The following is a 114,172-nucleotide window of genomic DNA, read 5'->3' on the forward strand; positions in this document are numbered from 1 at the left end:
GTCGGGCTCGTCGGGGGCGTTCTGACCAACCTGCTGCAGGGCTGGCTGCCGGGGGCGTGGAACAACTTGGCGAACTCCGGCGCGGTGTGGACGATGTTCGCGTTCGCCGCGGGCGTCGCCCTCGCGAACCGTACCGACGGCCATCGCGTTCCGGCGGCAGCCGGAGCCCTGGCGGAGATCGGGCTCGTCGTCGGCTACTACGGGTATGCCGAGTTCGGGCGGGACGGAATGGGCTCTCTCACCTTTCCGCTGCTCTGGCTCGCCATGGCATGTGTCGCGGGGCCGCTGTTCGGCATCGCGGGCGCGTGGTCGAGGCGCGGTACGCAACCCTGGCGGCGTTACGTCGCGCTCGGCGCACTCGGGGGCCTCTTCGGCAGTGAAGGCCTCCACTACTGGCTCGGCCTCGGGTATGCGCCTCAGGCGGTGGCCTGCGGGGCTCTCGCCTGCGGCCTGCCGTTGCTGCTGGGGCGGACCTGGAAGGAACGCGGTCTGAGCCTCGCCGTGGCGATCCCCGCGTCCTTCCTCACGTATCAAATCCTTTACGGCCTCCTGAACGCGGTGTCCGGCTGAGTGAGCCCGCAGGTGAGGAGCGCGTCTGTCAGTGGTGGCGTCTAGCGTTCGCGCCATGACCGTCACCTATGTCATCCCCGGCCAAGTCGGCCAGTCCGCCCACGAGTTGCTGGACGCCGTGCGCGCAGGCCGTACGGACACCGTCGGCAAGCTGCTGGACACGCTCACGCCCGCCGAACGGCGGGACTGCGTACCGGTCCTGAAAGCGTGGCGCAAGAGCCTGCGGGCGAGCGGCGACGACCTGCCCGTCGACCTGGGCAGGTCGCTGCTGCTGGCCGGGGCGTGCTGCTGCACAGGTGCGGCGGACGCGGCCCAGTGGCTGGCCGACCGGGAGCTGCGGTGGGCCGCCGGGCCGGACCGCTCGTTCGTCGTCGAGGCGCTGCGGGACCGCGACCCGAAGTGGCTGGGCCAGGTGGTGCGGCGGCTGGCCGCGCGGCAGGCCGTGGCCGAGTCCGAGTACGAACTGATCGCGGCGCTGGTGCGGGCCGCGGGCTGCGAGCCGCCCACCACGGACGGCTTCGTCCTCGGCTGGGAGAGCAGCATCCGCGTCGGCGGCGAGGACACCGGGGACAGGCTGCGCGCGGACCCGTTCGTGACGGTGATGGTCCCCCGGCTCTTCGAAGTGCCGGGGACGGGAACCGATTTCCAGTACAGCCTGCCGGACGACCCCGGGTGGCCCCGGGCGCTCGCCGGGCTGGCCGAGGAAGGCGTGCTCGACCGCGGGATGCTGATCGACGGCTGTCTTTCCAAGCTGCTCGGCCCCGAGCGGATGGGCGTCGTGCGGGGGTTCCTGGAGTTGCTGGCCGCGCTGGACCCGACCGAGGACGAGCGGGCGGCGCGCACGGCCACCTGGGTGGGCATGGTGCCCGACGCCCATGCCCTGGCGGCGGCGCGTGCCCAGGAGACGCTGGCGGGGCTGGACGAGGCGGGCAGACTGGAGACTGGGCATCTGATCGAGGCGTCCCGGGCCGCGCTGTTCCGCCCGGAGAAGAAGATCGTGCGCTTCCAACTCGCCCTGCTCGACCGAGCGATGAAGCGCGACCCGGCCCGCACGGACGAACTGCTCCCGGTGGCCGCCGATGGGTTCGGGCATCAGGAACACAGCCTTCAGGAACGGGCGCTGGCTCTGGTGGTCCGGCATCACCGGCGCGCGAGCGGAGCCGTGCGGGCCGAACTCGCCGAGAAGGCCCGCCTGCTTTCGCCGGGCCTGCGCCGACGCGCGGCGGAGACCTTCGGTGCCGCGGCGGCCGGTCAGGAGGAGGGCGTCCGCGTGCCGGAGGCCGATGCGCTGCCGCCCGTGCCGAGCGCCGAACGGCTCGCGCCGGTGCCGGCGTCCGCCGCCGTACTCGCCGCGGAGGTCGGCGCGGTGCTGCGCGGAGACGACACCCCGGCTCGGCGCGAAGAGGCGCTGAACGGTCTGGTGACGTGGTTCCACACCGATCCGGCAGCTCTGCGCACCGCTCTGGAATCCGTCGTGGCACAGCAGGACGATCCTCCGCTGTGGGGTGGCGCGCGGGTCGTGTCGGATCTGGAGTTCGTCCTCCTGTCCGTCATGGGCACGGCCTCGGAGCAGGACGCCGAGCACGTCCGCCACCGAGCCCTGGAACACCAGTGTCCGCACTCCGCGCCGCGTTCGGTAGGTCTCGCCCGGGCCGCCGAGATCGGGGCCCGGATGGCACGGGGTGACGCGCTGCCGTTCCTGCTGGCCACGCCCACCTGGGCGACCGGGACCATCGACCCGACCGAGCTGGTGAGGCGGCTCGCCGCGTACGAGGGGGCGGGCGTGGTGCCCGGGGAGGCCGACTTCCTCCAGGCGCTGCTCCGGCTCGACCGTGAGGTGTCTCCCGAGGCGGTGACCGCCTCGGCGCGGCTCACCTCACCGGCGGGCCGCCGCCTCGCCGACCGGCTGGCTTCGGGAGTACTGCCCGACCCCGCCGTCTTCCGTGAGACGGAGCGGCTGCGGCTGCGCACACCGCGGCCCGGTGTCCTCGTCCGCGTCGAGGCCGCTGAGGGGCACGCGGATCTGCCCGAGCCGTTCCGTTCGCTGCTCGCCGCACACGATCCTGTCGGCAGCCCCTGCGCGTGCGGGGGCGGTGTGGAGAGTTCGCCGCACATCCTGGCTGTGCTGCCGCAACACCGTGAGATTCTCGCGGCGCGGATGCTGACGGGAATCGCGGTCGCGGCCGAGTTCGACAACCGCGGCGTGGGCACGACCGCGCTCCCCGCGCTGGCCGAGTCGGGCGGGCCCGTCGGACCGGCGACCCACCTCGTGCTGGCCTACGGTCTCGGGGCCCGGGGCGACGACGAGCGGGTGTCCGCCGTGGACGCGCTGCTGATGCTGGCCGCCGCCGGGGCGCTCGACGCGGAGCGCCTCGGCCGGGACCTCGCCGAGCTGACCCGGCTGCGCCGGCTGAAGCCGCAGCGGTTCGTGGCCGCGTTGCGGACGGCGGTGGCCTCGGGTGCCGTGGCCACGGTGTGGGGCGTGCTCTCGGCCGCTCTTCCGCCGCTGCTGGCGGGCGACCCGCCGCAGGGTCTTCTCGCCGTGCTGACCCTCGCGGCCGAGTGCGCCGAGCACTCGCCGGCCGGCGGGGCGATACCCGGTGTCGACGGACTCGCGGGCCGGCCCGGCTCGTCCCAACTGGTCAAGCAGGCGCGGCGGATCCAGGCCGCGACCGGCGACGCCGCGCGGGCGGGCACCGTGTGACCGACCGTCGGACGGGCCGACGGATCAGCCGGCCCGTCCGACGGTCGGCCACGCCGTTCACCCGGTCACGCCGTTCACCCGGTACAGCATCACCCGATAGTTGCGGTTGTCGTACCACTGGCTGACGGTCAGGTGGAGATCGGCGACGGTGGAGCCCGGAACGATGAATCCGCCGTACGGGCTCGCCACGGCGTTGCCGGTCTCCCGGCCGGGGACGGTCGGGACGATCGTCGTCTGTTCCGGCGTGGTGAACAGGTTCGAGGTGGGCCCGGCGAAGACCTGGGCCCTGATGTCCAACGGGCTCATGTTCAGCCAGCTGAGCACGTACCGGCCGTCCATCGCCCGGAAGCAGATCTCGCCCCAGCGCCTGGCCCCGGTCACCGACGTCGGCGGATTGCCCCAGTCCCACCGGCCGTCCGCGTACCCCCAGGGCTGGTAGGCCGCAGGGGTGCCCAGCGCGTCCTGCGGCACCCGGTGGAGCAGCAGGCCCGACACCGCGTCCCGGTCGAACGCGGTGGACAGGACGTAGCAGTAGCCGTCGTCGGCGACCGCGTAGGTCTTCTGCTGGAACTGGCCGCCGTACTGGTCGCCCGCCCACTGGCAGAGGTAGTGCCAGGTCGCGCCGTTGTCGTCGGAGCGCCAGAAGTCCGTGTGGTGGGTGCGGTAGATCACCCCGCGCATCAGGTGCATGTACATCGTGGAGCCGACGGTGAACACATCGGACGGGATGGCGGTGGTGCCCCCGTTGTGGCTCTCCGGGACCAGGCCGACGGCGCGGGTTCCCCCTACCGCGCCGTCGACCAGCAGCGCCCCCGGCGCTGCGTTCGAGGACCGCAGCGCCACGGGCGAGCGCCAGTCCGGTCCGCCGACGCCCTCGCCGTCGAAGGTGTCGCCGCAGACGAGGAGCACCGACCCGTCGGGGCACCGGACCGGGATGCCGAGGTCCGTCCACGGTGCGGCGAACCGCCCCGTCAGGGCGGGCCCGGTGAGGTCGCGCACCTTCGCCCCGGTGACGCGCGGGGCGGCGACCGCCCCGCGCCCGCCGGCGCCCACGCCCGCCACGGCGAGTCCGCCGATCGCCGCGGAGCGCAGCAGAGCCCGCCGGCTCGGGCCGTCGGCCTCGTACGGGACCGGGCTGGGCGGACGCGTCCTCTGCATGGCGGGCTCCCTGCTGGGTCGGACGGAGGGGGGAGGAGGTGAGGGGAGGGGAGGATCAGGCTTTACGGAGGCGGGCGACGATCCCGTCCAGGTCGCGGCGGAAGAGGTCGGGGCGTACGAAGTGACCGCCGGGCACCTCGTGCCACTCGTGCGGAATTCCGGCCGAGCCGAGGCGGCCGCGGAACTCCCGCTGCCCGGCGAGGACCTGGGTCTCGTTGATGGTGTCGAACCAGTTGACCGGGTCCGGGCTGGTTCCGGCCACCAGGAAGACCCGCTTGTTGCGGTAACTCTCCACCCGCTGCACCGGGTTGTCGGCGTTGACCCGCGCCTCGTCCCACAGCGGCGCGCCGTAGACCGTGCCCCCGCCCAGCTCCACGGCGGCCGAGGAGAGGTTGGCCCAGTGGGTGACGAGGCCCGCGTCGCGGCGCAGGCTGGCCGGGCCGGAGTGGGAGCTGACCGAGGCGAAGTGGCCGTAGTACTTGGCCGCGTACTTCAGGGCGCCGAAGCCGCCCATGGAGAAGCCGGAGACGGCCCGGCCGTCGTACTCGGCGTACGTACGGAAGTTGGCGTCGACCCAGGGCAGCAGCTGGGCGATGTGGAAGGTCTCCCAGTTGCGGGGGCCGACGTTGGAGCTGACTGGGTTGGAGTACCAGCCGGCGTGTCCGCCGTCCGGCATCACGACGATGAGCGGCTTCCCGGCGGTCCACGCGCGGATGCCCATCCGGTCGAAGGTGATGAAGTCCTGGTCGGTGCCGCCCCCGTGGAACAGGTAGAGGACCGGGTATCTGCGGCCGGAGGTGTGGTAGCCGTCCGGGAGCAGGACGTTGACGCCGGGGTTCCAGCCGATGGCGGAGGTGGCGAAGCGGTAGTAGCGCATCCGGGCGTCGGACTCGTTGCGGTCCACGATGCGCAGGCCGAATCCGTCGCCGGTGGCGTGGGCGGCGGAGGCGGATGCCAGGACTCCTCCCGCGCCGAGCGCGGTCAGGGCGGTGAGCGAGGCGGCGGACTTCAGCACACCTCGGCGGCTGGGGTGGGCGGTGTTCAACACGGACTCCAGGGTCGGGAAGCGGTGAACAGGTCGATGCCCGGGGGGAGCCGTCGCACGGGTCGGCGGAGCGGCTCCCGGGCCGGGCCGGGACGGTGGGTGAGCCGGTGGAGCTGATCTCCGTGGGCGGAGACGGCCGGCCCGGCGGTGGAAACAGGGTCGCGGCCTCGCGAGAACCCGCGCAAGTCCTGTAAGCCCAGGCTTACATGGGCTCCCGGTGGCCGCGGCCCCCGGCCGCCGGGAGCGTGCGGCTCCCGCCCGCCGTGGGGGGAGAGGCGTCCGAGGCCGTACGGACCGCCGCCGCAGCCCGCCGCGCCGTCACCCGCCGGTCGAGGTCGCGCCGCCACCCACCGGCCGTGGGCGCGGGTGTCACTCGCCGCCGACCCGGGCCTCCGCCCCCGCCCACGTCTCCGGCGCCCACACCCCCGACCGCTTCAGCGACGCCGGGCAGTGGCGGAAGATCTCGTCGATCTCGACGACCAGGGCGAGCTTCGGGCGCTGGCCCTTCAGCGTCATCGTGTCGAAGAACGGGGCGTCCGTGAGGATGTGGGCGCGGCCGTTGATGCGCAGGACGTCCATCGCGCCGGGTATCAGGTAGAGCAGGCCCACGTGCGGGTTGGCCAGGATGTTGTGGAAGCTGTCCGCGCGGCGGTTTCCCGGGCGGTCGGGCAGGGCGATGGTGCCCGGGTCCAGGACGTGGGTGAAGCCGGGGGTGTCGCCGCGCGGGGTGGAGTCGCAGTTGCCGGCCGCGTCGGACGTGGCCAGGGTGCAGAACGGGGAGCGGGCCAGTAGGGCCAGGTCCTCGTCGGTGAGCCGGTCGTGGACCTTGTCGATGACGATCGGGTGCGGGGTGCCCAGCAGCTCGCGCAGTTCGTCCGCCGAGCCCAGGGGCACGGCCCCGGCCAGCGGACCGGTGGCGGGGGCTGTGGTGTCGGCGGGGTCGGCGTACGACAAGGAAGGGGCTCCGAAGCTCGTGGGGTGCGGCAGCGCGCTGTCGAACTGACGCTGTTAGGGTGACCTTACTTTGGGCCCCCTTGTGTTCCCCGTCCGGGGTGGACCGGTCGACGAGGGCGTCTCCCGTACCCCAGGGGTGCCCCCGGCGCCGACGAACAAGCGTGAGGAACGACAAGTGCAGTACCGCATTCCGGCCGCCCCGGTGGCCGGGTCGTGAGCGGCTCGGCCCTCCTGGAGAAGGAGAAGCCGCCGGGCGGCGGCAAGGAGACGCGGCGCAGGCGCAGTCGGCCCGTGCTCGCCCTCGGACTCCTGGCCGCCCTCGCCGTGCTCTTCCTCACCGTGGTCGCCAGCCTCGCCGTCGGATCCGGCGATGTGCCCTTCCGCGATGTCGTCGACGGGGTCCTCGACCCGGACGTCTCCGTCAAGGGGCAGCTCATCGTCCAGGAGGTCCGCATCCCGCGCACCGTCGCCGGGCTGCTCGCCGGCGTGGCGCTCGGCCTCGCGGGCACGGTGATGCAGGGCGTCGCCCGTAACCCGCTCGCCGACCCCCAGCTCCTCGGCATCAACGCCGGCGCGTCCGTCGCCGTCGTGTGCTCGATCACGCTGCTCGGGTTCACGGTCGCCACCCAGTTCATCTGGTTCGGCTTCCTCGGCGCGCTGCTCGCCGCCCTCCTCGTGTACGGGGTCGGCTCGCTCGGGCGGGAAGGCGCGACGCCCGTGAAGCTCGCGCTGGCGGGGGCCGCGACCGCCGCGGTCCTCACCTCGGTGACCAGCGCGATCCTGCTCCAGGACCGGGGCAGCTACGACCAGTTCCGGTTCTGGCAGCTCGGCGCGCTGACCGCGCGGAGCTCCGAGGTGCTGTGGCAGGTCTCGCCGTTCATCGCGGTCGGCACCGTCCTCGCGCTGGCCCTCGGACCGCAGCTCAACGCCCTCTCCCTCGGCGACGACCTGGCCCGCGGCCTCGGCCAGCGCGTCGGGGCCATCCGGATGGTGTCCGCCCTCGCCGTGGTGATCCTGTGCGGCGCGGCCACCGTCGTCGCCGGGCCCATCGGCTTCGTCGGGCTCGCCGTACCGCACGCCGCCCGTCTCATCACCGGACCCGACTACCGCTGGGTGCTCCCGTACAGCATGGTGCTCGCCCCGATCATGCTGCTCGTCGCCGACATCGTCGGCCGGGTCATCGCCCGCCCCGGCGAGGTGCAGGTCGGCGTGATCACCGCCGCCATCGGCTGCATCCCGTTCATCTGGCTGGTCCGGCGCAGGAAGCTGGTGGAGCTGTGACCGCGCCCCGCCCCGACAGCCCGATGAACGACAGCCCGATGAACGGCAGCCCGATGAACGGCAGCCCGGTGACCGGAACCACCGTGAGCGGGTCCCGCCTGAAGGAGACCGCGTCCGCGACCGACGCCCGGCTCGCCGACGCCGTACGCCGGGTCTCCGCCGTACGCGGCCGGAGCCTGCGACGCTCCGTCCTCGTCGGCACCGGCCTGCTCGCCGCCGTGCTCGTCGTGTTCGGCGTCTCGCTCAGCTACGGCGAACTGGTGACGCCGATCGACAAGGTGGTGGCCACCCTGTTCGGCGGCGGCGACGGCGGATCGCAGTTCGTCGTGCTGGAACTGCGGCTGCCCCGGGCCCTCCTCGCGATTCTCGTCGGCACCGCCTTCGGGCTCTCCGGAGCCGTCTTCCAGACCGTCCTGCGCAACCCGCTCGCCAGCCCTGACCTCATCGGCATCAGCGCCGGGGCCAGCGCGGTCGCCGTCACCGCCGCCCTGCTCTTCCAGGTCAGCGGACTCGCGCTCTCCGCCAGCGCCCTCACCGGTTCGCTGGTCGCCGGAGCCGCCATCTATCTGCTCGCCTGGCGGCAGGGCATCGCCGGGCAGCGCCTGGTCCTCGTCGGCATCGGCGTCGGCATGGGGCTCTCCAGCATCGTCTGGTACGTGATGGCCCGCTCCGAGGTCACCGACGCGCAGGAGGCGTTCCGCTGGCTCGCGGGCAGCCTCAACGGCCGCTCCTGGAACCAGGTGTGGCCGCTGCTCATCGCCCTCGGCCTGCTCGTACCGCTGACCGTCCTCGCCGCCCACGCGCTGCGCCCCCTCCAGCTCGGGGACGACGCGGCCGCCGGGCTCGGCGCGAAGGTCGAGGGCGGCCGGCTCGCGCTGCTGGGCTGCGCGACCGCGCTCGCCGGGGTCGCGACCGCCGCCGCCGGACCCGTCGGGTTCGTGGCGTTCGTCGCCGCGCCGATCGCCCGCCGCCTGGTCCCGGGCCGGGGCGCCGCCCTGCCGCAGGCGGCCCTGACCGGGGCGCTGATCGTCCTGGTCGCCGACTTCGGGGCGCAGCACCTGTTCCCGGTGCAGCTGCCGGTGGGCGTGGTCACCAGCATCATCGGCGCCCCGTATCTGCTCCTGCTCCTGGCCCGCGCCAACCGCGTCGGCAGCGGGGGCTGACATGGAGAAGCGGATGGTTCAAAAAGACGACGACGAAAGGCGTGGCCCTGCCGTGGCCGAACACACTCTGGAAGCCCGGGACGTCCGGCTCGGCTACGGCGAACGCGAGATCGTCCCCGGTCTGAGCGTGACCGTGCCGCCCGGGAAGATCACCGTCATCGTCGGCCCCAACGCCTGCGGGAAGTCGACCCTGCTGCGGGCGATGGCCCGGCTGCTGGCTCCCTCCGCCGGGGCGGTGCTCCTGGACGGCCGGTCCATCCAGGAGATGCCGACCAAGGAGGTCGCCTCCGTGCTCGGGATCCTGCCGCAGAGCCCCACGGCCCCGGAGGGCATCACCGTCTCCGACCTGGTCGGGCGCGGCCGCTACCCGCACCAGGGCTGGTTCCGCCGGTGGAGCTCCGAGGACGACGAGGCGGTCGCGCAGGCGCTGCTCTCCACCGACGTCCTCGAACTCGCCGACCGTTCCGTGGACGAGCTCTCCGGCGGCCAGCGCCAGCGGGTGTGGATCGCGATGGCACTGGCCCAGCGCACGGACATCCTGCTGCTCGACGAGCCGACGACCTTCCTGGACGCCAGCCACCAGCTGGACGTCCTGGACCTGCTCACCGACCTCAACCGCGAGCGGGGCGTCACCATGGTGGCCGTGCTGCACGATCTGAACCTGGCCTGCCGGTACGCCGACCACATGATCGCGATGCGGGCGGGGCGGATCGTCGCGGAGGGCCGGCCGGTCGACATCGTCACGGAGGAGCTGGTCGGCGAGGTCTTCGGGATGCGCTGCTCGGTGATCGAGGACCCGGCGTCGGCCACCCCGATGGTCGTGCCGCTGGGCCGCCACCACGTCAAGGACCCGGCCGCCTGAGCCGCGTACGTACGGGGAGCAGCCCTTCGGGTCAACCCGATGGCACCGTTGTCATTAGGTGAGGCTAACCTAAAGGGTATGAACGCTTCCGCTCCCCGTACCCGGCGCCCTCGCCGCACCCCCATCCTCATGGCCGGTGCCGTCGCCGCCCTCCTCGTCGGCCTCTCGGCCTGTGGCTCGTCGGACGACTCCGACAGCTCCGCGTCCTCCTCCGCCTCCGGCGGCGCCTCCGAAGGCGCCTTCCCGGCCAAGGTCGAGACGAAGTTCGGCGAGGTCTCCGTCGACAAGCAGCCCAAGCGCATCGTCGCGCTCGGCTGGGGCGACGCCGAGACCGTGCTCGCGCTCGGCGGCCAGCCGGTCGGGGCCAGCGACTGGCTGCCGTTCGGCGGCGAGGGCGTCGGCCCGTGGGCCAAGGGCATGTACGACAAGAAGCCCGAGCTCATCGGCACGATGGAGCCGGAGTTCGAGAAGATCGCCTCCCTCCAGCCCGACCTGATCCTGGACACCAAGTCCAGCGGCGACCAGACCCGTTACGACACCCTGAAGAAGATCGCCCCGACCGTGGGCGTGCCGAAGGGCGGCGACCAGTACAAGATCTCGTGGGAGCAGCAGACCACGATGATCGCCGCCGCCATGGGCGTGCCGGAGAAGGGCAAGGAGCTGATCGCGGAGACCGGGAAGAAGTTCGAGGCCGCCGCGAAGGCCCACCCCGAGTTCAAGGACAAGACGATCACGGTCGGCTCGCGCACGTCCGAGGGCTTCGGCGTCTACGTCGGCGGCACCGGACGCATCGACTTCGTCGAGCGGCTCGGCTTCAAGAACAACCCGAAGGCCGAGGCCCAGGCCGGCGAGGGCTTCTCCGTCTCCGTCTCCAAGGAGAACCTGGACCTGCTCGACGCCGATCTGACGGTCATGACCCCGATCGGCATCCCGGCCGCGGACATCAGCAACGACCCGCTGTACAAGGCCGTCCCGTCGGTGAAGGCGGGCAACGACATCGTCTTCGACGACCAGGACATCTCGCAGGCGTTCGCCACGGACTCGATCCTGTCCGTCTCGTACGCGCTGGAGAAGGTCGTCCCGCTCTTCGCGGAGAAGGTCGCGAAGTAGCCGCCCGGCGCACACACGCGCAGCGCCCCGTCCCCGGGAGATCCGGGTGCGGGGCGCTGCGCGTGTGTACGGAGGAGGTCAGGCCGCCGGGGCCGCCTTGATCGCGGAGATGTCGAAGGTCAGCTTCACCTTGTCGCTGACCATCACACCGCCGGTCTCCAGAGCCGCGTTCCAGGTCAGGCCCCAGTCCGAGCGCAGGATGTCGGTGCTGCCCTCGAAGCCGACGCGCTCGTTGCCGTAGACGTCGGTGGCGGAGCCGTTGAACTCCAGGTCGATGGAGAGCGGGCGCGTGACGTCCTTGATGGTCAGGTCGCCGGTGACCCGGTACGTGTCGCCGCCGCGCTGCTCGGCCTTGGTCGAGCGGAACGTCATGAGCGGGAACTTCTCGGCGTCGAAGAAGTCGCCGCTGATCAGGTGGCCGTCGCGGTCGGCGATGCCGGTGTCGACACTGGCGATCTTCACGTCGATGGAGGCGGAGGAGTTCGCCGGGTCCGTGCCGTCCAGCACCAGGGTGCCCTCGTGCTCGGCGAAGGAGCCGCGCACATTGGTGACCATGGCGTGGCGCACCGTGAAGCCGATGCTGCTGTGGGCCGGGTCCAGGGTGTACGTGCCGGTCAGGGCGGCAAGCGCCGGGTCCACCGCGGGGGCCTCGGTGACGGTGGTGGCAGTCGACTTGCGGGTGAACAGAGCCATGGCTCCTCCTCGGGGGACGCGTTCGTGGAGGTTGTTTAACCTTCAACGAGATCGACCATAACTCCATCTTGTTCAAATTTCAACATCTGTCTCCGGTGTGGTCGCCACCGCCTCGGCGAAGGTCCGCGGCGGGCGGCCGAGAGCGCGCTCGACGCCGTCCGACACCTGCGCGTCCGTGCCCAGACGGAGGGACTCGGCCGCGTTGGCGAGGGCCTGCGCGACCTCGGCCGGCACGCCCTGCCGCCCGAGCTCGACGACGTACTCCCGTCTCGACAGCGGTACGTAGCGGACGGTGCGGCCGGTGGCCTCGGAGAGGGTGGTGGCCACCTCGGTGAGCGTCACCGCTCCGGGGCCGGACAGCTCATAGGTCCGGCCCGTGTGGCCGTCCTCGGTGAGAGCGGCGGCCACCACCGCGGCGACGTCGTCTGCGTCCAGGAACGCGGCGGCGCCCTCGCCGGCTCCCTCACCGGCCGGCAGTCGCAGCTCACCGGCGCGGACGGCGTCGGCGTAGATGCCCTCGGTGAAGGTCTGCGCGAACCAGCCCGGGCGGCTGATCGTCCACTCCAGCCCGCTGTCGCGCACGGCGGCCTCGCTGTCGAGCGCCGCGTCCCGGACGACGTCGCTGCCCGGGAGGTAGCCGGGATCGTCGATGCCGCGGCCCGAGGCCAGGACGACGCGCCGCACTCCGTGGCGCACCGCGCTGTCGAGGAACGGGCGGACGAGGCGGCTGCCGTTGAGCTGTACGAGGTAGAGCGCGCGTACGCCGTCGAGTGCGGCGTCCCAGGTGTCGGGGTCGGTCCAGTCGAAGGGGTGCTCGCCGGTGCGGGACGCCGCGCGCACCGGTACCCCGCGGGCGCGCAGTCGGGTCACGACGCGGCGGCCGGACTTGCCGGTGGCCCCGGTGACGAGGACCGGTCGTGCGTCGTGGGCGGGGCGGGTGGCGGAGGCGGGTGAGGTGTTCGTGGCCGGGTGTGTGTTCATGATCCGAGCCAATCAGCGCGGGTTGCGGGCCTCCATGCTCCGGACGATCCGGCCGATGTCCTGACGTCTACACTCGGGGCGGTGGATGCCGTATCCGAGCTGCTGGCGGACGTATGGGGCCGCGGCGCGGTGTTCCGGCCGACGGTCCTGCGGCCGCCCTGGTCGCTGCGGATGTCCACCGGTGCTCCGCTGATGGTGGCCATGATGGTGCGGGGCCACGCCTGGGTGGTGGCCGACGGGCGGGAGCCGTTGCGTATCGCCGAGGGCGACATCGCCGTCATCCGCGGCGACGTGCCGCACGTCGTGGCCGACGCCCCGTCGCCGGGCCCCGCCCGGACGGTCACCGCGAGCGACTACTGCCCCGGGGGAACCGGGCCCACGCGCTCCTGCGGCAGGCCGGAGGACGGTCGCGACGGCGGTTTCGACGACGGCCCCGTGCTGCTCAGCGGCGCGTTCACGGGCCGGGGCGGCGTCGGCGAACGTCTGCTGAACGTCCTGCCCGCCGTCCTGGTCACGCCGTCCGCCGGCAGCGCCGTCCCGGCGCCGCGGGCGATGGCCGAGGAGGTGACCCGCGCCCGGCCGGGGCAGATGCTGGTCGTCGAACGGCTGCTGGACCTGGTCCTGGTCGCGGCGGTGCGCGGGTGGTTCGACGATGCCCCGGGCCGGTGCCGCGCCCTGGACGACCCGTGGACGGCCGCCGCCCTGCGGCTGATGCACGACGGCCCGGCGCACCCGTGGACGGTGGCCGAGCTGGCGGCGGCGGCCGGGGCGTCACGGGCGGCGTTCGCCCGCCGCTTCACCGCGCTGGTCGGTCAGCCTCCGATGGCCTACCTGACCGGGTGGCGGATCGGCCTCGCCGCCGAACTGCTGCGCGACACCGATCTGACTGTCGAGGCGGTCGCGCGGCGCGTTGGGTACTCGGGGGCGTTCGCGTTGAGTGCGGCGTTCAAGCGGGTGCGCGGATCAAGACCCAGCGAACACCGCCGCCCGCCACCCGCGCCGGCCGACCCGTAGCCCGTTCCCGGGTGCCCATTCCAGCCCGTCCGGCGCCCCCTCCAGCCGGTCCGGGTGCGCCCCTGGCCCGTCCAGCGCCCCCTCCAGCTCGTCCGGCGTTTGAGGACGGAACCTGCGAGCGCGTTGCCGGGCGCGCACAACCAGCCCGTCCAGCGCCCCCCTCCAGCCCGTCCGGCGTTTGAGGACGGAACCGTTGAGCACGTTCTCGGGTGCCGATCAGGAGCTCCCGCGCCCGGGGTCCGTGAAGAGCCGCCCACCCGGCCGAAGGGTTCCGTCCTCAATCGCCGGACGGGCTTGAAAGGGGCAGGGCTCCGTCCTTAAGTGCCGGGCGGGCTCGAAGGGGTCGAGCGTTCCGTCAAGGGCGTGCTCGCCCGAGAAGGGGGACGCCCTCGGGCGCCGAATGGGCTTGGGCGGGCTCGGAAGGGGGGGCAAGGGGGACGCCCTCGGGCGAGGGGGCGGGTGGTCGCCCCGGTCGTCGGCCCCGCCCTCTGGCGGACGCGCGTAGAACTCGGGCACTATCTCCCTGCCCGGCGTACACGGCCCCGCGCCCGTACGCCCACTGTTTTGTCATGAGCAGGAGGAATCCCCCCATGGTGACCCGTCCACGACTCCGCTCCGCCCTCACCGCCCTGGCCCTCGTCCTCGGCGCGCTCTTCGTGCCCGGGATCGGCGCCCTCGGCAGCGGCGCCACCGAGGCGCACGCCGTGACCAAGCTGACCCATGCGCAGGCGACCTCCCGGTTCACCTCGTCCGGGATCACCTGGTCGTCCTCCGGTGGCTGCTCCAACCGGAACAACTCCACCTGCACGTCCTTCGACCAGCTCAACCTGCCCAGCGCCCAGGGCGCACAGACCCTCAAGAGCGCCACCGGCTGCGCGCTCAGGATCACCGGAGGCACCGAGACCGGGCACGCCGGCGGCACGTACTCCCACTGGAACGGCTACAAGCTCGACTTCGCCAAGAGCACCTGCCTGAACAACTACGTCACCGGCACCTTCACCTACATCGGCACCCGGGGCGACGGCGCCCGTCAGTACCAGTCCGGCTCCGGCAACATCTACGCGGACGAGGGCAACCACTGGGACGTCACGTACTACAACTGCGGCGGCTGCTGACCACGACGCAGGCCCAGGGGCCGCCCCCGGTGCGGGGCGGCCCCCACCCCGTCACGGGATCGGATCGGCGTCCGGGCCCTCCTGCGCCAGCAGATCCCGGGCGAAGTCCTCCCACTGCGCGTACCGGTCCGGGTACGCGGACCGCTGCACCGCCTGGCACACGTCGCCCGGGTCCATCGACTCCCAGCCGTCGATCTGGAGCAGCCCGGGGTTGGCGCTGGGCGAGGGCAGCCCGTAGAAGGACTTGGCCGCGGTCGGTACGTGCGTGATCTGCGCCGGTGTACCCCAGCCCATGCTGGGGCGCTGCTGGAAGACGCCGAGCGAGTCGTGGTCGACCGCCGTCGTGTAGTTGACGAACTTCGACTCCTGCATCGCCGTCATCAGGGCGATGATCTGCGCCTCCTCGGAGAGGTCCGCCCCCTTCCCGACGCCGATGACCGTCCGGGCGTGGGCCAGCTGCTCCGGGCCGAGGTCGGACGGAGCGGCGAAGAACGTCCGCAGCTCGCCGTCCGGGGCGGTCTTGAGGAGGTGGGCGGTGACCGTGTCCAGCCGGCCGGTCGGAGGCAGCCCGTAGCTCTTCTGGAAGGCGGGCAGGCCGTGTGCGCCGGGGGCCTGCGGTGCGGGGGAGGGCGGCGGCGCGGGGTCCGCGTGCGCCGGAGCCGCCGCGGTGAGCAGAAATCCGGCGGCGACCGCCGCGAGCATGCGGCGGGGGAGTCGGTTCATTCGCATACGGAACCGTCCCGGGGCGCCGGGCCGAAGTCAAGAACGCCACACACCGTGTCAATTGATGAGGTATCGGATGCCGGGCGGGCCGGAGTCCGGACATGCGGAGCCCGGACATGTGTGTGCCCCCGCCGCACGGACGGGGGCACACGGTCCTACCGGGCGGGCGTCAGGCGCCCACGCTCACCGTGAAGCGGCGCGGGTTCCCGTCGTGCGCCGCGCCGGAGACGTCCGGCTCACCGTCCGGGCGGACGTCGTCGTACGGGAACGCGTAACCGATCGGGCTGTTCGCGTGGACCACCCGGGACCAGTGGTTGGTGACCGGGGTCTTGTAGTAGTCCGCCGTCGACGTGCCGTTCGGCTGGCTCGGGTGGCTCAGCATGATCGAGCGGTTGAAGCCCGCCGCCAGCCGGGCCAGGATCGCCTTCTTGTCGTCGGAGTCGCCCGGGTTGTTGGTGAACGGGCCGTGGTTGCAGGTGAAGATGTCCTTCGTCTCCGGCTTGGTGAAGGTGTGGCCGCCCTCGAAGGTGAGGACGTCGCCGCTCACCCGGCCGGCCAGCGTGCCCCGGCCGCCCTGGAGGTCGATGCGCAGGTCCTCGGAGCGGTACTTCTCCCAGACCTCGTCGATCTGGGCGGTGAACAGGTCCCGGAACGGCATCTCGGCGGGCCGGTCGAAGTACGGGGCCATGATGTTCTGCGGCGAGACGACCCGCAGCACCTTGCCGTCGTCGCCCCGGGTGATCAGCTTGTCCCACGGCTGCCCGTCGGCGGCGGCCTGGGCGGTGAGGTCCTCCGCGATCCGCTCCACCGCGCCCTCGGGGTGCGGGGCCACGACGTGGGTGCCGTCGCCCTCCAGCGTGATGCCGATCGGGAGCGCGGTGATCAGGTCCACGTAGCTGATGTTGGAGTACAGCTGCTCGGTGTTGAAGGTGAACTCGGCGAAGGCCCAGGTCCGCCCGTAGTTCGGGTCCGTCGGCGTCGCGAAGGCGGGCTCCACCAGGGACGGGCCCGGGTTGAGGAAGAAGTCCAGCTTGTCGTCGCGGACGAAGTAGACCCGCGCGCCGTACATCTGCGGCAGGGTCAGCACCACCGGGGCCGCGCCCGCGCCGTTGAGCGGGATCGCGCAGTCGACGGGCAGCGGGGTCTGCGGGGCGCCGGGGGAGTCGGGGCGGTAGACCTCGCCGTTCGGCCGGAGCAGCACCCAGCGGTCGGTGCCCAGCTCGTGGCCGGTGACGTACGCGTGCACCGTGCCCGGCAACGACTTGTTCTCCAGGGCGATTTCGCAGGTGGCGGGCGCGGCCGAGGCGCGCGGGCTGAGGGCGGTGCCCCAGGCGGGGTACGTGAGCGCCGCGGCCGAGGCGGCGGCGCCGGTCAGGAACATTCGGCGTGAAATCACGAGGGGACTCCCGAGATGGTGGGGGGCCGCAGGCGGGGGTGGGGGGTGGCGCGGGGAGGGTCAGGAACCGTGGGGGTGCCTGCGGTGCGCACCACTCTCGCCAGGCCCGGCACGAGCGTCAAGACTTGTGACTGAGAGCGCTCTCAAAAATTCCGAGTCTTCACAACTCGACGACCCGAAGCGGTACTTGCCGGAACCGAGCGGGTGCGAACCGTGACCGTGGGAGGACGCCGCCCGCCAAGAGATGAAGCCGGCCGCCGAGCGGTGGACACGCGCCCGGGACGCCCCCGCACTCCCCTGACTTGGACTAACGCACCGGGGTTGTTGGACGGAGTCGGCCCCCGCGGCCGAAGTTCGTTGACGGTGTCCGGACACGGCGACTACTCAGGGGCCATGTCGCCAAGATTCCCTCGCCCCGGCCTGGTCGCCGCGGCCTCCGCAGCCGTCCTGGCGCTCGTGGGGGCCGCCCTCCCCACCGCAGCCGCCGCCCCGCCGTCCCCCGCCCCGTCCGGAGCGGCGGAGGCCACCGGGTCCGCCGTGATCCGGTCCGACCGGCTCGCCGTCGCCGTCGCCGACGACTTCCCGCGCGTCCTGTCGTACACCGACCGGGCGAGCGGGAAGCAGCTGCTCGGCTCCACCCGGCCGGTCACCGCCGTCACCCTCAACGGGACCGCCCGCCCGGTGAAACTCAAGGGCGCGCCGAGGATCAGCGGCAACGCCGCCCGCTACACCCTCGCCTTCGACGCGCTGCCGGGCGTCGAGATCGACGCCTCGCTCACCGTCTCCGGGCAGGCCACCACCTTCAAGGTCACCGCCGTCCGCGACACGTCCGCCTTCCGGGTCGGGACCATCGACATCCCCGGGCACGACCTGATCTCCGTCGGGTCCACCGAGGCCGGCGCCGCCACCGCGTTCACCACGCTCGACCCGGACTCCACCCGTACCGCCGACGTCTTCGGCAAGGTCACCGCGGAGACGAAGCCCGACGCCGCGCCCGTCGGGGCCAGTTACGCGATCCTCAACAACGGCTCCCTCGCCGCGGCGATCGAGTCCAACTCCTCGTACGACAAGCCCTCCGGGCCCACCGGCGGCGACGACGCCCGCTTCTGGCGCCAGGCGCGCACCGAGGAGGGCGGCGGCGTCCGGGTCGGCGTCTGGTCCGGCCAGTGGACCTACCGGGGCGAGGGCGCGCCGAAGCCCGAGAGCGGCGAGAACCTGCCGTGGGCCAAGGTCGTCGTCACCCCGGACGCCAACGGCGACAAGGCCGTCGACTGGCAGGACGGGGCGATCGCGTTCCGCTCCATCGGCGTCACCGCGCCCGGCAGCGAGGACACCGCCAAGCGGGTCGTCACCCATATCCCGTTCAACTTCGCCAGCCAGGCCACCCACCCCTTCCTGCGCACCCTGGACGACGTCAAGCGGATCTCGAAGGCCACCGACGGCCTCGGCCAGCTCGCCGTCCTCAAGGGCTACGGCTCCGAGGGCCACGACTCCGCCCACCCGGACTACGGCGGCAACTACAACAAGCGGGCCGGCGGCCTGAAGGACCTCAACACCCTGCTCAAGGCCGGCAAGAAGTGGGGCGCCGACTTCGGCGTCCACGTCAACGCCACCGAGTCCTACCCGGAGGCCAACGCCTTCTCCGAGCAGCTCGTCGACAAGACCAAGCCCGGCTGGAACTGGCTCAACCAGAGCTACTACATCGACCAGCGCCGCGACATCAACAGCGGCGACCTGGAAAAGCGCTTCCGGCAACTGCGCGACGAGACCGACCAGAACCTCGACTTCCTCTACATCGACGTCTACTACAGCCACGGCTGGATCGCCGACAAGACGATCCAGGCCGTCCAGAAGCAGGGCTGGACCGTCGGCACCGAGTGGGCCGACAAGTTCGAACGCGCCTCGCTCTGGTCGCACTGGGCCAACGACCTCAACTACGGCGGAGCCACCAACAAGGGCCTGAACTCGCAGATCATCCGGTTCATCCGCAACGGCGAGAAGGACGTCTGGAACAACCACCCGGTCCTCGGCCAGAGCGCCCTGGAGGACTTCGAGGGCTGGACCGGCGAGACCGACTGGAACGCCTTCACCGCCAACATCTGGCAGAAGAACCTCCCCGCCAAGTACCTCCAGCAGCAGAAGATCACCCGCTGGGACGGCAACGACATCACCTTCACCGGCGGGGTGCGCGGCACGGTCGAGGACGGTCGGCGGACCTTCTACGACCAGGGTCGCAAGGTGCTCAGCGGCACCGACTACCTGCTGCCGTGGGACGGCGGCAAGAAGCTCTACCACTACAGCGAGACCGGCGGCACCAGCAGCTGGGAGGTGCCCGGCAAGGGCTCCTACACCGTCTACGAGCTGACCGACAACGGCCGGAAGAAGGTGGCCACCGTCCGCCCCTCCGGCGGGAAGATCACGCTCACCGCCACCGCCGGACAGGCCTACGTCCTCTACCCCGACCGGGCCCCGAAGGAGACCGCGGCCGACTGGGGACAGGGGACCGGGCTCAAGGACCCCGGCTTCAACGACCGTGACCTCACGGGCTGGACGAAGACCGGCACCGCCGTACGCGACACCGATGAGCAGGGCCGCAACAGCGCCGAGCTGTCCGGCTCCGGCACAGCCGCCCTCGCCCAGACCGTCACCGGCCTCACACCCGGCAAGCGCTACACCGCCTCCGCCCTGATCGAGGTCGAGCCCGGCGAGAGCCGCCGTACGGTGCTGAGCGCGGGCGGCGCGTCGGTGGCCGTCGAACGCTCCACGGCCGAGGACTTCGTCGCCGCGTCCGACTGGCACGGCACCTCCTTCCAGCGCGCCAAGGTCACCTTCACCGCCCCCGCCGGCGGCCGCACCACCCTGCGGATCGAGGCGGCGGCGGGCTCCACGGCCACGGTCCGCGCCGATGACGTACGGATCGTCGAGAACGCCCCGGCGACCCGCGCCGGCACGGTGGCGTACGAGGACTTCGAGGCCGTCGACCAGGGCTGGGGCCCCTTCCTCAAGGGCAACGCGGGCGGCTCCACCGACCCCCGCACCAGCGTTTCGCAGCTGAACGCCCCGTACACCCAGTCCGGCTGGAACGGAAAGCTGATCGACGACGTGCTCGGGAAGAAGGAGTCGCTGAAGTCGCACGAGGAGAACACCGGCCTCGTCTACCGCACCGCCCCCTGGACCGTCCCGATGAAGGACGGCCACCGGTACAAGGTGGAGTTCGCCTACCAGTCCAGCCACGCCGGCGCCTACAGCTGGGTCGAGGGCTACGACCGGGTCGCCGACGGCAAGGCCTCCTCGACCGAGACCCGGGCCACCCCGATCGGGCAGCAGCGCACCACCGGGCAGTTCAGCCGGACCCTCACCGCGGGCTGCGGCGACACCTGGACCGGGCTGCGCAAGCTCGCTGGAGCACCCGAGGGCGCGGACTTCGTCCTCGACGACTTCACCGTGACCGACCTCGGACCGGCCCCCGCCGGACAGGAGGCCGTCTGCGGCACGCTCGCCGTGGCCGCCGACGCCGAGACCCTGGAGCCCGGGGCCCCGAACACGGTGCAGGCGACCTTCGGCAACGACGAGGCGAGCGCCGCCACCGGTGTGCGGCTCGCGCTGACCGTGCCCGAGGGCTGGCAGGCCGAGCCCGTGGGCGCGGTCGCCTTCGACTCGGTGGCCCCGGGCGCGAAGGTCACCGGCAGCTGGCGGGTCACCCCGCCGGTGGACGCCCCCTACGACACGTACGCGCTGGACGCCCGGGCCACGTACACCGTCGCGGGAGCCGGTCGTACGCTCGGCGCGGGAACCTCGGTCCGTACGCTCCCGCCGCCGCCCACCGAGGACGGCTGGGCCAGTGATCTCGACTGGACGGCTTCGGAGAACGGCTGGGGCCCGGTCGAGCGCGACCGGTCCAACGGGGAGGCCGGGGCCGGCGACGGCGGGCCGCTGAAGATCGGCGGCGTCGCCTACGACAAGGGCCTGGGCACGCACGCCCCGGCGAAGATCCGCTACTACCTGGGCGGGAAGTGCACCTCCTTCACCGCCGAGGTGGGCGTGGACGACGTCCAGGCCACCCGGGGCAGCGTACGGTTCTCGGTCACGGCAGACGGTACGGAGAAGGTGGTGTCGCCCGTACTGGGGGCGGCCGACCCCGCCTGGAAGCTCTCCGCAGACGTCACCGGCGCGAAGTACGTCGAGCTGGTCGTCCAGGACGGCGGCGACGGCAACGGCAACGACCACGCCGACTGGGGCAACGCCCGTTTCCACTGCGGAAGTTGAACCTCCGCCGAACGGCGGTCGAGCAGGGGTGGAGCCGGGCTGAACAATGCTGGGCCATACTGAGGGGGCCTTCGGGCCCCCTCAGGGGCATGTGGTCCACGGCACATCCGCTATTTGTGGGGTCTCCACAAGGCGGGGCGGCGTTTCGCTGGTGGATCGCGTGCACGATGCCGTGGTTCTGTTGACTCCCACCACGAAACCGGGCAGGAGACTGTTCGGAGTCGACGGCACGATTTCTGGGTCGGGGTTCGTAGGGTCGGTACATGACCGTTGTGGACGAAACCCAGGGTGAGCCGACCGACGCCCGAGGCCGGGTGGCCGAACTGCTGGCCCTGCGCGAGCAGGCGCGGCGCGGACCGAGTGAGCGGGCGACCGAGGCGCAGCACGCCAAGGGCAAGCTGACCGCCCGCGAGCGTATCGGGCTGCTGCTGGATCCGGGTTCGTTCAAGGAGGTCGAGCAGCTGCGCCGGCACCGGGCGACGGGGTTCGGTCTGGAGGCGAAGAAGCCGTACACCGACGGTGTGATCACCGGGTGGGGCACGGTCGAGGGCCGGACGGTCTTCGTCTACGCGCATGATTTCCGGATCTTCGGCGGGGCGCTGGGTGAGGCGCACGCCACGAAGATCCACAAGATCATGGATATGGCGATCTCGGCGGGTGCGCCGCTGGTGTCGTTGAACGACGGTGCGGGCGCCCGTATCCAGGAGGGTGTCAGCGCGCTCGCGGGTTACGGCGGCATCTTCCAGCGCAATACGCGCGCTTCGGGTGTGATCCCGCAGATCAGCGTGATGCTCGGCCCGTGCGCGGGCGGCGCGGCCTACTCCCCGGCGCTCACCGACTTCGTGTTCATGGTCCGGGAGACCTCGCAGATGTTCATCACCGGACCGGACGTCGTGAAGGCGGTCACCGGCGAGGAGATCACCCAGAACGGCCTCGGCGGCGCGGACGTCCACGCCGAGACCTCGGGCGTCGCGCACTTCGCGTACGACGACGAGGAGACGTGCATCGCGGAGGTCCGGTACCTCATCGGGATGCTGCCCTCCAACAACCGTGAGAACCCGCCGACCGCCCCGAGCGACGACCCGGCCGACCGCCGCGGCGACGTCCTGCTCGACCTGGTCCCGGCGGACGGGAACCGTCCGTACGACATGCACAAGGTGATCGAGGAGCTCGTCGACGACGGCGACTACCTGGAGATCCACGAGCGCTGGGCCCGCAACATCATCTGCGCGATGGCCCGCCTCGACGGCCAGGTCGTCGGCATCGTCGCCAACCAGCCGCAGGCCCTGGCCGGAGTCCTGGACATCGAGGCCTCCGAGAAGGCCGCCCGCTTCGTCCAGATGTGCGACGCCTTCAACATCCCGATCGTCACCCTTCTGGACGTCCCCGGCTTCCTGCCGGGCGTGGACCAGGAGCACGGTGGGATCATCCGCCACGGTGCGAAGCTCCTGTACGCCTACTGCAACGCCACGGTGCCGCGGATCTCGCTGATCCTGCGGAAGGCCTACGGAGGCGCGTACATCGTCATGGACAGCCAGTCCATCGGAGCGGACCTCACCTACGCCTGGCCCACCAACGAGATCGCGGTCATGGGCGCCGAGGGCGCGGCCAACGTGATCTTCCGCCGCCAGATCGCGGACGCCGAGGACCCCGAGGCCATGCGCACCCGCATGGTCAAGGAGTACAAGGCCGAGCTGATGCACCCCTACTACGCGGCCGAGCGCGGCCTCGTCGACGACGTCATCGACCCCGCCGAAACCCGCGAAGTCCTCATCGCCTCGCTCGCCATGCTCCGCACCAAGCACGCCGACCTGCCGTCCCGCAAGCACGGCAACCCCCCGCAGTAGTCCTCCTCCGCAGCGGCGCGATCCGCCGCACGGTCCACGACATCCTGCCGAGAAGACGGAGACACCCCACCATGAGCCTCACTTCCGCCGAGTCCGTCCTGCGCGTCGAAAAGGGTCACGCCGACCCCGAGGAGCTGGCGGCCATCACCGCCGTCCTGATGGCCCGCGCCGCCGCCCAGCCCGCCGCCCCCGCCCACCGGGGCCGTGACACCGCCGGCTGGCGCCGTCTGGAGCGCACGCCGGGCTTCCGCGCCCCGCACAGCTGGCAGGGCTGACCACCCGCCCGCTCCACGTCATACGGAAGGGCCCCGCACTCCTCAGGAGTGCGGGGCCCTTCCCGTAATGCCGTGACCCGGAGGCCTCAGCGCAGCCGTGCCATCAGGGCGTGCTCGACCAGCGTGATGAGCGCGCTCTTGGCGTCCGCGCGGTGGCGGGCGTCCGTCGTCAGGATCGGGGTGTCCGGACCGATCTGGAGCGCCTCACGCACCTCGTCGGGCGTGTAGGGCTGGTGTCCGTCGAAGCCGTTGAGGGCGATGACGAACGGGAGGCCGCTGTTCTCGAAGTAGTCGACGGCCGGGAAGCAGTCGGCGAGACGGCGGGTGTCGACGAGGACGACGGCGCCGATGGCGCCCCGGACCAGGTCGTCCCACATGAACCAGAAGCGGTCCTGGCCCGGCGTACCGAAGAGGTACAGGATCAGGTCCTGGTCCAGGGTGATACGTCCGAAGTCCATGGCCACCGTCGTGGTGGTCTTGTCCCCGGTGTGGGTCAAATCGTCGATGCCCGCCGAGGCGGACGTCATCACGGCTTCGGTGCGCAGCGGGTTGATCTCCGAAACGGCACCGACAAACGTGGTCTTACCCACGCCGAAGCCCCCTGCCACCACGATCTTCGCCGAGGTAGTGGAGCGGGCCGCTCCGCCGCTAGAGCTTGCGAAGTCCACTGAGCACCCTTTCGAGCAGTGTCACATCTGGCTGGCCGCCGGCGGCCTCGTCGCCGCCGGGCTGATGGATAGCGACGAGTCCGGCCTCGGCCAGGTCGGCGACGAGGATCCGGGCAACGCCGAGGGGGATCGAGAGAAGGGCCGAGATCTCGGCGACCGACTTGATCTCGATGCAGAGCCGGCAGATCCGCTGGTGCTCGGGCAACTGCCCTTGCAGCCGGGACGGATCGGCCGTGGTGCTGACCAGCGCCTCGATGGCGAGCTGGTAACGCGGTCGGGTCCGGCCGCCGGTCATGGCGTACGGACGGACCAACGGGTTGTGGGCGGCGGGCTTGTCGGGCTCGGGAGCCCGCCGCTGCTGCTGCACCGGCTGAATACGCGACCGCTGGGGCGCGTCGTACCGCTGGGGCTGCTGCGGTTGCTGCGGCCACCCCGACCCCGGCTGCTGCGGAGGCCACTCGGACCCCTGCGCCCCGTGAGCACCCTGCTGCGGCTGTTGCTGCTGCGGCTGCTGGTATGGCTGATACTGGCCGGGGCCCTGCCCGCCAGGAGCGGCGGGGAAGCCGAAACGGTCGTCACCGTGCTCACCCGGAACGCTCTGGTCACCGTTGTATGAGTGCCCGCCTGTGGGTGCTGCCACGTTTCCTCCTCCGACTGCCGGTCGCCGATCCAAGTGGGGCCGCGCCACCGCACTGTATGGCGCGGTGGCGAGAAACGCACTGTCTGTCTACTAGTTAAGAAGACTTCCCTGAAGTTCGGCGCGGAGGTCCGGAGTCAGGACACCGCCCGCACGGTCGACCAGAAGGGCCATTTCGTACCCAACCAGACCGATATCGGCGTCCGGGTGGGCCAGAACGGCGAGCGAGGATCCGTCGGAGATGGACATGATGAACAGGAATCCCCGCTCCATCTCCACAACGGTCTGATTCACGGCGCCGCCCTCGAAGATCCGCGAGGCGCCCGCGGTCAGCGACGTCAGACCGGAGGCGACGGCCGCCAGCTGGTCGGCGCGGTCGCGCGGGAAACCTTCGGACATCGCCAGCAGGAGTCCGTCGGCGGAGACCACCACCGTGTGCGACACCCCGGGGGTGTTGTCCACGAAATTGGTGATCAACCAGTTGAGATTCTGCGCCGCCTGGCTCATCGGGCTCACACTAACGCTCCTGGTTGTAGGTGGTACTGGTGTCCGACCCCGCGCTGCGTCCCCGCTGGATCCCCCGCCGCAGGTTGCTCAACCTGCCGCGGACGTCCTCGGGGGCGCGGGAGACCTGTGGGCCGCCCTGCTGGGTCTGCTCCGCCGTGCCCTCGACCAGGTTGGCCTTGGGCACGCGCCGGGGGAGACCGGAGGGGGTGATTCCGCCCGCCTTCGGCTCACGGAGCTTCTCGGCCCGCTCCCAGCGCTCGTCGTTCGTCGAGCGCCAGTCGTCGGTGCCGTCCCCGTCCGTCTGCGGGTCCTGCCGCTGTTCCTGCTGCGGCCGGCGCTGCGGAGTCGGAGCGGGCTGGTCGTCGGCGCGGCCGCCGGGGCCGGGCTGCCAGTGCTGCTGACCGCCGCGGCGCGGCAGACCGGCTTCGGTCAGCTCGTGGCCGACGTTCGGGGTGGGTCCCGGACGGTCGAAGCCTACGCGCTCCGAAGGCTCGGCGGGCGTGCTCGGAACAGATTCCGATTCGGCGGGAGCAATCGGCTCATAAGTGTTCTGGAAACCGCTCTGAACAGGCCAATCATCCTGGTGGGACTGGTCGGCGGCCGGAGCCGCGTACGGATCGGCGTACGGGCCCTGCCGGTCGTCCGGACCGGCATATGCCGATTCCTGGAAGCCGTCTCCGGGGTGCTGCTGACCCTGCTGCGGTTGCTGCTCCTGCTGCGGATAGCCGTCCTCGGCGCCGTACTGCTGCTGCTGTTCGTAGGAGCCCTGGTACTGGTCCTGCTGCGGCTGCTGCCCGTACTGGTCCTGGCCGTAGTGCTCGTCGGCGTACCCCTGCTGCGGCTGCTGCTGCCCGCCGTACGGGTCGCCCGCGTACGGCTCCGGTGCGTAGCCCTGCTGCTCCTGGGAAGCGTCGCCGAACGGGCCGCCGGTGCCCGCCTGGGCCTCCAGGGCCGCCCTGCGCTCCTCGCGCATCAGCGAGCGGTTGACCGGGTCCAGCTGGCCCGGGTCCACCGGGACCTCGTAGCGCGAGTCGTCGAAGCCGAGCTCCGCCGCCGTACGCATCGGAGCCTGCTGCGGCGCCGGCTCGAAGGCCTGCTGCTGCTCGGGGATGATCGAGGAGACGGTGAAGTCGTCCTGGCCGCCGCCCGGTTCGCCACCGCCACCGTGGGTGATGGCGTCCGGCAGCATGACCAGCGAGGTGGTCCCGGCCTGCTCGCCCGAGGGGCGCAGCTGGACCCGGATCCCGTGCCGGTCGGCCAGCCGGCCGACCACGAACAGGCCCATGCGCTGGGACACCGCGGCGTCCACGGTCGGCGGGTTGGCCAGCTTGTGGTTGATGTCGGCGAAGTCCTCGGCGGTGAGGCCGATGCCCTTGTCGTGGATCTCGACCATGACCCGGCCGTCGGGCAGCCGGGTCGCGGTGACCCTGACCTTGGTCTGCGGCGAGGAGAACGTGGTGGCGTTCTCCAGCAGCTCGGCCAGCAGGTGCACGAGGTCGGTGACGGCCCGGCCGTGGATCTCGGCCTCGGGGACGCCGGACAGCTCGATGCGCTCGTAGGACTCCACCTCGGAGGAGGCGGCGCGCAGGACGTCGACCAGGGGCACGGGCTGGTCCCAGCGGCGGCCGGGCTCCTCGCCCGCGAGGACGAGGAGGTTCTCGCCGTTGCGGCGCATTCGGGTCGCCAGGTGGTCCAGCTTGAAGAGGCTCTCCAGCTGGTCCGGGTCGGCCTCGTTGTTCTCCAGGTCGGTGATGAGGGTCAGCTGGCCCTCGATGAGCGACTGGTTGCGGCGCGAGAGGTTGGTGAAGATCGCGTTGACGTTGCCCCGCAGCATGGCCTGCTCGGCGGCGAGCCGGACGGCCTCGCGGTGCACCTGGTCGAAGGCGCGGGCGACCTCGCCGATCTCGTCCTGCGTGGTGATCGGGATCGGCTGCACGCGGGTGTCGACCCGGCCCGGGTCGGTACGCGAGAGCTGGTCGACCAGGGAGGGCAGCCGCTGCTCGGCGATGGAGAAGGCGGCGGTACGCAGCTGGCGCATCGAGCGGCTCATCTGGCGGGCCATGAGCCCGGCCAGGATGAACGCGGCCAGCAGCGCGATGACGACGATGAGGCCGTTGACGATGGCGTCGGTCTTGGCGTCGGAGGAGATGTTCGCGGCCTCGTCCACCGCCTTGGTGACGAGCTCGTCCTCGACGGTGGCGTACCCCTCGAACTTCGCGGTGGCCGCCGCCATCCAGGTCTCGGGCGTGATGCCCTTGGCTGCCAGGTCCTTGGGGTCCTGGCCCTTGCCGATCTCCTGGGCCATGCCGTCGAAGACCGAACCGTCGATGCTCGGCGGCGCCACGAAGGGCTTGCCCGCGGCCTCGGCCTGCTCCTTGGCGGCCTTGAGCTGCTTGGCGCCCTCGGCGGCCTTGCCCGTCATGACCTGCTTGAGCCGGTCGACGTCCGCCTGGGTGCCACCGGAGTTGAACTCGCCCAGCGCGATCTGCTCCAGGTAGTTGTACGAGCCGAAGGCCTTGACCTGGTCGTTGTACGTGCCCGGCTTCTGGCTCGGGCGCACCAGAAGGTGCATGCCGATCGAGCGCTGAAGCGATTCTGCAGCCTTGGACAGCTCGATCGCGTAGACGGTACGGCCGTAGCTGGTGATGTTGCCGGTGCCGAGGCCCAGCTCGTTGGAGAACTCCATCAGCGAGTGCTGGACCTGGACGTAGCCCTCTTCGGTCTTCACCGGGTCCAGGGCCTGCGAGTAGGCGGCCTTGCGCAGCTCGGGAAGCTTGGGCTCCTCGCCCTTGAACAGCTTCAGCCGGCGCTCCAGGCCCGGTTTCGACGGCATGTCCTTGACCGCGGCGTCGAACTTCCGCGCCGCCTCGTCCGTGGTGGCCCGGGTCTGCTCGACCACATCGGCGTCACGGTCGCCCGAGAGCAGCGGCTCCGCGGTGAGGTCGCGCTCGTTCAGCAGCGCCTGCCCGTAGTCGGACGCGGCACGCACGACGACCGCGATCCTCTCGGCCTCCTGCGCCTCGCCCCAGGTGTCGATGGAGCCCTTCACCTGGAAGCCGCCCATGACCAGACCGACCAGCACCGGGATCAGGAGGATCGCGTTCAGCCGGGTGGCCACGCGCCAGTTGCGCGGGGACAGCCGACTGGAGCTGCCGCCCTCGACGGGCTCCGTACCGGGCACATCCGCAGGGGACGCCACAGCGCGCGACGGCGGGGTGAAGTTGCCCCGCTCGGGCTGCGCCGCGGAGCCCTCGTTGCTTCGCCTCACTCGACCAACAACCTCTCGGCGTCGGCACCTACGCTGTGCCGGATTATTTCGTTCAGGGCCGTACTACTGGGGAGTTCGTCGAATTGCAGCACGGGTACCGGCCCCGTTCCAAACACTCGGAATCGTCGATTCCGAGTGGCCCAGGCCTCAGATAAAACGGGCATAAAGAGCGAGCCCCGTCAAAAGGCGGGGCTCATGTGAGCGCAGCGGCACCGAATGGATGCATCGGGTGGCGGAGCGGAGTCAATTCTCTGTCGAAACGTTATGAACACGGGGGCGGACCGTGTCAAACGACACAGGACGCCCCCGCGTGACTACTGCAACTTCCGTATACCGATATCGACTTACGCCTGGTGGAAGGTCTACTTCAGGCGTGCCATCAGAGCGTGCTCGACCAGCGTGATCAGACCGCTCTTGGCGTCCGCGCGGTGGCGGGCGTCCGTGGTGATGATGGGCGCGTCCGGACCGATCTGGAGCGCCTCACGCACCTCGTCGGGCGTGTAGGGCTGATGCCCGTCGAAGCCGTTGAGGGCGATGACGAACGGCAGCCCGCTGTTCTCGAAGTAGTCGACGGCCGGGAAGCAGTCGGCGAGACGGCGGGTGTCGACGAGGACGACGGCGCCGATCGCACCGCGGACCAGGTCGTCCCACATGAACCAGAAGCGGTCCTGACCGGGTGTACCGAAGAGGTACAGGATCAGGTCCTGGTCGAGTGTGATGCGGCCGAAGTCCATGGCGACGGTGGTCGTCGTCTTGTCCCCGGTGTGGGTCAGATCGTCGATGCCCGCGGACGCGGACGTCATGACGGCCTCGGTGCGCAGCGGGTTGATCTCCGACACGGCCCCGACGAACGTGGTCTTGCCCACGCCGAAGCCGCCCGCCACCACGATCTTCGCCGAGGTGGTGGCGCGGCCCGTACCGCCGCTAGAGCTTGCGAAGTCCACTGAGCACCCTTTCGAGCAGTGTTACATCCGGCGCGCCGCCGGCCTCTCCGTTGCCCGGCTGGTGGATGGCCACCATGCCGGCTTCCGCCAGGTCCGCCACCAGGATCCGGGCGACGCCGAGCGGCATCGACAGCAGTGCCGACACCTCCGCCACCGACTTGACCTCGCGGCAGAGGTGGCAGATCCGCTGGTGCTCGGGGAGCAGGGTCCCCAGATGCGCCGGGTCTGCCGTCGTGCTGACCAGAGCCTCTATCGCGAGCTGGTAGCGCGGCCGGGTCCGGCCGCCGGTCATGGCATAAGGACGAACCAGCGGCTGGTCGCCTTCCCCGTCGTACGACGCGTGGTGCAGTGCGCCGTACGGATCGGGTGAGGCGGGTGGCGGGGTCATGAATCCTCCGGGCGTGACAGCAGGTTCTCGGCTTGCCGTCTGCAAGGGGCCGGTGAGGGGACTAAAGCGGCCTGTCGGGTGAGGGTTGTGGGCATTACCTGGGGGGATCGTGTCGTGAATCCGCTGGATGGCCGTCTAGTGGAGCAGACTGCCTTGGAGCTCGGCGCGGAGGTCGGGCGTGAGGACGGTGCCCGCACGGTCGACCAGGAGGGCCATTTCGTACCCGACCAGACCGATGTCGGCGTCCGGGTGGGCAAGAACGGCGAGGGACGAGCCGTCGGAGATGGACATGAGGAAGAGGAATCCCCGCTCCATCTCCACAACCGTCTGACTGACGGCGCCGCCCTCGAAGATCCGGGACGCACCCGCGGTCAGCGAGGTCAGCCCGGACGCGACAGCGGCGAGCTGGTCGGCGCGGTCGCGCGGGAATCCTTCGGACATCGCCAGCAGCAGGCCATCCGCGGAGACCACCACCGTGTGGGACACCCCTGGGGTGTTGTCCACGAAGTTGGTGATCAGCCAGTTCAGATTCTGCGCGGCCTGACTCATGGGGCTCAACTAACGCTCCTGCTGGTGAGTGGGGCCGAGATGGATACTGCCGGTCTGCGAGCCGTTGTTGGCCTGCCGACCCTGCTGGATGCCCCGGCGGAGATTGGTCAGACGACCGCGCACGTCATCGGGCGCGCGCGAAACCTGAGGTCCGGACTGGTGATTCTGCTGCTGTGCGGTCCCCGGAACCAAATTGGCGCGGGGAACACGGCGGGGCAGCCCGGAAGTGGTGACACCGCCGGCCGCGGGCTTCTTGACCCGTTCGGCCTGGCGTACGAGTTCGTCGTTGGGCGAGGCCCGCCAGGAACTGGTGACCGAGGGGTCGGCCGCACCACGCTGAGGCATGGGCGGAACGGGCACCCCGGTGGGCTCCGGAGCGGCCGGCGCCTGCGGTTCGGCGGGCGGCTGCTGACCGCCCTGGCCCGGACCGTGGAACCAGTTCGTCTCCAGCGTGTCGTACAGCGGCGTACGCCCGTCCCCGGGACCGGCCGGCGGCAGGGCCTCCGGCTGCTGGGGCTGGGACGGCAGCGCCGGACGCGGGGCGCCGAAGTCGTTGCCCTCCGGGCCGGGCCGGCGCGACGCGGGCAGCTGCTGCTGACCCTGGTCGTATCCGCCCTGACCCTGGTCGTAACCGCCCTGGCCCTGCTGGTTGCCGCCCAGGCCCTGCTGGTTCTGGTGCGGCTGCTGCGGGACACCGAAGTCGGGCCGCGCGAACTGCGCGGTGCTCGCCGGGTCCTGGCCCTGCGGAGCCTGCTGCGGGTACGAGCGGTCCTGGGGAGCCGAGAAGTCGGGCCGGGCGAACTCGGAGGTCGCGCCGGGGCCCTGCCGGTCGTCCGCCGGCCGCTGGTTCAGCGGGGCGTTGAACGACGGGTCCTGGCCGGGGCCCGCCGGCCGGGCGAACTGCCCGGTCGTGTCGTGCTCCTCGTGGCCGCGCGGGGTGTCGGCGCCCCAACTGGTGGCCGCCGGACGCTGCGGCTGCGGGTTGCCCCCGGGCAGCTCGGCACGCGGTCCACCGGGCGGCGGCAGCTGACGGCCGGGGCCGCCGGACTGCTGGAAACCGCCCTGGGCGGGGCCGTTCTGTCCCGGGCGTCCCTGGGGCTGCTGCGCCCCGGGGCCCTGCTGATTCTGCCAGCCGGACGGGGCCTGCTGGCCCTGCTGGTTCTGCGGTGCGAACGAGCCCGGGCGGCCGTTCTGCCCGGGGGAGGGCGGAGCGCCGTGCCCGAACAGGTTGGGCTGCGAGGGGGCCTCGCTCTGGGGGCCGCCCTGGGCGCCGCGGGCGCCGAGCCGGGCGCTGTTGCCGAAGGCGCCGGAGAGACCGCCGCCCTGGCGCTGGGGCGCCTGGCCCTGGGCCGGGAAGTCCTGACCCGGGCCGCCGTTGTTCGGCTGTCCGCCGCCCTGCGGGCCCTGCTGACGGCCCGCCGAGCCGTCCCGGGACGGCAGCGCCGCCCGGGGACCCGCGCCGGCGCCGACCTGGCCGCGCTGGGCGCCGGGTCCACCGCCGAGGCTCTTGGCGCCCGGACCGCCCGGACCGCTGCCGAGACCCGCGCGCTGGCCGTTGCCCGCGCCGTTCCCGTTGCCCGCGAGCAGACCGCCCGGGGCGCCGGACTGCTGCCCGGAACCCTGCTTGGACGGCGGCTGCTTGCCACCGTGCGCGACATCGACGGGCAGCATGACCAGCGCGGTCGTACCGCCGGAGTCGGAGGGGCGCAGCTGGATCCGGATGCCGTGACGCAGCGACAGCCGGCCGACCACGAACAGACCCATGCGGCGGGAGACGGAGACGTCCACCGTCGGCGGCTGCGCGAGCCGCTCGTTGATCGCGGCGAGGTCCTCGGGCGAGAGGCCGATACCGGTGTCGTGGATCTCGACGAGCACGCGGCCGTCGGGCAGCGCGTGACCGGTGACCCGGACCTTCGTCTGCGGCGAGGAGAACGACGTGGCGTTCTCCAGCAGCTCGGCGAGCAGGTGCACGAGGTCGTTGACGACCCGTCCCGCGACCTCGGTGGCGGGCACCGCGGAGAGTTCGATGCGCTCGTACTGCTCCACCTCGGAGGCGGCGGCACGGAGCACGTCGACCAGCGGGACGGGGCGGGTCCACCGGCGGCCCGGCTCCTCGCCCGCGAGGACGAGGAGGTTCTCGCCGTTACGGCGCATACGGGTCGCGAGGTGGTCGAGCTTGAAGAGCGAGGAGAGCTGGTCCGGGTCGGCCTCGCGGGACTCCAGTTCGGAGATGAGCGAGAGCTGACGCTGGATGAGGCCCTGGGAGCGGCGCGAGAGGTTGGTGAACATCGCGTTGACGTTGCCCCGGAGGAGGGCCTGCTCGGCGGCGAGGCGGACGGCCTCGCGGTGCACGTCGTCGAAGGCCGCGGCCACCTGGCCGATTTCGTCCCGGGAGTGCACACCGACCGACTCGACGGAGGTGTCGACGTCCTGCGGGTCGGTCTCGGAGAGCTGCTTGACGAGCTCGGGCAGCCGGTCCTGGGCGACCCGGGTGGCGGTGTCCTGGAGGCGGCGCAGCGAGCGGATCATGGAGCGGGCCACCACGAAGGCGCCGACGAGCGAGACGCCGAGCACGAGGAGGATGACCGCACCGTTGACGATCGCCTCGCGCTGGGAGGCCTGGCGCAGTTCGCGGGCCTTGGCCTCCATGTCGCTGAGGAGAGTGGCCTCGATCGTCTCCATGGCCTTGATCTTGATGGTGCTCTGGTCGTACCAGTCGAGGTAGGACCGGACCTGCTTGCCCTCGATCCCGTTCGTGGTGTCCAGGATCCGCTTGGCGTACATGTTCCCGGCGTTGATCTCCGGGTTGCCGTTGTCCAGGGGAGCCATGAGCTCCTCGGCGCTCTCCCCGGTCGTCCCGTAGATCGTCTTGAACGAGGTGAGGGCGCGGGACTCCTTGGCGAGGGCGTTGGAGCCGAACTGCCGGTCGTTCGGGTTGAGGTGCGGCTCCTTGACCGAACCGCCGGGCAGCGCCGCGGCGATGATCGCGCGCTGGACCGAGGCGTACTCCTTGGCGGAGGAGAACGCCGCCAGGGCCCGGGTCCGCTTGATCATGTCCGGGTTGCTGGTCGCCTGCGCCATGTCCTGCGAGAGGCTCAGCAGCGAGGTGATCAGCTGGTTGTACTGGTCGATCGTGTTGAGACTCGGCGCTCCCTCTTCGTACGCCGTCTTGCGGATCGTACGGATGGTGCCGAGCTGGGAAGCGATCTGCGAGATGCTCGCGTGGATGCTGTCGAGCGCCTCGTCGCCCTCGGAGTCACCGATCGAGTCGGTCTCGTCGAGGAAGGCGTCCTTGGCCCGGTCCGTCTTGTCCCGGGGCCCGGTGACCTTGTAGTCGGTGGGCTTGGACTTGTTCGACAGCGGACCGGCCGACTGGTCGCGCTCCACCTGGAGCGCCTGGGCGAGCGAGGTCGCCTGCTTGGTCATCTTCGTCAGCAGCTGCATGTGCTCCAGCTGCTGCATGTCGGTCATGGACTCGTTGATCCTCAGACCGCCCAGCGTGGTCGCTGCGACCACGGGGAGGGCGAGGAGCGAGACCAGTCGCGTACTGATGCGCCAGTTACGGAGCGCTATTCGCGAACCCGTGTCGACCGGGCCACGCGGCTGTGCGGGCGTGTTCGGCTCCGCGCCGCCGCCCGTCGTGGAGCCCGGGCGCTGCGCACGGTCGCTGTTGTCGCCGGCAGCGGCCGGCCCGGGGTTCTGGGCGTGCTGGGGCGAGGAACCGCGGTCGGTCCCGCCGCGCGGCTCCTGTTCCGCCGGAGCGCTGCCATCCCTCTTGAAACGTCCCTGCACTAGCGTCGCAACCTCTGGACCAGGCGTCCCGCCCGCAGGTAGCGGACAAGAACGGTGTCGGCGTCGTGGGGCGCTGGACGCGCCCCATGGTGGTCGTATGAGTGACCGGCGTACTTCCCCCTCCCGCCGCCACTCGGCGCTGCGTTGCGCCCCGGCGCGCCGGATCTGAAGCCCGCGGCGGTGCGTGGAATTCCAGCACAGTGCAGGATCTCCAACAAGGCCCATGTACCGGGCTGTGACCTGGGTGACACGTTGTGATGAATGAGTAACAAGCAGTGGAGAGTGATCGTGGGTAAAGCGGACTATTGGGGGCGAGTCCCCTAGGGGTGGGGGGTGTCCCAGTCGCGATGATCAGGAGCGGAATGGTGGATTCAGTGGTGCAATGTCCGTTTTCTGGATCACGATCGACTGTCCGGAATGGGTAAATTGTCGATTAGTTCGTGAGCAAACTCACATGATGATCGTCGCCTCATCCCGGCTCGGGCGGGGAATCGGATGTTTAGCCTGACGCTTTACAGGGATGGCGAATCCGACAAGCCGGCGCCGCGACGAGCGACGCCCTCACCGACAGGGTCCTGACGGCAGATGAAGACGACGACGATGTTCCGCAACATTGCCAACCCCCGGCGCACCACGCTGGCGCACCTCAAGGACGCCGAAGCGCTGCAGACGCCGCCGGCCCCGGAGCACGCCGCCGACCTGCCGAACGTGACGGCCAACCCGCGCCGCACCATCCTGATGGAAGCCCCGGTCGCGGCCGCCCAGTAGCCACCGCCGGTATACGCGAGCTGTGCCCCTCCCACGGAGTTAGCCTGGAGCGTCAGTCTTCAGCCAGCCAGCAAGTGAGGGGCGACAGCATCCCGTGCGCATCGCCAGGTTCTCCATCGACGGCAATGTCGCCTTCGGCGCCGTCGAGGGGCAGGGCACCGTGGAATCCGGTGACCTCGTCCTCGACATCATCAAGGGCATTCCGTACGCCGACTTCGAGCTCTCGGGCACCAAGGTCCCGCTGAACAAGGTCCGGCTGCTGCCCCCCGTGCTCCCCAACAAGGTCGTGGCCATCGGCCGCAACTACGCGGAGCACGCCGCCGAACTCGGCCACGAGGTCCCCGACGCGCCGATCACCTTCTTCAAGCCCACCACCTCGGTGATCGGCTCCGGCGACGCGATCGAGTACCCCTCCTTCTCCAACGAGCTGCACCACGAGGCCGAGCTGGCCGTGGTCATCGGCCGCATGTGCCGCGAGGTCCCGCGCGAGCGCGTCAAGGACGTCATCCTCGGCTACACCTGCGCCAACGACGTCACCGCCCGCGATGTGCAGCAGCGCGAGAAGCAGTGGGCCCGCGCCAAGGGCTTCGACACCTCCTGCCCGCTGGGCCCCTGGGTGGAGACCGACGTCGACCCGCACGACCTCACCATCCAGGCGACGGTCAACGGTGAGCAGCGACAGCTCGGCCGCACCAGCGACATGGTCCGCTCCATCGAGGACCTGGTCGTCCACATCACGGAGGCCATGACGCTGCTCCCGGGCGATGTGATCCTCACGGGCACCCCCGCAGGGGTCGGTCCCCTGCACGTCGGCGACGAGGTCGCCGTCACCATCGAAGGCATCGGCACTCTCACCAACAAGGTGATCAAGCGTGGCTAACGCACCTGTACGCGTCCGTTTCTGTCCCTCCCCGACCGGCAACCCCCACGTGGGCCTGGTCCGGACGGCGCTCTTCAACTGGGCCTTCGCCCGGCACCACCAGGGCACCCTGGTCTTCCGGATCGAGGACACCGACGCGGCGCGCGACTCGGAGGAGTCCTACCAGCAGCTGCTCGACTCGATGCGCTGGCTGGGCCTGGACTGGGACGAGGGCCCCGAGGTCGGCGGCCCGCACGCCCCCTACCGCCAGTCGCAGCGGATGGACCTGTACAAGGACGTCGCCGAGAAGCTGCTCGCCGCCGGGTACGCCTACCCCTGCTACTGCACCACCGAGGAGCTGGACACCCGCCGCGACGCCGCCCGCGCCGCCGGAAAGCCGTCCGGCTACGACGGCCACTGCCGCGACCTCACCGCCGAGCAGATCGCCGCGTACGAGGCCGAGGGCCGCAGCTCGATCGTCCGCTTCCGGATGCCCGACGAGGCCATCACCTTTACCGACCTGGTCCGCGGCGACATCACCGTCCAGCCGGAGAACGTCCCCGACTACGGCATCGTCCGCGCCAACGGGGCCCCGCTCTACACGCTGGTCAACCCGGTCGACGACGCCCTGATGGAGATCACCCACGTCCTGCGCGGCGAGGACCTGCTCTCCTCCACCCCGCGCCAGATCGCCCTGTACCGGGCGCTCATCGAGCTGGGCATCGCCAAGGACACCCCCGCCTTCGGCCACCTGCCGTATGTCATGGGCGAGGGCAACAAGAAGCTCTCCAAGCGCGACCCGCAGGCCTCGCTCAACCTCTACCGGGAGCGCGGCTTCCTCCCCGAGGGCCTGCTGAACTACCTCTCGCTGCTCGGCTGGTCGATCGCCGAGGACCGCGACATCTTCTCGGTGGACGAGCTGATCGCCGCGTTCGACATCAAGGACGTCAACGCCAACCCGGCCCGCTTCGACCTCAAGAAGTGCGAGCACATCAACGCCGAGCACATCCGCATGCTCGATGTGAAGGCCTTCACCGAGGCCTGCGGCCCCTGGCTCCAGGCCCCCTTCGCCCCCTGGGCCCCCGAGGCCTTCGACGCGGAGAAGTGGACCCGGATCGCCCCGTACGCCCAGACCCGGGTCACGGTGCTCTCCGACATCACCGACAACGTCGACTTCCTCTTCCTCGACGCGCCGGTGGAGGACGAGGCGTCCTGGACCAAGGCGATGAAGGGCGACCCGGTGGCCCTGCTCACCACGGCCCGCGCCAATCTGGAAGCGGCCGACTGGAGCGACCCGGAGTCGCTGAAGAACGCCGTCCTCACCGCCGGCGAGGCCCACGGCCTCAAGCTCGGCAAGGCCCAGGCCCCGGTCCGCGTCGCCGTCACCGGCCGCACGGTCGGCCTGCCGCTCTTCGAGTCCCTGGAGATCCTGGGCCGCGAGAAGAGCCTGGCCCGGGTGGACGCGGCGCTGGCGAAGCTGACCGCGTAAACAAGCACGGAACGCCCCGGGGAGGGCCGCAGCCGACCGGCTGCGGCCCTCCCCGGCTCTGCCCCGCCTTTTCCCCTCCGCGGCCCGCCGTCGGCGGCTACCGTGAGATCCATGCCGATCCGCGCCGTGCTCTGGGATATCGACGACACGATCTTCGACTACGCGGGCGCCGATCACACCGGGATGCGGCTCCACCTGGAGAGCACGGGGCTGCCCGAGGCGTACGCGTCGGTGGACGAGGCCCTCGCCGCCTGGAAGGCGATCACCGCCGTGCACTGGGCGCGCGTCGCCGCCGGGGAGACGGACTTCCTCGGCCAGCGCCGGGACCGGGTGCGGGACTTCCTCGCGCGGACGATGGCGGACGCGGAGGCCGACGCCTGGTTCGCCGGTCATCTGACCCACTACGAGGCCGCCTGGACGCTCTTCCCGGACGTGCTGCCGGTCCTGGACCGCCTGGCGCCCGACTACCGCCACGCGATCCTCTCCAACTCCAGCAGCCACAACCAGCACCGCAAGCTCACCGCGCTCGGTGTCCGGGACCGCTTCGAGGCGATGGTCTGCGCCGTGGAGCTCGGGATCTCCAAGCCGGAGGCCGGCGCCTTCCACGCGGCCTGCGAGGCGCTCGCGCTGGAGCCGCACGAGGTGGCGTACGTGGGCGACGAACCCGACATCGACGCGAGCGGGGCCGTGGCCGCCGGGCTGACGGGGATCTGGCTCGACCGGCGGGGGAGGGGCGGGCGGCCGGACCTCGTGACGATCACCGGGCTCGACCAGCTCCCCGGCCTGCTGGCAGGCGATACCCGTTTTGGAGCGCCGGACACCTTCGGGTAATGTTCTTTCTGCGCCGCCCGAGCGGGCCGAAAGATCCGGCCGGGAAGCGCAGACAGAAGTGAAGCCCCCTCCAGGGGTTGCATTTCAGTGGGCTATGGTGTAATTGGCAACACTACGGTTTCTGGTACCGTCATTCTAGGTTCGAGTCCTGGTAGCCCAGCGCAAGACCAAGCAGTACGAGCAAGACCAGCAGGACAAGCCCCCGTTGTGTAGCGGCCTAGCACGCTGCCCTCTCACGGCAGTAGCGCCGGTTCGAATCCGGTCGGGGGTACAGATCCTTCCCGCGAGAACATCATGGGTCGCACCCATCGCTCTCGATGCAGGATCGCTAGGGCCCCCGTTGTGTAGCGGCCTAGCACGCTGCCCTCTCACGGCAGTAGCGCCGGTTCGAATCCGGTCGGGGGTACTTGTCACACCATGGGCTATGGTGTAATTGGCAACACTACGGTTTCTGGTACCGTCATTCTAGGTTCGAGTCCTGGTAGCCCAGCGCAAGTCAGCAGTATCCACGCCCCCGTTGTGTAGCGGCCTAGCACGCTGCCCTCTCACGGCAGTAGCGCCGGTTCGAATCCGGTCGGGGGTACAACAGAGCAGTACGGAAAGGCCCTTCACCTCGGTGGAGGGCCTTTCCGCTTGCCCGGACCAGGGCGTCCCGGGCCAAGTAGCCCATGTGGCAACGCTGTTGACAGGGGAAAGAAAAAGGGCCGCCACGGCGCTGGGGCGGCCTTCCGGAAGACGGTGAGAAGAAGAGACGGGGAGAGGGTGGAAACGGGGAGCGGAGCCGGTGGCGGGCGGGCGGGGTCAGCCCGTGCGGCGCAGGGCCTCGCTCAGCCGCGCTGCCGAGTCGATGACGGCCTGGGCGTGCATCCGGCCCGGGTGACGGGTCAGCCGCTCGATCGGCCCGGAGACCGAGACGGCGGCGACCACCCGGTTCGAGGGGCCGCGCACCGGGGCGGAGACCGAGGCCACGCCCGGCTCCCGCTCGCCGATCGACTGGGCCCAGCCCCGTCGCCGTACGCCGGAGAGCGCCGTCGCCGTGAACCGGGCGCCCTGGAGGCCCCGGTGCAGCCGCTCCGGCTCCTCCCAGGCCATCAGGATCTGGGCGGAGGAGCCCGCCTTCATGGTGAGCGTGGAGCCGACCGGCACCGTGTCCCGGAGTCCGGACAGCCGTTCCGCCGCCGCCACGCAGATCCGCATGTCGCCCTGCCGGCGGTAGAGCTGCGCGCTCTCGCCGGTGATGTCGCGCAGGTGGGTGAGCACCGGTCCGGCCGTGGCCAGCAGGCGGTCCTCGCCCGCCGCGGCCGCCAGTTCCGACAGCCGGGGGCCGAGAATGAACCGGCCCTGCATATCCCTCGCCACCATCCGGTGGTGTTCCAGTGCCACGGCCAGTCGATGGGCCGTGGGCCGTGCGAGCCCGGTCGCCGCGACCAGCCCGGCGAGGGTGGCCGGACCGGACTCCAGGGCGCTCAATACCAGAGCTGCCTTGTCGAGAACGCCGACGCCGCTAGAGTTGTCCATACGACGATACTCCCGTCTCACTCTGTGAAACGCAAGTTCAATTTTCGGCGGAAGTTGCGAACCTGTACGGGCGGCCCCACAACGGCTCGTAGCCACCGCCCCGCACGGGGGTCCGGACGGAGGCACACCAATCTCTAGTTGGGCCGGCGAAGACGCCGGCCGGAGGGAAAGCGATGGGTAGGACACTCGCGGAGAAGGTCTGGGACGACCATGTCGTCCGGCGCGCAGAGGGCGAGCCCGACCTTCTCTTCATCGATCTGCACCTGCTGCACGAGGTGACCAGCCCGCAGGCCTTCGACGGTCTGCGTCAGGCCGGACGTCCGGTGCGGCGCCTCGACCTCACCATCGCCACCGAGGACCACAACACCCCGACCCTCGACATCGACAAGCCGATCGCCGACCCGGTCTCGCGCGCCCAGCTGGAGACCCTGCGCAAGAACTGCGCGGACTTCGGCGTACGGCTGCACCCGCTGGGCGACGTCGAGCAGGGCGTCGTCCACGTGGTCGGCCCGCAGCTGGGGCTGACCCAGCCGGGCACCACCGTGGTCTGCGGCGACTCCCACACCTCCACGCACGGCGCGTTCGGCGCGCTGGCGTTCGGCATCGGCACCAGCCAGGTGGAGCACGTCCTGGCCACCCAGACGCTGCCGCTGGCCCGCCCGAAGACCATGGCCATCACGGTCGAGGGCGAACTGCCCGACGAGGTCACCGCGAAGGACCTGATCCTGGCGATCATCGCCCGGATCGGCACCGGCGGCGGCCAGGGCTACATCCTCGAATACCGCGGCTCCGCCATCGAGAAGCTCTCGATGGAGGCCCGGATGACCATCTGCAACATGTCGATCGAGGCCGGCGCCCGCGCGGGCATGATCGCCCCGGACGCCACCACCTACGACTACCTCAAGGGCCGCGACCACGCCCCGCAGGGCGAGGACTGGGACGCCGCCGTCGCGTACTGGAACACGCTGCGCTCCGACGACGACGCGGTGTTCGACGCCGAGGTCGTCATCGAGGCCGCCGAACTCGCCCCGTTCGTCACCTGGGGCACCAACCCGGGCCAGGGCGCGCCCCTGTCGGCCAACGTCCCCGACCCGGCTTCGTACGAGGACGCCTCGGAGCGCTTCGCCGCCGAAAAGGCCCTGGAGTACATGGGGTTGACCGCCGGGCAGCCGCTGCGCGAGATCAGCGTCGACACCGTCTTCGTAGGTTCGTGCACCAACGGCCGCATCGAGGACCTGCGCAACGCGGCCTCGATCCTGGACGGCCGCAAAGTCGCCGACGGCGTAAGGATGCTGGTCGTCCCCGGCTCGGTCCGGGTCGCCCTCCAGGCCGTCTCCGAGGGCCTTGACAAGGTCTTCACCGAGGCCGGCGCCGAATGGCGGCACGCGGGTTGCTCGATGTGCCTCGGCATGAACCCCGACCAGCTGGCCCCCGGCGAGCGCTCCGCCTCCACCTCGAACCGCAACTTCGAGGGCCGGCAGGGCAAGGGCGGCCGCACCCACCTGGTCTCGCCCCAGGTCGCCGCCGCCACCGCGGTGCTGGGCCATCTGGCCTCGCCCGCCGACCTGTCCGACGCCCGTACCCCCGCCGGAGTCCGATAGCCATGGAAGCCTTCACCACGCACACCGGCCGGGTCGTCCCGCTGCGCCGCAGCAACGTCGACACCGACCAGATCATCCCCGCCCACTGGCTGAAGAAGGTCACCCGGGACGGGTTCGAGGACGGGCTCTTCGAAGCCTGGCGCAAGGACGAGAACTTCGTCCTCAACCGCCCCGAGCGCCAGGGCGCGTCGGTCCTCGTCGCCGGTCCCGACTTCGGTACGGGCTCCTCCCGCGAACACGCCGTCTGGGCCCTGCAGAACTTCGGGTTCAAGGCCGTCGTCTCCTCCCGCTTCGCCGACATCTTCCGCGGCAACTCGCTGAAGAACGGCCTGCTCACGGTGGTGCTGGAGCAGAAGGTCGTCGACGCGCTCTGGGAGCTGACGGAGGCCGACCCGACCGCCGAGGTGACCGTCGACCTGGAGACCCGCCAGGTCCGCGCCGAGGGCATCACCGCCGACTTCGAGCTCGACGAGAACGCCCGCTGGCGCCTGCTCAACGGCCTCGACGACATCAGCCTCACCCTTCAGAACGAAGCGGACATCGCCGCGTACGAGGCGGCCAGGCCGGTCTTCAAGCCGCGTACCATTGCCGCCTGAGCAGCGCTTTTCCAGGACTGCGCCCCCTGCCTCCCGGCAGGGGGCGCAGTCGCTTGTTGAGACCCCGTCGGGCGACAACTCGCCCCAGATGGCACAATCGGTGCATGGAACGCGACAGCCAACTCAAGCTCTATGGCCAAGTCGCCGACCGATTGAAGGAAGCGCACGCGAAGGTGCGTGCACTGCAAGTCCCGGAGAGCGTACGGATGGCGCTGACCCGGAAGCTGTTGGTCGTCACGGCCGCGGCGAAGCACGATCTCCCGGACGCGGCAAGGCGTCTGGACCGGTTGATGAAGGACCTCGATGAGGGCCGATTCCCCGAAGGTGACTGACACGTGGAACTGCGCATCGGTCGACTTCGTTGCGGCACTAGGGTGATTAGCCCGTTTCGTGTTTGATTTGCGGTATATATCTGCCTAACGTGCGAAAAAGCTTGAACACTTTCGTTCTGGCAATGTCTCCGAAGGGGAAGACGTGAACAAGGCGCAGCTCGTAGAAGCGATTGCCGACAAGGTCGGCGGCCGTCAGCAGGCCGCAGACGCTGTCGACGCGGTACTCGACGCGATCGTCCGTGCCGTTGTCGCCGGGGACCGTGTCTCGGTCACCGGCTTCGGCTCGTTCGAGAAGGTCGACCGCCCCGCCCGGTACGCGCGCAACCCGCAGACGGGTGAGCGCGTCCGGGTCAAGAAGACCTCGGTGCCCCGCTTCCGCGCGGGTCAGGGCTTCAAGGACCTGGTGAGCGGCTCGAAGAAGCTCCCCAAGAACGACGTGGCCGTCAAGAAGGCCCCCAAGGGCAGCCTCTCGGGCGGATCTTCCGCCGCCCGTACGACGGTGAAGGCCGCCGCCGCCAAGAAGTCGGCCGCCAAGAAGGCCACCGCGAAGAAGACCACCGCCAAGAAGGCGACTCCGGCGAAGAAGACCACCGCCGCAGCCAAGAAGGTCACCGCGAAGAAGACCACCGCGACCGCCAAGAAGGCCTCCGCGGCCGCGAAGAAGGCGACCCCGGCGAAGAAGACCTCCGCCGCGGCCAAGAAGACCGTCGCCAGCAAGACCGCGCCCGCCAAGAAGACCACGGCGAAGAAGGCGCCCGCGAAGAAGACCACGGCGCGCAAGACCACGGCCAAGAAGGCCACCGCACGCAAGAAGTGAGACCGGGCCACCCGCTCGCACCTCACAACGCGCCGGGCCGGGCTCCCCTCCGGGGGAGCCCGGCCCGCGGGCTGTCCGGGCCCCGTTCGGCCTAGGCCCTAGCGAACCACTTCTAGAACGTCTGCAGGGTCACCAGCGTGATCCGCAGCTCCGCCCCCGCGCCCTTGCCCTCGATCCGCACCCGCTGCCCCGGACGCAGCAGCAACAGGCCGCCCGCGTCGAAGGCCGGGGCGCCGAACTCCACCGGGGTGCCGTCGTCCAGCAGCACGCTGCCGCTGCGGGTCTCGGGGTCGTACGTGTACGAGGTCGCCTGCATGGGCGGCAGCCTATCGGTCGGCCGCCGGGGCGGGCACGGCCGCGATCCGTGCCGTGTGCGGCCCCACCCCCAGGGCCAGGGCCACCCGCAGATCCTCGCCCGTATCGACGTCCCGGCGCACCGAGTCGACGCTGGACAGCGCTATTTCCACCGCCCCCGACGCCAGGTGCCGTGACCCGGACGGGCCACCGAAAGCCGGACGGAATTCCGCACCGCTCGCGGCGGCCAGAAATGTCGTACCGATTCCCGCCGCGTCCCGGAGAAATGCGCTGGGAAAAGCGGAAGCAAAATCGAGCACCCGCTCCAATTCACCGGTGCGCAGCGCGGGCAGATCCGCGTTGAGCGCGGCCACCGCGGCGGCGGGCCGCACGGCCCGCACCGAGCGGGCGCCGTGCGCGAGCGCCGCGTTGAGCCCGGCCCCCGGAGCGTCCGGCACGATCCGCGCCCCGAGCGCGGAAAGGGCCGCCGAGGCCACGGCGTCGTCCGTGACGACCACCACATCGCGCACCCGCGCACAGGCCAGCGCCGCCGCCACCGTGTCCTGGGCGAAGGCCAGGGCCAGCAGGGGCCGCGCAGCCTCGCCCGCCGCCCGCCCCAGGCGGCTCTTGGCCCGTGCGAGCGGCTTCAGCGGAACGACCAGGGACCAGGGCCCGGCCGGATCGGTGTTCGTGGCGATCTCCCCCTCCGTACGCATCAGCGCCTATTCTCGCCTGCCGGTACGACAACCCGGAGGACCCCTACGCAACGTGAGGCGTACGGTGTTCTCGACAGAGCAGGGGCCTGGGGCGAGACTTGACCGTCAGTAGCCAGCCAGCAGGTCAAAGTCCCTAAGGAAGGTGTCCGAGTGTCCCGCCGCAGAATCGGCTTCTGGTACCGCCTGGCGGCGGTTATCGCCAAGCCGCCATTGGTGGTTCTGTTCAAGCGCGACTGGCGGGGGATGGAACACATTCCGGCCGACGGCGGATTCATCAGTGCCGTCAACCACAACTCCTATCTGGACCCGCTCTCCTACGGCCACTTCCAGTACAACAGCGGCCGGGTGCCGAGGTTCCTGGCCAAGGCCGGCCTCTTCCGCACCCCGTTCGTCGGGATGATGCTGCGCGGCACCGGCCAGATCCCCGTCTACCGCGAGACCACCAACGCCCTGGACGCCTTCCGGGCCGCCGTGGAGGCCATCGAGCGCGGCGAGTGCGTCGCCTTCTACCCCGAGGGCACCCTCACCCGCGACCCCGAGATGTGGCCGATGGCCGGCAAGACCGGGGCCGCCCGGGTCGCCCTGATGACCAAGGCGCCCGTCATCCCGGTCGCCCAGTGGGGCGCCAACCACGCGATGCCGCCGTACGCCAAGGAGAACAAGTTCCGGCTGTTCCCCCGCAAGACGCTCCGGGTGCAGGCCGGACCGCCCGTCGACCTCAGCCGCTTCCACGGCCTGGAGCCCACCCCCGAGGTGCTGCGCGAGGCGACCGAGGTCATCATGGCGGCCATCACCCGCGAGCTGGAGGACCTGCGCGGCGAGAAGGCGCCCGCCGAGCTCTACGATCACCGCAAAGCCCGTGCTGAACAACGGCGCAGGGCCCAGGGAAAGGGACCCACGTGACGCACCCCGTAAAAGCAGCCGTCTTCGGAACCGGCTCATGGGGTACGGCCTTCGCCGTGATCCTCGCCGACGCGGGCTGCGACGTCACCCTCTGGGGGCGCCGCGCCGAGGTCGCCGAGACCATCAACACCACGCACACCAACCCGGACTATCTCCCGGGCATCGCGCTCCCCGACTCGATCCGCGCCACCACCGACGCCGCCGAGGCCCTGCGCGGCGCCGAGTTCGCCTTCCTCGTCGTGCCCTCCCAGACGCTCCGGGCCAACCTCGCCGACTGGGCCCCGCACCTGGGTCCGGACACCGTCCTGGTCTCCCTGATGAAGGGCGTCGAGCTGGGCACCGCCGAGCTGATGAGCGAGGTGATCGCGGACGTGACCAAGGTCTCCGCCGACCGCATCGCCGTCGTCTCCGGCCCCAACCTGGCCAAGGAGATCGCCGAGCGCCGCCCCGCCGCGGCCGTCGTCGCCTGCGCCGACGAGTCCGTCGCCCAGCGCCTCCAGGCCGCCTGCCACACCGCGTACTTCCGGCCGTACACCAACACCGACGTGGTCGGCTGCGAGCTCGGCGGCGCCGTGAAGAACGTCATCGGCCTCGCCGTCGGCATCGCGGACGGCATGGGCCTCGGCGACAACACCAAGGGCTCCCTCATCACCCGGGGCCTCGCCGAGACCACCCGACTGGGCCTGGCCATGGGTGCGGACCCGTTGACGTTCTCCGGACTCGCGGGCCTGGGCGACCTGGTGGCGACCTGCTCCTCGCCGCTCTCGCGCAACCACACCTTCGGCACCAACCTCGGCCGCGGGATGACGCTCCAGGAGACGATCGCCGTCACCAAGCAGACCGCCGAGGGCGTCAAGTCCTGCGAATCGGTCCTCGACCTGGCCCGCAGGCACGGGGTCGACATGCCCATCACCGAGACCGTCGTCTCCATCGTCCACGAGGGCAAGTCCCCGGTCGTCGCGGTGAAGGAGCTGATGTCGCGGAGCGCCAAGGCCGAGCGACGCTGACGTCTCCCCTACCAGCAGGTACGCTCATCGCGATATGAGCAGCGAGAACCTCCCCCAGAGCCCTGAGCGCCGCGAGAGCCCTGAGCAGCAGCGTCGCAAGCCCCGTGTGGCGGTCGTGTTCGGCGGCCGCAGCTCCGAACACGGCATCTCGGTCGTCACGGCCGGCGCCGTCATGAAGGCCATCGACCGGACCACGTACGACGTCCTGCCGATCGGCATCACGACGGACGGCCGCTGGGCGCTCACCGCGGACGAGCCCGAACGCATGGCCATCGCCGACCGCAAGGTCCCCGACGTGGACGGGCTCGCCGAGTCCGCCGAGGGCAGCGTCACGCTCTCCGTCGACCCCGGCAGCCGCGAGGTCCTCTACAGCGAACCGGGCTCGGTGCCCAAGGCGCTGGGCGAGGTCGACGTCGTCTTCCCCGTGCTGCACGGCCCGTACGGCGAGGACGGCACCCTCCAGGGGCTGCTGGAGCTCTCCGGAGTGCCCTACGTCGGCGCGGGCGTCCTCGCCTCGGCCGTCGGCCAGGACAAGGAGTACATGAAGCGGGTCTTCCGCTCCTTCGGGCTGCCGGTCGGACCCTACGAGGTCGTCCGCCCCCGCGAGTGGGAGAGCGACCCGGCCGCCGCCCGCAAGCGGATCGTGGACTTCGCCGGCGAGCACGGCTGGCCGCTGTTCATCAAGCCCGCCCGCGGCGGCTCCTCGATGGGCATCACCAAGGTCGACGGACTCGACGGCCTCGACGAGGCGATCGAGGAGGCCCGCCGCCACGACCCGAAGTTCCTCGTCGAGTCGCTGCTGCGCGGCCGGGAGATCGAGTGCGGGGTGCTGGAGTTCGAGGACGGCCCGCGCGCCAGCGTGCCCGCCGAGATCCCGCCGGTCACCGCGCACGACTTCTACGACTTCGAGGCCAAGTACATCGACTCGGCCGCCGGTCTGGTGCCCGCCCCGCTCACCGAGGAGCAGACCGCCGAGGTGCAGCGGCTCGCCGTCGCCGCCTTCGACGCCGTCTCCTGCGAGGGCCTGGTGCGCGCCGACTTCTTCCTCACCGAGGACGGCACCTTCGTCATCAACGAGATCAACACCCTGCCGGGCTTCACCCCGATCTCGATGTACCCGCGCATGTGGCAGGAGAGCGGCGTCGACTATCCGGAGCTGGTCGACCGGCTGATCCAGGCAGCGTTGAACCGCTCCACCGGACTGCGCTGACGGAACTGCCCGCGGGCCTCAGAACCGGCTCGGGACCGTCTTCGCGATGGGGCCGGCGAACGAGGCCAGCGGCGTGATGTCGTGGGCGTACGCCGAGGAGAGCGTGACCTCGACGTACGCCTTGCGGTACGTGGTGGTGAACCGCGGTCCGGAGTCCTCGGGCTCCTCCAGCATCCACTGCACCCCGTCCGCCTCGACGCCCTGTGACTGGGGGTCGTCCATCTTCGCGGGCCGGGGGACCCCGCAGCGCAGTACGATCGCCCCGTCCCCCCAGCCGGCGGTCAGCTCCGAAGCCGGGGAGGGGTCGCTGCGTTCCAGTTCGAGGACGGCCTCCGGCAGTTCCTCGTGCAGGGCCTCGCAGTACGCCGCGGCCTCCGAGGACGGTGTGGGAACCGGGACCGAGGGCTGCGCGTCGCTGAGGGAACAGCCCGCCGCGGCCAGCACGAGCACGGCAGCGGACGGACCGAGGAATATCGAGTGTGGGGAACGGCGGGCGGATGACGTCACCGGCCCAGCCTAGACGGGGGTCAGAGGTGGACGACCGGGCAGGTCAGGGTTCGTGTGATGCCGTCCACCTGCTGCACTTTGGCGACCACCATGCGGCCGAGTTCATCGACCGTGTCTGCCTGGGCCCGCACGATCACGTCGTACGGACCGGTGACGTCCTCTGCCTGGATGACTCCCGGAATCTTGGAGATGGTCTCGGCGACGATCGACGCCTTGCCCACCTCGGTCTGAATGAGGATGTACGCCTGTACCACGGAACCTCCAGGGCGGCCACGAGGATCATGTGGGGGAAAGGGACGCCACGTTATCGCGTTGCCGCGGGCCGCGGGGAGACCTACGGGCCGGATGACGCCCACAGCGTGGCGTACAGGGCGCAGAAGTTGACGTATCTCTTGACGGTACCGACAGCACAGACGGCTCGCGACCGGGGGCCCGGACGGGTGTCCGGGGCGATAAAGGAGAGGTGAGACTCGGTGAAGGGAACCGTGGGCGAGTTGGGGGAGTTCGGGCTCATCAGAGAGCTCACGTCCCGGCTCACCACCACTCCGGCGGTACGGCTGGGGCCCGGCGACGACGCCGCGGTCGTGGCCGCCCCCGACCGCAGGGTCGTGGCCAGTACGGACATCCTGCTGGAAGGGCGGCACTTCCGCCGCGACTGGTCGACGGCGTACGACGTCGGCCGCAAGGCCGCCGCCCAGAACCTCGCCGACATCGCGGCGATGGGCGCCGTGCCCACCGCGCTGCTCCTCGGCCTCGTCGTCCCCGCCGACCTCCCCGTCACCTGGGCCGCCGAGCTGATGGACGGGCTGCGCGACGAGTGCCAGGTGGCGGGCGCGGCCGTGGTGGGCGGCGATGTGGTCGGCGGCGACACGATCACCGTCGCGATCACCGCGCTCGGCGATCTGCGCAACCACGAACCCGTCACCCGGGGCGGCGCCCGCCCCGGCGACGTCGTCGCGGTCACCGGCTGGCTCGGCTGGTCCGCCGCCGGATACGCCGTGCTCTCCCGCGGCTTCCGCTCGCCCCGCGCCTTCGTCGAGGCCCACCGCCGCCCGGAGCCGCCGTACCACGCTGGCCCCGCGGCCGCCGGACTCGGCGCCACCGCGATGACCGACGTCAGCGACGGCCTCGTCGCCGACCTCGGCCACATCGCGGAGTCCAGCAAGGTCCGCATAGACCTGCGCTCCGGCCTGATCGACATCCCCTCGCAGATGTCCGACATCGGCCAGGCCGTCGGCGTCGACCCGCTCCAGTGGGTGCTGACCGGGGGAGAGGACCACGCGATCGTGGCGACCTTCCCGCCGGACGTGAAACTGCCCGCCCGCTGGAAGGTGATCGGCGAGGTCCTCAACCCCTCCGCCCTGCCCCAGGTCACCGTCGACGGCGCGCCCTGGACCAGCAAGGGCGGCTGGGACCACTTCGGCTCCATCGAGGACACCCACCAGCCCCGGTGACCGTTAGATTGCTGCGTATGCCCATACGTACCGCTGTCCCGCCCCGTGTGCTCACCGTCGCCGGATCCGACTCCGGCGGCGGTGCGGGGATCCAGGCCGATCTGAAGACGATGCTCGCCCTCGGCGTGCACGGCATGAGCGTGCTCACCGCCGTCACCGCACAGAACTCCCTCGGCGTCCAGGGCGCGTGGGAGCTTCCGGTGGACGCCGTTCGCGCCCAGTACCGCAGCGTCGTCGACGACATCGGCGTCCAGGCCGTGAAGACCGGCATGCTCGCCTCGGCCGCCCTCGTGGAGACGGTCGCCGAACTCCTCGCCGGAACCGACGCCCCCGTCGTCGTCGACCCGGTCGGCGTCTCCAAGCACGGCGACGCGCTGCTCGCCGCCGAGGCCCTCGACTCCGTACGGACGAAGCTGCTGCCCGTCGCCACCGTCGCCACCCCGAACCTCGACGAAGTGGCCCAGCTCACCGGTGTCCGGGTCACCGACGAGAGCGGAATGCGCCGGGCCGCCGAGGAGATCCTCGGCTTCGGACCGCGCTGGGTCGTGATCAAGGGCGGCCATCTGCCCGGGGAGGCGGTGGACCTGCTCACCGACGGGAGCGCGGAGCACTGGCTGCGCGCCCCCCGGCACGACAACCGCCACACCCACGGCACCGGCTGCACCCTGGCCTCCGCCATCGCCTCCGGGCTCGCGCTCGGGATGGACGTACCCACGGCGGTACGGGGCGCGAAGACGTACGTCACCGGCGCGATCGAGGCCGGCTTCCCGCTCGGCGGCGGTATCGGTCCGGTCGACCACGGCTGGCTGACCCGGCCGGCCGACTGACGGGCTCCGGCCGGCCCGGCCGCCCGATCAGCTTCCGAGCACCGTCTGCTTCTGAGCACCGTCTGCTTCTGAGCGCAGCAAAAAGCCGGTCCACCGAGATGGACCGGCTTTTTGGGCAACCGGAAGGCTGCGCTACGACGGGGACGTCAGCGCGCGACCTTGCCGGCCTTGATGCACGAGGTGCAGACGTTGAGCCGCTTCGGCGTCCGACCGACCACGGCACGCACGCGCTGGATGTTGGGATTCCAGCGACGGGACGTACGGCGGTGCGAGAACGAAACGCTGTTGCCGAAGCTCGGCCCCTTGCCGCAAACGTCGCAGTTGGCAGCCACGGGTCACTCCAAAGACTTCAGATGCACTTACAGTGAATTCCGGCGCGCCGGAATCAGTTCGACTGAAGTGGCGGTACCGGAGGGATGGCCCGACTCTCATCGGGCAACCGGAGCAGCATACAACGCCTGCTTCGGAGATACGAAACTACCACGGCTCGGCCGTCCGCCCTCCCGGCCCCTGTCCCTGCCGGGACCCCGGCGGGCGGGCTAACCTGCGGTGCAGCCCGTTGCCACGGCCGCTTCAAGGAGGACCATCGGTGCCGCAGCTCCCCGACGACCTGGACGCCGTCGCGGTACGCACGTGGTGCTCGCTGGCCCTGGAGACACTGGGCCGGGAGCGCGCGGAGATCGACGCGATCAACGTCTATCCCATCGCCGACGGGGACACCGGCACCAACCTCTATCTGACCGTCGAGTCCGCCGCCGCGGCCGTCGAAGCGGTGTTCGCCGCGCACGAGACCGGCACCACCGCACCCGCCACCGCCGACGCCGTACGCGCCATGGCGCACGGCGCCCTGATCGGCGCCCGCGGGAACTCCGGCACGATCCTGGCCCAGCTGCTGCGCGGCATGGCCGGGGTGCTGGCCGACGGCGGCGACGCGGCCCATCTGCGCCTCGCCCTCACCGGTGCCGCCCACGCGGCCCGGCAGGCCGTCGCCCACCCCGTCGAGGGCACTGTGCTCACCGTCGCCGCCGAGGCCGCCGAGGCCGCCCGGGGAGACCACTCCGACCTGGGCGCCGTCGTCACCGCCGCCTACGAGGGGGCGCGCGCCGCCCTCGCGCGCACCCCCGAACAGCTCGCCGTCCTCGGCCGGGCGGGCGTGGTCGACGCCGGGGGCCGGGGCCTGGTGGCGGTCCTGGGCGCGCTGGTGGAGACGGTGACCGGGCAGCCGCCCGTACGGGGACCCCGTACCGGTTCCGGGAGTTCCGGGAGTTCCGGGATGGCGCCCGTGACCGTGGACGGGGGTTCCGTGGTGGGGCTGCCGGTGGGCGGCACTCCGGTGGAGGGCGTCACGGAGGGGGGCCTTGCGGTGAGTGCCTCGGGGGACGGGCCGCTCGACTGCCCCGAGGACGGGGGCGCCGGGCCCGCGTTCGAGGTGATCTACCTCCTGGAGGCCCGCGATGAGCAGGTGGCCCGGCTGCGCACCCGGCTCGACGCGCTGGGCGACTCCCTGGTCGTGGTCGGCGGCGACGGGCTCTGGCACGTCCACGTCCATGTCGACGACGCCGGGGCCGCCGTGGAGGCGGGCGTCGAGGCCGGCCGGCCGTACCGGATCCGTATCACCCACTTCGCCACCGAGTCCGGCCACGACGTCCGCGTCCAGGCCGAACCCGCCCAGCGCGCCGTCGTCGTCGTGGTCCCCGGCGACGGCCTGGCCGGGCTCTGCACCGAGGCCGGCGCCACCACCGTGATCGCCCGCCCCGGCGAACCGCCCGCCAGCGGCGAACTGGTCGACGCCATCCGCCGCGCGCACGCCCGCGAGGTGGTGCTCCTGCCCAACGACGCGGCCCTGCGCCACACCGCCGCCGCGGCCGCCGAACAGGCCAGGACCGAGGGGGTCAGGGTCGCGCTCGTGCCGACCCGCGCCGCCGTCCAGGGCATCGCCGCCCTCGCCGTCCACGAGCCGGACCGGGGCTTCGACGAGGACGTGGTCGCCATGACCGCCGCCGCCGGAGCCACCCGCTACGCCGAACTGGCCGTCGCCGAGCGCCAGTCGTGGACCATGGCCGGGGTCTGCCAGGCCGGTGACATCCTCGGCCTGATCGACGGCGACGTGGCCGTGATCGGCGCCGACGTCCCGGCCACCGCCCGCACCGTGCTCGACCGGATGCTGGCGGCCGGCGGTGAACTGGTCACCCTCGTCCTCGGCGAGGACGTCCCGGACTCGCTGGCCGACGCCCTGGAGGAGCACGTACGCGAGGGCCATCTCGCCGTGGACACCGTGGTCTACCGGGGCGGGCACCAGCGCGCACCGCTGCTGATCGGCGTCGAGTAGCGGCGAGTGGGAGCGGCGGGCCGTGCGTGCCCGGCGGACAGCTGTCAGTGCCGTGGTGTGCAATGGATCGCGTGTCCTCGTTCGATGAACCCCTCAAGAAGCTGCTCGGCGGAGCCACCGCGAAGGTCATGGCCGAACACCTCGACCTGCACACGGTCGGTGATCTGCTGCACCACTACCCGCGGCGGTACGAGGAGCGCGGCAAGCTGACCGCGCTGGCCGACCTCCCGCTGGACGAGCACGTCACGGTCGTCGCCCAGGTCGCCGACGCCCGGATCCTGATGTTCAACAACGGCCGGGGCAAACGCCTGGAGGTCACCCTGACCGACGGCAGCGGCCGCCTCCAGCTGGTCTTCTTCGGCCACGGCGTCCACAAGCCGCACAAGGAGCTGCTGCCGGGCCGCCAGGCGATGTTCGCGGGCAAGGTCTCCGTCTTCAACCGCAAGATGCAGCTCGCCCACCCCACGTACCAACTCCTCGACGCCTCCGACGCCGACGAGGCGACCGAGGCCGTGGACGCCTTCGCCGGACGGCTGCTGCCGATCTACCCCGCCTGCAAGCAGCTCGACTCCTGGCGGATCGCCAAGGCCGTCGACGCCGTCCTGCCCAGCGCGCGGGACGCGGTGGACCCGCTGCCCGCCTCGCTCCGCGAGGGCCGCGGCTTCACCCCGCTGCCCGAGGCGCTGCTGAAGGTGCACCGCCCGCAGACGAAGGCGGACATCGAGGACGCCAAGGCCCGGCTCAAGTGGGACGAGGCGTTCGTCCTCCAGGTCGCCCTGGCCCGCCGCCGGTACGCCGACACCCAGCTGCCCGCCGTCGCCCGCCGCCCCGTCGCGGACGGCCTGCTGGACGCGTTCGACGCCAAGCTGCCCTTCACCCTCACCGAGGGCCAGGAGAAAGTCAGCAAGGAGATCTTCGACGACCTGGCCACCGAGCACCCGATGCACCGCCTCCTCCAGGGCGAGGTCGGCTCGGGCAAGACGATGGTGGCGCTGCGCGCGATGCTCACCGTGGTCGACGCGGGCGGCCAGGCCGCGATGCTCGCCCCCACCGAGGTCCTGGCCCAGCAGCACCACCGCTCGATCACCGAGATGATGGGCGAGCTGGCCGAGGGCGGCATGCTGGGCGGTTCGGACCGGGGCACCAAGGTCGTCCTGCTCACCGGCTCCATGGGCATGGCCGCCCGCCGTCAGGCCCTGCTCGACCTGGTCACCGGCGAGGCCGGGATCGTCATCGGCACCCACGCCCTCATCGAGGACAAGGTGCAGTTCCACGACCTCGGCCTGGTCGTCGTGGACGAACAGCACCGCTTCGGCGTGGAGCAGCGCGACGCCCTGCGCTCGAAGGGGAAGCAACCGCCCCACCTCCTCGTCATGACCGCCACCCCCATTCCCCGTACGGTCGCGATGACGGTCTTCGGCGACCTGGAGACCTCCGTCCTGGACCAGCTCCCGGCCGGCCGCTCCCCGATCGCCAGCCATGTCGTCCCCGCCAAGGACAAGCCCCACTTCCTCGCCCGCGCCTGGGAACGCGTCCGCGAAGAGGTCGGGAACGGCCACCAGGCGTACGTCGTCTGCCCCCGCATCGGCGACGACGCGGAGGAGGCCGGGGGGAAGAAGGGCAAGACGAAGAAGAAGACCGCCGAGGAGGACCCGGAGAAGCGCCCGCCGCTCGCCGTCCTGGAGATCGCCGACGAGTTGCGCAAGGGCGCGCTGGCCGGACTGGGCGTCGAGGTGCTGCACGGCAGGATGCACCCCGACGAGAAGGACGACGTGATGCGCCGGTTCGCCGCCGGTGACGTCGACGTCCTGGTCGCCACCACCGTCATCGAGGTCGGCGTCAACGTCCCCAACGCCACCGCCATGGTGATCATGGACGCCGACCGGTTCGGCGTCTCCCAGCTCCACCAGCTGCGCGGCCGCGTCGGCCGTGGCTCCGCCCCGGGGCTCTGCCTGCTGGTCAGCGAGGCCCACGAGGCGAGCCCCGCCCGCGCCCGGCTCTCCGCCGTCGCCGCCACCCTCGACGGCTTCGAGCTCTCCCGGATCGACCTCGAACAGCGCCGCGAGGGCGATGTGCTGGGCCAGGCCCAGTCCGGAGTGCGCTCCTCGCTGCGGATGCTCACCGTCATCGACGACGAGGAGGTCATCGCCGCCGCCCGCGAGGAGGCCGTCGCGATCGTCGCCGCCGACCCGGAGCTGGAGCACCTGCCGGAGCTGCGCACGGTGCTGGCCGCCCTGCTGGACAAGGAGCGCGAGGAGTATCTGGACAAGGGGTGAGGGCGCGGGGGCGTCCTGCCGGTCGGGCCGGTGCGGGCCGCACGCCATATCGTGGACGCACGGCCCGCGCACCCCGCGGGCCCCTCCGTACGCCCCCGACCCCGAGGACCCGACACCCATGACCCGCGTGATCGCCGGCTCGGCCGGCGGACGCCGCCTGGCCGTCCCGCCCGGCACCGGCACCCGCCCCACCTCCGACCGTGCGCGCGAGGGCCTCTTCTCCACCTGGCAGGCGCTGCTCGGCACCCTCGAAGGCAGCCGCGTCGCCGATCTGTACGCCGGATCCGGCGCGGTCGGCCTCGAAGCGCTCTCCCGGGGCGCGGTCCACGCCCTGCTCGTCGAGGCCGATCCGAAGGCGGTCCGCACGGTCCGCGACAACGTCCGCACCCTCGGCCTCCCCGGCGCCGAGGTCCGGGCCGGCAAAGCCGAGCAGATCGTGACAGGACCGGCGCCCTCGGACCCGTACGACATCGTCTTCCTGGACCCGCCGTACGCCGTCACCGACGACGATCTTCGCGAGATCCTGCTCACACTCCGTGCTCAGGGGTGGCTCACGGCCGATGCGCTCGTCACGGTGGAACGCGGCACCCGGGGCGGAGAATTCGGCTGGCCCGCGGGATTCGAGCCACTGCGGTCCCGTCGCTACGGCGAGGGAACGCTTTGGTACGGTCGCGCCGCCGCTACGTGCGAAGACGCACGATGACCGGACCGGAGAGCGAGGGAATCACAGTGCGCCGCGCCGTCTGTCCGGGGTCGTTCGACCCCATCACCAACGGACATCTCGACATCATCGGACGAGCCTCGAAGCTGTACGACGTGGTGCACGTGGCGGTGATGATCAACCAGTCCAAGAAGGGGCTGTTCACCGTGGACGAGCGGATCGAGCTGATCCGCGAGGTCACCGCCGACTTCGGCAACGTCGAGGTGGAGTCCTTCCACGGCCTGCTGGTCGACTTCTGCAAGCAGCGGGAGATCCCGGCGATCGTGAAGGGCCTGCGGGCCGTCAGCGACTTCGACTACGAGCTGCAGATGGCCCAGATGAACAACGGCCTCTCCGGTGTCGAGACGCTCTTCGTGCCGACCAACCCGACGTACAGCTTCCTGTCGTCCTCGCTGGTCAAGGAGGTGGCGACCTGGGGCGGCGACGTCTCCCACCTGCTGCCGCCGGCCGTCCACGAGGCGCTGGTGAAACGCCTCGGCGAACGCTGAGATCCTGACGGGCCGTCACCAGGTGTCGGGCGGCAGCCGACTGGCCTTACAGTCGTCCCGTCCGTCTCCAACGGAGCAGCAGCTTCAACAGAGCAGCAGAGAGTGGCGAGCACACGGTGGACGTGCAGAAGAAGCTCGACGAGATCGTCGAAGCGGTCGGGAGCGCCCGATCCATGCCCATGTCGGCCTCGTGCGTGGTCAACCGCGCCGAGCTGCTCGCCATGCTCGAAGAGGTGCGCCAGGCGCTGCCCGGCTCCCTCGCCCAGGCCCAGGAGCTGCTCGGCGGCCATGAGCAGCTCGCCGAGCAGGCCCGGCACGAGGCCGAGCGGATCATCGAGTCCGCCCACGCCCAGCGCGGCTCGCTGATCTCCGAGACCGAGATCGTCCGCCAGTCGCAGAGCGAGGCCGACCGGATCCTGTCCGAGGCCCGCCGAGAGGCCGAGGAGGTCCGGGCCGAGGCCGACGACTACGTCGACAGCAAGCTCGCCAACTTCGAGGTCGTCCTCACCAAGACCATCGGCTCCGTCGACCGCGGCCGCGAGAAGCTCCTCGGCCGTGGCCAGGGCCTGGACGAGCAGGGCTACCAGGACCCCGACTTCGCCGAGGCCCCCGAGCGCAGCGCCGACCCGGAGACCCTGCGGCAGCGGGCCGACGCCTATGTCGACGCCAAGTTCGGCGCCTTCGAGGCCGTCCTCGCCAAGACCCTGGAGGCGGTCGGCCGGGGCCGGCAGAAGCTGCTCGGCCGGGTCGCCACCGACGACCTCGGCGCGCACATGGCCGCCCAGGACGCGGCGGGCGGCCAGGGTCACACCAGCGACGCCGACTATCTGGCCGGCCTCGCCGAGCTCGCCGCCCCGGAACCGCAGCAGGCGCCCCAGCAGCCGCAGCACCCCGCACAGCCGCAGGGCGAGCCGAGCTACGCGCAGGCGTCGTACGGCTACCAGGAGCAGCCGGTCCAGCAGGGCATGCAGGACGCGTACGGCTACCAGCAGCAGCCCGACCCGTACGCGGCCTACCAGCAGCAGGGCTACGACCCGAACGGCTACCCGCCCCAGCCGGCCGCCCAGCCGGACTACGGCTGGCAGCAACAGCCCCAGCAGCCCCAGGGGCACGGCCAGCAGGGCGGCGGTGCGCTGGACGAGACCAGCCTCTTCGACACCAGCATGATCGACCTGGAGCAGCTGCGCCGGTACGAAGAGGGCCGCTGACCCCGGGGCGGGCCGACCCGATTGGGTGCTGAGCGGTCCGTCCAGTATCCTGAATCCTCGGTCGCACACAGGTCCGCGATCCCGGCTGCCCGTTTCGTCTCGGAACGGAGGCGGTTCGTCCCGGACCGTAGACGGCCCTTCCTTCGCAGTACGACACCCATGATTCGAAAGCAGGAAAAGCCCTGAACGGCCACCTCGACCACCGCAACCCTCTCGTGTTCGATACGCACGAGCTGGGCCGGCGTCCCGGTGCCATGAAGCGGCTGACCCGCTCGGTGGAAGCACCCGGTTCACCGGTCCTGGGCATCGACGGCGTCATCGGCGTGCCGGAAGGCGCACCGGTGGAGCTGGACCTCCGCCTCGAATCGGTCATGGAAGGGGTGCTTGTCACAGGCACCGCCCGTGCGACCGCCGAGGGGGAGTGCGTAAGGTGTCTGGAGCCGCTGACCGTAGAGGTCGACGCGGACTTCCAGGAAATGTTCTCGTACCCTGACGCCGATGACCGGGGCCGCAGCAGTGCGGCGGAACCGGCCGACGACGCCGAGGACGACGAGGACAGGTTCTTCCTCGAGGACGGCTTGTTCGACCTCGAACCAATGCTGCGTGACGCGGTAGTGCTCGCACTGCCCATGCAGCCGGTGTGCAAGGAGACCTGCGCCGGTCTGTGTTCCGAATGCGGAATCAGGCTGGACGAGAATCCGGACCATCACCACGATGCCGTCGACATCCGTTGGGCGGCACTGCAAGGACTCGCCGAGACCGTTCAGGACGGCGAGAAGGACAACATGGGCGGCGCCGAACCGGGCGTCGACGAGAAGCAGGAGAAGTAGCCGTGGCTGTTCCGAAGCGGAAGATGTCGCGCAGCAACACGCGCCACCGCCGGTCGCAGTGGAAGGCTGCGGTCCCCACCCTGGTTTCGTGCGAGCGTTGCCAGGAGCCCAAGCTCCAGCACATTGCGTGCCCGAGCTGCGGCACCTACAACAAGCGCCAGGTCCTCGAGGTCTGAGCGGCTGGTGAGAGGCCCGATGTCTGAGTTGTCCAGCGCCAAGAAGCAGGCAGACAACGTCAACACAGCCTCGTCCCACACGCTTCTGGAAGGGCGGCTCGGGTATCACCTCGAGTCCGCCCTTCTGGTGCGTGCGCTGACCCACCGTTCGTACGCATACGAGAACGGCGGTCTGCCCACCAACGAGCGGCTCGAATTCCTCGGGGATTCGGTGCTCGGCCTGGTGGTCACGGACACGCTGTACCGCACCCACCCCGACCTGCCCGAAGGCCAGCTGGCCAAGTTGCGGGCCGCGGTGGTCAACTCGCGTGCGCTTGCGGAAGTGGGCCGCGGCCTCGAACTCGGCTCCTTCATCCGGCTCGGCCGCGGTGAAGAGGGCACGGGGGGCCGGGACAAGGCTTCCATCCTCGCCGACACACTGGAAGCAGTGATCGGCGCGGTCTATCTCGACCAGGGCCTCGGCGCGGCCTCGGAGCTGGTTCACCGGCTCTTCGACCCGCTGATCGACAGGTCCTCGAACCTCGGCGCCGGCCTGGACTGGAAGACCAGTCTCCAGGAGCTCACCGCGAGCGAGAGCCTCGGAGTCCCCGAGTACCTCGTCACGGAGACCGGTCCGGATCACGAGAAGACCTTCACTGCTGCCGCTCGCGTCGGTGGTGTCTCGTACGGCACCGGCACCGGCCGTAGCAAGAAGGAAGCGGAGCAGCAGGCGGCCGAGTCCGCCTGGCGCGAGATCAGCGCCGCCGCAGAGGCACGGCAGGCCGCGGAGAAGTCCGCGGCCGACGGAGGGGCCGCCGACACCCCTGCCGACCCGTCGCCGAACACGGACGCCGCTCCGGCCTGAAGCACGACGAGAACCCCTCGGTGCCCTGCGCACCGGGGGGTTTTCCCTGTCCAGGGGCGGCTCCCGGATCGCTGTGGTCACCGCGGTCACCGCGTTTTCGCCTGCCCGTCCCCCCACGTACTACCGTCGATGTGTCTGGAGTGGTGCACCGTGCCCGAGCTGCCCGAGGTCGAAGTCGTCCGCCGGGGCCTGGAGCGCTGGGTCAGCGGCCGCACGGTCACCGAGGTCGAGGTCCTGCACCCGCGCTCGGTCCGCCGGCACCTCGCGGGCGGCGTCGACTTCGCCGCCCGGCTCCGAGGAGCCCGCCTGGGGGCGGCGATGCGCCGCGGCAAGTACCTCTGGGTGCCGATCGAGGAGGCCTCCGCCTCGCTCCTGGGACACCTCGGCATGAGCGGACAGCTGCTGGTGCAGCCCGCCGACGCCCCCGACGAGAAGCACCTGCGGATCCGGATGCGGTTCGACGACGCGCTCGGCACCGAGCTGCGCTTCGTCGACCAGCGCACCTTCGGCGGGCTCTCGCTGCACGACAACACCCCCGACGGCCTGCCGGACACCATCGCGCACATCGCCCGGGACCCGCTCGACCCGCTCTTCGACGACGCCGCGTTCCACACCGCGCTGCGCCTGCGCCGTACGACGGTCAAGCGCGCCCTGCTCGACCAGTCGCTGATCAGCGGCGTCGGCAACATCTACGCGGACGAGGCGCTCTGGCGCGCCAAGCTGCACTACGACCGGCCCACCGCGACCCTGACCCGCCCCAAGTCCGCCGAACTGCTCGGCCACGCCCGCGACGTCATGAACGCGGCGCTCGCCCAGGGCGGCACCAGCTTCGACAGCCTGTACGTCAACGTGAACGGCGAGTCCGGCTACTTCGACCGGTCGCTCGACGCGTACGGCCGCGAAGGCGAGCCCTGCAACCGGTGCTCCACCCCGATGCGCCGCCGCGCCTGGATGAACCGCTCCAGCTACTACTGCCCGCGCTGTCAGCGGCCGCCGCGCGCCTCGTCGTAACGCGCACGGGCGGAGAGCACATCGCCCATCCGCCCCTCCACGAGATGGATCAGCCCGAGGAGCTTCTCCGTGACCTCGCGGCCGAACGGGGTGAGCTCGTAGTCCACCCGCGGCGGATTGACCGGCTGGGCCTCCCGCAGGACGAGCCCGTCGCGCTCCAGCGCGTGCAGGGTCTGGGAGAGCATCTTCTCGCTGACCCCGTCGACCCGGCGGCGCAGCTCGTTGAAGCGGAGGCTCTCCTCGTACAGCGCGCCGAGCGTCAGACCGCCCCAGCGGCCGGTGACATGCTCCAGCGTCGAGCGCGAGGGGCACGCGCGGGAGAAGACGTCGAACGCGAGGCTGTCGAAGCTGTCCGTACTCGTGCTGTCCGTACCCGTATCGCTGGCCATACCAAAAGCTTACTCCCGCACAGTGCTCACCCCGAGGGAGCGCTGTGCGGGAGTAAGTGGACCTGAGGGTGGACCCGGCGTGGGTCAGAAGCCGAAGTTCTGGACCCACCACGGGCCGCCGGAGCCCTCGTGGACGCCGATGCCGATGGTCTTGTAGTCGCAGTTGAGAATGTTCGCGCGGTGGCCGTCGCTGTTCATCCAGGCCTCCATCACGGCCTGGGCGTCCGCCTGGCCGCGGGCGATGTTCTCCGCGCCGAGCCCCTGCACACCGGCCTGGGCGGCCCGGTCCCAGGGGGTGTCGCCGTCCGGGTCCGTGTGGTCGAAGAAGCCGCGGGCCGCCATGTCCTCGCTGAAGTTCTGCGCGAGCGAGGTCAGCGGGGCGCTGGTGGACAGCGGGGAGCAGCCGACCTTCGCGCGTTCCTGGTTCACCAGCGCCAGCACCTCGGAGCGTGCGGAGGCGTCGGTGGGGGAAGGGCTCGGCTTCTTGCTGGGCGGCGGGGCGGCGGAGGTCTTCGGCGGGGCCGGGGTCTTGCTCGCCGGGGCGGTGCTCTTCTCCGGGGTGGAGGAGGGCGCCTTCGACTTCTTCGACGGGGTGGCGGCCGGCTTCTTCGACTCCTCCGCCTTCTTCGAGGGGGAGGGCGTCGCCGACTTCGAGGGGGAGTCCGAGGCCGAGGGCGTCGTGGACGGCGACTTCGACGGGGACTTGCCGGGCGCCTCCGGGCGCTCGCTGCCCCGGCTGGTGGGGGAGGAGGAGCGGTCGGCCGGCGCGGTGGAGCTGCCGCCCTGTGTCAGCAGGTCCGGAGCGCCGCCGGTGCGCACCTGGTCGGCGGCGGTGGTGTTGCCGGAGGTGGAGGTGTCGCCGCCGGGCAGCAGGCCGGAGGCGACGGCGACCGCGCCGACCGCCACGGCCGCCGAGACGCCGAGAAGCCCGGTGCGGATCGGCACGGCGGACTTCTTCCGGCGCGTACCCCGGCGCCGGGAAGCGGCCCCGGCCGCGGGTTCTTCAGCGGCGGGGCCTGCGGCGGATCGTCGGTGGCGTCCCATGCGCTGTGCCTTCCTGATGCTCCGGACGTCGTAGTGACGTCACGCGACTGCCCCGTTGCTGAACTGCCCCGATGATCGAATTCGGTCGTACGCGGAGCGAATGTCGCTTGATCGACTTTCCGTCCACGCCCATCCGATACTCACCCGATCGAGTGAGGCTGTTGCGACGGGACTGTAGCCCATGGGCGAAAGGGGGCGACGTGCTTCGAGAGCAATTGGCCGGTTAGCGTTCGGGCATGAACGAACAAGCGCGCCTCGTCGTATGGGTACGCGGCCGAGTACAGCAAGTAGGCTTCCGCTGGTTCACCAGGGCAAATGCTTTGGAGATCGGCGGCCTCATCGGGTTCGCCCTCAATCTCGACGACGGCAGAGTGCAGATCGTGGCTGAAGGGTCACGTGAGAATTGCCACCGTCTGCTGGACTGGCTGCGGTCCGACGACACTCCCGGGCGCGTGGACGGCGTCACTGAGATCTGGGACACCCCACGCGGTGGATACGACGGATTCGCCATCCGCTGATCCCGTCCCGCGAGGCCCCCTCGGATCCGCTCGGTGAACACCGCGCCCCGAACGGTCACCGGAACGCCGTCCGGGGCCCCGCACCCGAAATGACCTGCGACGGGACCCGATGGCGACCGATGGTTGCCAGATACGGGATGTCGTGCAAGGCTGCGGCATTGACGAAGATCCGCACACCCCTCGGGGTCCCGCAGGAGAGTCGCGCCGCATGATCGTCCGGCCGCGCGCCCCCGGGACACCCGGGTACACAGGGTGTGATCGTGTTGACCGTCAAACTTTTTGGTGAGACGCTGAAAACCCCGCGCACCTTAGCTGTTCGGTAGAGCTGATTAGCAGCAGAACCGCAGTGGTGACAGAGCCCTGCCGAGCACCGCGGGTGCGATCCCCTGACGACCCACACCGCATCGGTCGGTCACTCATTGTGGAGGACCATCCATCATGGCAAAGGCGCTTCTCGGTTACGTCGGCGGTTCCGACCCGCGACTCCTCGCCGAGATGCGACGGCTCCAGCAGCGCGTCCAGGACCTGGAATCCGAGCTCACCCGGATCCAGGACGAGAACGACGCGCTGAACGCCGCCGCCCAGCACCAAGAGTCGCTGCTCGACAGCATCGACATCGACGTACCCCAGGGCGAGCCTGCGCTGACCTGACCGTGATGGCCCCTTCGGGCCGGTCGGGCCGGGCACGCTCAGCAGCCTCGGAACACCTCTGATTCGTCCTGCGTCACGGATCGCCGTCCCCGAACACCGGGGTCCCCGCAGCACCGGGGACGTCGTTGTCCGGTCGCTCTGCGATGCACCACGCAGGACCGCAGCTGGATCCACCGTGTCGCCAGCAAGATTCACAGGGACGCTTCGGCGTCCCTTTTTCTTTGCCCGACCCCCGTCCCGGACCTACCGGCCTTCGCTTACCGTCTGATGTGCCCTGCACCTTCATCAGCGAAACCGAGAGCGAAAGGTAGAGTCCGGCGGCGTGCACCTCAAGGCCCTGACCCTGCGTGGTTTCAAATCGTTCGCGTCCGCCACCACCCTGCGGTTCGAACCGGGGATCACCTGCGTCGTCGGACCCAATGGATCCGGAAAGTCCAATGTGGTGGACGCGCTCTCCTGGGTCATGGGAGAACAGGGCGCCAAATCCCTGCGCGGCGGCAAGATGGAAGACGTGATCTTCGCCGGGACGACCGGGCGGCCCCCGCTCGGCCGCGCCGAAGTGTCGCTGACCATCGACAATTCCGACGGCGCATTGCCCATCGAGTACGCCGAAGTGACGATCACTCGGATCATGTTCCGCAATGGCGGCAGCGAATACCAGATCAATGGCGACACCTGCCGGCTGCTCGACATCCAGGAACTCCTCTCCGACTCCGGCATCGGCCGTGAGATGCACGTCATCGTCGGCCAGGGCCAGTTGGACTCCGTGCTGCACGCCGACCCGATGGGCCGCCGGGCCTTCATCGAGGAGGCCGCGGGCGTCCTCAAGCACCGCAAGCGGAAAGAGAAGGCGCTGCGGAAGCTGGACGCGATGGGCGCCAACCTGGCCCGGGTCCAGGACCTCACCGACGAACTGCGCCGCCAGCTCAAACCGCTCGGCCGGCAGGCCGCCGTCGCCCGCCGGGCCGCCGTCATCCAGGCCGATCTGCGCGACGCCAGGCTCCGGCTCCTCGCCGACGACCTGGTGACCCTGCGGGACGCGCTGCGCGACGAGGTCGCCGACGAGGCGGAGCTGAAGAAGCGCAAGGACGCGGCCGAGGCCGAGCTGGGCGCGGCGCTCGCCCGGGAGGCCGAGCTGGAGGGCGAGGTGCGCCGGCTCGCGCCCCGGCTCCAGCGCGCCCAGCAGACCTGGTACGAGCTGTCGCAGCTGGCCGAACGGGTCCGCGGCACGATCTCGCTGGCCGACGCCCGGGTCCGCAGCGCCTCACAGGCGCCCGCCGAGGAGCGCCGGGGCCGCGACCCCGAGGACCTGGAGCGCGAGGCCGCCCGGATCCGCGAGCAGGAGGCGGAGCTGACTGCGGCCCTGGAGGCGGCCGAACACGCGCTGGAGGACACCGCGGCCCACCGCGCCGACCTGGAACGCGAGCTGGCCGCCGAGGAGCGCCGCCTCAAGGACGCCGCCCGCGCCATCGCGGACCGGCGTGAGGGGCTCGCCCGGCTGAACGGCCAGGTCAACGCGGCCCGCAGCCGGGCCGGTTCGGCCCAGGCCGAGATCGACCGGCTGGCCGCCGCGCGCGACGAGGCGCAGGAGCGCGCGGTGACCGCGCAGGAGGAGTACGAGCAGCTCAAGGCCGAGGTCGACGGACTGGACGACGTCGACGAGGAGCTGGCCGCCCGCCACGAGGAGGCCAAGGAGGCCCTCGCCGAGGCCCGGTCCGCCCACAGCGCGGCCCGTGAGGAGGCCACGGCCGCCGAGCGCAGACGGGCGGCGGTCGCCGCCCGGCACGAGGCGCTGGCCCTCGGGCTGCGCCGCAAGGACGGCACGGGCGTGCTGCTCGGCGCCCGCGACCGGCTGGCCGGGCTGCTCGGCCCGGCCGCCGAACTGCTGACCGTGGAGCCCGGGTACGAGATCCCCGTCGCGGCCGCCCTCGGCGCTGCGGCGGACGCGGTGGCCGTCACGGACCCGGCCACGGCCGCCGACGCGATCAGGCTGCTGCGCGAACGGGACGCGGGGCGCGCGGCGATGCTGCTGGGCACGGCGGCGGCCGACGGCGCGGGGGCCCGGCCTCATCACGTACCGGAGCAGTCGGGGGAGCAGACACCCGTGCCGGAGGGGTCCGGTGCGCAGGCGCCCGTGCCCGAGCGGTCCGCGGACCAGGCGCCCGTGCCCGAGCGGTCCGGTGAGCAGACGCCGACGCCTGAACGGGAAGGCGCTCCGCATCCCGCGTCCGCCGTGCTGCCCGGTCAGGGCGGCGCCCACAACGCCACCGAACCCGGGCCGTCCGCGCGGCACAGTGCCCCGCCCGCCGGTGTCGCCCTCCCGGGCGGCCGTGCCGAGACGGTCACCGCCCTCGCAGCGCCCGCCGTCGCCGACCTCGTGCGCGGGCCCGCCGCGCTCGTCGGGGCCGTGCGCCGCCTCGTACCGGACATGGTGGTCGTCGGGACGCTGGAGGACGCCGAGGCGCTGGTGGCCGCGCACCCCGGGCTGACCGCGGTGACCGGTGAAGGGGACGTGCTCTCCGCCCACTTCGCGCACGGCGGGTCCGCCGGGGCGCCCAGCCTCCTGGAGGTGCAGGCCTCCGTCGACGAGGCCGCCGCCGAGCTGGCCGACCTGGCCGTACGGTGCGAGGAGCTGGCGGAGGCCCAGCGGCTGGCGGGGGAGCGGCGCACGGAGCGGACCGCGCTCGTCGAGGAGTTGGGGGAGCGCCGCCGGGCGGCCGAGCGGGAGAAGTCCGGTGTCGCCCAGCAGCTCGGACGGCTCGCCGGGCAGGCCCGGGGCGCGGCGGGCGAGGCCGAGCGGATGACCGCGTCCGCCGCCCGCGCCCAGGAGGCCCTGGAACGGGCGACCGAGGAGGCCGAGGAGCTGGCGGAGCGGCTGCTGGTCGCCGAGGAGGCCCCGGCCGAGGAGGAGCCCGACACCTCGGTGCGGGACCGGCTCGCCGCCGACGGGGCCAACGCCCGCCAGACCGAGATGGAGGCCCGGCTCCAGGCCCGTACGCACGAGGAGCGGGTCAAGGCGCTGGCCGGCCGCGCCGATGCGCTGGACCGGGCCGCCCGCGTCGAACGCGAGGCGCGCACCCGCGCCGAACAGCGCCGGGCCCGGCTGCGGTACGAGGCCGAGGTCGCCTCCGCCGTGGCCTCGGGCGCCCGTCAGCTGCTGGCGCACGTCGAGGTGTCCCTCGTACGGGCCGACCAGGAGCGGACGTCGGCCGAGGCGGCGAAGGGCGAGCGGGAGCGCGAGCTGACCGTCGAGCGCGACCGGGGCCGGGCGCTCAAGGGCGAGCTGGACAAGCTCACCGACTCGGTCCACCGGGGCGAGGTGCTGGGCGCGGAGAAGCGGCTGCGGATCGAGCAGCTGGAGACGAAGGCCCTGGAGGAGCTGGGCGTGGAGCCCGCGGGGCTGGTCTCCGAGTACGGCCCCGACCAGCTCGTGCCGCCGTCGCCCGCCGCGGAGGGCGAGGAACTGCCGGAGGACCCGGAGCACCCGCGCAACCAGCCGAAGGCGTACCGGCGGCCCGAGCAGGAGAAGCGGCTGCGCGCGGCCGAACGGGCGTACCAGCAACTCGGGAAGGTGAATCCGCTCGCCCTGGAGGAGTTCTCGGCGCTGGAGGAACGGCACAAGTTCCTGTCCGAGCAGCTTGAAGACCTGAAGAAGACCCGGGCCGATCTGCTCCAGGTGATCAAGGAGGTCGACGAGCGGGTCGAGCAGGTCTTCACCGAGGCCTACCACGACACCGCCCGTGAGTTCGAGGGCGTCTTCTCGCGGCTCTTCCCCGGCGGCGAGGGGCGGCTCATCCTGACCGACCCGGACAACATGCTGGCCACCGGGGTGGACGTCGAGGCGCGTCCGCCGGGCAAGAAGGTGAAGCGGCTCTCCCTGCTGTCGGGCGGCGAGCGGTCCCTGACGGCCGTGGCGCTGCTGGTGTCGATCTTCAAGGCCCGGCCCAGTCCGTTCTATGTGATGGACGAGGTCGAGGCCGCGCTCGACGACACCAATCTGCAGCGGCTGATCCGGATCATGGAGGAGCTCCAGGAGAGCTCCCAGCTGATCGTGATCACGCACCAGAAGCGGACGATGGAGGTCGCCGACGCGCTGTACGGCGTGTCCATGCAGGGCGACGGGGTCTCGAAGGTCATCAGCCAGCGGCTGCGCTGATCCTTTACCGGAACGACCCCTTTACCGGAACGACCGAACCATCAGAGGTTCAATGCACCTTTTGTGCACTCCTGGGCGGACCGTGCTGGACCCGCTGTTTGACTTCGTTTCTTGAACGCATAACCTCTGCAAAGTTGATTTCGCCTTCAAGTGGTGGCGGGCCGGATGTTGTGCCCCACTGGGAAGGCTCACCCCCCACGTCTGACTTGCGGCCAGGCATCAGGAGTTCACGTGACCAGCACAGCGAACGGACCCGAGTCCGGGGCCAGGGCGGCCCATCCGGACCACCTCGGCCATGTCATCTTCATCACCGCGGCCGCGGCGATGGGCGGCTTCCTCTTCGGCTACGACAGCTCCGTCATCAACGGCGCGGTCGAGGCGATCCGCGACCGGTACGACATCGGCTCCGGAACCCTCGCCCAGGTCATCGCCATCGCGCTGATCGGCTGTGCGATCGGCGCCGCCACCGCCGGCCGGATCGCGGACCGGATCGGCCGCATCCGCTGCATGCAGATCGCCTCGGTGCTCTTCACGGCCAGCGCGATCGGCTCCGCACTGCCGTTCGCCCTCTGGGACCTGGCGATGTGGCGCATCATCGGCGGCTTCGCCATCGGTATGGCCTCCGTGATCGGCCCGGCCTACATCGCCGAGGTCTCCCCGCCCGCCTACCGCGGCCGGCTCGGCTCCTTCCAGCAGGCCGCGATCGTCATCGGCATCGCCATCTCCCAGCTGGTCAACTACGCCGTCCTCCAGATCGCCGACGGCGACCAGCGCGGCAAGATCCTGGGCCTGGAGGCCTGGCAGTGGATGCTCGGCGTGATGGTCGTCCCGGCCGTCCTGTACGGGCTGCTCTCCTTCGCCATCCCCGAGTCCCCGCGCTTCCTCATCTCGGTCGGCCGGAAGGCCGAGGCTCGCAAGATCCTCGAAGAGGTCGAGGGCGACAAGATCGACCTCGATGCGCGGGTGACCGAGATCGAGACCGCCATGCACCGCGAGCACAAGTCCTCCTTCAAGGACCTGCTCGGCAACCGCTTCTTCTTCCTGCCCATCGTCTGGGTCGGTATCGGCCTCTCGATGTTCCAGCAGCTCGTGGGCATCAACGTCGCGTTCTACTACTCGGCGACGCTGTGGCAGTCCGTCGGCGTCGACCCGACCGACTCGTTCTTCTACTCGTTCACCACCTCGATCATCAACATCATCGGCACGGTGATCGCGATGGTGCTGGTGGACCGGGTGGGCCGCAGGCCGCTCGCCCTCGTCGGCTCCGTCGGCATGGCGGTCGCGCTGGCCGTCGAGGCGTGGGCCTTCTCCGCCGACCTGGTCGACGGAAAGCTGCCCACCGCGCAGGGCGCCGTGGCCCTGATCGCCGCCCACACCTTCGTGCTCTTCTTCGCCCTGTCGTGGGGTGTCGTCGTCTGGGTCTTCCTGGGCGAGATGTTCCCGAACCGGCTGCGCGCCGCCGCCCTCGGTGTGGCCGTCTTCGCGCAGTGGATCGCCAACTGGGCGATCACCGCCAGCTTCCCGAGCCTGGCCGACTGGAACCTCTCGGGGACGTACATCATCTACGCCTGCTTCGCCGTGCTCTCGATCCCCTTCGTGCTCAAGTTCGTGAAGGAGACCAAGGGCAAAACGCTGGAGGAGATGGGCTGACCCCCCGTGCTGGAGGAGACGGGCCAATCCCCGCTGCCCCTCTCCTCTTCACCGACGGCCCCGGCTCACCCTTGAGCCGGGGCCGTCGGCTTCTCCCGGCCCACCGCCCCGCAGAACAGCCGCAGGCTCCGCCACCCCTCCTCCACCGGCATTCCGCCGCACAGCGGATGCAGCACCAGGCTCTCCGCCTCCAGGGCCTTCAGCCCGTCCGGGGTGACGATCCGGTACACGCCCTCCTCGCGCAGCTCCGCCACCGTCGTCGCCGCCGAGCGGACGGCCGAGCGGATGTCCTTGGACTGCCACGAGGCGTACGTCCGTGCCTCGTGCAGGAAGTGCTCGCCGTACTCCGCCCACGTACGGTCCGGATCCTCGGACACATGCAGCAGCGGCGTCTCGGCCGCCGGCATCATGCAGAAGCCCTCCGTCCCGTGGACCGCGCGCTGCTCGTGGTAGTACGCCTCCAGCTCCGGCAGATGCGCGCTCGGGAACAGCGGCAGCCCCAGCCGGGCCGCCCGCCGCGCCGCCGCCCGCGAGCTGCCGCCGACCAGCAGCAACGGGTGCGGCCGCGTGTACGGGCGCGGGGTGACGCGTACCGTACGGCCCCGGTACGGGAACGGCTCCCCGGTCCACGCGGCCAGCAGCGTCTCCAGCAGCTCGTCCTGGAGCCGGCCGCGCCGCCCCCACTCGACCCCGGCCCGCTCGTACTCCTCGGGGCGGTAGCCGATCCCCGCCACCGTCACCAGCCGGCCCGCGCTCAGCAGGTCCAGCACCGCGATGTCCTCCGCCAGCCGCAGCGGATCGTGCAGCGGCCCGATGATCGCCGAGACGGTCACCGCGATCCGGCGGGTGGCGCCGAAGACCGCTCCTGCGAAGGTGAACGGGGAGGGCAGCCAGGAGTCCGCCACCCCGTGGTGCTCCTCGGTCTGGACCGTGTCGACGCCGTGCTCGTCCGCGTACGCCGCCATCTCCAGGGCGGCGCGATAGCGGGCCGAGAGCGCCACGGGTTCGGCTGCCGGGTCGACGAGATTGAACCGGACCACTGTGAAGGCCATCGCGGGCGTCCCTTCGCCGGAGCGGGCGGCTGTACGGGCAGGCGGGCGGCGGCACCGTACCTGACGGGACGTCAGAAGTGTAGGGGCGTGCATCCGGATTGCGGCCAAAAGGTGCATACGGGTCCACCGGATCGCCGAGGGGTCAGCCGGGGCAGCGCCCGCGGCACGGCCGTGGCCGATACTGGACGGGTTATGGAACTCGTCGAAATCGTCATCCTCGCTGTAGTCATCGCCCTGGTCGCTGTCGGCCTGGTCGGCGGGCTCGTGGTCGGCAGCCGCAAGAAGAAGAAGCTGCCGCCCCCGCCGCCGAGCGCGCCGACCATCACTCCTCCCGCCGAGCCGCAGGTCGGCGAGGAGGCCGAGACGCCGCGCGACGAAGCGCGGCGCACCATCGACGAAGTCGGCCTCCCGGACGCCACCGCGCCCGTGGAGGAGGAGGCTCCGGTCGCCGAGGCCCCCGCGCTGGAGGTCCCCGAGCCCACCGCCGGCCGGCTCGTCCGTCTGCGGGCCCGCCTCGCCCGCTCGCAGAACTCGCTGGGCAAGGGACTCCTCACCCTGCTCTCCCGCGACAACCTCGACGAGGACACCTGGGAGGAGATCGAGGACACCCTCCTCACCGCCGACGTCGGCGTCGCCCCCACCCAGGAACTGGTCGAGCGGCTCCGCGAGCGCGTCCGGGTGCTCGGCACCCGTACCCCCGAGGACCTGCGCACCCTGCTCCGCGAAGAGCTGATCACCCTGCTCGGCCCGGACTTCGACCGTGAGGTCAAGACCGAGGGCGGCGCCGAGACTCCGGGCGTCGTCATGGTCGTCGGCGTCAACGGCACCGGAAAGACCACCACCACCGGCAAGCTGGCCCGGGTGCTCGTCGCCGACGGCCGCAGCGTGGTGCTCGGCGCGGCCGACACCTTCCGCGCCGCCGCCGCCGACCAGCTCCAGACCTGGGGCGAGCGCGTCGGCGCCCGTACGGTCCGCGGGCCCGAGGGCGGCGACCCGGCGTCGATCGCCTACGACGCGGTCAAGGAAGGCATCGCCGAAGGCGCGGACGTCGTCCTCATCGACACCGCCGGCCGGCTGCACACCAAGACCGGTCTCATGGACGAGCTGGGCAAGGTCAAGCGCGTCGTGGAGAAGCACGGCCCGCTGGACGAGATCCTGCTGGTCCTGGACGCCACCACCGGGCAGAACGGCCTCGTGCAGGCCCGGGTCTTCGCCGAGGTCGTGGACATCACCGGCATCGTCCTCACCAAGCTCGACGGCACCGCCAAGGGCGGCATCGTCATCGCGGTCCAGCGCGAGCTGGGCGTACCGGTGAAGCTGATCGGGCTCGGCGAAGGGGCGGACGACCTCGCCCCGTTCGAGCCGGGCGCCTTCGTGGACGCCCTGATCGGCGACTGACCCCCTTCGCATCCGGTACGGCGGACGGGCGGCGGCTCCTGCGAGGAGCCCGCCGCCCGTCCGCCGTTTCCGGGGCCGCCGCGATCCGCCGGTTCCCGGACTTCTACGAGCGGTGGCAGATGTACGCCAGCGTCCCCAGCAGCAGCCGCGCCTGCGGGGGAGCGGCCGCCGTGTCCAGCACCGGGGGCCGCAGCCAGCGGACCGGGCCGAGGCCGCCGAGGTCGGAGGGCGGGGCGGTGATGTACGTACCCGGGCCCAGGGCGCGCAGATCGAGAGCGGCGTCGTCCCAGCCCATCCGGTAGAGCAGCTCGGGCAGCTCGGCGGCGGCCCCGGGGGCGACGAGGAACTGCGCCCGCCCGGTCGGTGTCACCGCGACCGGCCCCGACGGCAGTCCCATCCGCTCCAGCCGCACCAGCGCCCGTCGCCCGGCCTGCTCGGCGACCTCCAGGACGTCGAAGGAGCGGCCCACCGGCAGCAGCATCGCCGCTCCGGGCGTCTCGGCCCAGGCGTCCGACGCACGGTCCAGGCCGGTGCCCGCCGGGACCTCGCGGGCGAAGCCCAGCGGGTGGGCTCCCGGCGTCGGGCAGCCCGGCTCGCCGCACGAGCAGGAGCCGGCCGCGGCCCGGGCCCCGGGCGTCACCGCCCAGCCCCACAGCCCTGTGTACTCGGCCACCGCCGTGCCCTCGGTGCCGCGGTGGCGTCGCCGCGCACCGGATCGCATCTCCCGGATGCCGCCGATCGTGAAGCCCATGCCCCCTCCAACGGGTCCGGCTCGCCGGTGGTTACGACCCGCGTCGCTCGGGTAACCCTCCGTCGCTGCAACTCGATCGAGTGGCGTGCGCGGTAGTGCGAAAGGGAGTGCGACACGGTGTACGCGCCCCCGAGTGCTTCCATCCGCTCGCCCTCGGTCCTGGTCGCTCAAGTCAAGCGCGCCCAGCGGCAGTCGGGTTCATTCGAAGGGGTGGCGAATGGTGGCGTTTCCTCAATTCCCCTCGCGGGAGGGGTGATCGTAGGATTACCGTCGGTACACGAACCCTGGGAGTATGTGCACCCACGGGTATGCCGCGGGCAACCCGATTTCCTGTTCGACGGTGTTCGGTGAAGTCGAGATGCCGACGGGGGCCAACTCCCGGACGGACAGCACCGATGCACGGCATTCTGATAATGGTTCGCGCGATGAGGTTTCAGCGGGATGGGGGCGTTCCAGTGAGTGGCAGCGGCGCAGGCGGCACGGATGCCGGAAAGCGTCCCAACGGACAGTTGGGTTCGTGGTTCGTGCGCAGTGGCTGGTCCAAGGGCGAGCTGGCGCGCCAGGTGAACCGGCGGGCGCGGCAGATGGGCGCCCTCCACATCAGCACCGACACCTCCCGGGTGCGGCGCTGGCTCGACGGCGAGCAGCCGCGCGAGCCGATCCCGCGCATCCTCTCCGAGCTGTTCTCCGAGCGCTTCGGCGCCGTCGTCGCCGTCGAGCAGCTCGGGCTGCGCACCGCCCACCAGTCACCCTCGGTGGCCGGGGTCGACCTGCCCTGGGCCGGACCGCAGACCGTCGCCCTGCTCAGCGAGTTCTCCCGCAGCGACCTGATGCTCGCCCGGCGCGGCTTCCTCGGCAGCTCGCTGGCGCTGGCCGCCGGGCCCGCCCTCATCGAGCCGATGCAGCGCTGGCTGGTGCCCGTCCCCACCCAGGGCCCCGGCGAACCGGAGGCCCCGTCCTCCGAGCACCGCCCCTCCCGGCTCTCCCGGCCCGAGCTGGACCTGCTGGAGTCGACCACCGCGATGTTCCGGCAGTGGGACGCCCAGTGCGGCGGCGGACTGCGCCGCAAGGCCGTCGTCGGGCAGCTGCACGAGGTCACCGACCTGCTCCAGGAGCCCCAGCCCGGCCCCACCGCCCAGCGGCTCTTCCGCTGCGCCGCCGAACTGGCCGAGCTGGCGGGCTGGATGAGCTACGACGTCGGCCTCCAGCCCACCGCCCAGAAGTACTTCGTGCTCGCCCTGCACGCCGCCAAGGAGGCCGGGGACAAGCCGCTCGGCAGCTACATCCTCTCCAGCATGAGCCGCCAGATGATCCACCTGGGCCGCCCCGACGACGCCCTGGAGCTGATCCACCTCGCGCAGTACGGCAGCCGCGACTGCGCCACCTCCCGTACACAGGCCATGCTGTATGCGATGGAGGCCCGCGCCTACGCCAACATGGGCCAGCCCAGCAAGTGCAAGCGGGCCGTCCGGATGGCCGAGGACACCTTCCTGGACGCCGGTCTCGACGGCGAGCCCGAGCCCGACTGGATCCGCTTCTTCTCCGAGGCCGAGCTGAACGGCGAGAACGCCCACTCCTACCGCGACCTGGCCTATGTCGCCGGCCGCAGCCCCACCTACGCCTCGCTTGCCGAGCCCGTCATGGAGAAGGCCGTCGAGCTGTTCGGCGAGGACGACGAGCACCAGCGCTCCTACGCGCTCAACCTCATCGGCATGGCCACCGTCCACCTCCTCCAGCGCGAGCCCGAGGAGTCCACCGTGCTCGCCACCCGCGCCCTGAAGATCGCCAAGAAGGTCCGCTCCGAGCGCGTGAACACCCGGCTGCGCAAGACCGTCGACACCGCTGCCAGGGACTTCGGCGATGTCGCCGACGTCGCCCGGCTCACCGAGCTGCTCCACGAACAGCTGCCGGAGACCGCCGAAGCGGTCTGACCGGCACCACCGGCCCCGGCCGCGGCGCCCCTTCCGTACAGCCCGACTCGGCTCCCCCATCGCCTGGTCACACGGAGGGCCGCCGTGGCCGGTTTCGTGTTTTCCGGCTCCCTGGCGTTTCAACCGCGCCGTATGCGGCGTGCGACGCAGGATAGGCAGGGCACCGGACGCGCCACCCCGGATTCATTCGGCCGTAACACGCGATCCCTCTTCGTCACGCTCGCGAAACATCGGGCGGCATCCCCGGAAACGGCCCTCCGCCAACCTCGTGGCTCATAACCGGCCCGCACCTTTTCCCCAGTGGTCCCGCAGCATTCCCCCGCACGCCGCGGCCGCACCGACGACGAGGAGACGCCGATGCCCCCAGGCATCACGACGCTTGCCGCAGACGCCCCTGAGCTGTCTGCCGCCAACACCGGGTTCATGCTCATCTGCTCGGCCCTGGTGATGCTCATGACCCCCGGCCTGGCCTTCTTCTACGGAGGCATGGTCCGCGTCAAGAGCACCCTGAACATGCTGATGATGAGCTTCATCAGCCTCGGGATCGTCACGATCCTGTGGGTGCTCTACGGATTCAGCCTCGCCTTCGGCTCCGACATCGGTTCGGTCATCGGCTGGAGCGGCGACTACGTCGGCCTCAGCGGGATCGGCATCACCGAACTCTGGGACGGCACCACCATCCCGGTGTACGTCTTCGCCGCCTTCCAGCTGATGTTCGCGATCCTCACCCCGGCCCTGATCAGCGGTGCGCTCGCCGACCGCGTGAAGTTCACCGCCTGGGCGCTGTTCATCGTCCTGTGGGTCACCATCGTCTACTTCCCCGTCGCCCACTGGGTCTGGGGCTCGGGCGGCTGGCTCTTCGACATGGGCGTCATCGACTTCGCCGGCGGTACGGCCGTCCACATCAACGCGGGCGCCGCGGCCCTCGGCGTCATCTTCGTCATCGGCAAGCGCATCGGCTTCAAGAAGGACCCGATGCGGCCGCACAGCCTGCCGCTCGTCATGCTCGGCGCGGCCCTCCTGTGGTTCGGCTGGTTCGGCTTCAACGCCGGATCCTGGCTCGGCAACGACGACGGCGTCGGCGCGGTCATGTTCCTGAACACCCAGGTCGCCACCGCCGCCGCGGTCCTCGGCTGGCTCGTCTACGAGAAGCTGCGGCACGGCTCCTTCACCACCCTCGGCGCCGCCTCCGGCGCGGTCTCCGGCCTGGTCGCCATCACCCCCGCGGGTGGTTCCGTCTCCCCGCTCGGCGCGATCGCGGTCGGCGCCATCGCCGGTGTCCTGTGCGCCATGGCGGTCGGCCTGAAGTACAAGTTCGGCTACGACGACTCCCTCGACGTCGTCGGCGTCCACCTCGTCGGCGGCATCATCGGCTCCCTCCTCGTCGGCTTCTTCGCCACCGGCGGTGTCCAGTCCGACGCCAAGGGCCTCTTCTACGGCGGCGGTGTCGACCAGCTCGGCAAGCAGGTCGTCGGCGTCGTCGCGGTCCTCGCGTACTCTCTGGTCGTCTCCGGCCTCATCGCCCTCCTGCTCCACAAGACCATCGGGATGCGGGTCTCCGAGGACGACGAGATCTCCGGCATCGACCAGGTCGAGCACGCCGAGACGGCCTACGACTTCAGCGGCACCGGCGGCGGCTCGGTCTCCCGCACCACCGCCCCCGCGGCGGACCCGACGGCAGCACCGAAGGCAAAGAAGGTGGACGCATGAAGCTCATCACCGCAGTCGTGAAGCCCCACCGGCTGGACGAGATCAAGGAGGCCCTCCAGGCCTTCGGCGTCCAGGGGCTCACCGTCACCGAGGCCAGCGGTTACGGGCGGCAGCGCGGCCACACCGAGGTCTACCGGGGCGCCGAGTACACCGTCGACCTGGTGCCCAAGATCCGCATCGAGGTCCTCGTCGAGGACGAGGACGCCGAACAGCTCATCGAGGTCGTCGTCAAGGCCGCCCGTACCGGCAAGATCGGAGACGGCAAGGTCTGGAGCGTCCCGGTCGACACCGCCGTCCGCGTACGGACCGGCGAGCGCGGCCCGGACGCCCTCTGACCGACGGCCCGCAAACGGAAGGCAGCTGGGTGACGAGTACCGAAGTGACCACCGAAACCGAAGGCTCGGGACCCAGCGGCTACGCGGCGGCCCGGCTGCGCCTCCTCCAGCAGGAGGCGCGGTCCGGGCCGCCGCGCCGTGCGGCCCTCGCCCGCCTCACCGACGACTGGCTCACCGGCCTGTTCACCGCCGCCGCGACCCGCGCCCACGTGCGCGGCGCCGCCCTCGTCGCCGTCGGCGGCTACGGCCGCGGCGAACTCTCCCCGCGCAGCGACCTCGACCTGCTGCTCCTGCACGACGGCAGCGCCGACGCGGCGGCCCTCGCCGCCCTCGCCGACGCGATCTGGTATCCGGTCTGGGACCTGGGCCTGGCCCTCGACCACTCCGTACGCACCCCCGGCGAGGCAAGGAAGACGGCGGGCGAGGACCTCAAGGTCCAGCTCGGCCTGCTGGACGCCCGCCCGGTCGCCGGCGACCTCGGTCTCGTCGCCTCCCTGCGCACCGCGATCCTCGCCGACTGGCGCAACCAGGCCCCCAAACGCCTCCCCGCCCTCCACGAGCTCTGCCAGGAGCGCGCGGAGCGGGCGGGCGAGCTCCAGTTCCTCCTGGAACCCGACCTCAAGGAGGCCCGCGGCGGCCTCCGGGACGCCACCGCCCTGCGCGCGGTCGCCGCCTCCTGGGTCGCCGACGCGCCCCGCGAAGGACTCGCCGAGGCCCGCCGCACCCTCCTCGACGCCCGCGACGCCCTCCACCTCACCACCGGGCGCGCCACCGACCGGCTCGCCCTCCAGGAACAGGACCAGGTCGCCGAGGCCCTCGGCCTGCTCGACGCCGACGTCCTGCTGCGCAAGGTCTACGAGGCCGCCCGCACCGTCTCGTACGCCACCGACGTCACCTGGCGCGAGGTCAACCGGGTCCTGCGCGCCCGCTCGGTCCGCCCGAAGCTCCGCGCCATGCTCAGCGGCGGCCTCGGCTCCAAGGCCGCCCCCGAACGCACCCCCCTCGCCGACGGCGTCGTCGACGCGGACGGCGAAGTGGTCCTCGCCCGCGCCGCCCGCCCCGAACGCGACCCGGTCCTCACCCTGCGCGCCGCCGCGGCCGCCGCCGAGGCCGGACTCCCGCTCTCCCGCCACCTCGTCCGCCACCTGGCGACCACCGCCCAGCCGCTGCCGGTCCCGTGGCCGCCGGAGGCCCGCGAGGAACTCGTCACGCTGCTCGGCGCCGGTGAGGCCACCGTCGGCGTCTGGGAGGCGCTCGAAGCGGAAGGGATCATCACCCGGCTGCTGCCCGACTGGGAACGCGTCCACTGCCGTCCCCAGCGCAACGCCGTCCACACCTGGACCGTCGACCGGCACCTGGTGGAGACCGCCGTCCGCGCCTCCGCCCTCACCCGCCGCGTCCACCGCCCCGACCTCCTCCTGGTCGCAGCCCTGCTCCACGACATCGGCAAGGGCTGGCCCGGCGACCACTCCGTGGCCGGCGAGGTCATCGCCCGCGACATGGCCGCCCGGATCGGCTTCGACAAGCACGACGTGGGCGTCATCGCCACCCTCGTACGCCACCATCTGCTGCTCGTCGACACCGCCACCCGGCGCGACCTCGACGACCCCGCCACCGTCCAGGCCGTCGCCGGGGCCGTCTCCAGCGCCTCCACCCTGGAGCTGCTGCACGCCCTCACCGAGGCCGACGCGCTCGCCACCGGGCCCGCCGCCTGGTCCGCCTGGCGCGCCTCCCTCGTCGCCGACCTGGTCAAACGGGTCGGAGCGGTGCTCGCCGGAGAGTTCCCCGACGAGCCCGACGACGCGGCCCCCAGCGCCGAGCACGAACGCCTCGCCATCGAGGCCCTGCGCACCGGCGAACCCGTCCTCGCCCTGCACACCCAGCCCGAGGAGCCCGCCGGGGACGGCGAGGTGGAACCCGTCGGCGTCGAACTCCTCATCGCCCTGCCCGACCGCCCGGGCGTGCTGCCCGCCGCCGCCGGGGTCCTCGCCCTGCACCGCCTCACCGTGCGCGCCGCCGACCTGCGCGCGGTGGAGCTGCCGAACGAGCTGGGGGAGCGGGCGGACCTGCTGCTGCTCAGCTGGCGGGTCGCCGCCGAGTACGGCTCCCTCCCGCAGGCCGCCCGGCTCCGCGCCGACCTCGTACGCGCCCTGGACGGCTCCCTGGACATCCGGGCCCGGCTCGCCGAGCGCGAGGCCGCCTATCCGCGCCGGCGCGGGGTGAAGGCCCCGCCGCCCCGGGTCACCGTGGCCGCCGCGGGCTCCCGCCGGGCCACCGTCATCGAGGTCCGCGCCCAGGACGCCCCGGGCCTGCTGCACCGGATCGGCCGGGCCCTGGAAGGCAGTGCGGTACGGGTGCGGAGCGCCCATGTCTCCACCCTCGGCGCCAACGCCGTGGACGCCTTCTACGTCACCGGCACCGACGGCGAACCCCTGTTCCCGGACCGGGCCGCCGAGGTCGCCCGGGAGGTCGAGAAGGCCCTCGGCTGACGTGCCGGACGCTTTTCGAAGCCCTCGCCCGGCACCGGATCCGGGCGAGGGCTTGGTGTTCTCCGGGGGACGGATACCCTGGAGGGCGATTGACCTGCCCCGCCCCCGACCCTGAGGACCGACGAGCGCCGTGTTCGATACTCTCTCCGACCGCCTTAGCGCGACTTTCAAGAACCTCAGGGGCAAGGGCCGCTTGTCCGAGGCGGACATCGACGCCACGGCACGCGAGATCCGTATCGCCCTGCTGGAAGCCGACGTCGCCCTGCCCGTGGTCCGGGCCTTCATCGCCAACGTGAAGGAGCGGGCGCGCGGCGTCGAGGTCTCCCAGGCGCTGAACCCCGCCCAGCAGGTCGTCAAGATCGTCAACGAGGAGCTCGTCGCCATCCTCGGCGGCGAGACCCGGCGGCTGCGGTTCGCCAAGACCGCACCCACCGTGATCATGCTCGCCGGCCTCCAGGGCGCCGGTAAGACGACGCTCGCCGGAAAGCTCGGCCTCTGGCTCAAGGGCCAGGGCCACTCCCCGCTGCTCGTCGCCTGTGACCTCCAGCGCCCCAACGCCGTCAACCAGCTGAGCGTCGTCGCCGAGCGCGCCGCCGTCGCGGTGTACGCCCCCGAGCCGGGCAACGGCGTCGGCGACCCGGTCCAGGTCGCCAAGGACTCCATCGAGTTCGCCAAGGCCAAGGTCCACGACATCGTCATCGTCGACACCGCCGGCCGCCTCGGCATCGACCAGGAGCTGATGCAGCAGGCCGCGGACATCCGCGACGCCGTCAGCCCCGACGAGATCCTCTTCGTCGTCGACGCGATGATCGGTCAGGACGCGGTCAACACCGCCGAGGCCTTCCGCGACGGCGTCGGCTTCGACGGCGTGGTCCTCTCCAAGCTCGACGGCGACGCCCGCGGTGGTGCGGCCCTGTCGATCGCCCATGTCACGGGCAAGCAGGTCATGTTCGCGTCGAACGGCGAGAAGCTGGAGGACTTCGACGCGTTCCACCCGGACCGGATGGCCTCCCGCATCCTCGACATGGGTGACCTGCTCACCCTGATCGAGCAGGCGGAGAAGACGTTCAGCCAGGAAGAGGCCGCCAAAATGGCCTCGAAGCTGCAGTCGAGCAAGGGTGGGAAGGACTTCACCCTCGACGACTTCCTGGCGCAGATGGAGCAGGTCCGCAAGATGGGCTCCATCTCCAAGCTGCTCGGGATGCTGCCCGGCATGGGGCAGATCAAGGACCAGATCAACAACATCGACGAGCGCGACATCGACCGCACCGCCGCGATCATCAAGTCGATGACCCCCAAGGAGCGCGCCGAGCCGACGCTCATCAACGGCTCGCGCCGGGCCCGTATCGCCAAGGGCTCGGGCGTCGAGGTCTCCGCGGTCAAGAGCCTGGTGGAGCGCTTCTTCGAGGCCCGCAAGATGATGTCGAAGATGGCCCAGGGCGGCGGCATGCCCGGGATGCCTGGGATGCCGGGCATGGGCGGCGGTCCCGGCCGGCAGAAGAAGCAGGTCAAGCAGGCCAAGGGCAAGCGCAAGAGCGGCAACCCCATGAAGCGCAAGGCCGAGGAGGCAGCCGCCGCGGAGCGCCGCGAGCAGGCGGCCCAGAGCGGCGGCGCGTTCGGTCTGCCCGCCCAGGACGACAAGAACTTCGAGCTGCCGGACGAGTTCAAGAAGTTCATGTAAGCGGCACGGCATGAGACATGCGTAAGGGGCGCCCTCTCTCAAGGGCGCCCCTTACGTGTGTCCGGCGGACGTACGCGCTCAGGTCACGCAGACCAGATAGCGGAAGACGTTCGGCATCCACACCGTGCCGTCCTGCCGCCGGTGCGGATGCAGGGCCTCGGCGACCTCCTTCTCCACCTGGGAGCGGTCCGTGGCCCGTACGGCGGCGTCGAAGAGCCCGGTGGACAGCAGTCCGCGCACCGCGCTGTTCACGTCCGCGTACCCGAACGGGCAGGACACCCGCCCCGAACCGTCCGGCTTCAGCCCGGCCCGCGCCGCCACGTCCTCCAGATCGTCCCGGAGCGTGGGCCGCCACCTGCCGGGCTCGGTGCGCGGCGGACGCGCCGACTCCGCCAGCCGCGCGGCCACCCGCAGCACCGCCGCCGTGGCGCAGCGCTCCGGCGGACCCCAGCCGGTCAGCACCACCGAGGCGCCCCGGACGGCCAGCGGCACGGCCGACCGCAGCGCCGGCACCAGCCCCTCGGAGTCCCCGGCCGCGCAGCCGATCGGCTCGAAGACCGTGATCAGGTTGTACGGAGCGCCGTCCGCGCCGGCGGGCGCGGGCCGCCCGTCCTCCAGCAGCCGGGCCCGACGGCGGGCCGGATGCGGGGAGTGCGCGGGCGCGTCGTCCCAGCCGTCGTCCGGCAGCAGCCGCGCGCGGGCCAGCGCCAGGCGCTCCCGGTCGGAGTCCACACCCGTGACATGCGCACCCCGGGCCGCCGCGACGAGCATCGCGAGGCCCGAGCCGCAGCCGAGGGACAGCATCCGGGTGGCGGCCCCGACTTCCATCCGGTCGTACACCGCCTCGTACAGCGGCGCGAGCATGCGTTCCTGGATCTCGGCCCAGTCGCGTGCGCGGGTACCGGCGTCCGCCGGCGCGGAGGCGTCCGCGGCCGGCTGGTTCCGGACGAGCGTTGGTGTCATGGAAAGTGCCCCAATCCGCCAAGAGGTCGGTCGTGCCCGAGTGGACTCCCCCGTGTGCGTATGTTCCGCACCCCCGTAGCCAGAGAACTGCGCATCCGCCGTTCCGTCCAGGGGGTGTGGGGCAGTGCTTGCGTGCACCGTTCGTGCGCCCCGTCCCGCGTCTGCTCTCCGACCAGTCTTACCCGACACCCCGCGCCGGGCACGTCGAGCGGCGGGGCGGGTAGTCTCTCGGGCGGATTCGTCAGGACCGCGGGCCGCCCGCGCACCTCACATCCGAAGCGCCCGGCGCACCGCGCGCTGTGCACCACCTTGGTGCGAGCTGTGCGCCTTCTCCGCAGTTCTGCGTACCCGCCCTCGTCCGGACGCATCAACGGCAACTGACTGGTACGTGCAAATTATTTGGGATGCCCCGGAATAGGAACACCGGAGCACTCGGGCTCGTTATCACGACGTGAGCACGACACCACCTGTACTTGCCGCAGAGCTGGCACAGGCGTGGGCCGACATTCAGCGGTACCACCCCGAGCTGCCCGATCTTGCCGCGCCCGAGTCCCTGATCGGAGAGTCCTCGTCCGCCTGTGGCGCCGAGCTCTCCTTCGAGCGACTGCTCCATGAGGCAGTCCACGGCATCGCCGCCGCGAGAGGAGTCCGAGACACCTCCCGCGCCGGCCGCTACCACAACCGACGTTTCCTCGCGATCGCCGAGGAGCTGGGCCTCGATCATGCCGAGGAGCCCCACCCCAGCAGCGGATTCTCGCTGGTCACGCTGAATCCGGAAGCCAAGCGCCGGTACCGTCCGACCACCGAACGGCTGCAGCGCGCCCTCAAGGCGCACACCGTCGCCACCGCCGCCGACACCAAACGCTCCTTCCGCGGACCTGCCGCCCGGCACGGTTCCTCCGGGGGCGGTGTGCGGGTCAAGGCCGTCTGCGACTGCGGACGCAACGTCCGCGTCGTCCCGTCGGTCCTGGCGCAGGCGCCGATCGTCTGCGGCGGCTGCGGCAAGCCGTTCCGGATCCCGGAAGCGGCGGTCGCGGTGGGGTGAGCCGATGTGGTGTGGCACAATGGCTAGCTGTACTCGACAGTCGCACAGGACCCCTCTCTCCTCCGGCTGACGCGTCCATCGGGCACTCCGAGTACCGCAACCCCACGTGGCATCTAGTTGTGCCCAACCACGTCATAGACCAGGAGACACCACTTCCGTGGCAGTCAAGATCAAGCTGAAGCGTCTGGGCAAGATCCGTTCGCCTCACTACCGCATCGTCGTCGCCGACTCCCGTACCCGCCGTGACGGCCGGGCCATCGAGGAGATCGGCCTGTACCACCCGGTGCAGAACCCCTCGCGCATCGAGGTCAACTCGGAGCGTGCGCAGTACTGGCTGTCCGTCGGCGCCCAGCCGACCGAGCCGGTCCTCGCGATCCTGAAGCTCACCGGTGACTGGCAGGCCCACAAGGGCCTCCCGGCCCCCGCGCCGCTGCTGCAGCCGGAGCCCAAGGCTGACAAGCGCGCGCTGTTCGAGGCGCTGTCCGCGGACGGCGACGAGGCCAAGGGTGAGGCCATCACCCCCAAGGCCAAGAAGTCCGACAAGAAGGCGGACGAGGCGGCCGAGGCCCCCGCGTCCACCGAGTCGACCGAGGCCTGAGCATGCTCGAGGAGGCTCTCGAGCACCTCGTGAAGGGCATCGTCGACAACCCCGACGACGTGCAGGTTGCCGAGCGCACCCTGCGTCGCGGGCGCGTGCTGGAGGTCCGGGTCCACCCCGACGACCTCGGCAAGGTGATCGGCCGCAACGGTCGCACCGCTCGCGCTCTGCGTACGGTCGTGGGTGCCATCGGCGGCCGCGGTATCCGTGTCGACCTCGTCGATGTGGACCAGGTTCGCTGATCAGCGAGTTGAACACCGGCCAGGGCCGGGGAGGGCCTTCGGGCCGTCCCCGGCCTTTGTCGTCGGCCACCCGGACGTCTCCTCCTCCACGTCCGCACCCCATCAATCGGAGAACAGCGTGCAGTTGGTAGTCGCGCGGATCGGCCGCGCCCACGGCATCAAGGGCGAGGTCACCGTCGAGGTACGAACGGACGAGCCGGAGCTGCGGCTCGGACCCGGCGCCGTCCTGGCCACCGAACCGGCGGAGACGGGTCCGCTGACGATCGAGACCGGCCGGGTCCACAGCGGCAGGCTCCTGCTGCGCTTCGAGGGCGTACGCGACCGCTCCGCCGCCGAGGCGCTGCGCAACACCCTGCTGATCGCCGAGGTGGACCCGGAGGAACTGCCCGAGGAAGAGGACGAGTTCTACGACCACCAGCTGATCGACCTCGACGTGGTGCTGGCCGACGGTACCGAGATCGGCCGGATCACCGAGATCTCGCACCTGCCCTCGCAGGACCTGTTCATCGTGGAGCGCCCCGACGGCAGCGAGGTGATGATCCCCTTCGTGGAGGAGATCGTCACCGAGATCGACCTGGAGGAGCAGCGCGCGGTCATCACCCCGCCGCCCGGTCTGATCGACGAGAGCGAGGCCGTGGTCGCTTCCTCCCGCGACGAGGAGACCGGTGAGGCGGCCCCCGGGGACGCGGACGAGGCGCCGAAGGGCGACGCCTGATGCGGCTCGACGTCGTCACGATCTTCCCGGAGTACCTGGAACCGCTGAACGTCTCCCTGGTCGGCAAGGCCCGCGCCCGCGGCGTCCTGGACGTCCACGTCCACGACCTGCGGGAGTGGACGTACGACCGGCACAACACGGTCGACGACACCCCCTACGGCGGCGGCCCCGGCATGGTCATGAAGACCGAACCCTGGGGCGAGGCGCTGGACGAGGCCCTGGCCGACGGCTACGAGGCCGGGGCGCACTCCCCGGTGCTCGTCGTGCCCACGCCCAGCGGCCGCCCGTTCACCCAGGAACTGGCCGTCGAACTCTCCGCCGCACCCTGGCTGGTCTTCACCCCGGCGCGGTACGAGGGCATCGACCGCCGGGTGATCGACGAGTACGCCACCCGGCTGCGGGTCGTCGAGGTCTCCATCGGGGACTACGTACTGGCCGGCGGGGAAGCGGCCGTCCTGGTGATCACGGAGGCCGTGGCCCGGCTGCTGCCCGGCGTCCTCGGCAACGCCGAGTCCCACCGGGACGACTCCTTCGCGCCCGGCGCGATGGCGAACCTCCTGGAAGGACCCGTCTACACCAAGCCGCCCGAGTGGCGCGGCCGGTCCATCCCTGACGTGCTGCTCAGCGGCCACCACGGAAAGATCGCGCGCTGGCGGCGGGACCAGGCCTTCGCCCGGACCGCCCTCAACCGGCCCGATCTGATCGAGCGGTGCGAGGCGAGCGCCTTCGACAAGAAGGACCGCGAGATCCTCTCCATCCTGGGCTTCGCACCGGAGCCCGGCGGCCGATTTTGGCGCAGGCCCACCGCCGTGGAAGAATAGGCCGCTGCTGTACGTCCGGTGTGCGCCCCTGCCACAGGGGGAAAGACGCCCGCCCGACGCGATCAGCACTCCGAACTCCTCTCGATATCCCGTCGATGACCTGTGGCATCGGCGAAGAAAGCAGAAACCATGGCTTCCCTGCTCGATGACGTCAATGCCGCGACCCTGCGGTCGGACGTCCCGGCGTTCCGCCCCGGTGACACCGTCAACGTCCACGTGCGCGTGATCGAGGGCAACCGCTCCCGTATCCAGCAGTTCAAGGGTGTTGTCATCCGCCGCCAGGGCGCGGGCGTCAGCGAGACCTTCACGGTCCGCAAGGTCTCCTTCAGCGTCGGCGTCGAGCGCACCTTCCCGGTGCACAGCCCGATCTTCGAGAAGATCGAGCTCGTCACCCGCGGTGACGTCCGTCGCGCCAAGCTGTACTTCCTCCGTGAGCTGCGCGGCAAGGCCGCGAAGATCAAGGAGAAGCGCGACAACTGAGCTGCTTCCCGCGTTCACAGCGCGGCCGGATAAGCTTCGGCCGCGATGGACACGCAAGCACAGCACTCGGAGCGCGACCGCTCCTCGGAACCCGATGCGGGGTCCGGGGAGAGGTCGCGCTTTTCGCGTACGCGGGACCGCGTCGCCTCCGTACTGACCTGGCGGCGGGTGCTGACCGGGGCGGTCCTGGCCACCGTCGCCCTGCTGCTGTTCAGCTCCTACGTGGTCCAGCCCTTCCTGATCCCGAGCCGCTCGATGGAGCCCACGCTGCAGGTCGGGGACCGGGTCCTCGTCAACAAGCTGGCGTACCGTTTCGGCGCCGAGCCCGAGCGCGGCGACGTGGTGGTCTTCGACGGCACCGGCTCGTTCGTACGGGAGGACCTCGACGCGAACCCGCTGACCGGACTGGTGCGCGGAGCGGCGGCCTCCCTGGGGCTCGTGGAGCCCGCCGACACCGACTTCGTGAAGCGGGTGGTGGGCGTGGGCGGCGACCGCGTCGTGTGCTGCGACGCGAAGGGGAGGCTCGCGGTCAACGGCACCGTGGTGGACGAGCCGTATCTGTACCCCGGTGACACCGCCTCCCGGGCGCCCTTCGACATCGTGGTGTCGGCCGGCAGCCTGTGGATGATGGGCGACCACCGCAGTCGCTCCAGCGACTCCCGGGACCATCTCGGCTCGCCCGGCGGCGGGATGGTCCCCGTCGAGCGGGTGACCGGCCGGGTGGACTGGCTGGGCTGGCCGCCGGCCCGTACGGGCTCGTTGGAGGGGACCGGCGCCTTCGGCGGCGTACGGGCGCCCGGCGGGGCGCATGGGTAACCGCGGACGTCCGCGCGGCGCCCCCGACCCCGACGCGTCCCTGCCGACCGGGACCAGGCCCACCGGGCCGCGCTCGCTGCCCACCCGGGCGGAGCGCCGCAAGCTCGCCAAGAAGGTCCGGCGCAAGCGCCGCAGGTCCGCGATGCGGGAGATACCCGTCCTCGTCGTCGTGGCGCTGCTGATCGCGCTCGTCCTGAAGACCTTCCTGGTCCAGGCGTTCGTCATCCCGTCCGGGTCGATGGAGCAGACCATCCGGATCGGCGACCGGGTGCTCGTGGACAAGCTGACCCCGTGGTTCGGATCGAAGCCGGAGCGCGGCGACGTCGTGGTGTTCAAGGACCCCGGCGGCTGGCTCCAGCAGGAGAACCCCGGAGAGAAGAAGGACCCGCCGATCGGCGTCAAGCAGGCCACCGAGCTGCTGACCTTCATCGGTCTGCTGCCGTCCGACGACGAGCAGGACCTGATCAAGCGGGTCATCGCGGTCGGCGGCGACACCGTGAAGTGCTGCGGCGAGGACGGCCGGATCACCGTCAACGGCGTACCGCTGGCCGAGACGTACCTCCACCCCGACGACCGGCCCTCGACCATCTCGTTCGAGGTGAAGGTCCCCGAGGGCAGGCTGTTCGTGATGGGCGATCACCGGTCCGACTCCGCCGACTCCCGCTTCCACCTCGACGAACCCGACCGGGGCACGGTCTCCGAGAAGGAGGTGGTGGGGCGGGCCGTCGTGATCGCCTGGCCGTTCGGCCACTGGAGCACCCTGGAAGAACGCGACACCTTCACCGCGGTCCCGGACGCGCGCGCATCGGAGGCCGCGGTTCCGGCACCGTCGAATAGTGTGGCACCTCCGGATCGCGATGGAATGGTCCGGCTCCCGACCCCTGCGGAACTCCCGCTCGTTATGGGAGTGGTGGGCCTGCGTCCGATGGGGCGCGGGCAGTGGCACGTACTGAGGAGTGGATGTGGGGGATTTGGCGGTCGGCGCACGATCCGGACACGACGAACCCGAGGACCGGCCGGAGCGCGACGAGTCTCCCGCGGGCGGGGCGGCGGTCCCGCCGGACGGTGAGGGCGGCGGCCCCGGCGACGACGGCGACAACCCGGGCGGCCGTGGCAGTCGTCCCAAGAAGCAGCGTTCCTTCTGGGTGGAGCTGCCGCTGCTCGTCGGCATCGCCCTGGTCCTGGCGCTGCTGATCAAGACGTTCCTGGTCCAGGCGTTCTCGATCCCCTCGGACTCCATGCAGAACACGCTGCAGCGGGGCGACCGGGTGCTGGTCGACAAGCTGACCCCGTGGTTCGGCTCCGAGCCGGAGCGCGGCGAGGTCGTGGTCTTCCACGATCCGGGCGGCTGGCTGGAGGACACCGCGACCCCGGAGCCCAACGCGGTGCAGAAGTTCCTGAGCTTCATCGGCCTGATGCCGTCCTCCGAGGAGAAGGACCTGATCAAGCGGGTCATCGCGGTCGGCGGCGACACCGTGGAGTGCAAGGAGAACGGGCCGGTCATGGTCAACGGGAAGAGCCTGGACGAGAAGTCGTTCATCTTCCCGGGGAACACCCCGTGCAACGACAAGCCCTTCGGCCCGATCAAGGTGCCGGACGGCCGGATCTTCGTCATGGGCGACCACCGGCAGAATTCCCTGGACTCGCGCTACCACCAGGAGCTCCCCGGAGAGGGCACGGTCTCCACGGACGAGGTCGTCGGCCGCGCCGTCGTCGTCGCCTGGCCGCTGGGCCGCTGGGCGACCCTCCCGGTCCCGGACACCTTCGACCAGCCCGGTCTGAACGCGGCCGCGGCGATGGCCCCGGCGGCACTGGGCGTAGCCGGAGCGGTGCCCCTCGTGTTGTGGCGCCGCCGGAGGCTGACCGCCGGGCGTACCGCCGGGTAGGGTGCCGCTCGGATCAGCGATTGTCGATCTCCGACGGGGGAGCGCTGGGATGAGCGGTACAGGACGCAAGGACGACGGCCGCGGCCGGCTCGGCGCCATGATGTCGGGCTTGGCCGTGGCCGTCGGCTGTGTGCTCTTCCTCGGCGGTTTCGTCTGGGCGGCGGTGGTCTACCAGCCGTACACCATCCCGACCGACTCCATGGCGCCGACGGTGAAGCCCGGCGACCGGGTGCTCGCCGAGCGGATAGACGGCGCCGACGTCCGGCGCGGTGACGTGGTGGTCTTCACCGATGAGGTCTGGGGCGCCACGGCGATGGTGAAGCGCGTCGTCGGGGTCGGCGGCGACGAGGTGGCCTGCTGCGACAAGGAAGGGCGGCTCACCGTCAACGGAACCCCCGTCGACGAGCCGTACCTCGACCGGGACCCGGCGGCTCCGGGCGCGGCGGCCCCCGCCTCGCCCCAGGACTTCTCCGCCACCGTGCCCAAGGGCCAGATCTTCCTGCTCGGCGACGAACGGGCCACCTCCCTGGACTCCCGGGTCCACCTCCAGGACCCGGGCGAGGGCTCCGTACCGCTGAGCGCCGTACAGGCCCGGGTGGACGCGGTGGCCTGGCCGATGAACGGCATGATCAGCCGGCCCTCCTCGTTCGCCGCGCTGCCCGGCGGGGTGTCCGCCGCGGGGCCGCTGCGGCTCCAGCTGGGCGCGATCCTGGTGGGAGTGGTCCTGATCCTCGGCGGCGCGGTGTACGGGCCCGTGGCGGGGCGCCTGGCCCGCCGGAGGACGGCCGCCGGAGGGGCCCGGTGACCTCGGAGACCCGCAGGGTCGCCCGAGTGGTCCTGCTGGACCCCGACGACCGCGTACTGCTGCTGCACGGCCATGAGCCGGACGACCCGGCCGACACCTGGTGGTTCACCCCGGGAGGCGGTCTGGAGGGCGATGAGACCCGGGAGCAGGCGGCCCGCCGCGAGCTCGCCGAGGAGACCGGCATCACGGACATCGAGCTGGGCCCGCTGCTCTGGACCCGGATCTGTTCCTTCCCGTTCGACGGGCGGCGCTGGGACCAGGACGAGTGGTACTACCTGGCCCGTACGACACAGACGGCCACCGCCCCGCAGGGCCTCACCGACCTGGAACTGCGCAGCGTCGCCGGTCTGAGGTGGTGGACTTCCGCCGAACTGCTCGCGACGCGTGAGACGGTGTACCCGACCAGACTCGCCGAGCTGCTGCGCACGCTTCTCGACGAGGGTCCCCCGCGTGATCCGTTGGTTCTGGCCCCCGAAATCGTCTAATCGTCCAGGGGTGCCGGAGGCTGACGCACAATGGGGGCACGCACGGCTGAAGGGGAAACATGCCATGAGCGCCGAGGACCTCGAGAAGTACGAGACCGAGATGGAGCTGAAGCTCTACCGGGAGTACCGCGATGTCGTCGGTCTGTTCAAATATGTGATCGAGACCGAACGGCGCTTCTACCTCACCAACGACTACGAGATGCAGGTGCACTCCGTCCAGGGTGAGGTTTTCTTCGAGGTGTCCATGGCGGACGCCTGGGTCTGGGACATGTACCGGCCCGCGAGGTTCGTCAAGCAGGTCCGCGTGCTGACCTTCAAGGACGTCAACATCGAAGAGCTCAACAAGAGCGATCTGGAACTTCCGGGAGGCTGACCCCGCGCGGCCCGCGCCGCCGATACGCGCGTTGCGGTGAGCGACCCGGTCACCCATGTGGGTGGCCGGGTTTTCCACATCCACGGAGTTGTCCACCAAGATCCACAACTTCGGGCGGGCCGGGTCACAGTCGGTGCCGGAGGTGGTGCCGATATGAACGCACGGGGGGCACTCGGGCGGTACGGCGAGGATCTGGCGGCACGGCTGCTGACCGAAGCCGGTATGGCGGTGGTCGAGCGCAACTGGCGCTGCCGCGCCGGAGAGATCGACATCGTGGCCAGGGACGGTGACGCCCTGGTCTTCTGCGAGGTGAAGACCCGCAGGTCAGAGGCTTTCGAACACCCCATGGCGGCGGTCGGCCCGGCCAAGGCGGACCGGCTGCGACGACTCGCCGAGATCTGGCTCGACCGGCACGGCGGGCCACCGCCCGGCGGCGTCCGCATCGACCTGATCGGGGTGATCGTGCCCCGGCGCGGAGCCCCGGTCACGGAGCACGCCCGGGGGGTGTCCTGATGGGCTTCGCACGAGCGTGTTCCGTGGCGCTGGTGGGCGTCGAGGGTGTGGTGGTGGAGGTCCAGGCGGACCTGGAGCCGGGGGTGGCGGCCTTCACCCTGGTCGGACTGCCGGACAAGAGCCTGGTGGAGAGCCGGGACCGGGTGCGGGCCGCGGTGGTCAATTCCGGTGCCGAGTGGCCGCAGAAGAAGCTCACGGTCGGGCTCTCGCCGGCCTCCGTGCCGAAAAGCGGTTCGGGCTTCGATCTCGCCGTAGCGAGCGCGGTCCTCGGCGCGGCGGAGCGGATCGACCCCGCGGCGATCGCCGATGTGGTGATGATCGGCGAACTTGGTCTGGACGGCCGGGTCCGTCCCGTACGGGGCGTGCTGCCCGCCGTCCTGGCGGCGGCCGAAGCGGGGTACGAGCAGGTCGTCGTCCCCGAGCAGTCGGCCGGGGAGGCGGCGCTGGTGCCGGGGATCTCGGTCCTCGGGGTCCGGAGCCTGCGCCAGCTCATCGCGGTTCTGTGCGACGAACCGGTGCCCGAGGAACCCGCGGACGACCAGGGGCGCCCCGACGCCATGCTGGCCGGGCTCATGATCCCCGGCACGGGCCTCGGCGCGGGGCTCGCCCCGGCCGCCGCGCGCGGTGACGGCCACCGGCCGGACCTGGCGGACGTCGCGGGGCAGCCGCGCCCGCGCCGGGCCCTGGAGGTGGCCGCGGCCGGCGGACACCATCTGCTGTTCTCGGGCCCGCCGGGTGCGGGCAAGACCATGCTGGCCGAGCGCTTGTCGGCGGTCCTGCCGCCGCTGACCCGGCAGGAATCCCTCGAAGTGACGGCGGTCCACTCCGTGGCGGGCATCCTCCCCCCGGGTGAACCGCTCGTCTCCAGGGCGCCCTACTGCGCTCCGCACCACTCGGCGACCATGCAGTCCCTGGTCGGCGGCGGCAACGGCATCCCGAGGCCCGGGGCGGTGTCCCTGGCCCATCGCGGGGTCCTCTTCCTCGACGAGGCCCCGGAATTCTCGGGCAAGGCCCTGGACGCGCTGCGCCAGCCCCTGGAGTCCGGTCATGTGGTGGTCGCGCGGGCGGCGGGCGTGGTGCGGCTGCCCGCCCGGTTCCTGATGGTGCTGGCCGCCAATCCGTGCCCGTGCGGCCGGCACACGCTCACCGGCGCGGGCTGCGAGTGCCCGCCCTCGGTGGTCCGCCGCTACCAGGCGCGCCTGTCCGGGCCCCTGCTCGACCGGGTGGACCTGCGGGTCGAGGTGGAGCCGGTCGACCGCGCGGACCTGCTGGGGCAGGGCGGCCGGGGCGAGTCGACGGCCGTTGTCGCCGCTCGGGTACGGGACGCCAGGGCGCGGGCGGCCGAGCGGCTGGCCGGCACCCCGTGGACCACGAACAGCGAGGTGCCCGGCCATGAGCTGCGGACCCGGCTGCTCGCGGCCCCGGGAGCGCTGGCGGCGGCGGAGCGGGACCTGGAGCGCGGCATCCTCACGGCCCGGGGCCTGGACCGGGTGCTGAGGGTGGCCTGGACCGTGGCGGACCTGCGGGGCGCGGACCGCCCGGACGACTCCGATGTGGCGGTCGCCCTGGAACTGCGGACGGGCATCCAGCGCGGGGTGCCGATGGGGGCGGGGGAGCGGTGACCGGCGTGATGGGGGAGCTCCGGCCCGGGCCGGAGCGGGACGAGGGAGGCGAAGCGGGCCGGGAGCACGGGTTCGACCGGGAGGGCGGAGTGGAGCCGGGACGGGAGCACGAGCCGGGGCACGGACCGGGACGAGGAGGGTACGGGGGTGGCGCGGAGGCGGACCGGAAGGGCCGGGGTGGCGCGGGGGCAGGCCGGGAGGGCCGGGGTGGCGCGGAGGCGGACCGGGAGGGCCGGGGCGGCGACGGCGACCGGGGTGAAGGCCGCGGCCGGAGCGACGGTCACGATGGCGACCGGGTGGGAGGCCGGGAGCGGGAGCGGGTGGCCAGGGCCGCGTTGACGCGGGTGCTGGAGCCGGGGGACGAGCGGGCCGGGCGTTGGCTGCGGCGGACCGGCGCGGTCGAGCTGCTGCGGCGGCTCACCGTCGAGGACGGGTCCGCCGAGAGGCTGCCGGGGATGACCGCTCTCCGGCTCGGTGGCTACCGGCTGCGGGCGGCCGCCGCGGAGCCGGAACGGGATCTGGCCGCGGTCGCCGCGGTGGGCGGACGCTTCGTCTGCCCGGGGGACCGGGAGTGGCCGAGCCAGCTGGACGACCTGGGCGACGCGCGGCCCGTCGGACTCTGGGTGCGGGGGCGTCCCGACCTGCGGCTGTGGTCCCTGCGCTCGGTCGCGGTGGTCGGAGCGAGAGCCTGCACCCCGTACGGGGCGCACATGGCGGCGACCCTCGGCTCCGGACTCGCCGAGCGCGGCTGGGTGGTGGTGTCGGGGGCGGCGTTCGGGGTGGACGGGGCCGCCCACCGGGGCGCGCTCGCGGCGGGCGGGGCGACCACGGCCGTGCTGGCCTGCGGTGTCGACGTGCCCTATCCGCGCGGGCATGCCGAGTTGCTCGGGCGGCTGGCCCAACAGGGTCTCGTCATCGCCGAGTTGCCGCCCACCTCGCACCCCACCCGCAGCAGATTCATCCTGCGCAACCGCGTCATCGCCGCGCTGACCAGGGGAACGGTCGTGGTCGAGGCCGAATACCGCAGCGGTTCGCTGGTCACCGCCCGCCAGGCCCAACGGCTCGGCCGCTTCGCGATGGGGGTGCCAGGACCCGTCACCAGCGGCCTGTCGGCAGGGGTCCACGAGCTGCTGCGCGGCGAGGGCGTGCTCGTCACCGACGCCGACGAAGTCGTCGAGCTGGTCGGGGACATCGGCGACCTCCCACCGGTCCGACGCGGCCCGGTGCTGCCCAGGGACCACCTGGACGCGGTCACCGCGAGGGTCCTCGAAGCGCTTCCGTACCACGGTGTCAGCCACCCCCGTGACCTCGCCCGCACCGCGGGGACTTCGGCCGACGAAACGCTCGGTCGACTGTACGAACTGCACTCACTGGGGTTCGTCGAACGCGAAGGCGACGGCTGGCGGTTGACGCTTCCTTCGGTACGCAACGACGACGCGCGGCGAGGCGGTCCTTGACCTGGAGCATTCGGGTGAAAAGGTAAGGCCGATGACCTCGCACGATCGATCGGTGACCTGCCCGGGACCCGCACCCACGGTGGTGGTCCCGGCCCCCGGCGGGCGTGGGCGGCGTGAACGGCGGCACGCCGTCACGCGGCGTGGAACTCCCGTCCTGCGCGGACTGCGACGCCTCAGTCACGCTACGCTCACAAGGATTCCGCCCCAGACAAAAGTCCCCCAGCACTTCACGGCAGAACGGCTCAAGGCACCACATGCCCCAGCACACCTCCGGGTCTGACCGCGCGGCAGTACCACCGGTTGCGCGTGGCACTGTGCGCCCTCCCGCCCCCTCCTCCCTCGACGAGTTGTGGCGTTCCTACAAAACCACGGGCGACGAGCGGCTGCGGGAGCAGCTGATCCTGCACTACTCGCCGCTCGTGAAGTACGTCGCGGGCCGGGTGAGCGTGGGGCTGCCGTCCAACGTCGAGCAGGCCGACTTCGTCTCCTCCGGGGTCTTCGGACTGATCGACGCCATCGAGAAGTTCGACATCGAACGGGCCATCAAGTTCGAGACGTACGCGATCACCCGGATCCGCGGCGCGATGATCGACGAACTCCGGGCGCTGGACTGGATTCCACGGTCCGTCCGGCAGAAGGCGCGGAACGTGGAGCGCGCCTACGCCACGCTGGAGGCGCAGTTCCGGCGCACGCCGTCGGAGGCCGAGGTGGCCGCGGAGATGGGCATCGCGCTGGAGGAACTGCACGCGGTTTTCAGCCAGTTGTCGCTGGCGAATGTGGTCGCCCTGGAGGAGTTGCTGCACGTCGGCGGCGAGGGCGGCGACCGGCTGAGCCTGATGGACACGCTGGAGGACACCGCCGCCGACAACCCGGTGGAGGTCGCCGAGGACCGTGAGCTGAGAAGACTGCTCGCGCGGGCCATCAACACTCTCCCCGACCGCGAGAAGACCGTGGTGACCCTCTACTACTACGAAGGCCTCACCCTCGCGGAGATCGGCAACGTCCTCGGGGTGACCGAGAGCCGGGTCAGCCAGATCCACACCAAGTCCGTGCTGCAGCTCCGCGCGAAGCTCGCCGACGCGGGCCGCTGACAACGCCTTCCCGGCCCTGTCCCGGTTCCTTCCCGGCCTTCTCCGGCCCTCTCCGGCCATCCGGTCGGAGGCCGTGCCCTTCCCCCGCGCGTCTGCCGCCGTAGAGTGGACACGTGCCCAGGATTCGAGCGGCCTCCGTGGCCGAGCACCGGACCATGCAGCGCGGCGCCCTCCTGGACGCCGCGCGCTCCCTGCTGTCCGAGGGCGGTACGGAGGCGTTGACCTTCCCCGCACTCGCCGAGCGCACGGGCCTCGCCCGGTCCTCCGTGTACGAGTACTTCCGCTCCCGAGCCGCCGTCGTCGAGGAGCTGTGCGCCGTCGACTTCCCCGTCTGGGCGGCCGAGGTCGAGAACGCCATGCAGCGCGCCGATACGCCCGAGGCGAAGATCGAGGCGTATGTGCGCCGGCAGCTCGACCTCGTCGGGGACCGTCGCCACCGCGCGGTCGTCGCGATCTCCGCGAGCGAGCTGGACGCGGGCGCCCGGGAGAAGATCCGCGCCGCGCACGGCGGACTGATCGCCATGATCGTCGAAGCGCTGGCCGACCTCGGCAACGAGCAGCCCAGGCTGGCCGCCATGCTCCTGCAGGGTTCGGTCGACGCCGCCGTGCGCCGTATCGAACTGGGCGTCGCGGAGGAGCCGGGCGTCATCGCGGACACCGTCGTCGCGATGGTCCTGCGCGGTGTGACCGGCGGCCTGAGCGACTGACCCGGACGGCTTCCGGCTCCGGCACACCGAACACCGGAAGCAGTCGCGAGGGGCCTGTGCGCAGCAGTGCGGGCGGCAGCAGCGAGAGCGGGTCCAGATAGGCGTCCCCGCGCCGCAGGCCCCAGTGCAGGCAGCCCTCCGCGCAGTGGAACGGCCCCTCCTCCAGCACCCCGACCGGTTGCCCGGCCCGTACGCGCGCGCCCTCCTCGACCAGGGCCCGCACCGGTTCGTACGTGGTGCGCAGCGGCGGCGAACCGCTGTCGGCCACCTCGACGGAGAGCACCCCGCGGCCCGCCACCCGCCCCTCGAACGACACCCGGCCCCCGGCGGCCGCCAGCACCCGAGCGCCCGGCCCGGCCCCGAGGTCCACGCCGCGATGGCCGGGCCCGTACGGACCGGCGGGCGGCTCCCACCCCCGTAACACCGCGGGTCTCCCGGCCAGCGGCCAGCTCCGGCCACCGTCGTCGGCGCTCACATCGGTGTCTGTGTCCGCGTCCACGTCTGCGTCGGTGTCCGCGTCAGCGTCTTCGCCCGTGTCGGCGTCCGCACCCGGCAAGGCCGCCACGGCTCCGGCCGGTGCGACGGCCGGGCCCGGCGTGGGCGGCCCGGCCGGAAGCAGCCCGCACAGCACGAGCAGCGAGAGCGGCAGGGCCAGGAGTACGACCGGGAGCAGGGTGCGGTGGGCGGGGGAGCGGTGCGGGGCGGGCTGATGGCGCATGTCGCCACGATGGCCCGGAGGCCGGGATTCCGGGGATCACTGACCGTTCCTGTGGACTACTCGCCGGTTGTGGACATCCCGGTCACCCGACCGTGAGGATCGCGGTCACGTGGTGGTGAAGTTCCCGGTCACGCGGTTGTGGACATCGCGGTCACCCGGCACTCAGCCGGTCCCGTACACTTCTTACGGCGATCCGGGTCACCGGGTCGACTTCGCACGCCCCGCCACCTCCCTCTTCTCGGAGGTGGCCGCGCTCCTCGGTCCCTCGTGGCACGGCGCGTCGGGGCGTCAGGCGCGAGCGCAAACCTGCGGTCGCGATAACCGAGTACCTCAAGGAGTACGGCCATGGCCGTCGTCACGATGCGGGAGCTGCTGGAAAGCGGCGTCCACTTCGGTCACCAGACCCGTCGCTGGAACCCGAAGATGAAGCGCTTCATCTTCACCGAGCGCAACGGCATCTACATCATCGACCTGCTCCAGTCGCTGTCGTACATCGACCGCGCCTACGAGTTCGTCAAGGAGACCGTCGCCCACGGCGGCTCCATCATGTTCGTGGGTACGAAGAAGCAGGCCCAGGAGGCCATCGCCGAGCAGGCGACGCGCGTCGGCATGCCGTACGTCAACCAGCGTTGGCTCGGTGGCATGCTCACCAACTTCTCCACCGTCTACAAGCGCCTTCAGCGTCTGAAGGAGCTCGAGCTCATCGACTTCGAGGACGTGGCCGCCTCCGGCCTCACCAAGAAGGAGCTCCTGGTCCTCTCGCGCGAGAAGGCCAAGCTGGAGAAGACCCTCGGTGGTATCCGCGAGATGCAGAAGGTGCCCAGCGCCGTCTGGATCGTCGACACCAAGAAGGAGCACATCGCCGTCGGTGAGGCGCGCAAGCTCCACATCCCGGTCGTCGCGATCCTCGACACCAACTGCGACCCCGACGAGGTCGACTACAAGATTCCGGGCAACGACGACGCGATCCGCTCCGTCACCCTGCTCACCCGCGTGATCGCCGACGCCGTCGCCGAGGGCCTCATCGCCCGCTCCGGTGCCGCCACCGGTGACTCGAAGCCGGGCGAGAAGGCCGCCGGCGAGCCCCTCGCCGAGTGGGAGCGCGACCTGCTCGAGGGCGACAAGAAGGACGAGACCGCGGCTGCCGCCGAGGTCCAGTCCTCCGCCGAGACCGAGAAGGTCGCCGACGCCGAGAAGCCGGCCGAGGCCGTCGCCGAGGCCGAGGCCGCTGTCGAGGCTCCGGCCGCCGACGCCCCGGCCGCCGACGCGGACGCCGAGCAGGCCTGACACCCGTCACGGCTGCTGACGGCGGGGGCCGACGCCACAAGCGTCGCCCCCGCCGTTCACCCGTAGATCTTTCAGACTTCGAGAGAGACATACAGACTCATGGCGAACTACACCGCCGCTGACGTCAAGAAGCTCCGCGAGCTCACCGGCGCCGGCATGATGGACTGCAAGAAGGCGCTCGACGAGGCCGACGGCAACGTCGACAAGGCCGTCGAGGCGCTCCGTATCAAGGGCCAGAAGGGCGTCGCCAAGCGCGAGGGCCGTTCTGCCGAGAACGGTGCCGTCGTCTCCCTGATCTCCGAGGACCAGACGTCCGGCGTCATCCTCGAGCTGAAGTGCGAGACGGACTTCGTCGCCAAGGGCGACAAGTTCCAGGCCGTCGCCAACACGCTCGCCGCGCACGTCGCCGCGACCTCCCCGGCCGACATCGAGGCGCTGCTCGCCTCCGAGATCGAGGCCGGCAAGACCGTCCAGGCGTACGTCGACGAGGCCAACGCCAACCTCGGCGAGAAGATCGTCCTGGACCGCTTCGCGCAGTTCACCGGTGCCTACGTCGGTGTGTACATGCACCGCACCATGCCCGACCTGCCCCCGCAGATCGGTGTTCTGGTCGAGCTGGACAAGGCCGACGCCGAGCTGGCCAAGGGCATCGCGCAGCACATCGCCGCCTTCGCGCCGAAGTACCTCTCCCGCGAGGACGTCCCGGCCGAGGTCGTCGAGGCCGAGCGCCGCGTCGCCGAGGAGACCACGCGCGCCGAGGGCAAGCCCGAGGCCGCGCTCCCGAAGATCGTCGAGGGTCGCGTCAACGGCTTCTTCAAGGAGGCCACCCTCCTCGGCCAGCCGTACGCGCTGGACGCCAAGAAGTCCGTTCAGAAGGTCCTGGACGAGGCCGGTGTCACCCTGAAGCGCTTCTCGCGCATCAAGGTCGGCATCTGAGTCCGTCCGGGCGAACAGCGCCGGACCCGATAGGGTCTGACGCAGTCGACGGCCGCACCCACGCCGGACGACCGCAGATCTGACGAGGAGGCCATTGCCGCTGTAGGGACACCAGACCCACCGGCAATGGCCTTCTTCGTATGTGCACGAGGAGAATTTCCATGGACAAGGGCGCGGACGCCATTCAGGCCGACGACAAGCACGACGACGACAAGGGCTCCGGGCGCTTCATGCTGAAGCTCTCCGGTGAGGCGTTCGCCGGTGGCGGCGGCCTCGGCGTCGACCCCGACGTCGTGCACACCATCGCCCGCGAGATCGCCGCCGTCGTACGCGACGGCGCCCAGATCGCGGTGGTCATCGGAGGAGGCAACTTCTTCCGTGGTGCCGAGCTCCAGCAGCGCGGCATGGACCGGGCCCGGTCCGACTACATGGGCATGCTCGGCACCGTCATGAACTGCCTGGCGCTCCAGGACTTCCTGGAGAAGGAGGGCATCGACTCGCGCGTCCAGACCGCCATCACCATGGGCCAGGTCGCCGAGCCGTACATCCCGCTCCGGGCCGTCCGGCACCTGGAGAAGGGGCGCGTCGTGATCTTCGGCGCCGGTATGGGCATGCCGTACTTCTCCACCGACACCACCGCCGCCCAGCGCGCCCTGGAGATCGACGCCGAGGCGCTGCTCATGGGGAAGAACGGCGTGGACGGGGTCTACGACTCCGACCCCAAGACCAACCCCGACGCGGTCAAGTTCGACGCTCTGGAGTACGGCGAGGTGATCACCCGCGACCTGAAGGTCGCCGACGCCACCGCCATCACGCTCTGCCGCGACAACGAGCTCCCGATCCTCGTCTTCGAGCTGACCGCCGAGGGCAATATCGCTCGCGCGGTCAAGGGTGAGAAGATCGGCACGCTCGTGAGCGACGCGAGCACCCGGGCCTGACGGCCCCCCAGGATGGACAACGGCCTGCCGGTCGGACACCGTGCAGGTGAGGACGCGACGCAGGACCCGCAGGGCGCGGCGATGACGACGCCGGGCCCACCCAAGACACGCAGGAGCACGTGGTGATCGAAGAAATCCTCCTCGAGGCCGAGGAGAAGATGGAGAAGGCCGTTGTCGTCGCGAAAGAGGACTTCGCCGCGATCCGTACCGGCCGTGCGCACCCGGCGATGTTCAACAAGATCGTCGCCGACTACTACGGCGCGCTGACCCCGATCAACCAGCTGGCCTCGTTCTCGGTTCCCGAGCCGCGGATGGCCGTCGTGACGCCGTTCGACAAGACCGCGCTGCGCAACATCGAGCAGGCGATCCGCGACTCCGACCTCGGCGTCAATCCGAGCAACGACGGCAACATCATCCGGGTGACCTTCCCCGAGCTCACCCAGGACCGCCGCAAGGAGTACATCAAGGTCGCCAAGACCAAGGCCGAGGACTCCAAGATCTCGATCCGCTCCATCCGCCGCAAGGCCAAGGAGAACCTCGACAAGCTCGTCAAGGACAAGGAGTCCGGCGAGGACGAGGTGCGCCGCGCCGAGAAGGAGCTCGACGACACCACCGCGAAGTACGTCGCGCAGGTGGACGAGCTGCTCAAGCACAAGGAAGCCGAGCTGCTCGAAGTCTGATGAACGACTCTTCCTGGGGCGCCCCGCAGGGAGCCGGTTACTGGGGCACGCCCGAGATGAGCGCCGCCCCGGCGGGTCCTGCCCACGATGTGCGTGATGCCCAGCAGACTCGGCCCATGCCCAACGTGCCGGACGTTCCCGACGCAGGTAGAGACGCAGCCGACCGCGACGACCGGGACAGGGATGCCGCTCACGTCAGCGGCCCCCTGTTCCGTGACGAGATGCCGCAGGAGCCCATGTCCACCCCGCTGCCGCCCCCGCCGCAGAAGAAGCGTGCGGGGCGTGATCTGCGCGCCGCCATAGGGGTCGGCGTGGGTCTCGGCGCCGTCATCGGCCTCTCGCTGTTCATCGTGAAGGCCGTCTTCATCGGCGTGATAGTGATCGCCGTCGTCGTCGGCCTGTGGGAGCTCACCTCCCGCCTCCAGGAACGCAAGGGCATCAAGGCGCCCCTGGTGCCGCTGGCCGTCGGCGGAGCCGCGATGGTCGTCGCCGGTTACGCACGTGGTCCCGAGGGGGCCTGGATCGCGATGGCCCTGACGGCCCTCGCGGTGCTGGTCTGGCGGATGACCGAACCGCCGGACGGGTATTTGAAGGACGTCACGGCCGGGGTCTTCGCGGCGTTCTACGTGCCGTTCCTGGCCACCTTCGTCGCCCTGCTGCTGACGGCGGACGACGGATCGTGGCGGGTGCTGACCTTCCTGGTCCTCACCGTGGTCAGCGACACGGGGGCCTACGCCGTCGGCTGGCGCTTCGGCAAGCACAAGCTCGCCCCGCGCATCAGCCCCGGCAAGACCCGCGAGGGCCTGTTCGGAGCCGTCGCCTTCGCGATGGTCGCCGGCGCGCTGTGCATGGAGTTCCTGATCGACGGCGGCGCCTGGTGGCAGGGTCTGCTGCTCGGCTTCGCGGTCGCCGTCAGCGCCACCCTCGGCGACCTGGGCGAGTCCATGATCAAGCGTGACCTCGGGATCAAGGACATGGGCACCCTGCTCCCCGGCCACGGCGGCATCATGGACCGGCTGGACTCGCTGCTGCCGACCGCCCCGGTCGTCTGGCTGCTGCTGGTGCTGTTCGTGGGCTCCGGCTGAGCCTTCCGGCACCCCGGCACCCTGTCCCACCTGCACGTTCCGCGAGTGAGGGTCCGTCGTCCACAGGGCGGCGGGCCCTCACCCGTCTGTCTGCGACACTGGATGAACCATGCCTAAGCCCGGAGAACTCACTTTCGTCGCGCCCCGCGGAGCCAAGAAGCCGCCGCGGCACCTCGCCGACCTCACGCCCGCCGAGCGCAAGGAAGCGGTCGCCGCGACCGGTGAGAAGCCGTTCCGCGCCCAGCAGCTCTCGCAGCACTACTTCGCGCGGTACGCGCACGACCCGGCCCAGTGGACCAACATCCCGGCCGCGTCGCGGGAGAAGCTCGCCGAGGCGCTGTTCCCCGATCTGATGTCCGTGATCCGGCACATCAGCTGCGACGACGACACCACGCGCAAGACCCTGTGGAAGCTGCACGACGGCACACTCGTCGAGTCCGTCCTGATGCGCTACCCGGACCGCGTCACGATGTGCATCTCCTCGCAGGCCGGCTGCGGCATGAACTGCCCCTTCTGCGCCACCGGTCAGGCCGGCCTCGACCGCAATCTGTCGACCGCCGAGATCGTGCACCAGATCGTCGACGGCATGCGCGCCCTGCGCGACGGCGAGGTGCCCGGCGGCCCGGCGCGGCTCTCCAACATCGTCTTCATGGGCATGGGCGAGCCGCTCGCCAACTACAACCGCGTCGTCGGCGCGATCCGCCGGCTCACCGACCCCGAGCCGGACGGCCTCGGCCTCTCGCAGCGCGGGATCACCGTCTCCACCGTGGGCCTGGTCCCGGCCATGCTGCGCTTCGCCGACGAGGGCTTCAAGTGCCGTCTCGCCGTCTCGCTGCACGCCCCGGACGACGAGCTGCGCGACACCCTGGTCCCGGTCAACACCCGGTGGAACGTCCGCGAGGTGCTGGACGCCGCCTGGGAGTACGCGGAGAAGTCCGGCCGCCGGATCTCCATCGAGTACGCCCTGATCCGGGACATCAACGACCAGGCCTGGCGCGGCGACCTGCTCGGCCGGCTGCTCAAGGGCAAGCGGGTGCACGTCAATCTGATCCCGCTCAACCCCACGCCCGGCTCCAAGTGGACCGCCTCGCGGCCCGAGGACGAGAAGGCGTTCGTCGAGGCCATCGCGGCCCACGGCGTGCCCGTCACGGTCCGGGACACCCGGGGCCAGGAGATCGACGGAGCCTGCGGTCAGCTGGCGGCCTCCGAGCGCTAGCCTCCCCCGGGCGGCCGGAAACCGCCGGTGTAGCCTGGGCCCGAAATCAACTTCATATTCCGACAGGGGAGCGCCACAGCGCTGAGAGTGCGGCACCAAGGACAGGTTGGCCGCAGACCCTCTGAACCTCGCCCGGGTCATTCCGGGTAGGAAGTTCGGACCTTACTCAAGCTGTTGCGCCCTGCCCGCTTCCGGTTCGCCGGACAGCGGGCGGGGCCGCGTCTCTTCCTGGTCACCTCCAGGAGGAATCAGATGAACACCACCACGAAGTACGCGGCGACCGCGCTCGCGGCCGCCCTCGGCGTCACCGTGCTCGCGGGCTGCGGCGGCGACGACGGCCCGTCGGGCTCCGGCGCCTCCAAGGGCAGCGGCTCCAAGACCGTCACCCTGGTCAGCCACGACTCCTTCAACGTCTCGGACAAGGTGCTGAAGGCGTTCACGAAGGAGACCGGCTACACGGTCGAGATCCTCAAGAGCGGCGACGCCGGGGCCGCGCTCAACCAGGAGATCCTGACCAAGGGCTCCCCGCGCGGCGACGTCTTCTTCGGCGTCGACAACACCCTGCTCTCCCGCGCCCTCGACAACGGCCTGTTCACCGCGTACGAGGCCAAGGGCCTGGACACCGTCACGGCGGACACGCAGACGGACGAGAAGCACCGCGTCACGCCCGTCGACACCGGCGACATCTGCGTCAACTACGACAAGAAGTACTTCGCCGACAAGAAGCTGGCCCCGCCGCAGACCTTCGCGGACCTGCTGAAGCCCGCGTACAAGAACCTCCTCGTCACGGAGAACGCGGCCAGCTCCTCGCCCGGTCTCGGCTTCCTCCTCGGCACCATCGCCGCCGAGGGCGAGGACGGCTACGAGGCGTACTGGAAGAAGCTCAAGGCCAACGGCGTCAAGGTCGTCGACGGCTGGGAGCAGGCGTACAACGAGGAGTTCTCCGGCTCCGCGGGCGGCAAGAAGGCCAAGGCCGACCGGCCGCTCGTCGTCTCCTACGCCTCCAGCCCGCCCGTCGAGGTGCTCTACGCCGACCCGCAGCCGAAGGAGGCCCCCACCGGGGTCGCCACCGGCACCTGCTTCCGGCAGACCGAGTACGCCGGGCTGCTGACCGGGGCGAAGAACGAGGCGGGCGGCAAGGCGCTGCTGGACTTCATGATCAGCAAGACGTTCCAGGAGGACATGCCGCTCAACATGTTCGTGAACCCGGTCGTGAAGGACGCGAAGCTGCCGGAGCTGTTCACGCAGCACGGCGAGAGTGTCGAGACGCCTCCCACCGTCGCGCCCGAGAAGATCACCGCCAACCGTGAGCAGTGGATCCAGTCGTGGCAGTCGCTGGTCCTGAAGTAGGGCCCGAGGAGAGGACCGCCCGCTCCGCGCCCCCCGTCCTCCGGGGGGCCGGGCGGCGCGGAGCCGCGGTGCGGCTCGGCCTGATGGCCGTGCCCGTCGCGTTCTTCGCGGTGTTCTTCGCCTACCCCGTGACCGCGATCGTCGGCCGCGGCCTCAAGGCGGGCGGCGACTGGCAGTTCGGGCGGATCGGTGACGTACTGGCCCGCCCGGACATCCTCGACGTCCTCTGGTTCACCACCTGGCAGGCCCTCGCCTCGACCGCGCTCACCCTGCTGATCGCGCTGCCCGGGGCGTATGTCTTCGCGCGCTTCGACTTCCCGGGCAAGCAGGTGCTGCGGGCGGTCGTCACTGTGCCGTTCGTGCTGCCGACCGTCGTCGTCGGCACCGCGTTCCTGGCGCTGCTCGGACGCGGCGGGCTCCTCGACGAGCTGTGGGGCGTCCGCCTCGACACCACCGTGTGGGCGATCCTGCTGGCCCACGTCTTCTTCAACTACGCCGTGGTCGTCCGCACGGTGGGCGGGCTCTGGTCCCAGCTGGACCCGCGCCAGGAGGAGGCCGCCCGGGTGCTGGGCGCCGGACGGTTCGCCGCCTTCCGCCGGGTGACGCTGCCCGCGCTCGCCCCGGCCGTCGCCGCCGCCGCGCTGATGGTCTTCCTCTTCACGTTCACCTCCTTCGGCGTCGTACAGATCCTCGGCGGACCGGCGTACTCCACCCTGGAGGTGGAGATCTACCGGCAGACCGCGCAACTCCTGGACCTGCCGACGGCCGCCGTGCTGACCCTGGTGCAGTTCGCCGCGGTCGGCGGAATCCTCGCCGTGCACGCCGCGACCGTACGCCGCCGGGAGCGGGCGCTGAAGCTGGTCGACCCGGCGCAGACCTCCCGCCGGCCGCGCGGCCCCGGGCAGTGGGCGCTGCTCGGCGGCGTCCTGCTCACCGCACTGCTGCTGATCCTGCTGCCGCTCGGCGTGCTGGTGGAACGGTCCTTCGATGGCCCCGGCGGTTACGGCTTCGGCTACTACCGGGCCCTCCAGTCGGCCGGGTCCGGCGGCTCCTCGACCTTCCTGGTGCCGCCGCTGGAGGCCGTCGGCAACTCCCTGCGGTACGCGCTCGTCGCGACGCTCGTCGCCCTCGTCATCGGCGGGCTCGCGGCGGCGGCCCTGACCCGGCGGGCCGGGCGGCTGGTCCGGGGCTTCGACGCGCTGCTGATGCTGCCGCTCGGGGTCTCCGCCGTCACCGTCGGCTTCGGCTTCCTGATCACCCTGGACAAGCCTCCGCTGGACCTGCGGACCTCCTGGATCCTGGTCCCGCTGGCCCAGGCGCTGGTCGGCGTCCCCTTCGTCGTACGGACCATGCTGCCGGTGCTGCGCGCGGTCGACGACCGGCTGCGGGAGGCCGCCGCCGTGCTGGGGGCCTCGCCGCTGCGGGCCTGGCGGGAGGTCGATCTGCCGCTGGTGCGACGGGCGGTGCTGGTCGCGGCGGGCTTCGCCTTCGCCGTCTCCCTCGGGGAGTTCGGCGCGACGGTCTTCATCGCCCGGCCCGACAACCCGACCCTGCCGGTGGCCGTGGCCCGGCTGCTGGGCCGGTCGGGGGAGCTCAACTACGGGCAGGCGATGGCCCTGAGCACGATTCTGATGCTGGTGTGCGCGGTGTCGCTGCTGCTCCTGGAGCGTATCCGCACCGACCGATCCGGGGAGTTCTGAACGACATGCTGAGCTTGCAGGCCGCCACCGTACGGTTCGGGAAGCGGGCCGCACTCGACGCGGTCGACCTGGAGGTCGCCGACCACCGGATCGTCTGCGTGCTCGGGCCCAGTGGCAGCGGGAAGTCCACCCTGCTGCGGGCCGTCGCCGGGCTCCAGCCCATGGACGGCGGCCGGGTGCTGCTGGCCGGCCAGGACCAGGCGGGTGTCCCGGTGCACCGGCGCGGGCTCGGCCTGATGTTCCAGGACCACCAGCTCTTCCCGCACCGGGACGTCGGCGCCAACGTCGCCTTCGGGCTGCGGATGCACGGCGTCGGGAGGACCGGGACGGACGCCCGGGTCCGTGAACTGCTGGAGCTGGTCGGCCTCCCCGGTGCCGAACGCCGCGCGGTCGCCGCCCTCTCCGGCGGCGAACAGCAGCGCGTCGCCCTGGCCCGCGCGCTCGCACCGCGCCCGAAGCTCCTGATGCTCGACGAGCCGCTCGGCCAGCTCGACCGGAGCCTGCGCGAACGGCTCGTCGTCGAACTGCGCACGCTCTTCCAGGAGTTGGGTACGACCGTGCTGGCCGTGACGCACGACCAGGGCGAGGCGTTCGCGCTCGCCGACCGGGTCGTCGTGATGCGGGACGGCCGGATCGCGCAGGAGGGCACCCCGCTGGACGTCTGGCAGCGCCCCGCCTCCGCCTTCGTCGCCCGCTTCCTCGGCTTCGACAACGTCACAGCGGCGACGGTCACCGGACAGGCCGCCGCCACCGCCTGGGGCAAGGTCCCGGTGCCCGAGGGCTCCCCGCAGGGCGAGGTCGATCTGCTGGTCCGCCCCGCCGGGGTCCGGATCGGCGCCCCCGAGGACGGCCTGCGCTGCACGGTCGGCGTCCGCACCTTCCGGGGGAACCACGTGACCGTACGGCTGCTGCCCGAGAACGCGCCGGTGCTGGAGGCCGAGTGCGCCCTGCGGGACACCCCGGACGAGGGCGCGGTCGTGGGCGTCCGCTTCGACGCGGCGGAGACGGTGGTGCTGGCGGACCCCGGGCGGTCCTGAGCGCGGCGTGGCAAGCAGGCGGCGGTCCGGGCAAGCTGGAGGCGGACCATCCCGCGGTCGGCCGTCCGGGCGCCGTGGGGACGGCAGGATCGGACAAGGACCGTGATCATGACCGGTGGCACCCGCGAGGGCATCGACCTCACCCGCGTCCTCGACGCCCCGCAGCAGCGGGTCTTCGCCGCCTGGACCTCACCCGAGGACTTCGCCGCCTGGTACGGGGGCGAGGCGGACGTTCCGCTGGACCGGGTGGCGATGGACGTACGGCCCGGCGGCTCATGGAGCCTGGTCATCGTGATGCCGGGCGTCGAGATGCCCTTCCGCGGGGTCTACCGCGAGGTCAGCGAGCCCGACGGTCTCGTCTTCACGCTGAAGGACGGCTCCGCCCCCGAGGACGCCGAGGGCGAGACCGTGACGGTCACCTTCAGCGATCTCGGGGGCGGCCGGACCGAACTGGCCTTCCAGCAGCGCGGCGGCAACCTCACCCCCGAGCAGTACGCGGCGGCCGAGGACGGCTGGGAGGCGTTCTTCGACGCCCTCGCCGACCGCCTCGCCACCCACCCCTGACGCGGGTCCGCTAGGCCAGCGGGAGCGCCGCCAGCTGGGCGATCACCCAGGTCAGCGGGGCGAACAGGGCCAGCAGCGCGCCCGCCCGCAGTGCCGTCGCCCTGCGCAGCGTCGCGGCCGGAGCGCCCATCCTGAGCAGCGCCTCGACGGTGTGGGCGCGGGCGTGCTTGGCCTCCAGCGCCGAGGTCAGCAGCGTCGCCGTCGTACAGCCGAGAACCAGCACCGCGCCGAGTGCGGTGAGCGGGCCGTACGGGCGCTCGTCGCCCCCGTACAGCGCCAAAGCGGCGATCGCCGCGGACAGCACCGCGCAGACGATCCCGAGCGGGCGGCCGATCCGGCGTGCCTCGTCCATCAGGACCCGCCCGGCGAGCAGCCGTACGGCCCCGGGGCGTACCGCCTGAAGCGCCCGCCCGCACAGATACGTCAGGCTCGGGCCCGCCATCGCCAGGCCGATCGCCGTGAGCGTCCACCCGATCAGCACCGCCACCGGGGTGGCGTCGAACCGGCCGGGCAGCGGGAACGCGTTGCCCGTGGCCCCCCGGGACGCGTACGCCTCCACCGCGAGTCCGGCCGCCGTCAGCGCCACGCCCCAGGGCAGCCCGGCCGGAGCCGGTGCGGGCTCCGGCAGCTCCTCCGAGCCGAAGGTGTCCCTTGCCGGGTCGGGCCGCGACCGCAGCGCCAGCGCGCTCGCCGTCGACGCGGCCACCGGCACGAGCGCCAGCAGCATCAGGGCGGCGGCCAGCGGCAGCGGCGTGCCCGCGCCGAGGAACTCCGCCGCGCCGCCGTCGAACGGCATCCCGGTCAGATCGCCGCGCAGATGCAGGAAGAAGAGCAGGGCCACCATGGAGCCCAGCGTGGTGGAGACGGCCGTGGAGACCGCGGCCAGCGCGGAGAGCCGGACCGGGCCGAGGCCCACGGAGGAGAGGCCCGGCCGGGGCCGGGTGCTCGGGTCGGTCCGGGCGACCGCCACGGCGAACTGCACGGTCGCGGCCAGCGGGACGAAGCACCACAGCAACCGCAGCACCGAACCGGCGGAGGCGGGGTGCGCGGCGGCGTACCCGAGGGCGCACAGGAGGAGGAATCCGACGCCTGCCGACGCGGCGGCCACCAGCAGCCGCCGGACCAGGACGAGGGGATGGGAACCGCGGGCTAGACGGAGAGCGAGCACGCCGCGCGGCCCTCCGCTTCCGGTTCCGCGGGCAGGGCGACCGTGGCGACGCGGCGGCCGTCCAGCAGCGCCACGGCCCGGTCGGCGAGCGCGGCGACCTCGGCGTCGTGCGTGGCCAGCACCACGGTGATGCCGTGCGAGCGGGCCGCCGTGGTCAGGGTGCGCAGCACCTGGGTGCGGTCCGCGCGGTGCAGGGTCGCGGTCGGCTCGTCCGCGAAGATCACGGTCGGCTGTGCGGCCAGCGCGCGGGCCACCGAGATCCGCTGGCGCTGCGCCTGGAGCAGGGCGTGCGGCCGCTTCTTGGCGAAGGCGGCGATGTCCAGGCGCTCCAGCCACTCGGTGGCGGCCTTGCGGGCGGCCCGGTGCGAGACGCCGCGCAGCAGCAGGGGCAGCGCGGTGTTCTCCCAGACGGTCAGCTCCGGGACCAGCTCGGGATCGGAGGCGATCCAGCCGAAGCGCTCCCGGCGCAGCTGTTCGCGGACCCGGGGGGGCATGGTGTGGACGGGGACGCTGTTGAACCAGACCTCGCCCTGCTGGGGCACCAGCCGGCCCGAGAGACAGTGCAGCAGGGTGGTCTTCCCGCTGCCGCGCGGGCCGGTCACGGCGAGGATCTCGGCGTCCCGGACGCCGATGGAGACACCGCCGAGACCGGGCGATCCGTTGTGGGAGTGGTGCAGGGAACGCGCCCAGATCACGTCGTTGTCCGGCGGGGCCACCATGGCGTACACCTCGGTTCAGGTCAGATTTCCCGTCCCCCGTACGGGGGAACGAAGACGCGGCCGATCGGTCACTGGGCACCGTAGATAGTCGGACCGGTGTGAGCGCACAGCACGCGGCCCGGATACCCCCCTTCTCACTCGAAGGGGCGTATCCGGGCCGGGGAACCGTATGAAATGACCGCCGGGCGGCGATCAGCCGGGGGACCCGGTGACGGTCAGAGCTTCGACCAGGCCTCCGTGAGGACGGTCCGCAGGATGCCCTCGATCTCGTCGAACGTCGACTGGTCGGAGATCAGCGGCGGGGCGAGCTGGACGACCGGGTCGCCGCGGTCGTCGGCCCGGCAGTACAGGCCGTTCTCGTACAGCGCCTTGGAGAGGAAGCCGTACAGGACGCGCTCGGTCTCCTCGTCGGTGAACGTCTCCTTGGTGGCCTTGTCCTTCACCAGCTCGATGCCGTAGAAGTACCCGTTGCCGCGGACGTCGCCGACGATCGGCAGGTCGTGCAGCTTCTGCAGCGTGGTCAGGAAGGCGTTCTCGTTGTCGAGGACGTGCTGGGTGAGGTTCTCGCGCTCGAAGATGTCGAGGTTGGCGAGGCCCACCGCGGCGGAGACCGGGTGGCCGCCGAAGGTGTAGCCGTGCAGGAAGGTGTTGCCGCCCTGGTAGAACGGCTCGGCGATCCGGTCCGAGACGATGCAGGCGCCGATCGGGGAGTAGCCCGAGGTCATGCCCTTCGCGCAGGTGATCATGTCCGGCACATAGCCGAACTTGTCGCAGGCGAAGATCGTGCCGAGCCGGCCGAAGGCGCAGATGACCTCGTCGGAGACGAGCAGCACGTCGTACTTGTCGCAGATCTCGCGGACCCGCTGGAAGTAGCCTGGCGGCGGCGGGAAGCAACCGCCCGCGTTCTGCACGGGCTCCAGGAAGACGGCCGCGACGGTCTCGGGGCCCTCGAAGAGGATCTCCTGCTCGATCTGGTCGGCGGCCCAGCGGCCGAAGGCCTCCGGGTCGTCGCCGAAGAGCGGGGCGCGGTAGATGTTGGTGTTCGGCACCTTGTGCGCGCCGGGGACCAGCGGCTCGAAGGGGGCCTTCAGGGCCGGGAGGCCGGTGATGGACAGCGCGCCCTGCGGGGTGCCGTGGTAGGCGACGGCACGCGAGATGACCTTGTACTTGGTCGGCTGGCCCTTGAGCTTGAAGTACTGCTTGGCCAGCTTCCAGGCGGTCTCGACGGCCTCGCCGCCACCGGTGGTGAAGAAGACCTTGTTGAGGTCGCCCGGGGCGTAGTCGGCGAGCCGCTCGGCCAGCTCGACGGCCTTCGGGTGGGCGTAGGACCACACCGGGAAGAAGGCGAGCTCCTGGGCCTGCTTGTACGCCGTCTCGGCGAGCTCGTGACGACCGTGACCGGCGTTGACCACGAACAGGCCGGAGAGACCGTCCAGGTAGCGCTTGCCCTTGTCGTCGAAGATGTACGTTCCCTCGCCACGCACGATGGTGGGAACGGGCGCGTTCTCGTAGTCCGACATGCGGGTGAAGTGCATCCACAGGTGGTCGTACGCGGTTCGGCTGAGGTCCTTGCTCACGGCTATCGGGTTCCCCACATATAGGTCTGCTTCTTGAGCTTGAGGTAAACAAAGCTCTCGGTGGAGCGCACGCCGGGAAGGGTCCGGATGCGTTTGTTGATCATCTCCAGCAGGTGGTCGTCGTCCTCGCAGACGATCTCCACCATCAGGTCGAAGGAGCCCGCGGTCATGACCACGTACTCGCACTCGGCCATGGCCGACAGGGCTTCGGCCACCGGGTCGAGGTCGCCCTCGACATTGATGCCGACCATCGCCTGCCGCCGGAAGCCCACGGTGAGCGGGTCCGTGACGGCGACGATCTGCATCACGCCCTGGTCGAGCAGCTTCTGGACGCGCTGGCGCACCGCCGCTTCGGAGAGGCCGACGGCCTTGCCGATCGCGGCGTACGGACGCCGTCCGTCCTCCTGGAGCTGCTCGATGATTGCGAGGGAGACGGCATCGACCGCTGCCGGTGATCCGTTCCCTGTCCTGGAGTCTGCGCTGCGACTGGCCACGGACCCACCATGCACCGCTCCTCGTCTGTCTCGCAACCCCAGATCGATGAAATTCGTTGAGCAGATGCTTGAAACCGACTGAATCCGAAGTTGGGGGCGGTTGGGTATGTCGAAAGCGTCGCCGAACCGATTAGGGTGGATGTCTCACCCATCGGACAGCCGACAGGAGGGGTGGTTGTGACCACCGAGGTGCGCCGTCTGCGCAACTACATCAACGGAGAGTTCCGGGACGCCGCGGACGGGCGGACCATCGATGTGGTCAGCCCGGTGACGGAAGAGGTCTACGCAACCTCGCCGCTCTCCGGCCAGGCCGACGTCGATGCCGCCATGGAGGCCGCAGCGGCGGCCTTCCCCGCCTGGCGCGACACCACGCCCGCCGAGCGCCAGAAGGCCCTGCTGAAGATCGCGGACGCCTTCGAGGAGCGGGCCGAGGACCTGATCGCCGCCGAGTCGGAGAACACCGGCAAGCCGCTGGGCCTCACCCGCAGCGAAGAGATCCCGCCGATGGTGGACCAGATCCGCTTCTTCGCGGGGGCCGCCCGCCTCCTGGAGGGCCGCTCGGCGGGCGAGTACATGGAGGGCCTGACCTCCATCATCCGCCGCGAGCCGGTCGGCGTCTGCGCCCAGGTCGCGCCGTGGAACTACCCGATGATGATGGCCGTGTGGAAGTTCGCCCCGGCGCTCGCCGCGGGCAACACGGTCGTCATCAAGCCGTCCGACACCACCCCGGCGTCGACGGTCCTCATGGCCGAGATCATCGGGCAGATCCTGCCCAAGGGCGTCTTCAACGTCCTGTGCGGCGACCGGGACACCGGCCGCGCCATGGTCGAGCACCCGACCCCGGCGATGGCCTCCATCACCGGTTCGGTACGGGCCGGCATGCAGGTCGCCGAGTCCGCCGCCAAGGACGTCAAGCGCGTCCACCTGGAGCTCGGCGGCAAGGCGCCCGTCGTGGTCTTCGAGGACGCCGACATCGCCAAGACGGTCTCGGGCGTCTCCGAGGCGGGCTTCTTCAACGCGGGCCAGGACTGTACGGCCGCCACCCGCGTCCTGGTCCACGAGTCGATCCACGACGAGTTCGTCACCGCGCTCGCCAAGGCCGCCGCCGACACCAAGACCGGGCAGCCGGACGACGAGGACGTGGCGTACGGCCCGCTCAACAACGCCAACCAGCTGAAGCAGGTCAGCGGCTTCATCGAGCGGCTCCCCGCCCACGCCAAGGTCGAGGCGGGCGGCCACCGGGTCGGCGACAAGGGCTACTTCTACGCCCCGACCGTCGTCTCCGGCCTCAAGCAGGACGACGAGATCATCCAGAACGAGGTCTTCGGCCCCGTCATCACCGTCCAGTCCTTCACCGACGAGGACCAGGCCGTCGCGTACGCCAACGGCGTCGAGTACGCCCTCGCCTCCTCGGTCTGGACGCAGAACCACTCCCGCGCCATGCGCATGTCCAAGAACCTCGACTTCGGCTGCGTGTGGATCAACACCCACATCCCGCTGGTCGCCGAGATGCCGCACGGCGGGTTCAAGAAGTCCGGCTACGGCAAGGACCTCTCCGCGTACGGCTTCGAGGACTACACCCGCATCAAGCACGTCATGACGTCCATCGAGGACTGATCCTCGGATCGTCGTCGCGGTCGTGCGGCCCCGGGCTCCGGCCCGGGGCCGTACGCGTGCCTGGACAAGGTGTGCGGGGCGGGCCCGTCCCGCTGGACGCTTGGTCCATTGCCCGCGCGAGCGCCGACCGGCATTCTGCGCGGGTGCGAGCGATCAGGAAGAACCCCATGTCCCGCCGTTCCCTGCTGCGCGCCCTCGGGGCGGGAGCGGCCGGCGCAACCCTGGCCGGCTGCGGGGTGCCCGCGGCCTTCGTCGAGCCGGGGGACCGCGCCGGACACGATAGTTCGGCCACCGACCACACGCTGCACTTCGCCAACTGGCCGCTCTACATCGACACCGACGACGACAACGAGTCGAAGCGGCCCACCCTCGACGCCTTCTCGAAGCGGACCGGGATCTCCGTGACGTACACCGAGGAGATCAACGACAACGACGAGTTCTTCGGGAAGATCAGCCCCGCCCTGATGAACCACCAGCAGACCGGCCGGGACCTGATCGTCATCAGCGACTGGATGGCCGCCCGCTTCGTCCGGCTCGGCTGGGTCCAGGAGATGGACCGGGCGAAGCAGCCCAACGTCGCCAAGTACCTCGACCCCCAACTGCGCACCCCCGCCTTCGACGAGGGGCGCCGCCACAGCGTCCCCTGGCAGTCCGGCATCACCGGCATCGCGTACAACCGCAAGAAGCTCGGCCGCGAGATCCGGTCCACGGGCGACCTCTGGGCGGACGATCTGCGCGGCCGGGTCACCCTGCTCTCCGGGCTCGACGAGTCGTTCGCGCTGCTGATGCAGGGCAACGGCGTCGACATCACCCGCTGGACGGCCGACGACTTCCACGAGATCTGCGAGCAGACCGAGAAGCGCGTCCGCTCGAAGCACATCCGCCGCTTCACCGGCAACGACTACATCAAGGACCTCGCCACCGGTGACGTACTCGCCTGCCAGGCCTACTCCGGCGATGTCATCCAGCTCCAGGCCGACAACCCCGACATCGAGTTCGTCGTGCCCGAGGAGGGCGCCGAACTCTGGGCCGAGTCCCTGATGATCCCCAACCTCGCCCGCCACAAGCGCAACGCGGAGAAGTTGGTGGACCACTACTACGACCCCGAGGTCGCCGCCGAACTCGCCGCCTGGGTCAACTACGTCTGCCCCGTGCCCGCCGCCCGTGACGTCCTCGCCTCCGCCAAGGACGAGGAGACGGCCGCGCTCGCCGAGGATCCGCTGATCTTCCCCGACGACGCGATGCGCGAACGGCTCGCCATCGCCCGCGACATCACCTCCGAGGAGCGGATGGACTTCGCCAAGAAGTGGAACGGCATCGTCGGCTTGTGAAGCGGTAACAGGGGTGCCGTAAAGGGGCGGTAAACACGGGCGTACGCTGCGGATATGAGCGAAAGACAGGCCCTCACACGGGGGATACGCAGGTGGCTGGTCTTCTTCATCGTCTGTCTGGTGCTGAGCGGGCTCACGGCCTTCCCGCTCGTCACCGAACTCCGCTGGGCCGAGGATCTGCTGAGCGCCTCCGCCTCCCCGGTCCCCGAGCACTTCCCGGCACTGATGGAGTGGATCACCCGGGTCCGCGAGGGGCTCGACACCGTCGACCGCGAGCAGCCCTTCATGCTGTACGGCACCGACTGGCTGGCCTTCGCCCACCTGGTCATCGCGGTCGCCTTCTACGGCCCCTACCGCGACCCGGTCCGCAACATCTGGGTCATCGAGTTCGGCATGATCGCCTGCGCCGGGATCATCCCGCTCGCCCTGATCTGCGGCCCGATCCGCGGTATCCCGTTCTGGTGGAGCGTGATCGACATGTCCTTCGGGGTCTTCGGCGTCATCCCGCTGCTGATCGTCCGCCGCATGATCAAGCGGCTGGAAGTACTGGAGCGGGTGGCCGCCGCGAACCCGGCGCCGGTCGCGGCGAGCGCCTGACCGCCCGAGCCTCAGGGCTTCCGGGCCACCGCGCCGAACTGCGCGACCTCCGGCTCCCGCGGGTTCGTCCGCCAGCGGGAGCAGGAGACGATGCCCGGCTCCAGGATCTCCAGACCGTCCAGGAACGAGGCGAACTCCTCGCGGCTGCGGGCGGTGATGGGCGGGGTGGCGTTCTCGTTCCAGAAGCGCATCGCCGCCGCGTTGCCCTCGCCGCCCAGCTCCAGCGTCGGGTGGGTCAGCACCAGGTGGCTGCCCGACGGGACGGCCGCCATCAGGGTCCGCACGACGGACCGCGCCTCGTCCGTGTCCAGCACGAAGTTCAGGATGCCGAGCATCATCACCGCGACCGGCCGGCCCAGGTCCAGGGTGGGCTCGGCGGCCCGCAGGATCTGCTCCGGGCGGCGCGCGTCCGCGTCGATGTACTCGGTCGCGCCCTCCAGCGAACTGGTCAGCAGCGCGCGGGCGTGGGCCAGCACGATGGGGTCGTTGTCCACATACACGATGCGCGCGTGCGGCGCGGTGTGCTGGGCGATCTCATGGGTGTTGTTCCCGGTCGGCAGCCCGGTGCCGATGTCCAGGAACTGGTCGATGCCCGCGTCGCCCGCCAGCTGCCGCACCACCCGGCCCAGGAACGCCCGGTCCGCGCGGGCCACTTCACCGATGCTCGGGTACATCCCGGTGACCCGGTCGCCCACCGCCCGGTCCACCGGGTAGTTGTCCTTGCCGCCCAGCCAGTAGTTCCACACCCGCGCGTTGTGCGCGACGTCGGAACGTATCCGGGCGGTGGGTGTCTGCGGGCGGGGGTCCATGACGTGTGGCTCCTCGGTGACGGAGGGGCCCGCGTGCCGCGTGGGGCGGTGCGGCGGCGGACGGTGCGGGCTCTTGCGTGGTCGTGCGGGCCCTCCATCATGCCGGACCGATCAAGAGCCCCCGCGCTCGGGCGAGTTGGCGAGGAGCCGGTGGAGCGTGTCGATCCGGTTGGTGGTGATCGAGTCGACGCCGCGCTCGATCAGCCGGCGCATCGTGCGCTTCGTGTCGGCCGTCCACGCGGAGACGAGCAGCCCGTCCCGGTGCGCCCGGTCCGTCAGTTCCCGGCTCACCAGGCCGAAGCGGTAGTTCAGCCAGCGCGGCTTCACCGCGGCCAGCAGCTCCGGGCGCGGCGGCGCCAGCGTGGTCCAGGTCAGGGCGATCTCGGCGGACGGGTCGGCGGCGCGCACCCGCAGCATCGCGTCCGCGCTCGCGCAGTAGTACGCCCGCTCGCC

Annotated in this window: 106 protein-coding genes and 5 tRNA genes (2 of these 111 cut by a window edge); 78 read left to right on the top strand and 33 right to left on the bottom strand. The window is 71.2% G+C overall.

The genetic code is table 11. The annotated features are described in order from the left end of the window. Both ACSMXR_RS27320 and ACSMXR_RS27325 read left to right on the top strand, forming a co-directional pair. Positions 1–570: the 3' portion of a DUF6518 family protein gene (locus tag ACSMXR_RS27320; RefSeq protein ID WP_473170130.1), read on the top strand. It extends 78 nt beyond the left edge of the window; 570 of the gene's 648 nt are visible here — the last part of the coding sequence; its start codon lies off the left edge, out of view; it ends in the stop codon at positions 568–570. A gap of 55 nt (positions 571–625) precedes the next feature. Further along, positions 626–3,274, top strand: coding sequence for a DUF7824 domain-containing protein (locus tag ACSMXR_RS27325; RefSeq protein ID WP_473170131.1), 2,649 nt, complete (start codon positions 626–628; stop codon positions 3,272–3,274). A 57-nt stretch (positions 3,275–3,331) separates the two neighbouring features. Here the strand turns inward: ACSMXR_RS27325 and ACSMXR_RS27330 are convergent, their stop codons facing one another. The 3 genes from ACSMXR_RS27330 to ACSMXR_RS27340 form a co-directional block, all read right to left on the bottom strand. Continuing rightward, positions 3,332–4,432, bottom strand: a complete 1,101-nt coding sequence (locus tag ACSMXR_RS27330; RefSeq protein WP_473170132.1) for a DUF4185 domain-containing protein — start codon at positions 4,430–4,432, stop codon at positions 3,332–3,334. 55 nt (positions 4,433–4,487) lie between these two features. Further along, the gene (locus tag ACSMXR_RS27335) at positions 4,488–5,480 is read right to left on the bottom strand and encodes an alpha/beta hydrolase (protein WP_381789326.1); all 993 of its coding nucleotides are present in this window, start codon (positions 5,478–5,480) and stop codon (positions 4,488–4,490) included. A gap of 366 nt (positions 5,481–5,846) precedes the next feature. After that, positions 5,847–6,431: an MSMEG_1061 family FMN-dependent PPOX-type flavoprotein gene (locus ACSMXR_RS27340; RefSeq protein WP_473170133.1), complete on the bottom strand. Its 585-nt coding sequence runs from the start codon at positions 6,429–6,431 to the stop codon at positions 5,847–5,849. A 213-nt stretch (positions 6,432–6,644) separates the two neighbouring features. Between ACSMXR_RS27340 and ACSMXR_RS27345 the strand changes: the two genes are divergently transcribed. From ACSMXR_RS27345 to ACSMXR_RS27360, 4 genes are all read left to right on the top strand, one after another. Further along, positions 6,645–7,712, top strand: coding sequence for a FecCD family ABC transporter permease (locus ACSMXR_RS27345; protein WP_381909517.1), 1,068 nt, complete (start codon positions 6,645–6,647; stop codon positions 7,710–7,712). A 53-nt stretch (positions 7,713–7,765) separates the two neighbouring features. After that, positions 7,766–8,875 (top strand): FecCD family ABC transporter permease, encoded by a 1,110-nt coding sequence (locus ACSMXR_RS27350; protein ID WP_473172451.1) that lies wholly within the window; start codon positions 7,766–7,768, stop codon positions 8,873–8,875. 13 nt (positions 8,876–8,888) lie between these two features. After that, complete coding sequence (locus ACSMXR_RS27355; RefSeq protein WP_364885317.1) at positions 8,889–9,737, top strand: ABC transporter ATP-binding protein; 849 nt, start codon at positions 8,889–8,891, stop codon at positions 9,735–9,737. A gap of 78 nt (positions 9,738–9,815) precedes the next feature. After that, positions 9,816–10,847, top strand: coding sequence for an iron-siderophore ABC transporter substrate-binding protein (locus tag ACSMXR_RS27360; RefSeq protein WP_473170134.1), 1,032 nt, complete (start codon positions 9,816–9,818; stop codon positions 10,845–10,847). 78 nt (positions 10,848–10,925) lie between these two features. Here ACSMXR_RS27360 and ACSMXR_RS27365 read toward each other — a convergent pair whose 3' ends face one another. After that, the gene (locus ACSMXR_RS27365; protein ID WP_473170135.1) at positions 10,926–11,540 is read right to left on the bottom strand and encodes a YceI family protein; all 615 of its coding nucleotides are present in this window, start codon (positions 11,538–11,540) and stop codon (positions 10,926–10,928) included. A 72-nt stretch (positions 11,541–11,612) separates the two neighbouring features. Then, complete coding sequence (locus tag ACSMXR_RS27370) at positions 11,613–12,521, bottom strand: NAD(P)H-binding protein (protein WP_473170136.1); 909 nt, start codon at positions 12,519–12,521, stop codon at positions 11,613–11,615. Between the two features lie 81 nt (positions 12,522–12,602). On the opposite strand from ACSMXR_RS27370, the gene ACSMXR_RS27375 reads away from it, so the two are divergent. Further along, the gene (locus ACSMXR_RS27375; protein ID WP_473170137.1) at positions 12,603–13,535 is read left to right on the top strand and encodes an AraC family transcriptional regulator; all 933 of its coding nucleotides are present in this window, start codon (positions 12,603–12,605) and stop codon (positions 13,533–13,535) included. Positions 13,536–14,125: 590 nt separating this feature from the next. Then, positions 14,126–14,650 (top strand): hypothetical protein, encoded by a 525-nt coding sequence (locus ACSMXR_RS27380; protein WP_137234607.1) that lies wholly within the window; start codon positions 14,126–14,128, stop codon positions 14,648–14,650. A gap of 51 nt (positions 14,651–14,701) precedes the next feature. Here the strand turns inward: ACSMXR_RS27380 and ACSMXR_RS27385 are convergent, their stop codons facing one another. Both ACSMXR_RS27385 and ACSMXR_RS27390 read right to left on the bottom strand, forming a co-directional pair. Beyond that, positions 14,702–15,373, bottom strand: a complete 672-nt coding sequence (locus ACSMXR_RS27385) for a peptidoglycan-binding protein (protein ID WP_381850347.1) — start codon at positions 15,371–15,373, stop codon at positions 14,702–14,704. Positions 15,374–15,542: 169 nt separating this feature from the next. After that, entirely contained in the window at positions 15,543–16,754 is a 1,212-nt protein-coding gene (locus ACSMXR_RS27390) for a glycoside hydrolase family 64 protein (protein ID WP_030078832.1), read from the bottom strand. 408 nt (positions 16,755–17,162) lie between these two features. Between ACSMXR_RS27390 and ACSMXR_RS27395 the strand changes: the two genes are divergently transcribed. From ACSMXR_RS27395 to ACSMXR_RS27405, 3 genes are all read left to right on the top strand, one after another. Beyond that, a complete protein-coding gene (locus ACSMXR_RS27395; RefSeq protein WP_473170138.1) occupies positions 17,163–21,035 on the top strand; it encodes an endo-alpha-N-acetylgalactosaminidase family protein in 3,873 nt (1,290 codons plus the stop codon). Between the two features lie 263 nt (positions 21,036–21,298). After that, positions 21,299–22,882 (top strand): acyl-CoA carboxylase subunit beta, encoded by a 1,584-nt coding sequence (locus ACSMXR_RS27400; protein WP_218524600.1) that lies wholly within the window; start codon positions 21,299–21,301, stop codon positions 22,880–22,882. A 71-nt stretch (positions 22,883–22,953) separates the two neighbouring features. Beyond that, the gene (locus tag ACSMXR_RS27405; RefSeq protein ID WP_030076048.1) at positions 22,954–23,157 is read left to right on the top strand and encodes an acyl-CoA carboxylase subunit epsilon; all 204 of its coding nucleotides are present in this window, start codon (positions 22,954–22,956) and stop codon (positions 23,155–23,157) included. A gap of 86 nt (positions 23,158–23,243) precedes the next feature. On the opposite strand, the gene ACSMXR_RS27410 is transcribed toward ACSMXR_RS27405, so the two are convergent. From ACSMXR_RS27410 to ACSMXR_RS27445, 8 genes are all read right to left on the bottom strand, one after another. After that, positions 23,244–23,825, bottom strand: coding sequence for a GTP-binding protein (locus ACSMXR_RS27410; protein ID WP_014048542.1), 582 nt, complete (start codon positions 23,823–23,825; stop codon positions 23,244–23,246). Then, complete coding sequence (locus ACSMXR_RS27415; protein WP_381789310.1) at positions 23,806–24,465, bottom strand: DUF742 domain-containing protein; 660 nt, start codon at positions 24,463–24,465, stop codon at positions 23,806–23,808. Before ACSMXR_RS27415 ends, ACSMXR_RS27410 begins: the two co-directional genes overlap by 20 nt. Positions 24,466–24,555: 90 nt before the next feature. Then, positions 24,556–24,969, bottom strand: coding sequence for a roadblock/LC7 domain-containing protein (locus ACSMXR_RS27420; protein WP_073771622.1), 414 nt, complete (start codon positions 24,967–24,969; stop codon positions 24,556–24,558). A gap of 10 nt (positions 24,970–24,979) precedes the next feature. Beyond that, complete coding sequence (locus ACSMXR_RS27425; protein WP_473170139.1) at positions 24,980–28,237, bottom strand: sensor histidine kinase; 3,258 nt, start codon at positions 28,235–28,237, stop codon at positions 24,980–24,982. A gap of 362 nt (positions 28,238–28,599) precedes the next feature. After that, positions 28,600–29,181 carry a GTP-binding protein gene (locus ACSMXR_RS27430; protein WP_003966011.1) on the bottom strand — a complete coding sequence of 194 codons (582 nt, stop codon included), beginning with the start codon at positions 29,179–29,181 and terminating at the stop codon, positions 28,600–28,602. Then, positions 29,162–29,569, bottom strand: a complete 408-nt coding sequence (locus tag ACSMXR_RS27435; protein WP_003966010.1) for a DUF742 domain-containing protein — start codon at positions 29,567–29,569, stop codon at positions 29,162–29,164. The genes ACSMXR_RS27430 and ACSMXR_RS27435 overlap by 20 nt, the downstream gene beginning before the upstream one ends. A gap of 135 nt (positions 29,570–29,704) precedes the next feature. Continuing rightward, positions 29,705–30,118 carry a roadblock/LC7 domain-containing protein gene (locus ACSMXR_RS27440; protein WP_006127850.1) on the bottom strand — a complete coding sequence of 138 codons (414 nt, stop codon included), beginning with the start codon at positions 30,116–30,118 and terminating at the stop codon, positions 29,705–29,707. Between the two features lie 9 nt (positions 30,119–30,127). Continuing rightward, positions 30,128–33,910, bottom strand: a complete 3,783-nt coding sequence (locus ACSMXR_RS27445; RefSeq protein ID WP_473170140.1) for a sensor histidine kinase — start codon at positions 33,908–33,910, stop codon at positions 30,128–30,130. Between the two features lie 585 nt (positions 33,911–34,495). Between ACSMXR_RS27445 and ACSMXR_RS27450 the strand changes: the two genes are divergently transcribed. The 9 genes from ACSMXR_RS27450 (at position 34,496) to ACSMXR_RS27490 (ending at position 38,440) form a co-directional block, all read left to right on the top strand. Continuing rightward, a complete protein-coding gene (locus ACSMXR_RS27450; RefSeq protein ID WP_030084985.1) occupies positions 34,496–34,678 on the top strand; it encodes a hypothetical protein in 183 nt (60 codons plus the stop codon). A 94-nt stretch (positions 34,679–34,772) separates the two neighbouring features. Then, on the top strand, positions 34,773–35,558 hold the full coding sequence (locus ACSMXR_RS27455; RefSeq protein WP_137234502.1) for a fumarylacetoacetate hydrolase family protein: 786 nt from the start codon (positions 34,773–34,775) through the stop codon (positions 35,556–35,558). After that, a complete protein-coding gene (gene gltX / locus ACSMXR_RS27460; RefSeq protein ID WP_473170141.1) occupies positions 35,551–37,026 on the top strand; it encodes a glutamate--tRNA ligase in 1,476 nt (491 codons plus the stop codon). The genes ACSMXR_RS27455 and gltX overlap by 8 nt, the downstream gene beginning before the upstream one ends. Positions 37,027–37,137: 111 nt before the next feature. Further along, positions 37,138–37,857 (top strand): HAD family hydrolase, encoded by a 720-nt coding sequence (locus ACSMXR_RS27465; RefSeq protein ID WP_381909501.1) that lies wholly within the window; start codon positions 37,138–37,140, stop codon positions 37,855–37,857. 88 nt (positions 37,858–37,945) lie between these two features. Beyond that, positions 37,946–38,017 (top strand) — tRNA-Gln (locus tag ACSMXR_RS27470). Positions 38,018–38,055: 38 nt separating this feature from the next. Beyond that, positions 38,056–38,128 (top strand) — tRNA-Glu (locus ACSMXR_RS27475). Positions 38,129–38,190: 62 nt separating this feature from the next. Continuing rightward, positions 38,191–38,263: transfer RNA gene (locus tag ACSMXR_RS27480), tRNA-Glu, on the top strand. 12 nt (positions 38,264–38,275) lie between these two features. Beyond that, positions 38,276–38,347, top strand: a tRNA-Gln gene (locus ACSMXR_RS27485). Positions 38,348–38,367: 20 nt separating this feature from the next. Next, a tRNA-Glu gene (locus ACSMXR_RS27490) sits at positions 38,368–38,440 on the top strand. Positions 38,441–38,658: 218 nt separating this feature from the next. Here the strand turns inward: ACSMXR_RS27490 and ndgR are convergent. Further along, positions 38,659–39,375 (bottom strand): IclR family transcriptional regulator NdgR, encoded by a 717-nt coding sequence (gene ndgR / locus ACSMXR_RS27495; protein WP_003966003.1) that lies wholly within the window; start codon positions 39,373–39,375, stop codon positions 38,659–38,661. Between the two features lie 173 nt (positions 39,376–39,548). Between ndgR and leuC the strand changes: the two genes are divergently transcribed. From leuC to ACSMXR_RS27515, 4 genes are all read left to right on the top strand, one after another. After that, positions 39,549–40,976, top strand: a complete 1,428-nt coding sequence (leuC, locus tag ACSMXR_RS27500; protein ID WP_137234499.1) for a 3-isopropylmalate dehydratase large subunit — start codon at positions 39,549–39,551, stop codon at positions 40,974–40,976. Positions 40,977–40,978: 2 nt separating this feature from the next. Next, positions 40,979–41,572, top strand: a complete 594-nt coding sequence (gene leuD / locus ACSMXR_RS27505) for a 3-isopropylmalate dehydratase small subunit (RefSeq protein ID WP_137234498.1) — start codon at positions 40,979–40,981, stop codon at positions 41,570–41,572. A 104-nt stretch (positions 41,573–41,676) separates the two neighbouring features. Then, on the top strand, positions 41,677–41,904 hold the full coding sequence (locus tag ACSMXR_RS27510) for an SCO5555 family protein (RefSeq protein WP_032790676.1): 228 nt from the start codon (positions 41,677–41,679) through the stop codon (positions 41,902–41,904). A gap of 142 nt (positions 41,905–42,046) precedes the next feature. Further along, positions 42,047–42,721: an HU family DNA-binding protein gene (locus ACSMXR_RS27515; protein ID WP_030084999.1), complete on the top strand. Its 675-nt coding sequence runs from the start codon at positions 42,047–42,049 to the stop codon at positions 42,719–42,721. Positions 42,722–42,833: 112 nt separating this feature from the next. Here the strand turns inward: ACSMXR_RS27515 and ACSMXR_RS27520 are convergent, their stop codons facing one another. Together ACSMXR_RS27520 and cofC are read right to left on the bottom strand one after the other, a co-directional pair. Then, positions 42,834–43,037: a hypothetical protein gene (locus ACSMXR_RS27520; protein ID WP_381850361.1), complete on the bottom strand. Its 204-nt coding sequence runs from the start codon at positions 43,035–43,037 to the stop codon at positions 42,834–42,836. Positions 43,038–43,047: 10 nt separating this feature from the next. Further along, positions 43,048–43,731 carry a 2-phospho-L-lactate guanylyltransferase gene (gene cofC / locus ACSMXR_RS27525; RefSeq protein ID WP_473170142.1) on the bottom strand — a complete coding sequence of 228 codons (684 nt, stop codon included), beginning with the start codon at positions 43,729–43,731 and terminating at the stop codon, positions 43,048–43,050. A gap of 150 nt (positions 43,732–43,881) precedes the next feature. Here cofC and ACSMXR_RS27530 point away from each other — a divergent pair, with 150 nt between their 5' ends. From ACSMXR_RS27530 to ACSMXR_RS27540, 3 genes are read left to right on the top strand one after another with little or no spacing between them, the layout of a single operon-like run. Further along, positions 43,882–44,634, top strand: coding sequence for a lysophospholipid acyltransferase family protein (locus tag ACSMXR_RS27530; protein WP_137234495.1), 753 nt, complete (start codon positions 43,882–43,884; stop codon positions 44,632–44,634). Beyond that, positions 44,631–45,641 (top strand): NAD(P)H-dependent glycerol-3-phosphate dehydrogenase, encoded by a 1,011-nt coding sequence (locus ACSMXR_RS27535; RefSeq protein ID WP_218524592.1) that lies wholly within the window; start codon positions 44,631–44,633, stop codon positions 45,639–45,641. The genes ACSMXR_RS27530 and ACSMXR_RS27535 overlap by 4 nt, the downstream gene beginning before the upstream one ends. Positions 45,642–45,675: 34 nt before the next feature. After that, positions 45,676–46,851, top strand: coding sequence for a D-alanine--D-alanine ligase family protein (locus ACSMXR_RS27540; protein WP_137234493.1), 1,176 nt, complete (start codon positions 45,676–45,678; stop codon positions 46,849–46,851). A gap of 18 nt (positions 46,852–46,869) precedes the next feature. Here the strand turns inward: ACSMXR_RS27540 and ACSMXR_RS27545 are convergent, their stop codons facing one another. Both ACSMXR_RS27545 and ACSMXR_RS27550 read right to left on the bottom strand, forming a co-directional pair. Next, positions 46,870–47,358, bottom strand: coding sequence for a DUF3515 domain-containing protein (locus ACSMXR_RS27545; protein ID WP_137234492.1), 489 nt, complete (start codon positions 47,356–47,358; stop codon positions 46,870–46,872). Between the two features lie 20 nt (positions 47,359–47,378). After that, a complete protein-coding gene (locus ACSMXR_RS27550) occupies positions 47,379–47,612 on the bottom strand; it encodes an Lrp/AsnC family transcriptional regulator (RefSeq protein ID WP_006127869.1) in 234 nt (77 codons plus the stop codon). Positions 47,613–47,831: 219 nt separating this feature from the next. Between ACSMXR_RS27550 and ACSMXR_RS27555 the strand changes: the two genes are divergently transcribed. Further along, positions 47,832–48,812 (top strand): thiamine-phosphate kinase, encoded by a 981-nt coding sequence (locus ACSMXR_RS27555; protein WP_137234491.1) that lies wholly within the window; start codon positions 47,832–47,834, stop codon positions 48,810–48,812. Between the two features lie 17 nt (positions 48,813–48,829). Then, positions 48,830–49,639: a bifunctional hydroxymethylpyrimidine kinase/phosphomethylpyrimidine kinase gene (gene thiD, locus ACSMXR_RS27560; RefSeq protein WP_137234490.1), complete on the top strand. Its 810-nt coding sequence runs from the start codon at positions 48,830–48,832 to the stop codon at positions 49,637–49,639. A 146-nt stretch (positions 49,640–49,785) separates the two neighbouring features. Here the strand turns inward: thiD and rpmB are convergent, their stop codons facing one another. Continuing rightward, positions 49,786–49,971: a 50S ribosomal protein L28 gene (gene rpmB / locus ACSMXR_RS27565; protein WP_006127872.1), complete on the bottom strand. Its 186-nt coding sequence runs from the start codon at positions 49,969–49,971 to the stop codon at positions 49,786–49,788. 257 nt (positions 49,972–50,228) lie between these two features. On the opposite strand from rpmB, the gene ACSMXR_RS27570 reads away from it, so the two are divergent. The 9 genes from ACSMXR_RS27570 to mutM all read left to right on the top strand — a co-directional run bounded on the left by ACSMXR_RS27570 (position 50,229) and on the right by mutM (position 59,522). Next, positions 50,229–51,968 (top strand): DAK2 domain-containing protein, encoded by a 1,740-nt coding sequence (locus ACSMXR_RS27570; RefSeq protein ID WP_137234489.1) that lies wholly within the window; start codon positions 50,229–50,231, stop codon positions 51,966–51,968. A 62-nt stretch (positions 51,969–52,030) separates the two neighbouring features. Next, positions 52,031–54,244 (top strand): ATP-dependent DNA helicase RecG, encoded by a 2,214-nt coding sequence (gene recG, locus ACSMXR_RS27575; RefSeq protein ID WP_473170143.1) that lies wholly within the window; start codon positions 52,031–52,033, stop codon positions 54,242–54,244. 118 nt (positions 54,245–54,362) lie between these two features. Beyond that, positions 54,363–54,947, top strand: a complete 585-nt coding sequence (gene rsmD / locus ACSMXR_RS27580; RefSeq protein ID WP_137234487.1) for a 16S rRNA (guanine(966)-N(2))-methyltransferase RsmD — start codon at positions 54,363–54,365, stop codon at positions 54,945–54,947. Between the two features lie 26 nt (positions 54,948–54,973). Further along, positions 54,974–55,453, top strand: a complete 480-nt coding sequence (gene coaD / locus ACSMXR_RS27585) for a pantetheine-phosphate adenylyltransferase (protein ID WP_032787127.1) — start codon at positions 54,974–54,976, stop codon at positions 55,451–55,453. Positions 55,454–55,569: 116 nt separating this feature from the next. Then, positions 55,570–56,661 carry an ATP synthase F0 subunit B gene (locus ACSMXR_RS27590; RefSeq protein WP_473170144.1) on the top strand — a complete coding sequence of 364 codons (1,092 nt, stop codon included), beginning with the start codon at positions 55,570–55,572 and terminating at the stop codon, positions 56,659–56,661. Positions 56,662–56,915: 254 nt separating this feature from the next. After that, the gene (locus ACSMXR_RS27595; RefSeq protein ID WP_242736899.1) at positions 56,916–57,491 is read left to right on the top strand and encodes a YceD family protein; all 576 of its coding nucleotides are present in this window, start codon (positions 56,916–56,918) and stop codon (positions 57,489–57,491) included. Positions 57,492–57,493: 2 nt separating this feature from the next. Continuing rightward, positions 57,494–57,667: a 50S ribosomal protein L32 gene (rpmF, locus tag ACSMXR_RS27600; protein WP_003965982.1), complete on the top strand. Its 174-nt coding sequence runs from the start codon at positions 57,494–57,496 to the stop codon at positions 57,665–57,667. Positions 57,668–57,686: 19 nt separating this feature from the next. After that, on the top strand, positions 57,687–58,511 hold the full coding sequence (gene rnc / locus ACSMXR_RS27605) for a ribonuclease III (protein ID WP_030085026.1): 825 nt from the start codon (positions 57,687–57,689) through the stop codon (positions 58,509–58,511). Between the two features lie 150 nt (positions 58,512–58,661). Then, positions 58,662–59,522 carry a bifunctional DNA-formamidopyrimidine glycosylase/DNA-(apurinic or apyrimidinic site) lyase gene (gene mutM / locus ACSMXR_RS27610; protein WP_006127881.1) on the top strand — a complete coding sequence of 287 codons (861 nt, stop codon included), beginning with the start codon at positions 58,662–58,664 and terminating at the stop codon, positions 59,520–59,522. On the opposite strand, the gene ACSMXR_RS27615 is transcribed toward mutM, so the two are convergent. Together ACSMXR_RS27615 and ACSMXR_RS27620 are read right to left on the bottom strand one after the other, a co-directional pair. Then, the gene (locus ACSMXR_RS27615) at positions 59,495–59,911 is read right to left on the bottom strand and encodes a winged helix-turn-helix transcriptional regulator (RefSeq protein WP_137234484.1); all 417 of its coding nucleotides are present in this window, start codon (positions 59,909–59,911) and stop codon (positions 59,495–59,497) included. The two genes, mutM and ACSMXR_RS27615, sit on opposite strands and share 28 nt — an antisense overlap. A gap of 84 nt (positions 59,912–59,995) precedes the next feature. Beyond that, positions 59,996–60,955 carry a CAP domain-containing protein gene (locus ACSMXR_RS27620; RefSeq protein ID WP_473170145.1) on the bottom strand — a complete coding sequence of 320 codons (960 nt, stop codon included), beginning with the start codon at positions 60,953–60,955 and terminating at the stop codon, positions 59,996–59,998. 236 nt (positions 60,956–61,191) lie between these two features. On the opposite strand from ACSMXR_RS27620, the gene ACSMXR_RS27625 reads away from it, so the two are divergent. The 4 genes from ACSMXR_RS27625 to ACSMXR_RS27640 all read left to right on the top strand — a co-directional run bounded on the left by ACSMXR_RS27625 (position 61,192) and on the right by ACSMXR_RS27640 (position 67,930). Then, entirely contained in the window at positions 61,192–61,473 is a 282-nt protein-coding gene (locus ACSMXR_RS27625; RefSeq protein WP_103512709.1) for an acylphosphatase, read from the top strand. A gap of 438 nt (positions 61,474–61,911) precedes the next feature. After that, positions 61,912–62,124: a hypothetical protein gene (locus tag ACSMXR_RS27630; protein WP_006127885.1), complete on the top strand. Its 213-nt coding sequence runs from the start codon at positions 61,912–61,914 to the stop codon at positions 62,122–62,124. A gap of 322 nt (positions 62,125–62,446) precedes the next feature. After that, positions 62,447–66,280, top strand: coding sequence for an AAA family ATPase (locus ACSMXR_RS27635; RefSeq protein ID WP_473170146.1), 3,834 nt, complete (start codon positions 62,447–62,449; stop codon positions 66,278–66,280). Positions 66,281–66,511: 231 nt separating this feature from the next. Next, positions 66,512–67,930, top strand: a complete 1,419-nt coding sequence (locus tag ACSMXR_RS27640; protein ID WP_137234481.1) for a sugar porter family MFS transporter — start codon at positions 66,512–66,514, stop codon at positions 67,928–67,930. 65 nt (positions 67,931–67,995) lie between these two features. Here ACSMXR_RS27640 and ACSMXR_RS27645 read toward each other — a convergent pair whose 3' ends face one another. Next, on the bottom strand, positions 67,996–68,982 hold the full coding sequence (locus tag ACSMXR_RS27645; RefSeq protein ID WP_137234480.1) for an LLM class flavin-dependent oxidoreductase: 987 nt from the start codon (positions 68,980–68,982) through the stop codon (positions 67,996–67,998). 192 nt (positions 68,983–69,174) lie between these two features. On the opposite strand from ACSMXR_RS27645, the gene ftsY reads away from it, so the two are divergent. Further along, complete coding sequence (gene ftsY, locus ACSMXR_RS27650) at positions 69,175–70,380, top strand: signal recognition particle-docking protein FtsY (RefSeq protein WP_137234479.1); 1,206 nt, start codon at positions 69,175–69,177, stop codon at positions 70,378–70,380. A 103-nt stretch (positions 70,381–70,483) separates the two neighbouring features. Here the strand turns inward: ftsY and ACSMXR_RS27655 are convergent, their stop codons facing one another. Then, positions 70,484–71,131, bottom strand: a complete 648-nt coding sequence (locus tag ACSMXR_RS27655; RefSeq protein ID WP_137234478.1) for a bifunctional DNA primase/polymerase — start codon at positions 71,129–71,131, stop codon at positions 70,484–70,486. A gap of 455 nt (positions 71,132–71,586) precedes the next feature. On the opposite strand from ACSMXR_RS27655, the gene nsdA reads away from it, so the two are divergent. The 5 genes from nsdA to ffh all read left to right on the top strand — a co-directional run bounded on the left by nsdA (position 71,587) and on the right by ffh (position 79,277). Next, positions 71,587–73,062 carry a transcriptional repressor NsdA gene (nsdA, locus tag ACSMXR_RS27660; RefSeq protein WP_137234477.1) on the top strand — a complete coding sequence of 492 codons (1,476 nt, stop codon included), beginning with the start codon at positions 71,587–71,589 and terminating at the stop codon, positions 73,060–73,062. 357 nt (positions 73,063–73,419) lie between these two features. Continuing rightward, on the top strand, positions 73,420–74,772 hold the full coding sequence (locus tag ACSMXR_RS27665) for an ammonium transporter (protein ID WP_137234476.1): 1,353 nt from the start codon (positions 73,420–73,422) through the stop codon (positions 74,770–74,772). Then, positions 74,769–75,107, top strand: coding sequence for a P-II family nitrogen regulator (locus ACSMXR_RS27670; RefSeq protein ID WP_006127894.1), 339 nt, complete (start codon positions 74,769–74,771; stop codon positions 75,105–75,107). The genes ACSMXR_RS27665 and ACSMXR_RS27670 overlap by 4 nt, the downstream gene beginning before the upstream one ends. Before the next feature lie 29 nt (positions 75,108–75,136). Next, positions 75,137–77,596, top strand: coding sequence for a [protein-PII] uridylyltransferase (locus tag ACSMXR_RS27675; RefSeq protein ID WP_218524581.1), 2,460 nt, complete (start codon positions 75,137–75,139; stop codon positions 77,594–77,596). A 130-nt stretch (positions 77,597–77,726) separates the two neighbouring features. After that, positions 77,727–79,277, top strand: a complete 1,551-nt coding sequence (gene ffh, locus ACSMXR_RS27680) for a signal recognition particle protein (RefSeq protein ID WP_473170147.1) — start codon at positions 77,727–77,729, stop codon at positions 79,275–79,277. A 78-nt stretch (positions 79,278–79,355) separates the two neighbouring features. Here ffh and ACSMXR_RS27685 read toward each other — a convergent pair whose 3' ends face one another. Further along, complete coding sequence (locus ACSMXR_RS27685; RefSeq protein WP_218524580.1) at positions 79,356–80,240, bottom strand: methyltransferase domain-containing protein; 885 nt, start codon at positions 80,238–80,240, stop codon at positions 79,356–79,358. 451 nt (positions 80,241–80,691) lie between these two features. On the opposite strand from ACSMXR_RS27685, the gene ACSMXR_RS27690 reads away from it, so the two are divergent. From ACSMXR_RS27690 to ACSMXR_RS27770, 17 genes are all read left to right on the top strand, one after another. Continuing rightward, positions 80,692–81,285, top strand: a complete 594-nt coding sequence (locus ACSMXR_RS27690) for a hypothetical protein (protein ID WP_003965961.1) — start codon at positions 80,692–80,694, stop codon at positions 81,283–81,285. Between the two features lie 157 nt (positions 81,286–81,442). Then, positions 81,443–81,883, top strand: coding sequence for a 30S ribosomal protein S16 (gene rpsP / locus ACSMXR_RS27695; protein WP_030085056.1), 441 nt, complete (start codon positions 81,443–81,445; stop codon positions 81,881–81,883). Between the two features lie 2 nt (positions 81,884–81,885). Then, entirely contained in the window at positions 81,886–82,125 is a 240-nt protein-coding gene (locus ACSMXR_RS27700; protein WP_003965959.1) for an RNA-binding protein, read from the top strand. A 118-nt stretch (positions 82,126–82,243) separates the two neighbouring features. Beyond that, a complete protein-coding gene (gene rimM / locus ACSMXR_RS27705) occupies positions 82,244–82,840 on the top strand; it encodes a ribosome maturation factor RimM (RefSeq protein ID WP_137234472.1) in 597 nt (198 codons plus the stop codon). Next, a complete protein-coding gene (gene trmD, locus ACSMXR_RS27710) occupies positions 82,840–83,661 on the top strand; it encodes a tRNA (guanosine(37)-N1)-methyltransferase TrmD (protein ID WP_103507125.1) in 822 nt (273 codons plus the stop codon). Before rimM ends, trmD begins: the two co-directional genes overlap by 1 nt. 129 nt (positions 83,662–83,790) lie before the next feature. Next, the gene (gene rplS / locus ACSMXR_RS27715) at positions 83,791–84,141 is read left to right on the top strand and encodes a 50S ribosomal protein L19 (protein ID WP_006127901.1); all 351 of its coding nucleotides are present in this window, start codon (positions 83,791–83,793) and stop codon (positions 84,139–84,141) included. 45 nt (positions 84,142–84,186) lie between these two features. Beyond that, positions 84,187–84,957 carry a signal peptidase I gene (lepB, locus tag ACSMXR_RS27720; protein WP_473170148.1) on the top strand — a complete coding sequence of 257 codons (771 nt, stop codon included), beginning with the start codon at positions 84,187–84,189 and terminating at the stop codon, positions 84,955–84,957. Further along, on the top strand, positions 84,950–86,026 hold the full coding sequence (gene lepB, locus ACSMXR_RS27725; RefSeq protein ID WP_137234470.1) for a signal peptidase I: 1,077 nt from the start codon (positions 84,950–84,952) through the stop codon (positions 86,024–86,026). The genes lepB (ACSMXR_RS27720) and lepB (ACSMXR_RS27725) overlap by 8 nt, the downstream gene beginning before the upstream one ends. Next, complete coding sequence (gene lepB, locus ACSMXR_RS27730; RefSeq protein WP_137234509.1) at positions 85,929–86,843, top strand: signal peptidase I; 915 nt, start codon at positions 85,929–85,931, stop codon at positions 86,841–86,843. Before lepB (ACSMXR_RS27725) ends, lepB (ACSMXR_RS27730) begins: the two co-directional genes overlap by 98 nt. Positions 86,844–86,892: 49 nt before the next feature. Then, on the top strand, positions 86,893–87,648 hold the full coding sequence (lepB, locus tag ACSMXR_RS27735; protein ID WP_137234469.1) for a signal peptidase I: 756 nt from the start codon (positions 86,893–86,895) through the stop codon (positions 87,646–87,648). Further along, positions 87,645–88,133: an NUDIX hydrolase gene (locus ACSMXR_RS27740; protein WP_137234468.1), complete on the top strand. Its 489-nt coding sequence runs from the start codon at positions 87,645–87,647 to the stop codon at positions 88,131–88,133. Before lepB (ACSMXR_RS27735) ends, ACSMXR_RS27740 begins: the two co-directional genes overlap by 4 nt. Before the next feature lie 64 nt (positions 88,134–88,197). Beyond that, positions 88,198–88,506 (top strand): DUF2469 domain-containing protein, encoded by a 309-nt coding sequence (locus ACSMXR_RS27745; protein WP_003965949.1) that lies wholly within the window; start codon positions 88,198–88,200, stop codon positions 88,504–88,506. 153 nt (positions 88,507–88,659) lie between these two features. Next, positions 88,660–89,019 (top strand): YraN family protein, encoded by a 360-nt coding sequence (locus ACSMXR_RS27750; RefSeq protein WP_137234467.1) that lies wholly within the window; start codon positions 88,660–88,662, stop codon positions 89,017–89,019. Continuing rightward, positions 89,019–90,641 (top strand): YifB family Mg chelatase-like AAA ATPase, encoded by a 1,623-nt coding sequence (locus ACSMXR_RS27755; RefSeq protein ID WP_249628084.1) that lies wholly within the window; start codon positions 89,019–89,021, stop codon positions 90,639–90,641. The genes ACSMXR_RS27750 and ACSMXR_RS27755 overlap by 1 nt, the downstream gene beginning before the upstream one ends. A 344-nt stretch (positions 90,642–90,985) precedes the next feature. Next, positions 90,986–92,098 (top strand): DNA-processing protein DprA, encoded by a 1,113-nt coding sequence (gene dprA / locus ACSMXR_RS27760; RefSeq protein WP_473172452.1) that lies wholly within the window; start codon positions 90,986–90,988, stop codon positions 92,096–92,098. A 254-nt stretch (positions 92,099–92,352) separates the two neighbouring features. Continuing rightward, complete coding sequence (gene whiG / locus ACSMXR_RS27765; protein WP_103507117.1) at positions 92,353–93,189, top strand: RNA polymerase sigma factor WhiG; 837 nt, start codon at positions 92,353–92,355, stop codon at positions 93,187–93,189. 137 nt (positions 93,190–93,326) lie between these two features. Next, positions 93,327–93,896 carry a TetR/AcrR family transcriptional regulator gene (locus tag ACSMXR_RS27770; protein ID WP_103507116.1) on the top strand — a complete coding sequence of 190 codons (570 nt, stop codon included), beginning with the start codon at positions 93,327–93,329 and terminating at the stop codon, positions 93,894–93,896. On the opposite strand, the gene ACSMXR_RS27775 is transcribed toward ACSMXR_RS27770, so the two are convergent. Then, positions 93,835–94,614, bottom strand: coding sequence for a peptidoglycan DD-metalloendopeptidase family protein (locus ACSMXR_RS27775; protein ID WP_473170149.1), 780 nt, complete (start codon positions 94,612–94,614; stop codon positions 93,835–93,837). The two genes, ACSMXR_RS27770 and ACSMXR_RS27775, sit on opposite strands and share 62 nt — an antisense overlap. Positions 94,615–94,959: 345 nt before the next feature. Here ACSMXR_RS27775 and rpsB point away from each other — a divergent pair, with 345 nt between their 5' ends. From rpsB to ACSMXR_RS27825, 10 genes are all read left to right on the top strand, one after another. Continuing rightward, entirely contained in the window at positions 94,960–95,901 is a 942-nt protein-coding gene (rpsB, locus tag ACSMXR_RS27780; protein ID WP_030629544.1) for a 30S ribosomal protein S2, read from the top strand. A 99-nt stretch (positions 95,902–96,000) separates the two neighbouring features. Then, positions 96,001–96,837 (top strand): translation elongation factor Ts, encoded by an 837-nt coding sequence (gene tsf, locus ACSMXR_RS27785; protein ID WP_030629547.1) that lies wholly within the window; start codon positions 96,001–96,003, stop codon positions 96,835–96,837. A 161-nt stretch (positions 96,838–96,998) separates the two neighbouring features. Further along, positions 96,999–97,775 (top strand): UMP kinase, encoded by a 777-nt coding sequence (gene pyrH, locus ACSMXR_RS27790; RefSeq protein ID WP_137234463.1) that lies wholly within the window; start codon positions 96,999–97,001, stop codon positions 97,773–97,775. A gap of 122 nt (positions 97,776–97,897) precedes the next feature. Continuing rightward, the gene (gene frr / locus ACSMXR_RS27795; RefSeq protein WP_006127917.1) at positions 97,898–98,455 is read left to right on the top strand and encodes a ribosome recycling factor; all 558 of its coding nucleotides are present in this window, start codon (positions 97,898–97,900) and stop codon (positions 98,453–98,455) included. Then, entirely contained in the window at positions 98,455–99,540 is a 1,086-nt protein-coding gene (locus tag ACSMXR_RS27800) for a phosphatidate cytidylyltransferase (protein WP_103507112.1), read from the top strand. The genes frr and ACSMXR_RS27800 overlap by 1 nt, the downstream gene beginning before the upstream one ends. 109 nt (positions 99,541–99,649) lie before the next feature. Next, on the top strand, positions 99,650–100,756 hold the full coding sequence (gene rlmN, locus ACSMXR_RS27805) for a dual-specificity RNA methyltransferase RlmN (RefSeq protein ID WP_030085148.1): 1,107 nt from the start codon (positions 99,650–99,652) through the stop codon (positions 100,754–100,756). A 252-nt stretch (positions 100,757–101,008) separates the two neighbouring features. Continuing rightward, positions 101,009–102,106, top strand: coding sequence for a thiamine ABC transporter substrate-binding protein (locus tag ACSMXR_RS27810; RefSeq protein ID WP_137234461.1), 1,098 nt, complete (start codon positions 101,009–101,011; stop codon positions 102,104–102,106). Between the two features lie 83 nt (positions 102,107–102,189). Continuing rightward, positions 102,190–103,806 carry an ABC transporter permease gene (locus ACSMXR_RS27815; RefSeq protein WP_473172453.1) on the top strand — a complete coding sequence of 539 codons (1,617 nt, stop codon included), beginning with the start codon at positions 102,190–102,192 and terminating at the stop codon, positions 103,804–103,806. A gap of 5 nt (positions 103,807–103,811) precedes the next feature. After that, positions 103,812–104,843, top strand: a complete 1,032-nt coding sequence (locus ACSMXR_RS27820) for an ABC transporter ATP-binding protein (protein ID WP_473170150.1) — start codon at positions 103,812–103,814, stop codon at positions 104,841–104,843. 108 nt (positions 104,844–104,951) lie between these two features. Beyond that, positions 104,952–105,407 (top strand): SRPBCC family protein, encoded by a 456-nt coding sequence (locus ACSMXR_RS27825; RefSeq protein ID WP_381909473.1) that lies wholly within the window; start codon positions 104,952–104,954, stop codon positions 105,405–105,407. Positions 105,408–105,417: 10 nt separating this feature from the next. Here the strand turns inward: ACSMXR_RS27825 and ACSMXR_RS27830 are convergent, their stop codons facing one another. From ACSMXR_RS27830 to ACSMXR_RS27845, 4 genes are all read right to left on the bottom strand, one after another. Continuing rightward, positions 105,418–106,575: a hypothetical protein gene (locus ACSMXR_RS27830; RefSeq protein ID WP_473170151.1), complete on the bottom strand. Its 1,158-nt coding sequence runs from the start codon at positions 106,573–106,575 to the stop codon at positions 105,418–105,420. Then, positions 106,557–107,294, bottom strand: coding sequence for an ABC transporter ATP-binding protein (locus ACSMXR_RS27835; RefSeq protein ID WP_381850408.1), 738 nt, complete (start codon positions 107,292–107,294; stop codon positions 106,557–106,559). Before ACSMXR_RS27835 ends, ACSMXR_RS27830 begins: the two co-directional genes overlap by 19 nt. A 215-nt stretch (positions 107,295–107,509) precedes the next feature. Beyond that, on the bottom strand, positions 107,510–108,889 hold the full coding sequence (locus ACSMXR_RS27840) for an aspartate aminotransferase family protein (RefSeq protein ID WP_137234457.1): 1,380 nt from the start codon (positions 108,887–108,889) through the stop codon (positions 107,510–107,512). Next, positions 108,874–109,365 (bottom strand): Lrp/AsnC family transcriptional regulator, encoded by a 492-nt coding sequence (locus ACSMXR_RS27845; protein ID WP_137234456.1) that lies wholly within the window; start codon positions 109,363–109,365, stop codon positions 108,874–108,876. Before ACSMXR_RS27845 ends, ACSMXR_RS27840 begins: the two co-directional genes overlap by 16 nt. 177 nt (positions 109,366–109,542) lie before the next feature. Here ACSMXR_RS27845 and ACSMXR_RS27850 point away from each other — a divergent pair, with 177 nt between their 5' ends. From ACSMXR_RS27850 to ACSMXR_RS27860, 3 genes are all read left to right on the top strand, one after another. Then, entirely contained in the window at positions 109,543–110,982 is a 1,440-nt protein-coding gene (locus ACSMXR_RS27850; RefSeq protein ID WP_030085166.1) for a gamma-aminobutyraldehyde dehydrogenase, read from the top strand. Positions 110,983–111,149: 167 nt separating this feature from the next. Next, positions 111,150–112,313 carry a polyamine ABC transporter substrate-binding protein gene (locus ACSMXR_RS27855; protein WP_381850411.1) on the top strand — a complete coding sequence of 388 codons (1,164 nt, stop codon included), beginning with the start codon at positions 111,150–111,152 and terminating at the stop codon, positions 112,311–112,313. 54 nt (positions 112,314–112,367) lie between these two features. Next, a complete protein-coding gene (locus tag ACSMXR_RS27860) occupies positions 112,368–112,910 on the top strand; it encodes a hypothetical protein (RefSeq protein WP_137234454.1) in 543 nt (180 codons plus the stop codon). 11 nt (positions 112,911–112,921) lie between these two features. Here ACSMXR_RS27860 and ACSMXR_RS27865 read toward each other — a convergent pair whose 3' ends face one another. Both ACSMXR_RS27865 and ACSMXR_RS27870 read right to left on the bottom strand, forming a co-directional pair. After that, positions 112,922–113,719 (bottom strand): SAM-dependent methyltransferase, encoded by a 798-nt coding sequence (locus ACSMXR_RS27865; RefSeq protein ID WP_381850414.1) that lies wholly within the window; start codon positions 113,717–113,719, stop codon positions 112,922–112,924. A 111-nt stretch (positions 113,720–113,830) separates the two neighbouring features. Continuing rightward, positions 113,831–114,172: the 3' portion of a glycerophosphodiester phosphodiesterase gene (locus tag ACSMXR_RS27870; RefSeq protein ID WP_137234452.1), read on the bottom strand. Its footprint extends 363 nt past the window's final position; only the last 342 of its 705 coding nucleotides appear in the window; its start codon lies beyond the right edge, outside the window — the gene reads right to left on this strand; its stop codon occupies positions 113,831–113,833.

The sequence above is a fragment of the Streptomyces sp. DSM 106670 genome (genome assembly GCF_055792845.1).

Bases quoted from the DNA above. Each gene is read 5' to 3' on its own strand.
- ACSMXR_RS27325 (WP_473170131.1), top strand. From the start codon at position 626: ATGACCGTCACCTATGTCATCCCCGGCCAAGTCGGCCAGTCCGCCCAC.
- ACSMXR_RS27330 (WP_473170132.1), bottom strand. From the start codon at position 4,432: ATGCAGAGGACGCGTCCGCCCAGCCCGGTCCCGTACGAGGCCGACGGC.
- ACSMXR_RS27350 (WP_473172451.1), top strand. From the start codon at position 7,766: ATGAACGGCAGCCCGGTGACCGGAACCACCGTGAGCGGGTCCCGCCTG.
- ACSMXR_RS27355 (WP_364885317.1), top strand. From the start codon at position 8,889: ATGGTTCAAAAAGACGACGACGAAAGGCGTGGCCCTGCCGTGGCCGAA.
- ACSMXR_RS27360 (WP_473170134.1), top strand. From the start codon at position 9,816: ATGAACGCTTCCGCTCCCCGTACCCGGCGCCCTCGCCGCACCCCCATC.
- ACSMXR_RS27365 (WP_473170135.1), bottom strand. From the start codon at position 11,540: ATGGCTCTGTTCACCCGCAAGTCGACTGCCACCACCGTCACCGAGGCC.
- ACSMXR_RS27370 (WP_473170136.1), bottom strand. From the start codon at position 12,521: ATGAACACACACCCGGCCACGAACACCTCACCCGCCTCCGCCACCCGC.
- ACSMXR_RS27380 (WP_137234607.1), top strand. From the start codon at position 14,126: ATGGTGACCCGTCCACGACTCCGCTCCGCCCTCACCGCCCTGGCCCTC.
- ACSMXR_RS27385 (WP_381850347.1), bottom strand. From the start codon at position 15,373: ATGAACCGACTCCCCCGCCGCATGCTCGCGGCGGTCGCCGCCGGATTT.
- ACSMXR_RS27390 (WP_030078832.1), bottom strand. From the start codon at position 16,754: ATGTTCCTGACCGGCGCCGCCGCCTCGGCCGCGGCGCTCACGTACCCC.
- ACSMXR_RS27395 (WP_473170138.1), top strand. From the start codon at position 17,163: ATGTCGCCAAGATTCCCTCGCCCCGGCCTGGTCGCCGCGGCCTCCGCA.
- ACSMXR_RS27400 (WP_218524600.1), top strand. From the start codon at position 21,299: ATGACCGTTGTGGACGAAACCCAGGGTGAGCCGACCGACGCCCGAGGC.
- ACSMXR_RS27405 (WP_030076048.1), top strand. From the start codon at position 22,954: ATGAGCCTCACTTCCGCCGAGTCCGTCCTGCGCGTCGAAAAGGGTCAC.
- ACSMXR_RS27420 (WP_073771622.1), bottom strand. From the start codon at position 24,969: ATGAGCCAGGCGGCGCAGAATCTCAACTGGTTGATCACCAATTTCGTG.
- ACSMXR_RS27435 (WP_003966010.1), bottom strand. From the start codon at position 29,569: ATGACCCCGCCACCCGCCTCACCCGATCCGTACGGCGCACTGCACCAC.
- ACSMXR_RS27440 (WP_006127850.1), bottom strand. From the start codon at position 30,118: ATGAGTCAGGCCGCGCAGAATCTGAACTGGCTGATCACCAACTTCGTG.
- ACSMXR_RS27450 (WP_030084985.1), top strand. From the start codon at position 34,496: ATGAAGACGACGACGATGTTCCGCAACATTGCCAACCCCCGGCGCACC.
- ACSMXR_RS27465 (WP_381909501.1), top strand. From the start codon at position 37,138: ATGCCGATCCGCGCCGTGCTCTGGGATATCGACGACACGATCTTCGAC.
- ndgR (WP_003966003.1), bottom strand. From the start codon at position 39,375: ATGGACAACTCTAGCGGCGTCGGCGTTCTCGACAAGGCAGCTCTGGTA.
- leuC (WP_137234499.1), top strand. From the start codon at position 39,549: ATGGGTAGGACACTCGCGGAGAAGGTCTGGGACGACCATGTCGTCCGG.
- leuD (WP_137234498.1), top strand. From the start codon at position 40,979: ATGGAAGCCTTCACCACGCACACCGGCCGGGTCGTCCCGCTGCGCCGC.
- ACSMXR_RS27510 (WP_032790676.1), top strand. From the start codon at position 41,677: ATGGAACGCGACAGCCAACTCAAGCTCTATGGCCAAGTCGCCGACCGA.
- ACSMXR_RS27520 (WP_381850361.1), bottom strand. From the start codon at position 43,037: ATGCAGGCGACCTCGTACACGTACGACCCCGAGACCCGCAGCGGCAGC.
- cofC (WP_473170142.1), bottom strand. From the start codon at position 43,731: ATGCGTACGGAGGGGGAGATCGCCACGAACACCGATCCGGCCGGGCCC.
- ACSMXR_RS27540 (WP_137234493.1), top strand. From the start codon at position 45,676: ATGAGCAGCGAGAACCTCCCCCAGAGCCCTGAGCGCCGCGAGAGCCCT.
- thiD (WP_137234490.1), top strand. From the start codon at position 48,830: ATGCCCATACGTACCGCTGTCCCGCCCCGTGTGCTCACCGTCGCCGGA.
- recG (WP_473170143.1), top strand. From the start codon at position 52,031: ATGGATCGCGTGTCCTCGTTCGATGAACCCCTCAAGAAGCTGCTCGGC.
- rsmD (WP_137234487.1), top strand. From the start codon at position 54,363: ATGACCCGCGTGATCGCCGGCTCGGCCGGCGGACGCCGCCTGGCCGTC.
- ACSMXR_RS27595 (WP_242736899.1), top strand. From the start codon at position 56,916: ATGAAGCGGCTGACCCGCTCGGTGGAAGCACCCGGTTCACCGGTCCTG.
- rnc (WP_030085026.1), top strand. From the start codon at position 57,687: ATGTCTGAGTTGTCCAGCGCCAAGAAGCAGGCAGACAACGTCAACACA.
- ACSMXR_RS27615 (WP_137234484.1), bottom strand. From the start codon at position 59,911: ATGGCCAGCGATACGGGTACGGACAGCACGAGTACGGACAGCTTCGAC.
- ACSMXR_RS27620 (WP_473170145.1), bottom strand. From the start codon at position 60,955: ATGGGACGCCACCGACGATCCGCCGCAGGCCCCGCCGCTGAAGAACCC.
- ACSMXR_RS27625 (WP_103512709.1), top strand. From the start codon at position 61,192: ATGAACGAACAAGCGCGCCTCGTCGTATGGGTACGCGGCCGAGTACAG.
- ACSMXR_RS27630 (WP_006127885.1), top strand. From the start codon at position 61,912: ATGGCAAAGGCGCTTCTCGGTTACGTCGGCGGTTCCGACCCGCGACTC.
- ACSMXR_RS27645 (WP_137234480.1), bottom strand. From the start codon at position 68,982: ATGGCCTTCACAGTGGTCCGGTTCAATCTCGTCGACCCGGCAGCCGAA.
- ftsY (WP_137234479.1), top strand. From the start codon at position 69,175: ATGGAACTCGTCGAAATCGTCATCCTCGCTGTAGTCATCGCCCTGGTC.
- ACSMXR_RS27655 (WP_137234478.1), bottom strand. From the start codon at position 71,131: ATGGGCTTCACGATCGGCGGCATCCGGGAGATGCGATCCGGTGCGCGG.
- ACSMXR_RS27665 (WP_137234476.1), top strand. From the start codon at position 73,420: ATGCCCCCAGGCATCACGACGCTTGCCGCAGACGCCCCTGAGCTGTCT.
- ACSMXR_RS27670 (WP_006127894.1), top strand. From the start codon at position 74,769: ATGAAGCTCATCACCGCAGTCGTGAAGCCCCACCGGCTGGACGAGATC.
- ACSMXR_RS27685 (WP_218524580.1), bottom strand. From the start codon at position 80,240: ATGACACCAACGCTCGTCCGGAACCAGCCGGCCGCGGACGCCTCCGCG.
- ACSMXR_RS27700 (WP_003965959.1), top strand. From the start codon at position 81,886: ATGCTCGAGGAGGCTCTCGAGCACCTCGTGAAGGGCATCGTCGACAAC.
- trmD (WP_103507125.1), top strand. From the start codon at position 82,840: ATGCGGCTCGACGTCGTCACGATCTTCCCGGAGTACCTGGAACCGCTG.
- rplS (WP_006127901.1), top strand. From the start codon at position 83,791: ATGGCTTCCCTGCTCGATGACGTCAATGCCGCGACCCTGCGGTCGGAC.
- lepB (WP_473170148.1), top strand. From the start codon at position 84,187: ATGGACACGCAAGCACAGCACTCGGAGCGCGACCGCTCCTCGGAACCC.
- lepB (WP_137234470.1), top strand. From the start codon at position 84,950: ATGGGTAACCGCGGACGTCCGCGCGGCGCCCCCGACCCCGACGCGTCC.
- lepB (WP_137234469.1), top strand. From the start codon at position 86,893: ATGAGCGGTACAGGACGCAAGGACGACGGCCGCGGCCGGCTCGGCGCC.
- ACSMXR_RS27745 (WP_003965949.1), top strand. From the start codon at position 88,198: ATGAGCGCCGAGGACCTCGAGAAGTACGAGACCGAGATGGAGCTGAAG.
- ACSMXR_RS27750 (WP_137234467.1), top strand. From the start codon at position 88,660: ATGAACGCACGGGGGGCACTCGGGCGGTACGGCGAGGATCTGGCGGCA.
- ACSMXR_RS27755 (WP_249628084.1), top strand. From the start codon at position 89,019: ATGGGCTTCGCACGAGCGTGTTCCGTGGCGCTGGTGGGCGTCGAGGGT.
- whiG (WP_103507117.1), top strand. From the start codon at position 92,353: ATGCCCCAGCACACCTCCGGGTCTGACCGCGCGGCAGTACCACCGGTT.
- ACSMXR_RS27775 (WP_473170149.1), bottom strand. From the start codon at position 94,614: ATGCGCCATCAGCCCGCCCCGCACCGCTCCCCCGCCCACCGCACCCTG.
- rpsB (WP_030629544.1), top strand. From the start codon at position 94,960: ATGGCCGTCGTCACGATGCGGGAGCTGCTGGAAAGCGGCGTCCACTTC.
- tsf (WP_030629547.1), top strand. From the start codon at position 96,001: ATGGCGAACTACACCGCCGCTGACGTCAAGAAGCTCCGCGAGCTCACC.
- pyrH (WP_137234463.1), top strand. From the start codon at position 96,999: ATGGACAAGGGCGCGGACGCCATTCAGGCCGACGACAAGCACGACGAC.
- ACSMXR_RS27800 (WP_103507112.1), top strand. From the start codon at position 98,455: ATGAACGACTCTTCCTGGGGCGCCCCGCAGGGAGCCGGTTACTGGGGC.
- rlmN (WP_030085148.1), top strand. From the start codon at position 99,650: ATGCCTAAGCCCGGAGAACTCACTTTCGTCGCGCCCCGCGGAGCCAAG.
- ACSMXR_RS27810 (WP_137234461.1), top strand. From the start codon at position 101,009: ATGAACACCACCACGAAGTACGCGGCGACCGCGCTCGCGGCCGCCCTC.
- ACSMXR_RS27815 (WP_473172453.1), top strand. From the start codon at position 102,190: ATGGCCGTGCCCGTCGCGTTCTTCGCGGTGTTCTTCGCCTACCCCGTG.
- ACSMXR_RS27820 (WP_473170150.1), top strand. From the start codon at position 103,812: ATGCTGAGCTTGCAGGCCGCCACCGTACGGTTCGGGAAGCGGGCCGCA.
- ACSMXR_RS27825 (WP_381909473.1), top strand. From the start codon at position 104,952: ATGACCGGTGGCACCCGCGAGGGCATCGACCTCACCCGCGTCCTCGAC.
- ACSMXR_RS27835 (WP_381850408.1), bottom strand. From the start codon at position 107,294: ATGGTGGCCCCGCCGGACAACGACGTGATCTGGGCGCGTTCCCTGCAC.
- ACSMXR_RS27855 (WP_381850411.1), top strand. From the start codon at position 111,150: ATGTCCCGCCGTTCCCTGCTGCGCGCCCTCGGGGCGGGAGCGGCCGGC.
- ACSMXR_RS27860 (WP_137234454.1), top strand. From the start codon at position 112,368: ATGAGCGAAAGACAGGCCCTCACACGGGGGATACGCAGGTGGCTGGTC.
- ACSMXR_RS27865 (WP_381850414.1), bottom strand. From the start codon at position 113,719: ATGGACCCCCGCCCGCAGACACCCACCGCCCGGATACGTTCCGACGTC.